97 protein-coding genes, 4 tRNA genes, 3 rRNA genes, 1 pseudogene and 1 riboswitch (1 of these 106 running past the window's edge) are annotated in these 115,343 nt (G+C 59.6%); of the genes and pseudogenes, 60 read left to right on the forward strand and 45 right to left on the reverse strand.

The window, feature by feature from the left end:
• Positions 1–324 precede the first annotated feature (324 nt).
• The 19 genes from mnmG to AC6I7Z_RS00095 all read left to right on the forward strand — a co-directional run bounded on the left by mnmG (position 325) and on the right by AC6I7Z_RS00095 (position 20,133).
• Positions 325–2,214 carry a tRNA uridine-5-carboxymethylaminomethyl(34) synthesis enzyme MnmG gene (gene mnmG / locus AC6I7Z_RS00005; protein ID WP_497812721.1) on the forward strand — a complete coding sequence of 630 codons (1,890 nt, stop codon included), beginning with the start codon at positions 325–327 and terminating at the stop codon, positions 2,212–2,214.
• Positions 2,215–2,261: 47 nt separating this feature from the next.
• The gene (rsmG, locus tag AC6I7Z_RS00010) at positions 2,262–2,879 is read left to right on the forward strand and encodes a 16S rRNA (guanine(527)-N(7))-methyltransferase RsmG (RefSeq protein WP_497812722.1); all 618 of its coding nucleotides are present in this window, start codon (positions 2,262–2,264) and stop codon (positions 2,877–2,879) included.
• A gap of 713 nt (positions 2,880–3,592) precedes the next feature.
• The gene (gene atpI, locus AC6I7Z_RS00015; RefSeq protein ID WP_033755584.1) at positions 3,593–3,973 is read left to right on the forward strand and encodes a F0F1 ATP synthase subunit I; all 381 of its coding nucleotides are present in this window, start codon (positions 3,593–3,595) and stop codon (positions 3,971–3,973) included.
• An 8-nt stretch (positions 3,974–3,981) separates the two neighbouring features.
• On the forward strand, positions 3,982–4,800 hold the full coding sequence (atpB, locus tag AC6I7Z_RS00020) for a F0F1 ATP synthase subunit A (RefSeq protein WP_048781248.1): 819 nt from the start codon (positions 3,982–3,984) through the stop codon (positions 4,798–4,800).
• 48 nt (positions 4,801–4,848) lie between these two features.
• Positions 4,849–5,088 (forward strand): F0F1 ATP synthase subunit C, encoded by a 240-nt coding sequence (atpE, locus tag AC6I7Z_RS00025; protein ID WP_003849523.1) that lies wholly within the window; start codon positions 4,849–4,851, stop codon positions 5,086–5,088.
• Between the two features lie 111 nt (positions 5,089–5,199).
• Entirely contained in the window at positions 5,200–5,670 is a 471-nt protein-coding gene (atpF, locus tag AC6I7Z_RS00030) for a F0F1 ATP synthase subunit B (protein ID WP_033755393.1), read from the forward strand.
• Positions 5,671–5,684: 14 nt separating this feature from the next.
• Positions 5,685–6,218, forward strand: a complete 534-nt coding sequence (gene atpH, locus AC6I7Z_RS00035; protein WP_033755396.1) for a F0F1 ATP synthase subunit delta — start codon at positions 5,685–5,687, stop codon at positions 6,216–6,218.
• A gap of 14 nt (positions 6,219–6,232) precedes the next feature.
• Positions 6,233–7,774 (forward strand): F0F1 ATP synthase subunit alpha, encoded by a 1,542-nt coding sequence (gene atpA / locus AC6I7Z_RS00040; protein WP_120457695.1) that lies wholly within the window; start codon positions 6,233–6,235, stop codon positions 7,772–7,774.
• A 52-nt stretch (positions 7,775–7,826) separates the two neighbouring features.
• A complete protein-coding gene (gene atpG, locus AC6I7Z_RS00045) occupies positions 7,827–8,693 on the forward strand; it encodes a F0F1 ATP synthase subunit gamma (RefSeq protein WP_033755402.1) in 867 nt (288 codons plus the stop codon).
• A gap of 29 nt (positions 8,694–8,722) precedes the next feature.
• Positions 8,723–10,120 (forward strand): F0F1 ATP synthase subunit beta, encoded by a 1,398-nt coding sequence (atpD, locus tag AC6I7Z_RS00050; protein ID WP_033755405.1) that lies wholly within the window; start codon positions 8,723–8,725, stop codon positions 10,118–10,120.
• A 24-nt stretch (positions 10,121–10,144) separates the two neighbouring features.
• Entirely contained in the window at positions 10,145–10,564 is a 420-nt protein-coding gene (locus tag AC6I7Z_RS00055; RefSeq protein WP_033755408.1) for a F0F1 ATP synthase subunit epsilon, read from the forward strand.
• Between the two features lie 158 nt (positions 10,565–10,722).
• A complete protein-coding gene (glmU, locus tag AC6I7Z_RS00060) occupies positions 10,723–12,093 on the forward strand; it encodes a bifunctional UDP-N-acetylglucosamine diphosphorylase/glucosamine-1-phosphate N-acetyltransferase GlmU (RefSeq protein WP_497812723.1) in 1,371 nt (456 codons plus the stop codon).
• A gap of 148 nt (positions 12,094–12,241) precedes the next feature.
• A complete protein-coding gene (glmS, locus tag AC6I7Z_RS00065) occupies positions 12,242–14,071 on the forward strand; it encodes a glutamine--fructose-6-phosphate transaminase (isomerizing) (protein ID WP_497812724.1) in 1,830 nt (609 codons plus the stop codon).
• Positions 14,072–14,237: 166 nt separating this feature from the next.
• Positions 14,238–15,281 (forward strand): phosphate ABC transporter substrate-binding protein PstS, encoded by a 1,044-nt coding sequence (pstS, locus tag AC6I7Z_RS00070; protein ID WP_033755414.1) that lies wholly within the window; start codon positions 14,238–14,240, stop codon positions 15,279–15,281.
• Positions 15,282–15,369: 88 nt separating this feature from the next.
• Complete coding sequence (gene pstC / locus AC6I7Z_RS00075; RefSeq protein ID WP_033755417.1) at positions 15,370–16,332, forward strand: phosphate ABC transporter permease PstC; 963 nt, start codon at positions 15,370–15,372, stop codon at positions 16,330–16,332.
• A complete protein-coding gene (gene pstA / locus AC6I7Z_RS00080) occupies positions 16,329–17,219 on the forward strand; it encodes a phosphate ABC transporter permease PstA (protein WP_497812725.1) in 891 nt (296 codons plus the stop codon). Before pstC ends, pstA begins: the two co-directional genes overlap by 4 nt.
• A 44-nt stretch (positions 17,220–17,263) precedes the next feature.
• Complete coding sequence (gene pstB, locus AC6I7Z_RS00085) at positions 17,264–18,037, forward strand: phosphate ABC transporter ATP-binding protein PstB (protein ID WP_033755421.1); 774 nt, start codon at positions 17,264–17,266, stop codon at positions 18,035–18,037.
• A 16-nt stretch (positions 18,038–18,053) separates the two neighbouring features.
• Positions 18,054–18,788, forward strand: a complete 735-nt coding sequence (gene phoU / locus AC6I7Z_RS00090; protein ID WP_033755423.1) for a phosphate signaling complex protein PhoU — start codon at positions 18,054–18,056, stop codon at positions 18,786–18,788.
• Between the two features lie 109 nt (positions 18,789–18,897).
• Positions 18,898–20,133 (forward strand): MFS transporter, encoded by a 1,236-nt coding sequence (locus AC6I7Z_RS00095; RefSeq protein ID WP_497812726.1) that lies wholly within the window; start codon positions 18,898–18,900, stop codon positions 20,131–20,133.
• Here AC6I7Z_RS00095 and yieH read toward each other — a convergent pair.
• Entirely contained in the window at positions 20,130–20,810 is a 681-nt protein-coding gene (yieH, locus tag AC6I7Z_RS00100; protein WP_497812727.1) for a 6-phosphogluconate phosphatase, read from the reverse strand. The genes AC6I7Z_RS00095 and yieH overlap by 4 nt on opposite strands.
• 149 nt (positions 20,811–20,959) lie before the next feature.
• Between yieH and AC6I7Z_RS00105 the strand changes: the two genes are divergently transcribed.
• Entirely contained in the window at positions 20,960–22,273 is a 1,314-nt protein-coding gene (locus AC6I7Z_RS00105; protein WP_497812728.1) for an NCS2 family permease, read from the forward strand.
• Positions 22,274–22,471: 198 nt separating this feature from the next.
• Here AC6I7Z_RS00105 and AC6I7Z_RS00110 read toward each other — a convergent pair whose 3' ends face one another.
• The 7 genes and pseudogenes from AC6I7Z_RS00110 to rpmH form a co-directional block, all read right to left on the reverse strand.
• Positions 22,472–23,221: a 4'-phosphopantetheinyl transferase family protein gene (locus AC6I7Z_RS00110; protein ID WP_497812729.1), complete on the reverse strand. Its 750-nt coding sequence runs from the start codon at positions 23,219–23,221 to the stop codon at positions 22,472–22,474.
• A 165-nt stretch (positions 23,222–23,386) separates the two neighbouring features.
• Positions 23,387–23,977, reverse strand: a complete 591-nt coding sequence (locus AC6I7Z_RS00115; RefSeq protein WP_497812730.1) for a malonic semialdehyde reductase — start codon at positions 23,975–23,977, stop codon at positions 23,387–23,389.
• 183 nt (positions 23,978–24,160) lie between these two features.
• Entirely contained in the window at positions 24,161–25,525 is a 1,365-nt protein-coding gene (mnmE, locus tag AC6I7Z_RS00120) for a tRNA uridine-5-carboxymethylaminomethyl(34) synthesis GTPase MnmE (RefSeq protein WP_084884316.1), read from the reverse strand.
• 81 nt (positions 25,526–25,606) lie between these two features.
• Positions 25,607–27,253: a membrane protein insertase YidC gene (yidC, locus tag AC6I7Z_RS00125; protein ID WP_033755440.1), complete on the reverse strand. Its 1,647-nt coding sequence runs from the start codon at positions 27,251–27,253 to the stop codon at positions 25,607–25,609.
• A gap of 2 nt (positions 27,254–27,255) precedes the next feature.
• Positions 27,256–27,514: pseudogene (yidD, locus tag AC6I7Z_RS00130) on the reverse strand (membrane protein insertion efficiency factor YidD).
• Positions 27,478–27,837 carry a ribonuclease P protein component gene (gene rnpA, locus AC6I7Z_RS00135; protein WP_033755442.1) on the reverse strand — a complete coding sequence of 120 codons (360 nt, stop codon included), beginning with the start codon at positions 27,835–27,837 and terminating at the stop codon, positions 27,478–27,480. The pseudogene yidD and the gene rnpA overlap by 37 nt, the downstream one beginning before the upstream one ends.
• Before the next feature lie 15 nt (positions 27,838–27,852).
• A complete protein-coding gene (gene rpmH / locus AC6I7Z_RS00140; protein ID WP_003849659.1) occupies positions 27,853–27,993 on the reverse strand; it encodes a 50S ribosomal protein L34 in 141 nt (46 codons plus the stop codon).
• Between the two features lie 597 nt (positions 27,994–28,590).
• Here rpmH and dnaA point away from each other — a divergent pair.
• The 7 genes from dnaA to AC6I7Z_RS00175 all read left to right on the forward strand — a co-directional run bounded on the left by dnaA (position 28,591) and on the right by AC6I7Z_RS00175 (position 38,887).
• Positions 28,591–29,997 (forward strand): chromosomal replication initiator protein DnaA, encoded by a 1,407-nt coding sequence (gene dnaA / locus AC6I7Z_RS00145; RefSeq protein ID WP_033755444.1) that lies wholly within the window; start codon positions 28,591–28,593, stop codon positions 29,995–29,997.
• A 4-nt stretch (positions 29,998–30,001) separates the two neighbouring features.
• The gene (dnaN, locus tag AC6I7Z_RS00150; protein ID WP_497812731.1) at positions 30,002–31,102 is read left to right on the forward strand and encodes a DNA polymerase III subunit beta; all 1,101 of its coding nucleotides are present in this window, start codon (positions 30,002–30,004) and stop codon (positions 31,100–31,102) included.
• A gap of 217 nt (positions 31,103–31,319) precedes the next feature.
• A complete protein-coding gene (gene recF / locus AC6I7Z_RS00155) occupies positions 31,320–32,405 on the forward strand; it encodes a DNA replication/repair protein RecF (protein ID WP_033793063.1) in 1,086 nt (361 codons plus the stop codon).
• Positions 32,406–32,422: 17 nt separating this feature from the next.
• A complete protein-coding gene (gyrB, locus tag AC6I7Z_RS00160; RefSeq protein ID WP_497812732.1) occupies positions 32,423–34,831 on the forward strand; it encodes a DNA topoisomerase (ATP-hydrolyzing) subunit B in 2,409 nt (802 codons plus the stop codon).
• 338 nt (positions 34,832–35,169) lie between these two features.
• Entirely contained in the window at positions 35,170–35,979 is an 810-nt protein-coding gene (gene yidA, locus AC6I7Z_RS00165) for a sugar-phosphatase (RefSeq protein WP_497812733.1), read from the forward strand.
• Between the two features lie 290 nt (positions 35,980–36,269).
• Complete coding sequence (locus AC6I7Z_RS00170) at positions 36,270–37,586, forward strand: MFS transporter (protein WP_497812734.1); 1,317 nt, start codon at positions 36,270–36,272, stop codon at positions 37,584–37,586.
• A 47-nt stretch (positions 37,587–37,633) separates the two neighbouring features.
• Positions 37,634–38,887, forward strand: a complete 1,254-nt coding sequence (locus AC6I7Z_RS00175; RefSeq protein WP_497812735.1) for a YidR family protein — start codon at positions 37,634–37,636, stop codon at positions 38,885–38,887.
• Here AC6I7Z_RS00175 and AC6I7Z_RS00180 read toward each other — a convergent pair.
• Complete coding sequence (locus AC6I7Z_RS00180; protein ID WP_497812736.1) at positions 38,871–39,236, reverse strand: YceK/YidQ family lipoprotein; 366 nt, start codon at positions 39,234–39,236, stop codon at positions 38,871–38,873. The genes AC6I7Z_RS00175 and AC6I7Z_RS00180 overlap by 17 nt on opposite strands.
• A 286-nt stretch (positions 39,237–39,522) precedes the next feature.
• Here AC6I7Z_RS00180 and ibpA point away from each other — a divergent pair, with 286 nt between their 5' ends.
• Positions 39,523–39,939, forward strand: a complete 417-nt coding sequence (gene ibpA / locus AC6I7Z_RS00185) for a small heat shock chaperone IbpA (RefSeq protein ID WP_033755460.1) — start codon at positions 39,523–39,525, stop codon at positions 39,937–39,939.
• A gap of 67 nt (positions 39,940–40,006) precedes the next feature.
• Here the strand turns inward: ibpA and AC6I7Z_RS00190 are convergent, their stop codons facing one another.
• From AC6I7Z_RS00190 to AC6I7Z_RS00215, 6 genes are read right to left on the reverse strand one after another with little or no spacing between them, the layout of a single operon-like run.
• Positions 40,007–40,918 (reverse strand): EamA family transporter, encoded by a 912-nt coding sequence (locus AC6I7Z_RS00190; RefSeq protein WP_286870441.1) that lies wholly within the window; start codon positions 40,916–40,918, stop codon positions 40,007–40,009.
• Positions 40,919–40,934: 16 nt separating this feature from the next.
• On the reverse strand, positions 40,935–41,435 hold the full coding sequence (locus AC6I7Z_RS00195) for a YbaK/EbsC family protein (RefSeq protein WP_497812737.1): 501 nt from the start codon (positions 41,433–41,435) through the stop codon (positions 40,935–40,937).
• 36 nt (positions 41,436–41,471) lie between these two features.
• Positions 41,472–42,272, reverse strand: coding sequence for a 2OG-Fe(II)-dependent halogenase WelO5 family protein (locus tag AC6I7Z_RS00200; protein ID WP_497812738.1), 801 nt, complete (start codon positions 42,270–42,272; stop codon positions 41,472–41,474).
• A gap of 5 nt (positions 42,273–42,277) precedes the next feature.
• On the reverse strand, positions 42,278–42,976 hold the full coding sequence (locus AC6I7Z_RS00205; protein WP_497815375.1) for a class II glutamine amidotransferase: 699 nt from the start codon (positions 42,974–42,976) through the stop codon (positions 42,278–42,280).
• On the reverse strand, positions 42,973–44,250 hold the full coding sequence (locus tag AC6I7Z_RS00210) for an ATP-grasp domain-containing protein (RefSeq protein WP_497812739.1): 1,278 nt from the start codon (positions 44,248–44,250) through the stop codon (positions 42,973–42,975). The genes AC6I7Z_RS00205 and AC6I7Z_RS00210 overlap by 4 nt, the downstream gene beginning before the upstream one ends.
• A gap of 18 nt (positions 44,251–44,268) precedes the next feature.
• Positions 44,269–45,735, reverse strand: a complete 1,467-nt coding sequence (locus AC6I7Z_RS00215) for a hypothetical protein (protein WP_497812740.1) — start codon at positions 45,733–45,735, stop codon at positions 44,269–44,271.
• A gap of 237 nt (positions 45,736–45,972) precedes the next feature.
• Here AC6I7Z_RS00215 and AC6I7Z_RS00220 point away from each other — a divergent pair, with 237 nt between their 5' ends.
• On the forward strand, positions 45,973–47,427 hold the full coding sequence (locus AC6I7Z_RS00220; protein ID WP_497812741.1) for an aminotransferase-like domain-containing protein: 1,455 nt from the start codon (positions 45,973–45,975) through the stop codon (positions 47,425–47,427).
• A gap of 36 nt (positions 47,428–47,463) precedes the next feature.
• On the opposite strand, the gene AC6I7Z_RS00225 is transcribed toward AC6I7Z_RS00220, so the two are convergent.
• The 9 genes from AC6I7Z_RS00225 to AC6I7Z_RS00265 all read right to left on the reverse strand — a co-directional run bounded on the left by AC6I7Z_RS00225 (position 47,464) and on the right by AC6I7Z_RS00265 (position 56,581).
• Positions 47,464–48,717, reverse strand: a complete 1,254-nt coding sequence (locus AC6I7Z_RS00225) for a valine--pyruvate transaminase (protein WP_497812742.1) — start codon at positions 48,715–48,717, stop codon at positions 47,464–47,466.
• An 80-nt stretch (positions 48,718–48,797) separates the two neighbouring features.
• Complete coding sequence (ghrB, locus tag AC6I7Z_RS00230; RefSeq protein ID WP_497812743.1) at positions 48,798–49,769, reverse strand: glyoxylate/hydroxypyruvate reductase GhrB; 972 nt, start codon at positions 49,767–49,769, stop codon at positions 48,798–48,800.
• A 72-nt stretch (positions 49,770–49,841) separates the two neighbouring features.
• Positions 49,842–51,122, reverse strand: coding sequence for an MFS transporter (locus tag AC6I7Z_RS00235; protein ID WP_497812744.1), 1,281 nt, complete (start codon positions 51,120–51,122; stop codon positions 49,842–49,844).
• A gap of 35 nt (positions 51,123–51,157) precedes the next feature.
• Positions 51,158–52,111: a sugar kinase gene (locus tag AC6I7Z_RS00240; protein ID WP_084884289.1), complete on the reverse strand. Its 954-nt coding sequence runs from the start codon at positions 52,109–52,111 to the stop codon at positions 51,158–51,160.
• Positions 52,112–52,120: 9 nt separating this feature from the next.
• On the reverse strand, positions 52,121–52,870 hold the full coding sequence (locus AC6I7Z_RS00245; protein ID WP_497812745.1) for a sugar phosphate isomerase/epimerase family protein: 750 nt from the start codon (positions 52,868–52,870) through the stop codon (positions 52,121–52,123).
• 137 nt (positions 52,871–53,007) lie between these two features.
• Positions 53,008–54,033 carry a LacI family DNA-binding transcriptional regulator gene (locus AC6I7Z_RS00250; RefSeq protein WP_497812746.1) on the reverse strand — a complete coding sequence of 342 codons (1,026 nt, stop codon included), beginning with the start codon at positions 54,031–54,033 and terminating at the stop codon, positions 53,008–53,010.
• A gap of 67 nt (positions 54,034–54,100) precedes the next feature.
• Complete coding sequence (locus AC6I7Z_RS00255; RefSeq protein ID WP_497812747.1) at positions 54,101–55,087, reverse strand: LacI family DNA-binding transcriptional regulator; 987 nt, start codon at positions 55,085–55,087, stop codon at positions 54,101–54,103.
• Between the two features lie 161 nt (positions 55,088–55,248).
• Complete coding sequence (locus AC6I7Z_RS00260) at positions 55,249–55,911, reverse strand: OmpA family lipoprotein (RefSeq protein WP_497812748.1); 663 nt, start codon at positions 55,909–55,911, stop codon at positions 55,249–55,251.
• A gap of 88 nt (positions 55,912–55,999) precedes the next feature.
• Positions 56,000–56,581, reverse strand: a complete 582-nt coding sequence (locus tag AC6I7Z_RS00265) for a DNA-3-methyladenine glycosylase I (RefSeq protein ID WP_497812749.1) — start codon at positions 56,579–56,581, stop codon at positions 56,000–56,002.
• A 139-nt stretch (positions 56,582–56,720) separates the two neighbouring features.
• Between AC6I7Z_RS00265 and AC6I7Z_RS00270 the strand changes: the two genes are divergently transcribed.
• The 5 genes from AC6I7Z_RS00270 (at position 56,721) to AC6I7Z_RS00290 (ending at position 60,843) form a co-directional block, all read left to right on the forward strand.
• On the forward strand, positions 56,721–57,410 hold the full coding sequence (locus AC6I7Z_RS00270; protein ID WP_497812750.1) for an autotransporter: 690 nt from the start codon (positions 56,721–56,723) through the stop codon (positions 57,408–57,410).
• 76 nt (positions 57,411–57,486) lie between these two features.
• Complete coding sequence (locus AC6I7Z_RS00275) at positions 57,487–58,164, forward strand: hypothetical protein (protein WP_497812751.1); 678 nt, start codon at positions 57,487–57,489, stop codon at positions 58,162–58,164.
• A 103-nt stretch (positions 58,165–58,267) separates the two neighbouring features.
• Positions 58,268–58,804 (forward strand): primosomal protein DnaT, encoded by a 537-nt coding sequence (gene dnaT / locus AC6I7Z_RS00280; protein ID WP_277268681.1) that lies wholly within the window; start codon positions 58,268–58,270, stop codon positions 58,802–58,804.
• Positions 58,804–59,544 carry a replicative helicase loader DnaC gene (gene dnaC / locus AC6I7Z_RS00285; protein ID WP_033793024.1) on the forward strand — a complete coding sequence of 247 codons (741 nt, stop codon included), beginning with the start codon at positions 58,804–58,806 and terminating at the stop codon, positions 59,542–59,544. Before dnaT ends, dnaC begins: the two co-directional genes overlap by 1 nt.
• 222 nt (positions 59,545–59,766) lie before the next feature.
• Positions 59,767–60,843, forward strand: coding sequence for an ROK family protein (locus AC6I7Z_RS00290; protein WP_497812752.1), 1,077 nt, complete (start codon positions 59,767–59,769; stop codon positions 60,841–60,843).
• A 31-nt stretch (positions 60,844–60,874) separates the two neighbouring features.
• Here the strand turns inward: AC6I7Z_RS00290 and xylR are convergent, their stop codons facing one another.
• The 4 genes from xylR to xylF form a co-directional block, all read right to left on the reverse strand.
• Entirely contained in the window at positions 60,875–62,053 is a 1,179-nt protein-coding gene (gene xylR / locus AC6I7Z_RS00295; protein WP_033793021.1) for a D-xylose utilization transcriptional activator XylR, read from the reverse strand.
• Between the two features lie 92 nt (positions 62,054–62,145).
• Positions 62,146–63,321 (reverse strand): xylose ABC transporter permease XylH, encoded by a 1,176-nt coding sequence (gene xylH / locus AC6I7Z_RS00300; protein WP_033793020.1) that lies wholly within the window; start codon positions 63,319–63,321, stop codon positions 62,146–62,148.
• Positions 63,314–64,834, reverse strand: coding sequence for a xylose ABC transporter ATP-binding protein (locus tag AC6I7Z_RS00305; RefSeq protein WP_497812753.1), 1,521 nt, complete (start codon positions 64,832–64,834; stop codon positions 63,314–63,316). The genes xylH and AC6I7Z_RS00305 overlap by 8 nt, the downstream gene beginning before the upstream one ends.
• 29 nt (positions 64,835–64,863) lie before the next feature.
• A complete protein-coding gene (gene xylF, locus AC6I7Z_RS00310) occupies positions 64,864–65,856 on the reverse strand; it encodes a D-xylose ABC transporter substrate-binding protein (RefSeq protein ID WP_096072264.1) in 993 nt (330 codons plus the stop codon).
• A gap of 341 nt (positions 65,857–66,197) precedes the next feature.
• On the opposite strand from xylF, the gene xylA reads away from it, so the two are divergent.
• The 4 genes from xylA (at position 66,198) to AC6I7Z_RS00330 (ending at position 70,570) form a co-directional block, all read left to right on the forward strand.
• The gene (gene xylA / locus AC6I7Z_RS00315) at positions 66,198–67,520 is read left to right on the forward strand and encodes a xylose isomerase (protein WP_033755517.1); all 1,323 of its coding nucleotides are present in this window, start codon (positions 66,198–66,200) and stop codon (positions 67,518–67,520) included.
• Between the two features lie 18 nt (positions 67,521–67,538).
• A complete protein-coding gene (xylB, locus tag AC6I7Z_RS00320) occupies positions 67,539–68,981 on the forward strand; it encodes a xylulokinase (protein WP_497812754.1) in 1,443 nt (480 codons plus the stop codon).
• Positions 68,982–69,080: 99 nt separating this feature from the next.
• Positions 69,081–69,620, forward strand: a complete 540-nt coding sequence (locus AC6I7Z_RS00325; RefSeq protein ID WP_497812755.1) for an isochorismatase family protein — start codon at positions 69,081–69,083, stop codon at positions 69,618–69,620.
• Between the two features lie 17 nt (positions 69,621–69,637).
• Positions 69,638–70,570: a GlxA family transcriptional regulator gene (locus AC6I7Z_RS00330; protein WP_497812756.1), complete on the forward strand. Its 933-nt coding sequence runs from the start codon at positions 69,638–69,640 to the stop codon at positions 70,568–70,570.
• Here AC6I7Z_RS00330 and AC6I7Z_RS00335 read toward each other — a convergent pair.
• Complete coding sequence (locus tag AC6I7Z_RS00335; protein ID WP_497812757.1) at positions 70,555–71,550, reverse strand: acyltransferase; 996 nt, start codon at positions 71,548–71,550, stop codon at positions 70,555–70,557. The genes AC6I7Z_RS00330 and AC6I7Z_RS00335 overlap by 16 nt on opposite strands.
• 192 nt (positions 71,551–71,742) lie before the next feature.
• On the opposite strand from AC6I7Z_RS00335, the gene glyQ reads away from it, so the two are divergent.
• A complete protein-coding gene (glyQ, locus tag AC6I7Z_RS00340; protein WP_033793010.1) occupies positions 71,743–72,654 on the forward strand; it encodes a glycine--tRNA ligase subunit alpha in 912 nt (303 codons plus the stop codon).
• 9 nt (positions 72,655–72,663) lie between these two features.
• Positions 72,664–74,733: a glycine--tRNA ligase subunit beta gene (gene glyS, locus AC6I7Z_RS00345; protein WP_497812758.1), complete on the forward strand. Its 2,070-nt coding sequence runs from the start codon at positions 72,664–72,666 to the stop codon at positions 74,731–74,733.
• Between the two features lie 192 nt (positions 74,734–74,925).
• On the opposite strand, the gene AC6I7Z_RS00350 is transcribed toward glyS, so the two are convergent.
• Genes AC6I7Z_RS00350 through fdnG form a run of 5 tightly spaced genes read right to left on the reverse strand, consistent with a single transcriptional unit; the run spans position 74,926 to position 81,077 of the window.
• Positions 74,926–75,537 carry a glutathione S-transferase gene (locus tag AC6I7Z_RS00350; RefSeq protein WP_497812759.1) on the reverse strand — a complete coding sequence of 204 codons (612 nt, stop codon included), beginning with the start codon at positions 75,535–75,537 and terminating at the stop codon, positions 74,926–74,928.
• A gap of 28 nt (positions 75,538–75,565) precedes the next feature.
• Positions 75,566–76,492: a formate dehydrogenase accessory protein FdhE gene (fdhE, locus tag AC6I7Z_RS00355; protein WP_497812760.1), complete on the reverse strand. Its 927-nt coding sequence runs from the start codon at positions 76,490–76,492 to the stop codon at positions 75,566–75,568.
• Positions 76,492–77,133, reverse strand: a complete 642-nt coding sequence (gene fdoI, locus AC6I7Z_RS00360; protein ID WP_497812761.1) for a formate dehydrogenase cytochrome b556 subunit — start codon at positions 77,131–77,133, stop codon at positions 76,492–76,494. The genes fdhE and fdoI overlap by 1 nt, the downstream gene beginning before the upstream one ends.
• A complete protein-coding gene (gene fdxH / locus AC6I7Z_RS00365) occupies positions 77,130–78,014 on the reverse strand; it encodes a formate dehydrogenase subunit beta (RefSeq protein ID WP_497812762.1) in 885 nt (294 codons plus the stop codon). The genes fdoI and fdxH overlap by 4 nt, the downstream gene beginning before the upstream one ends.
• Positions 78,015–78,026: 12 nt before the next feature.
• Positions 78,027–81,077: a formate dehydrogenase-N subunit alpha gene (fdnG, locus tag AC6I7Z_RS00370; protein WP_497812763.1), complete on the reverse strand. Its 3,051-nt coding sequence runs from the start codon at positions 81,075–81,077 to the stop codon at positions 78,027–78,029.
• A gap of 453 nt (positions 81,078–81,530) precedes the next feature.
• Between fdnG and fdhD the strand changes: the two genes are divergently transcribed.
• From fdhD to AC6I7Z_RS00385, 3 genes are all read left to right on the forward strand, one after another.
• Positions 81,531–82,295, forward strand: a complete 765-nt coding sequence (fdhD, locus tag AC6I7Z_RS00375) for a formate dehydrogenase accessory sulfurtransferase FdhD (protein WP_497815376.1) — start codon at positions 81,531–81,533, stop codon at positions 82,293–82,295.
• 184 nt (positions 82,296–82,479) lie between these two features.
• The gene (sodA, locus tag AC6I7Z_RS00380) at positions 82,480–83,097 is read left to right on the forward strand and encodes a superoxide dismutase [Mn] (protein WP_033755547.1); all 618 of its coding nucleotides are present in this window, start codon (positions 82,480–82,482) and stop codon (positions 83,095–83,097) included.
• 184 nt (positions 83,098–83,281) lie between these two features.
• A complete protein-coding gene (locus AC6I7Z_RS00385; protein WP_497812764.1) occupies positions 83,282–84,244 on the forward strand; it encodes a VirK/YbjX family protein in 963 nt (320 codons plus the stop codon).
• Positions 84,245–84,252: 8 nt separating this feature from the next.
• Here the strand turns inward: AC6I7Z_RS00385 and AC6I7Z_RS00390 are convergent, their stop codons facing one another.
• The 7 genes from AC6I7Z_RS00390 to argE form a co-directional block, all read right to left on the reverse strand.
• On the reverse strand, positions 84,253–84,615 hold the full coding sequence (locus AC6I7Z_RS00390; protein ID WP_048784883.1) for a YibL family ribosome-associated protein: 363 nt from the start codon (positions 84,613–84,615) through the stop codon (positions 84,253–84,255).
• Positions 84,616–84,702: 87 nt separating this feature from the next.
• Positions 84,703–85,236, reverse strand: coding sequence for an MltR family transcriptional regulator (locus tag AC6I7Z_RS00395; RefSeq protein ID WP_497812765.1), 534 nt, complete (start codon positions 85,234–85,236; stop codon positions 84,703–84,705).
• An 82-nt stretch (positions 85,237–85,318) separates the two neighbouring features.
• Complete coding sequence (mtlD, locus tag AC6I7Z_RS00400; RefSeq protein ID WP_497812766.1) at positions 85,319–86,467, reverse strand: mannitol-1-phosphate 5-dehydrogenase; 1,149 nt, start codon at positions 86,465–86,467, stop codon at positions 85,319–85,321.
• A gap of 94 nt (positions 86,468–86,561) precedes the next feature.
• A complete protein-coding gene (locus tag AC6I7Z_RS00405) occupies positions 86,562–88,496 on the reverse strand; it encodes a PTS mannitol transporter subunit IICBA (RefSeq protein WP_497812767.1) in 1,935 nt (644 codons plus the stop codon).
• 447 nt (positions 88,497–88,943) lie between these two features.
• Positions 88,944–89,660, reverse strand: coding sequence for a DUF3053 domain-containing protein (locus AC6I7Z_RS00410; RefSeq protein WP_497812768.1), 717 nt, complete (start codon positions 89,658–89,660; stop codon positions 88,944–88,946).
• Positions 89,661–89,812: 152 nt separating this feature from the next.
• Positions 89,813–92,464 carry a phosphoenolpyruvate carboxylase gene (ppc, locus tag AC6I7Z_RS00415; RefSeq protein ID WP_497812769.1) on the reverse strand — a complete coding sequence of 884 codons (2,652 nt, stop codon included), beginning with the start codon at positions 92,462–92,464 and terminating at the stop codon, positions 89,813–89,815.
• Positions 92,465–92,749: 285 nt separating this feature from the next.
• A complete protein-coding gene (gene argE / locus AC6I7Z_RS00420; RefSeq protein ID WP_497812770.1) occupies positions 92,750–93,898 on the reverse strand; it encodes an acetylornithine deacetylase in 1,149 nt (382 codons plus the stop codon).
• 168 nt (positions 93,899–94,066) lie between these two features.
• Here argE and argC point away from each other — a divergent pair, with 168 nt between their 5' ends.
• The 5 genes from argC to oxyR all read left to right on the forward strand — a co-directional run bounded on the left by argC (position 94,067) and on the right by oxyR (position 99,799).
• Positions 94,067–95,071, forward strand: coding sequence for an N-acetyl-gamma-glutamyl-phosphate reductase (gene argC / locus AC6I7Z_RS00425; RefSeq protein ID WP_497812771.1), 1,005 nt, complete (start codon positions 94,067–94,069; stop codon positions 95,069–95,071).
• A 15-nt stretch (positions 95,072–95,086) separates the two neighbouring features.
• A complete protein-coding gene (argB, locus tag AC6I7Z_RS00430; protein WP_497812772.1) occupies positions 95,087–95,863 on the forward strand; it encodes an acetylglutamate kinase in 777 nt (258 codons plus the stop codon).
• 23 nt (positions 95,864–95,886) lie between these two features.
• Entirely contained in the window at positions 95,887–97,104 is a 1,218-nt protein-coding gene (locus tag AC6I7Z_RS00435; protein ID WP_497812773.1) for an argininosuccinate synthase, read from the forward strand.
• Positions 97,105–97,191: 87 nt separating this feature from the next.
• Entirely contained in the window at positions 97,192–98,565 is a 1,374-nt protein-coding gene (argH, locus tag AC6I7Z_RS00440) for an argininosuccinate lyase (protein ID WP_286870419.1), read from the forward strand.
• A 316-nt stretch (positions 98,566–98,881) separates the two neighbouring features.
• Positions 98,882–99,799: a DNA-binding transcriptional regulator OxyR gene (gene oxyR / locus AC6I7Z_RS00445; protein ID WP_497812774.1), complete on the forward strand. Its 918-nt coding sequence runs from the start codon at positions 98,882–98,884 to the stop codon at positions 99,797–99,799.
• On the opposite strand, the gene sthA is transcribed toward oxyR, so the two are convergent.
• On the reverse strand, positions 99,782–101,182 hold the full coding sequence (sthA, locus tag AC6I7Z_RS00450) for a Si-specific NAD(P)(+) transhydrogenase (protein ID WP_103797160.1): 1,401 nt from the start codon (positions 101,180–101,182) through the stop codon (positions 99,782–99,784). The genes oxyR and sthA overlap by 18 nt on opposite strands.
• Positions 101,183–101,373: 191 nt before the next feature.
• Here sthA and fabR point away from each other — a divergent pair, with 191 nt between their 5' ends.
• Together fabR and AC6I7Z_RS00460 are read left to right on the forward strand one after the other, a co-directional pair.
• Positions 101,374–102,018, forward strand: a complete 645-nt coding sequence (gene fabR, locus AC6I7Z_RS00455) for an HTH-type transcriptional repressor FabR (RefSeq protein ID WP_497812775.1) — start codon at positions 101,374–101,376, stop codon at positions 102,016–102,018.
• A gap of 17 nt (positions 102,019–102,035) precedes the next feature.
• On the forward strand, positions 102,036–102,392 hold the full coding sequence (locus AC6I7Z_RS00460; RefSeq protein WP_497812776.1) for a YijD family membrane protein: 357 nt from the start codon (positions 102,036–102,038) through the stop codon (positions 102,390–102,392).
• A gap of 101 nt (positions 102,393–102,493) precedes the next feature.
• Here the strand turns inward: AC6I7Z_RS00460 and trmA are convergent, their stop codons facing one another.
• Positions 102,494–103,600: a tRNA (uridine(54)-C5)-methyltransferase TrmA gene (gene trmA / locus AC6I7Z_RS00465; protein WP_497812777.1), complete on the reverse strand. Its 1,107-nt coding sequence runs from the start codon at positions 103,598–103,600 to the stop codon at positions 102,494–102,496.
• 112 nt (positions 103,601–103,712) lie between these two features.
• Positions 103,713–103,892: riboswitch (cobalamin riboswitch) on the forward strand.
• 70 nt (positions 103,893–103,962) lie between these two features.
• Between trmA and btuB the strand changes: the two genes are divergently transcribed.
• The 9 genes from btuB to AC6I7Z_RS00510 all read left to right on the forward strand — a co-directional run bounded on the left by btuB (position 103,963) and on the right by AC6I7Z_RS00510 (position 112,484).
• Entirely contained in the window at positions 103,963–105,840 is a 1,878-nt protein-coding gene (gene btuB / locus AC6I7Z_RS00470) for a TonB-dependent vitamin B12 receptor BtuB (protein ID WP_497812778.1), read from the forward strand.
• Positions 105,785–106,636 (forward strand): glutamate racemase, encoded by an 852-nt coding sequence (gene murI / locus AC6I7Z_RS00475; RefSeq protein ID WP_497812779.1) that lies wholly within the window; start codon positions 105,785–105,787, stop codon positions 106,634–106,636. The genes btuB and murI overlap by 56 nt, the downstream gene beginning before the upstream one ends.
• Before the next feature lie 395 nt (positions 106,637–107,031).
• Positions 107,032–108,573: ribosomal RNA gene (locus AC6I7Z_RS00480) — 16S ribosomal RNA — on the forward strand.
• A 72-nt stretch (positions 108,574–108,645) separates the two neighbouring features.
• Positions 108,646–108,722: transfer RNA gene (locus tag AC6I7Z_RS00485), tRNA-Ile, on the forward strand.
• A 141-nt stretch (positions 108,723–108,863) separates the two neighbouring features.
• A tRNA-Ala gene (locus AC6I7Z_RS00490) sits at positions 108,864–108,939 on the forward strand.
• A gap of 195 nt (positions 108,940–109,134) precedes the next feature.
• Positions 109,135–112,039, forward strand: a 23S ribosomal RNA gene (locus AC6I7Z_RS00495).
• Positions 112,040–112,133: 94 nt separating this feature from the next.
• Positions 112,134–112,249: ribosomal RNA gene (rrf, locus tag AC6I7Z_RS00500) — 5S ribosomal RNA — on the forward strand.
• The 16S, 23S and 5S rRNA genes sit together here with 4 tRNA genes alongside, the layout of an rRNA operon.
• Positions 112,250–112,323: 74 nt before the next feature.
• Positions 112,324–112,400: transfer RNA gene (locus AC6I7Z_RS00505), tRNA-Asp, on the forward strand.
• Between the two features lie 8 nt (positions 112,401–112,408).
• Positions 112,409–112,484, forward strand: a tRNA-Trp gene (locus AC6I7Z_RS00510).
• Between the two features lie 110 nt (positions 112,485–112,594).
• Here the strand turns inward: AC6I7Z_RS00510 and hdfR are convergent.
• Positions 112,595–113,419: an HTH-type transcriptional regulator HdfR gene (gene hdfR, locus AC6I7Z_RS00515; RefSeq protein ID WP_081136806.1), complete on the reverse strand. Its 825-nt coding sequence runs from the start codon at positions 113,417–113,419 to the stop codon at positions 112,595–112,597.
• A gap of 121 nt (positions 113,420–113,540) precedes the next feature.
• On the opposite strand from hdfR, the gene AC6I7Z_RS00520 reads away from it, so the two are divergent.
• Entirely contained in the window at positions 113,541–113,879 is a 339-nt protein-coding gene (locus tag AC6I7Z_RS00520; protein ID WP_497812780.1) for a MaoP family protein, read from the forward strand.
• 27 nt (positions 113,880–113,906) lie between these two features.
• On the opposite strand, the gene AC6I7Z_RS00525 is transcribed toward AC6I7Z_RS00520, so the two are convergent.
• Positions 113,907–115,343 carry the 3' portion of a YifB family Mg chelatase-like AAA ATPase gene (locus AC6I7Z_RS00525; RefSeq protein WP_497812781.1) on the reverse strand. Its footprint extends 84 nt past the window's final position, so 1,437 of the gene's 1,521 nt are visible here — the last part of the coding sequence; its start codon lies off the right edge, out of view; its stop codon occupies positions 113,907–113,909.

The following is a 115,343-nucleotide window of genomic DNA, read 5'->3' on the forward strand; positions in this document are numbered from 1 at the left end:
CCGGTAGTTATCCCAAGAACAACCGCTGATGCTTTTGTGAGCTGTGCATAACTCACCATTTTGATCCCAGCTTATACGGATCAGGATCACCGATCATTCACAGCAAAGGATCCTCTCTATCTGACTGATAAGCTGCTGCTTTTCTCGCTTATCCACAGGCAGTCGCGATCCTAATAAAGAGATCTAACAGAAAGATCATATACAGAATAAAGATCCTTTCTTTTAAACCCGCAGATCCCGCCGCTTTCACCCTCGGCGGAATTTCAGTAGAATCCACCGCCCAGGGCAACGATCCCTGCCAGTTCATCAACGAGGTACCACTTCATGTTTTATCCAGATCCTTTTGACGTCATCGTAATCGGTGGTGGTCATGCGGGCACAGAAGCCGCGATGGCCGCTGCCCGAATGGGTCAGCAAACTCTGTTACTCACCCATAACATTGATACGCTTGGACAAATGTCCTGTAACCCGGCGATTGGTGGCATTGGAAAAGGACATCTGGTTAAGGAAGTGGATGCCTTAGGCGGCCTGATGGCGACGGCGATCGACAAGGCGGGCATTCAGTTTAGGATACTAAACAGCAGCAAAGGCCCGGCGGTGCGTGCTACCCGCGCGCAGGCGGATCGCGTGCTGTATCGCCAGGCGGTACGCACCGCGCTGGAGAACCAGCCCAACCTGATGATCTTCCAGCAGGCGGTCGACGATCTTATCGTCGAAAACGATCGCATCGTAGGCGCCGTCACGCAGATGGGGCTGAAGTTCCGCGCCAAAGCCGTGGTGCTTACCGTCGGAACCTTCCTCGACGGCAAAATTCATATCGGGCTGGATAACTACAGCGGCGGTCGCGCAGGCGATCCACCGTCGATTCCGCTGGCGAAGCGCCTGCGCGCGCTGCCGCTGCGCGTCAGCCGTCTGAAAACCGGTACGCCGCCGCGCATCGACGCGCGCACGATCGATTTTTCCGTGCTCAGCCCGCAGCACGGCGACAACCCGATGCCGGTCTTCTCGTTCATGGGCGATGCCTCGCAGCATCCGCAGCAGGTTCCCTGCTGGATCACCTATACCAACGAGCAGACCCACGAGGTGATCCGCAATAACCTCGATCGCAGCCCGATGTATGCCGGGATCATCGAAGGGATCGGCCCGCGCTACTGCCCGTCGATCGAAGACAAGGTCATGCGCTTCGCCGATCGCAACGCGCATCAGATCTTCCTGGAGCCGGAAGGGCTGACCAGCAATGAAATTTACCCGAACGGCATCTCAACCAGCCTGCCGTTCGACGTGCAGATGCAAATTGTGCGTTCGATGAAGGGCCTGGAGAACGCGAAAATCGTTCGCCCAGGTTACGCGATCGAGTATGACTTCTTCGATCCGCGCGATCTCAAGCCGACGCTGGAGAGCAAATATATTCACGGGCTGTTTTTCGCCGGCCAGATCAACGGCACGACCGGCTACGAAGAAGCCGCGGCGCAGGGACTGCTGGCAGGACTCAACGCCGGACGCCACTCTGCCGACAAAGAGGGCTGGGCGCCGCGTCGCGATCAGGCCTACCTCGGCGTGCTGGTGGACGATCTCTGCACGCTCGGCACCAAAGAGCCATACCGCATGTTCACCTCGCGCGCCGAGTATCGTCTGATGCTGCGCGAAGATAACGCCGATCTCCGTCTCACCGAAACCGGCCGTGAGCTGGGTCTGGTGGACGACGCCCGCTGGGCGCGCTTCAACCAGAAGCTGGAGGCGATTGAGCAGGAGCGTCAGCGTCTGCGCGATATGTGGGTCCATCCGAAGTCGGAAAACGTCGCGGAAGTGAACACGCTGCTCAACAGCGCGCTCACCAAAGAGGCGAGCGGCGAAGATCTGCTGCGCCGTCCGGAAATGACTTACGCTCAGCTTACCGCGCTGCCGAGCTTCGGCCCGTCGCTGGCTGACGCGCAGGCGGCCGAGCAGGTTGAGATTCAGGTGAAGTACGAAGGCTATATTGCGCGCCAGCAGGAAGAGATCGATCGTCAACTGCGCAATGAAAATACGCTGCTGCCGGCCGAACTCGATTATCGCCAGGTCAACGGCCTGTCGAACGAAGTCATCGCCAAGCTCAACGATCATAAGCCGTCTTCGATCGGCCAGGCGTCGCGCATCTCCGGCATCACGCCGGCGGCGATTTCGATTTTGTTGATTTACCTGAAAAAACAAGGGCTGCTGCGCAAAAGCGCCTGACCTGAAACGGGGCGAGGCCACTCGCCCCCGCTGACTGGATTTATGCTGTGATCACAAAACTCGCTTCGCTGCTTAAGGCAGCCGGTATTTCCCTCTCCGATCAACAAAAAGAGCAGCTGGTCGCCTACGTCGGCCTGCTGGATAAGTGGAATAAAGCCTACAACCTGACGTCGGTGCGCGATCCGCAGCAGATGCTGGTGCGCCATATTCTCGACAGCATCGTGGTGGCGCCTCATCTGAAGGGCGAACGCTTCATCGACGTCGGCACCGGACCGGGCCTGCCGGGCATCCCGCTCGCCATTGTGCTGCCGCAGGCGCAGTTTACGCTGCTGGATAGCCTGGGCAAGCGCGTGCGTTTTCTGCGCCAGGTTCAGCATGAGCTGGGCTTACCCAACATCACGCCGGTGCAGAGCAGGGTAGAGGCCTTTCCCTCCGAGCCGCCGTTCGACGGCGTCATCAGCCGCGCGTTCGCCTCGCTGCAGGATATGGTGAACTGGTGTCATCATCTGCCTTCCGCGCAGGGACGGTTTTACGCGCTGAAAGGGGTGCGTCCGGACGATGAAATCGCCAGCCTGCCGGCCGGTTTTCGTCTGGCTGCTGTCGAGGCGCTACAGGTGCCCGAGCTGGACGGCGAGCGCCACCTGGTGATTATCGAGCGCGAATAGCCCTAAATAGCGCAGGGATTAAGGCTTTCTAAGACGTTTGCCTTAATCAATGCGCTGCTCATAAAACCAGCAGTTGAATGCGCGGCGTAATGCAATTTCAATCGAGGCGGCCGCGAATAAAGGTTAACGAGCCAGCCGGAAATTATCCGAAAAGCTCTGTTACATTTAACGATTAATTCACATTTGTTTATCATGCAGATCACTTTTACCCGGCATGCTGGGCAGAGAGATAATCACTCTGGAAAATATATCAGGGTAATAACTCCGCGTGCGTAATATCAATTTTATGTTCTTGCCACGCTCTGTGATGTCAATCAGCTGTTTTTATCGAAAATAAGGTGAGCGCGAGGCAGCGAAAATATTATCCTACTGTTTTTAAAGGTTTTAACGCCGAATTAATAGGCGTCACTATTGCTCGTCAGCAAATTTGAATAGCAGGGCAGTGTTTAGAATGTGATCTAAAGCACGCTTTAAACGCAAGCCGGAAGCCAAATTAGCGCGGCGCTGGTCCACAAATTCACCTGACAATCTTTTGAAAAATAGCCGTTCGGAAAGAAATTTAAATAATTGTTCACCTTTTGGCTACTTACGGATTGAAATCGCAGGTGCGGCCCGTATAATTTGCACGGCTTTTGCTGCTTGACTCGAGTGAGTAAAGGCAGTCTTATACGACACGCGACATACCCCTTATGGGGCAGGGGAGTAACAGCGCCATGTCAGTGTCTCTTTACAGTGTAAAATTCGCCCGAACCGTGCTGGTTATCCAGCTGGTGACTGTTGTCATCATCGGCGCTCTCTTTGCCCTGAAAGATGTCACCTGGGGCGTCTCTGCGCTGGCTGGCGGAGCGGCAGCCTGGCTGCCGAACGTGTTGTTCATGTTTTTAGCCTGGCGCCTGCAAGGGCAATCCCCGGCTTCCGGACGGGTTGCGTGGAGTTTCGCTCTCGGCGAAATCGGCAAGGTCATCGCAACCATCGTGTTGCTCATTGTGGCGTTGGGTGTTTTCAGGGTGGTTTTCTGGCCGCTCGGGATAACCTGGTTATCGGTGCTGGTGGTTCAGATGTTGGCACCGGCGGTAATTAACAACAAAGGGTAAAAGGCATCATGGCTGCAGGAGAAACTCAAACTCCTCAAGAGTACATCGGTCACCATCTGACGCATCTTCAGTTGGACCTGCGTACCTTCGAGTTAGTGAATGCTCACGACGCTCCCGCGACGTTCTGGGCATTAAATATCGATTCTATGTTTTTCTCTCTGGTGCTGGGATTCATCTTCCTGGTGTTGTTCCGCAAAGTGGCGAAGAGCGCTACCAGCGGCGTGCCAGGGAAAATGCAGGCTGCTATCGAACTGGTTGTCGGCTTCGTTGATGGCAACGTGCGCGACATGTACCACGGTAAAAGCAAACTTATCGCCCCGCTGGCTCTGACGATTTTCGTCTGGGTCTTCCTGATGAACTTCATGGATCTGCTGCCTATCGACCTGCTGCCGTATATCGGCGAGCACTGGCTGGGCCTGCCGGCGCTGCGCGTCGTGCCGTCCGCAGACGTGAACATCACGCTGTCTATGGCGTTGGGCGTATTTATTTTGATTCTGTTCTACAGCATCAAAATGAAAGGTGTAGGCGGCTTCGCGAAAGAGCTGACGCTGCAGCCTTTTAATCACCCGATCTTCATCCCCATCAACCTGATCCTTGAAGGCGTTAGCCTGCTGTCCAAACCGGTTTCACTCGGTCTGCGACTGTTCGGCAACATGTATGCGGGTGAGCTGATCTTTATCCTTATTGCCGGTCTGTTGCCGTGGTGGTCGCAGTGGGTGCTGAATGTGCCGTGGGCCATTTTCCACATCCTGATCATCTCGTTGCAGGCTTTCATTTTCATGGTCCTCACGATTGTCTATCTGTCGATGGCATCTGAAGAACATTGATTTTTTTCTCAACACTAAGCGTTTAACTGAAACAAACTGGAGACTGTCATGGAAAACCTGAATATGGATCTGCTGTACATGGCTGCCGCTGTGATGATGGGCCTGGCGGCAATCGGTGCTGCGATCGGTATCGGCATCCTCGGAGGTAAATTCCTGGAAGGCGCCGCGCGCCAGCCGGATCTGATTCCTCTGCTGCGTACGCAGTTCTTTGTTGTAATGGGTCTGGTGGATGCAATCCCGATGATCGCTGTTGGTCTGGGTCTCTATGTGATGTTTGCTGTCGCCTAAAGCCTGTCGCTCCTGGTTCATCATGGCACCGGGTGCGATGATGAACGGTTCTGCCGCTTATCGTTAAGATATCGGCAGAAAAGTTAACAACTTAATTAGAGGCATTGTGCTGTGAACATTAACGCAACAATCCTCGGCCAGGCCATCGCGTTTATCCTGTTCGTCGCGTTCTGCATGAAGTACGTATGGCCGCCGATTATGGCTGCCATCGAAAAGCGCCAGAAAGAAATTGCTGAAGGCCTTGCTTCTGCTGAGCGCGCGAAGAAAGATTTGGATCTCGCGCAGGCCAATGTGACCGACCAGCTGAAAAAAGCTAAAGAAGAAGCTCAGGTCATTATCGAGCAGGCGAACAAACGCCGTACTCAGATTCTGGACGAAGCGAAAACTGAAGCCGAGAACGAACGTAACCGCATCGTGGCGCAGGCGCAGGCTGAAATCGACGCCGAGCGTAAACGTGCTCGCGAAGAGCTGCGTAAGCAAGTCGCGTTGCTGGCAATGGCTGGCGCCGAGAAGATCATCGAACGTTCCGTGGATGAAGCTGCTAACAGCGACATCGTTGATAAACTGGTCGCTGAACTGTAAGGAGGGAGGGGCTGATGTCTGAACTGATTACTGTAGCTCGCCCCTACGCCAAAGCAGCTTTTGACTTTGCTGTTGAGCATCAAAGCATCGAGCGCTGGCAAAATATGCTGGCGTTTGCCGCGACCGTAGCACGCAATGAGCAAATGGCCGATCTTCTCTCTGGCGCGCTGGCGCCGGAAGCGTTATCGGCTTCTTTCATTGCCGTCTGCGGCGATCAATTAGATGAACACGGCCAGAACCTGATTAAGGTTATGGCAGAGAACGGACGTTTGACCGCGCTTCCAGCTGTACTCGAGCAGTTCATTCACCTGCGCGACGCCTATGAGGCGACTGCGGAGGTGGAGGTAATTTCTGCCGGTACGCTGAGTGACAGCCAGCTGACTAAAATCAGCGCCGCGATGGAAAAACGTCTGTCACGCAAAGTTAAGCTGAATTGCAAAATTGATAAGTCTGTCATGGCAGGCGTGATCATCCGTGCGGGTGATCTGGTGATTGATGGCAGCGTGCGCGGCCGTCTCGAGCGTCTGGCAGACGCCTTGCAGTCTTAAGGGGACTGGAGCATATGCAACTGAATTCCACCGAAATCAGCGAACTGATCAAGCAGCGCATTGCTCAGTTCAATGTCGTGAGCGAAGCTCACAACGAAGGTACAATCGTTTCTGTAAGCGACGGTATCATCCGCGTACACGGCCTGGCCGATGTGATGCAGGGTGAGATGATCGCCCTTCCGGGCAACCGTTACGCTATCGCCCTGAACCTCGAGCGCGACTCTGTCGGCGCCGTGGTCATGGGCCCGTACGCTGACCTCGCCGAAGGCATGAAGGTTAAGTGTACCGGTCGTATTCTGGAAGTGCCGGTCGGTCGCGGCCTGCTGGGCCGCGTGGTGAACACCCTGGGTGCGCCAATCGACGGCAAAGGCGCGATCGACAACGACGGCTTCTCGCCGGTTGAAGTGATCGCACCGGGCGTTATCGACCGTCAGTCAGTCGACGAGCCGGTTCAGACCGGTTACAAATCTGTCGATGCGATGATTCCAATCGGTCGTGGCCAGCGTGAGCTGATCATCGGCGACCGTCAGACCGGTAAAACCGCGCTGGCGATCGACGCGATCATCAACCAGCGCGACTCCGGCATCAAATGCGTGTACGTCGCGATCGGTCAGAAAGCCTCTACCATCGCTAACGTGGTGCGCAAGCTGGAAGAGCACGGCGCGCTGTCAAACACCATCGTGGTGGTGGCGTCCGCGTCTGAATCCGCTGCACTGCAGTACCTGGCGCCCTACTCCGGCTGCGCCATGGGCGAATACTTCCGCGACCGCGGCGAAGATGCGCTGATCGTATACGATGACCTGTCCAAGCAGGCTGTCGCTTACCGTCAGATTTCTCTGCTGCTGCGCCGTCCGCCGGGCCGTGAAGCATTCCCGGGCGACGTGTTCTATCTCCACTCTCGTCTGCTGGAGCGTGCGTCACGCGTTAGCGCTGACTACGTTGAGCGTTTCACCAACGGCGAAGTTAAAGGTAAAACCGGTTCACTGACCGCGCTGCCGATCATCGAAACCCAGGCGGGCGACGTTTCCGCGTTCGTTCCGACCAACGTAATCTCGATTACCGATGGTCAGATCTTCCTGGAATCGAACCTGTTTAACTCCGGTATTCGTCCGGCGGTTAACCCAGGTATCTCCGTATCGCGTGTTGGTGGTGCTGCTCAGACCAAGATCATCAAGAAACTGTCCGGCGGCATCCGTACCGCGCTGGCACAGTATCGTGAGCTGGCGGCGTTCTCGCAGTTCGCTTCCGATCTGGATGACGCGACCCGCAAACAGCTGAGCCACGGTCAGAAAGTGACCGAGCTGCTGAAACAGAAACAGTATGCGCCGATGTCCGTCGCGCAACAGGGTCTGGTGCTGTTTGCTGCCGAGCGCGGCTACCTGAACGACGTTGAACTGGCGAAAATCCTTAGCTTCGAAGCTGCGCTGCTGGCGTTCGCAGATCGCGACCACGCCGAGCTGATGCAGGAAATCAACCAAACTGGTAACTACAACAACGATATCGAAGCGAAGCTGAAAGGCCTGCTCGACACGTTTAAAGCAACCCAGTCCTGGTAATGTCTGGCGGCTTGTCTGAAAAGGCAGGCCGCAAGGCTTTGAGGAGAAGCTAATGGCCGGCGCAAAAGAGATACGTAACAAGATTGGAAGCGTGAAAAACACGCAGAAGATCACCAAAGCGATGGAAATGGTCGCCGCCTCCAAAATGCGTAAAACGCAGGAACGCATGGCGGCCAGCCGTCCGTATGCAGATACCATGCGCAAAGTGATTGGTCACCTTGCGTTAGGAAATCTGGAATACAAGCACCCTTACCTGGAAGAGCGTGACGTTAAGCGCGTCGGCTACCTGGTCGTTTCGACTGACCGCGGGCTTTGTGGTGGTTTGAACATTAACCTGTTCAAAAAATTGCTGGCGGATATGAAGGCCTGGTCCGATAAAGGCGTACAGAGCGATCTGTCGATCATCGGTTCCAAAGGTCTGGCGTTCTTCGGCTCCGTAGGCGGCAACATCGTGGCTCAGGTGACCGGCATGGGTGATAAACCTGCCCTGTCCGATCTGATTGGCCCGGTAAAAGTGATGTTGCAGGCTTACGACGAAGGGCGTATCGACAAACTTTATGTCGTCAGCAACAAGTTCAATAACACCATGTCTCAGACTCCGACCATTACCCAACTGCTGCCGTTACCGCCAGCGGAAGGTGAAGAAGAGATGAAGGCGAAGACCTGGGATTACCTGTACGAGCCCGATCCGAAAGCGCTGCTGGATACCCTGCTGCGTCGTTATGTCGAATCGCAGGTTTATCAGGGTGTGGTGGAAAACCTGGCCAGTGAGCAGGCCGCGCGTATGGTGGCGATGAAAGCCGCAACCGACAACGGCGGAAATCTGATCAAAGAGCTGCAGTTGGTATACAACAAAGCTCGTCAGGCCAGCATCACCCAGGAACTCACCGAGATCGTCTCGGGAGCCTCCGCGGTTTAACCAGGTAAGAATTAGGTAGAGGATTCAAGATGGCAGCTGGAAAGATTGTCCAGATTATCGGCGCCGTAGTTGACGTCGAATTCCCTCAGGACGCGGTACCGCAAGTGTACAACGCCCTTGAGGTTCAGAATGGTGATGCTCGTCTGGTGCTGGAAGTTCAGCAGCAGCTGGGCGGCGGCGTGGTTCGTACCATCGCCATGGGTTCTTCTGACGGCCTGAAGCGCGGTCTGGAAGTTGCTGACCTGAAAAAACCGATCCAGGTTCCGGTGGGTAAAGCCACCCTCGGCCGTATCATGAACGTGCTGGGCGAGCCGATCGACATGAAAGGCGACATCAAAGAAGAAGACGGCAGTGCAGTAGAGATCTCCTCTATTCACCGCGCGGCGCCTTCTTATGAAGACCAGTCCAACTCGCAGGAACTGCTGGAAACCGGCATCAAGGTTATCGACCTGATGTGTCCGTTCGCCAAGGGCGGTAAAGTCGGCCTGTTCGGCGGCGCGGGCGTAGGTAAAACCGTAAACATGATGGAGCTGATCCGTAACATCGCGGCTGAGCACTCAGGTTACTCGGTATTTGCCGGCGTGGGCGAGCGTACTCGTGAGGGTAACGACTTCTACCACGAAATGACCGACTCCAACGTAATCGACAAAGTTGCGCTGGTGTATGGCCAGATGAACGAGCCGCCGGGCAACCGTCTGCGCGTGGCACTGACCGGTCTGACCATGGCGGAAAAATTCCGTGACGAAGGCCGCGATGTTCTGCTGTTCATCGACAACATCTATCGTTACACCCTGGCCGGTACGGAAGTTTCCGCACTGCTGGGTCGTATGCCGTCAGCGGTAGGCTACCAGCCGACGCTGGCCGAAGAGATGGGCGTGCTGCAGGAGCGTATTACCTCCACCAAGACCGGTTCAATCACCTCCGTACAGGCCGTTTACGTCCCTGCGGATGACTTGACTGACCCGTCTCCGGCGACCACCTTCGCCCACCTGGACTCAACCGTTACCCTGAGCCGTCAGATCGCGTCTCTGGGTATCTACCCGGCCGTTGACCCGCTGGACTCCACCAGCCGTCAGCTGGATCCGCTGGTGGTTGGCCAGGAGCACTACGACGTTGCGCGCGGCGTGCAGTCTCTGCTGCAGCGTTACCAGGAACTGAAAGACATCATCGCCATCCTCGGTATGGACGAGCTGTCTGAAGACGACAAACTGCTGGTGGCTCGCGCGCGTAAGATTCAGCGCTTCCTGTCTCAGCCGTTCTTCGTAGCGGAAGTCTTCACCGGTGCGCCAGGTAAATACGTTACGCTGAAAGACACTATCCGTGGCTTTAAAGGCATTATGGACGGCGAGTTCGACCATCTGCCGGAGCAGGCTTTCTACATGGTCGGCGCTATCGAAGAAGCCGTGGAAAAAGCGAAGAAACTGTAATAACGGTTTCCCGGGAGGACAGATATGGCTATGACTTATCACCTGGACGTCGTCAGCGCAGAGAAACAGCTGTTCTCTGGCCTGGTGCAGAAAATTCAGGTGTCAGGTAGCGAAGGCGAGCTGGGTATTTTCCCTGGCCACGCGCCGCTGCTGACTGCCATCAAGCCTGGAATGATCCGTATCGTGAAGCAGCACGGCGAAGAGGAGTTTATCTACCTCTCTGGCGGCGTGCTGGAAGTGCAGCCGGGCAGCACCACCGTTCTGGCCGATACCGCTATCCGCGGTACCGACCTGGACGAGGCGCGTGCGCTGGAAGCGAAACGCAAAGCAGAAGAGCACATGAACAGCAGCCACGGCGACGTGGACTATGCTCAGGCCTCTGCGGAGCTGGCGAAAGCCATTGCTAAACTGCGCGTGATCGAGCTGACCAAAAAAGCGATGTAATCAGGCTTTATGCGTCACGAAATGCCAGCCCTACGGGCTGGCATTTTTTTTGCCCGCGCCTCAGGCTGCGCGCGCCTAATTTCGACCTGAGAAAAATGTAGTAATCTCAGGGGTAAACCGTTTAACTTTCGCATGTCAAAAACTCTGTCAGGATGGTTATGTCTAACAGCGCAATGAGCGTGGTAATCCTTGCTGCCGGCAAGGGAACCCGTATGTATTCCGATCTGCCCAAAGTTCTGCATACCCTTGCAGGCAAGCCCATGGTTCAGCACGTAATCGACGCCGCAACCGGCCTCGGCGCGCGCCATATTCATCTGGTCTACGGCCACGGCGGCGACCGGCTGAAGGCGACGCTGACCGAGCCGTCGCTCAACTGGGTGCTGCAGGCGGAACAGCTCGGCACCGGCCACGCAATGCAGCAGGCTGCCCCCGCGTTCGCTGACGACGAAGATATTCTGATGCTCTACGGCGACGTGCCGCTGATCTCTCAGGAGACGCTGCAGCGTCTGCGCGACGCCAAACCTGAAGGCGGCATCGGCCTGCTGACGGTGGTGCTGGACAATCCCAGCGGCTACGGGCGCATCGTGCGCGAAAACAGCGCCATCGTCGGTATTGTCGAGCAGAAAGACGCCACGCCCGATCAGCTGAAAATCACCGAAATCAATACCGGCATCCTGATCGCCAACGGCGGCGATCTGAAGCGCTGGCTGGCGCAGCTCACCAATAACAACGCGCAGGGCGAATACTACATCACCGATATCATTGCGCTGGCGCACCAGGAAGGGCGACAGATCAACGCGGTGCACCCGGCGCGCGTCAGCGAAACCGACGGCGTGAACAACCGCCTGCAGCTGGCGACGCTGGAACGGGTTTATCAGAGCGAACAGGCGGAAAAACTGCTGCTGGCGGGCGTGATGCTGCGCGATCCGGCGCGCTTCGATCTGCGCGGCGTTTTGCGCCACGGCCGCGACGTCGAAATCGACGTCAATGTCATTATCGAAGGCGAGGTCAGCCTCGGCGACCGCGTGAAAATCGGCGCGGGCTGCATCATTAAAAACAGCGTCATTGGCGACGACTGCGAAATCAGCCCCTATTCGGTGATCGAGGATGCGAACCTTGCCGCCGACTGCACCGTCGGGCCGTTCGCCCGTCTGCGTCCCGGCAGCGAGCTGGCGCAGGCCGCCCACGTCGGGAATTTCGTCGAAATGAAGAAGGCGACGCTGGGCAAAGGTTCGAAGGCGGGACATCTGAGTTATCTCGGCGACGCGGAGATTGGCGCCAACGTCAATATCGGCGCGGGCACCATCACCTGCAACTACGATGGCGCGAATAAATCCAAAACCATTATCGGCGACAATGTCTTTGTCGGCTCCGATACGCAGCTGGTGGCGCCGGTCAGCGTGGCGGCAGGCGCGACTATCGCGGCGGGCACCACGGTAATGAAAGACGTGACCGAGGCGTCGCTGGTCTACAACCGCAAAGAGCAGAACAGCAAAGCGGACTGGCAGCGTCCGGCGAAGAAAAAGTAATTTTTAGCGGCCAGCCGCGTGCTGGCCGCCGCAGTAACACAATAATAATCCCCACTCTCTACAAGGCTCGGGGAGCCCGGCAAAGCCGGTTATCAGGTCGTATGACAACGAAAGATGGCCGAAAGCCATCAGGTCAGGAATAACATTTATGTGTGGAATTGTAGGTGCAGTAGCGCAGCGCGATATCGCAGAAATTCTGCTGGAAGGCCTGCGTCGCCTGGAGTATCGCGGTTATGATTCGGCCGGTCTGGCCGTGGTTGACCGTCAGGGCCACGTGACGCGCCTGCGTCGCGTCGGCAAAGTGCAGATGCTGGCGGAGGCTGCCGAGCAGCAGCCGCTGATCGGCGGCACCGGCATCGCTCATACGCGCTGGGCAACGCACGGCGAACCGTCGGAGGCCAACGCGCATCCGCATGTCTCCGGGCAGATCATCGTGGTGCATAACGGCATTATCGAAAACCATGAGCCGCTGCGTGAAGCGCTGATCGCGCGCGGTTATCGCTTCGCATCCGAAACCGACACCGAAGTGGTGGCGCATCTGGTGCACTGGGAGCAGAAACAGGGCGGCACGCTGCGCGACGTCGTGCTGCGCGTCATTCCTCAGCTGCGCGGCGCCTATGGCATGGTGATCATGGACAGCCGCGATCCGTCGCTGCTGGTGGCCGCACGTTCGGGCAGCCCGCTGGTGATTGGCCGCGGCGTCGGCGAGAACTTCATCGCCTCCGATCAGCTGGCGCTGCTACCGGTGACGCGCCGCTTCATCTATCTGGAAGAGGGCGACATCGCCGAGATTAGCCGTCGCGACGTCACTATCGTCGATCGCGCCGGAAACGCGGTGCAGCGCGCCGAAATCGAGTCGAGCGTGCAGTATGACGCGGGCGATAAAGGCGTGTATCGCCACTATATGCAGAAAGAGATTTACGAACAGCCGATGGCGATTAAAAACACCTTAACCGGTCGTTTCAGCCATGGCGAAGTCGATCTCAGCGAGCTGGGCCCGCATGCCGAAGCCCTGCTCAGCCAGGTCGAGCATATTCAGATCATCGCCTGCGGCACCTCCTATAACTCCGGCATGGTGGCGCGTTACTGGTTCGAGTCGCTGGCGAATATTCCCTGCGACGTCGAGATCGCCTCTGAGTTCCGCTACCGCAAATCCGCCGTGCGCAAAAACAGCCTGCTGATTACCCTGTCGCAGTCTGGCGAAACCGCCGATACGCTGGCGGCGCTGCGTCTGACCAAAGAGCTGGGCTACCTCGGTTCGCTGGCGATCTGCAACGTCGCGGGCTCTTCGCTGGTGCGCGAGTCGGATCTGGCGCTGATGACTAAGGCGGGCACCGAAATCGGCGTCGCCTCGACCAAGGCTTTCACCACGCAGCTTACCGTGCTGCTGATGCTGGTGGCGAAAGTGGGCCGCCTGCGCGGCATGCCGGCGGAAACTGAGCATGAGATCGTGCACGGCCTGCAGGCGCTGCCGAGCCGCATCGAACAGATGCTGGCGCAGGACAAGCGTATCGAACTGCTGGCGGAAGATTTCTCCGACAAGCACCACGCGCTGTTCCTCGGCCGCGGCGATCAGTATCCGATCGCCATGGAAGGGGCGCTCAAGCTGAAAGAGATCTCCTATATCCATGCGGAAGCCTACGCCGCTGGCGAGCTGAAGCACGGTCCGCTGGCGCTGATCGACGCCGATATGCCGGTAATCGTAGTGGCGCCGAACAACGAGCTGCTGGAAAAGCTGAAGTCCAATATTGAAGAGGTGCGCGCGCGCGGCGGTCTGCTGTACGTGTTTGCCGATCAGGACGCCGGCTTCAGCGACAGCGACGGCATGAAGATTATCTCTCTGCCGCACGTGGAAGAGGTGATCGCGCCTATTTTCTACACCGTGCCGCTGCAGCTGCTCTCTTATCACGTCGCGCTGATTAAAGGCACCGACGTGGATCAGCCAAGAAACCTGGCGAAGTCGGTAACGGTAGAGTAAACAAGCGGGCCCGGAAACGGGCCCTTTTACTTTTTGTTCGCTGTCATATAACTGTCACATTTCCTACATTTCACTGTCATCAAACTGTCCTATTTTCCCTCCTGCAGCAATCACTGACTCCAACTACAACGGCTTCAAGCCTGAGATAAACTCCCCTGGAGGGAACATGACACTGATGCGTAGCACCGTAGCCCGAATCCTTACCGCCACTCTCGCCGTAAGCGCGGTTTCTGCCTTTGCAGCCACCGATCTGACGGGCGCGGGCGGTACTTTCCCGGCGCCGGTTTATGCCAAGTGGGCAGCAGAATATCAGCAAGCCACCGGTAGCAAAATCAACTACCAGGGCATTGGTTCATCCGGCGGCGTGAAGCAGATCATCGCGAAAACCGTGGATTTTGGCGCGTCAGATGCGCCGATGAAAGATGAAGACCTGCAGAAAAACGGCCTGTTTCAGTTCCCGACCGTCATTGGCGGCGTCGTGCTGGCCGTCAACATCCCGGGCGTGAAATCAGGCGAACTGACGCTCGACGGCAAAACCGTCGGCGACATCTACCTGGGCAAAATCAAAAAGTGGAACGACGCGGCGATCGCTAAGCTGAACCCGGGCGTGAAACTGCCAGATACCAACATCAATGTGGTGCGCCGCGCGGATGGTTCCGGCACCTCCTTCGTCTTCACCAGCTACCTGGCGAAGGTCAACGAAGAGTGGAACAGCAAAATCGGCAAAGGCAACACCGTTAACTGGCCGGCCGGTCTGGGCGGCAAAGGCAACGACGGCGTCGCGGCGTTCGTACAGCGTCTGCCGGGTTCAATCGGCTATGTCGAATACGCCTATGCCAAGCAGAACAACCTGACCTACACCAAACTGGTTGACGCCGATGGCAAGCCGGTCGCGCCGAGCGAAACCAGCTTCTCCAACGCGGCGAAAGGCGCAGACTGGAGCAAATCCTTTGCGCAGGACCTGACCTTCCAGAAAGGCAACGACGCCTGGCCGATCACCTCAACCACCTTCATTCTGGTCTACAAAGATCAGGCGAATGCCGAGAAGGGCAGCGAAGTGCTGAAGTTCTTCGACTGGGCGTACAAAAACGGCGACAAAACGGCGACCAGCCTGGATTACGCCACCCTGCCGGACAGCGTAACCCAGCAGATCCGCGACGCCTGGAAGGCCAATATCAAAGACAGTTCCGGCAAAGCGCTCTACCAGTAAGCGAACAACTCCGGTCGGACGCGCGTCCGGCCAGATCGAGAAGGGCGGCCGCGCGCCGCCCTGACAACCTCTAAAGAATGAGTCTTCTATGGCTGCAACGAAGCCGGCATTCAAAGCCCCCGGTAAGCAAGGTGACATGATTTTTGGCGCGCTGGTTAAACTGGCTGCGCTGATTGTCCTGTTGCTGTTGGGCGGCATTATCGTCTCCCTGATTTTCTCCTCCTGGCCAAGCATCCAGAAATTTGGCTTTTCCTTCCTGTGGAACAAAACCTGGGATGCGCCGAACGAAGAATTTGGCGCGCTGGTGCCGATCTACGGCACCCTCGTCACCTCGCTGATTGCGCTGATTATCGCCGTGCCGGTGAGCTTCGGCATCGCGCTGTTTCTGACGGAGCTGTCGCCTGGCTGGCTGCGCCGTCCGCTCGGCACCGCTATTGAGCTGCTGGCGGCGATCCCCAGCATCGTTTACGGCATGTGGGGCCTGTTTATCTTCGCGCCGCTGTTTGCGGAATATTTCCAGACGCCGGTCGGCGAAATCATGTCGAACATCCCCTTTGTCGGCGCGCTCTTTTCCGGGCCGGCCTTCGGCATCGGCATCCTGGCGGCGGGCGTTATTCTGGCGATCATGATCATTCCTTACATCGCCTCGGTAATGCGCGACGTGTTTGAGCAGACGCCGGTGATGATGAAGGAGTCCGCCTACGGCATCGGCTGCACCACCTGGGAAGTGATCTGGCGCATCGTGCTGCCGTTCACCAAAAACGGCGTGATTGGCGGCGTGATGCTCGGCCTGGGACGCGCGCTGGGCGAAACCATGGCGGTCACCTTTATCATCGGCAACACTTACCAGCTCGACAGTCCTTCGCTGTTTATGCCGGGCAACAGCATCACTTCCGCGCTGGCGAACGAGTTCGCCGAAGCCGAGTCGGGCGTGCATGTCGCCGCGCTGATGGAGCTGGGACTGATCCTGTTCGTTATCACCTTTATCGTGCTGGCCATTTCCAAATTAATGATCCTGCGCCTCGCGAAAAGTGAAGGAGCGCGCTCATGACGACGATTGAACTACAGGCTCGCGCCGAACTGGACGCGTCGCGCCGCAAAATGCAGGCCTGGCGCAGCACCAAGAATAAGATCGCGCTGGCGCTGTCGCTGCTGACCATGGCTTTCGGCCTGTTCTGGCTGGTGTGGATCCTGTTCACCACCGTGACGCGCGGCGTGGACGGGCTGAGCTGGGCGCTGTTTACCGAATCGACGCCGCCGCCCAATACCGCCGGCGGCGGTCTGGCCAACGCCCTGGCGGGCAGCGGCCTGCTGATTTTGTGGTCGACGGTGATCGGCACGCCGCTGGGCATCCTGGCGGGCGTCTATCTGGCGGAATATGGCCGCAAGTCGGCGCTGGCGGAAGTGATCCGCTTTATTAACGATATCCTGCTCTCGGCGCCGTCGATCGTGGTGGGCCTGTTCGTTTACACCATCGTGGTGGCGCAGATGCAGCACTTCTCCGGCTGGGCAGGCGTGATCGCGCTGGCGCTGCTGCAGATCCCGATCGTTATCCGCACCACCGAAAATATGCTGCGGCTGGTGCCGGACAGCATGCGTGAAGCGGCCTACGCGCTCGGCACGCCGAAGTGGAAGATGATCTCCGCGATTACGCTGAAGGCGTCGGTATCGGGCATTCTGACCGGCGTGCTGCTGGCGATCGCCCGTATCGCGGGCGAAACCGCGCCGCTGCTGTTTACCGCGCTGTCGAACCAGTTCTGGTCCACCGACATGATGCAGCCGCTGGCGAACCTGCCGGTCACCATCTTTAAGTTCGCGATGAGCCCCTTTGCCGAATGGCAGAGTCTGGCCTGGGCGGGCGTGCTGATTATTACGCTCTGCGTGCTGCTGCTGAATATCCTGGCGCGCGTAGTCTTCACCAAGAGCAAAAACGGTTAACCTTCGGCGCTGCCTGGCGCGGCGCCGTTTAAGAGAGACGAGCAATGAGTATCGCGACTTCCAACAGCGGTAAAATTCAGGTGCGTAACCTGAACTTCTATTACGGCAAATTTCACGCGCTGAAGAACATCAACCTGGACATCGCGAAGAACCAGGTCACCGCGTTTATCGGTCCGTCAGGCTGCGGCAAATCGACCCTGCTGCGCACCTTTAACAAAATGTACTCGCTCTATCCCGATCAGCGCGCCGAAGGGGACATTTTGCTGGATGGCGACAACATTCTGGCCTCCAGCCAGGATATCGCCCTGCTGCGCGCGCGCGTCGGCATGGTATTCCAGAAACCGACCCCTTTCCCGATGTCGATCTACGACAATATCGCCTTTGGCGTGCGTCTGTTTGAAAAGCTGTCGCGCGCCGATATGGATGAGCGCGTGCAGTGGGCGCTGAGCAAAGCGGCGCTGTGGAATGAAACCAAAGACAAGCTGCACCAGAGCGGATACAGTCTCTCGGGCGGCCAGCAACAGCGTCTCTGCATCGCGCGCGGCATCGCGATCCGTCCGGAAGTGCTGCTGCTGGACGAGCCCTGTTCGGCGCTGGACCCGATCTCGACCGGCCGTATCGAAGAGCTGATCACCGAGCTGAAGCAGGACTATACCGTGGTCATCGTGACGCATAATATGCAGCAGGCGGCGCGCTGTTCCGACCATACCGCCTTTATGTATCTGGGCGAGCTAATTGAGTTCAGCGATACCGACCGGCTGTTCACCAAACCGGCGCAGAAACAGACCGAAGATTACATTACCGGCCGCTACGGCTGATTTTCAGGAGATAAACATGGATAACCTCAATCTGAACAAGCATATCTCCGGTCAGTTCAATGCGGAGCTGGAACACATTCGCACCCAGGTGATGATTATGGGCGGCATGGTGGAGCAGCAGCTCACCGACGCCATCACCGCGATGCACAATCTGGACGGCGAGCTGGCGCAGCGCGTGATCGACGGCGACCAGAAGGTCAATATGATGGAAGTGGAGATTGATGAAGCCTGCGTGCGCATCATCGCCAAACGCCAGCCCACCGCCAGCGACCTGCGCCTGGTGATGGCGATCATCAAAACCATCTCCGAGCTGGAGCGCATCGGCGACGTGGCGGAAAAAATCAGCCGCACCGCGCTGGAAAAATTCGGCCAGCAGCATATGCCGCTGCTGGTGAGCCTGGAGTCGCTGGGGCGTCACACCGTGGAGATGCTGCACGACGTGCTGGACGCCTTCGCGCGCATGGATCTGACCGAAGCGATCCAGATCTATCGCGAAGACAAAAAGGTCGACAAAGAGTATGAAGGCATCGTGCGTCAGCTGATGACCTACATGATGGAAGATCCGCGCACCATTCCGAGCGTGCTGACCGCGCTGTTCTGCGCCCGCGCCATCGAGCGTATCGGCGATCGCTGTCAGAACATCTGCGAAATCATCTTCTATTTCGTTAAAGGTCAGGATTTCCGCCACGTCGGCGGCGATAAGCTGGATGAGCTGCTCTCCGGCGACGACGGCTCCAATAAACCCTCCTGATGACTCTCCGCCGTGCGCTGGCTGGCGCACGGCTCGCCGCTTTTTCTGCCCCACGCAACCGTTTTCTTTATATACTTGGCGCACTTTTTCTCTATCAAGGTGCTGATTCATGTCTCTTTCCCGCAGTAAGCAGAGCGTGACGCCTGCGAAGGCGATGCTGGCCGCGGTCAGCGGTTACGCGATGGATGGATTCGATCTGCTGATCCTGGGATTTATGCTGCCGGCAATTAGCCTGTCGCTGGCGCTGGATCCGTCGCAGGCGGGCTCGCTGGTTACCTGGACGCTGATTGGCGCGGTGGTGGGCGGTATTCTGTTCGGCCATCTCAGCGATCGTTTTGGCCGCATTCGCATCCTCACCGTCACCATTCTGATGTTCTCGATTTTCACCGGACTGTGCGCGGTGGCGCAGGGCTACTGGGATCTACTGGCGTACCGCACGCTGGCGGGCATGGGGCTGGGCGGCGAGTTCGGCATCGGCATGGCGCTGATTGCCGAAGCCTGGCCGGCGGAAAAGCGCAACCGCGCCTCGGCGTGGGTCGGCATCGGCTGGCAGCTTGGCGTGCTGCTGGCGGCCTTTATCACGCCGCCGCTGCTGGGCGTTATCGGCTGGCGCGGCATGTTTCTGGTCGGTCTGCTGCCCGCGCTGTTCTCGTTTGTGCTGCGGCGCAGCATGGGCGAGCCGGAGGCCTTTACCCGGCAGGCGACGCTGACGCCGTCGCTGTCGTTCGCCGCGCGCCTGAAAATGCTGGTGCAGGATCGCGCCACGGCGAAAGCGAGCCTCGGCATCTTTATCCTGACGTCAGTGCAGAACTTCGGCTATTACGGGCTGATGATCTGGATGCCGAGCTATCTCTCCGCTAACTTCGGCTTCAGCCTGACCAAATCGGGCTTATGGACCGCGGTCACCGTGGTCGGCATGACCTTCGGCATCTGGCTGTTCGGCGTGCTGGCGGACCGCTTTGCGCGCTGGAAAATTTTCCTGCTCTATCAGTTCGGCGCCGTGGCGATGGTGGTGATCTACGCGCAGCTGCGCGATCCCACCGTGATGCTGTTTACCGGCGCGCTGATGGGGATGTTCGTTAACGGCATGATTGGCGGCTACGGCGCGCTGATCTCCGACACGTTCCCGCCGCAGGCGCGCGCCACGGCGCAGAACGTCTTGTTCAACCTCGGGCGCGGCGTCGGCGGTTTCGGCCCGCTGGTGATCGGCCTGCTGGTGGCGAAAATTTCGTTTACCGCGGCGATCACGCTGCTGGCGCTGATCTACCTGCTGGATATCGTCGCCACGCTCTTTTTGCTGCCGAAAAAGCAGGGCAACGACGATTCGCTGGGCGCGATTGGTTAAGTCGCGGCGGATGAGTCGGCGACCAGCCGCCAGCCGCGCGCGCGCCAGAGCGCGGGCAGCTCGGCCATATCGGTAAAGCGCGTTACCAGCGGGTGGTCGATTTCAGGGTTGTGCGCGTCCGCGCAGTAGTAAAATACCGGGATGCCCGCCGCGATGCCGGCGCGGGCGCCCGCTTCGGAATCGTCCACCAGAATGCAGCGCTCGACAGGCACCTGCATCTGTTCGGCGGCGTAATGCATCAGCGCGGGATCGGGCTTCCAGCGCGCGATGTCGTAGCCGCTGTAGAGGCGATCGCGAAACCAGGGCAGCATGCCGGTCAGCCCCAGCGAGTGCTGCATCTTCTTTACCGTGCCGTTGGAGACGACGCACATCGGCACGGTTAGCTTTTCCACCAGCGCTTTCGCGCCGGGAATTTCCGTCAGCGACGCGTCGAACAGGCGCGCCACTTCGGCGCGGTAGTCGGTTTCAAATGTCGCCTGCGGCAGGGTGGCGTGATGCGTTTCTCCAACGTCGCGAATAATGTCGTAGAGCTGGACGCCTTTGTACCTTTCGAACATCTCCTGCAACGAGCAGCTAATTCCGTAGCGGGCGAAGGTGTTGACGTACGCCTGGGTGCAGAGCAATTCGCTGTCTACCAGGGTGCCGTCGCAGTCAAAAAACACGCACTCTACTGCCATCTGTCGCTATCCTTCTGTTTTCGAGAGAGCACACACTTTAACCTAATCGACGCAGATTGCGATCCCGGAAACGGTTGCGAAAAATCATTGTATTGCCGCTGTAAAGCGGTCAGGATACGCGCCGAGTTCTTTTCATCAGGATCGTTGGCATGAGTAAACAAGGCCTTTTGCAGCGCGTTTTTAAGCTGCAGGAACATGGCACTACGGTGCGCACCGAGGTTATCGCCGGTGTCACCACTTTCCTGACGATGGTCTACATCGTCTTTGTTAACCCGCAGATTCTCGGCGTAGCAGGCATGGATACCCAGGCGGTATTCGTCACGACCTGCCTTATCGCCGCATTCGGCAGTATTCTGATGGGTCTGTTCGCCAATCTGCCGGTGGCGCTGGCGCCGGCGATGGGGCTCAACGCCTTTTTCGCCTTCGTGGTGGTCGGCGCGATGGGCTATTCGTGGCAGGTGGGCATGGGCGCGATTTTCTGGGGCGCGCTTGGGCTGCTGATCCTGACGCTGCTGCGCGTGCGCTACTGGATGATCGCCAATATCCCGCTGAGCCTGCGCGTCGGCATTACCGCCGGTATCGGTTTGTTTATCGCCATGATGGGGCTGAAGAACGCCGGCATCATCGTTGCGAATCCCGATACCATCGCCGCGGTCGGCAATCTGACCTCGCACAGCGTACTGCTCGGCGCGCTCGGCTTCTTTATCATCGCCATTCTGGCGTCGCGCAATATCCATGCGGCGGTGCTGATCTCGATGGTGATCACCACCGCCATCGGCTGGGCGCTGGGCGATGTGAAATTTGTCGGCCTTTTCTCCGCGCCGCCTGCGATCGGCAGCGTGGTTGGGCAGGTAGATATTAAAGGCGCGTTCAATATCGGCATGGCGGGCATTATCTTCTCCTTTATGCTGGTTAACCTGTTTGACTCTTCCGGCACCCTGATCGGCGTCACCGACAAAGCGGGCCTGACCGACGAGAAAGGCACGTTTCCGCGCATGAAGCAGGCGCTGTTTGTCGATAGCTTCAGCTCGGTAACCGGCGCGCTGGCGGGTACCTCGTCAGTGACCGCTTACATCGAGAGTTCGTCCGGCGTGGCGATCGGCGGCCGCACCGGCCTGATGGCGGTAGTGACCGGCGTGCTTTTTCTGCTGGTGATGTTCCTGTCGCCGCTGGCGGCGATGGTGCCGGGCTATGCGGCTGCAGGCGCGCTGATCTACGTCGGCGTGCTGATGACCGCCAGCCTGTCGCGCGTGCGCTGGGACGATCTCACCGAAGCGGTGCCGGCTTTCGTGACCGCGGCGATGATGCCGTTCAGCTTCTCGATTACCGAAGGCATCGCACTGGGCTTTATCGCCTACTGCGTGATGAAGCTGGGCACCGGCCGCTGGCGCGAGATCAGCCCCTGCGTGGTGGTCGTGGCGCTGCTGTTCGTGTTGAAAATCGCCTTTATCGACGCGCATTAAGAAGACGGCTCGGGCTCTATCGCAAACCGCAGAGTCGTCTGCAAGCGGGTGAGATGAACCGAAGAGCAAAGCGTCACGCGCCATGGATGGCGCGGGGCGAGCTGGCAGGGATGCCGTTTTTTGCGTCTTTGCGATCGGTTCATCTCGCCCGCGTTGGCACCATTGCCCCGTAAAAAAAGCCGCTTAAGCGGCTTTTTTTTATGTCTCTGGGTGAAGGCTGCGCTCTCGCGGCGAGCTGGTCAGCCGCAGCGTGCGCGGCCCAATATTTGGTTTGCTCATCTCGACGTCGCGCAGCGCATGCCACTCGCGCGAGGCGTCAATTTCCCACAGGTGCAAACGCTGGGTGGCGGGCGACAGGGCGCATGACCACACCAGCGTCGGCTCGGCGTCGCACACTGCCTGAATATCGGGATAGCTCGTCGAACGCAGACGCCCGGCCGCAGGCTGCAGCCGCAGCGAGGCCATATTATCGTTCCCTTCGCCGGTCAGCTTGAGAATGCTCTGGCGCAGCGTCCAGATCTGCGTCACCGCTTCCATAAAATCCTGCTGCGCATTGATCCAGGCACGCTCGCCCGAGGTAAGCGACTGCATCAGCTGCTCCTGCGTCTGGCGGCTGTGGGCGCGAACGATCTCCATATCCAGCCCGGCGCGTCCTCCCTCTTCGGCCAGCAGCACGCCGACCATATTGCCGGCATAGGCGATGCTGAAATCGGGCAAATCACGATCGGCAAAGGCGGGACGGCCGTTGCTGTGGGTAACGAGAGCAGGAAGGGTGTTGATACCGTAAACGCGCAGCATCAGCTGCGCCAGCATCAGACGAGCAAGCAAAAAACGGCCACGGTATCTGTCAGGCAGCTGTCGCGCCTGATCGATGACATCCTGCGGCATGCGCATGGCGTCGGCGACAATGCCGCGATCGCCCATCCAACGTACAAAATGACCCGCCATCTGTCGCTCCGTGAAAATGGTCACTTAATCATCAGGGCGCATTGTAAGAATTTTCTGAGCATATTGCATCTGACATGCAACAGAATGACGCATATTCAGAATCGGCTGATAAAAGGCGGCGGGAAAAGAGAGGCCGCTACGCGCTTGCGCAGCGGCGGATGACCGTCAGGCCAGTTTGCACGCCTGGTCAAAACGCAGACGCGGCAGGCGCGGGTGCAGCTTCTCGCGATCGCCGTAGCCGAGGTTGATCAACATATTCACCTGCCAGCTGCTGCCGGCGAAGAACGCCTCGTTAACTTTCGCGGGATCGAAACCGGACATCGGTCCGGCATCCAGCCCGAGCGAGCGCGCGGCCAGGATCAGATAGCCCGCCTGCAGGCTGCTGTTGCGAAAGGCGGTCTCTTTCACCAGCTCCGGGCTGCCGGTAAACCAGCTGCGCGCATCGGCGTGCGGAAACAGCTGCGGCAGCTGATCGTAAAACGCCATATCGTGGGCGACGATGACCGTTACCGGCGCGGTCATGGTCTTTTCCACATTGCCGGATGAGAGCGCCGGCTTCAGCTTCTCTTTGCCTTCCTGCGAGGCGACAAAGACAAAGCGGCCCGGCGAGCAGTTGGCCGAAGTCGGGCCAAGGGCGGTCAACGCGTAGAGCTGCTCCAGAATGCCGGCTTCAAGGGGTTTATCCTGCCAGTAGCTATGGGTGCGGGCTTCGTTAAATAGTTGGTCGAGCGCGGTGTTGTCGAGCGGTGTATGCATACTACTCTCCTTGGTCTGGCGGAAGCAGCCGCCTGAGACATGCCATGGTGAAGGCGTATCCGGGAAAACCGGTGCTTATCGTTTATACCTCAATGACGGTTCGCCGCCAAATAGCAAAGGCGCAAACAGGCGGCGTTTGACTAAGGAGAAGAGCGAAAGTGCACAAATTGACGCTGTGTCCGATCATTTCCCAATACAGAAGCTGGAAAATATCCGTCCCAGCAAATCATCGGAGGTAAACTCGCCGGTGATCTCGCTCAGCGCCTGCTGCGCCAGCCGCAGCTCTTCCGCCAGCAGTTCGCCTGCCCACGCGCCCAGCAGCTGCGCCTTGCCCTGCTGTAAGTGAGTAGCTGCTAACTCCAGTGCCTGAAGATGACGTCGACGCGCCAGGAAGCCGCCTTCCATATTGCCGGAAAAGCCCATCGACTGTTTCAGATGGTCGCGCAGCGCATCCACGCCCGCGCCGGTGCGCGCCGAAAGACGAATAAGTGAGTGATGATTTACTTCTGTCAGGCCCAGCGTTTCGCCAGTGACGTCCGCCTTATTGCGCACGACGGTAATCGGCAACGCCGCAGGCAGGCGCGAAACGAAGTCGGGCCAGATCTGCGCCGCTTCCGTGGCGTCGGTGGTGGTGCCGTCCACCATGAACAGCACGCGATCCGCCTGCTCGATCTCCTGCCAGGCGCGCTCGATGCCGATACGTTCGACCTCATCGCTGGCCTCGCGCAGCCCGGCGGTGTCGATGATATGCAGCGGCATGCCGTCGATATGGATATGTTCGCGCAGCACGTCGCGCGTGGTGCCGGCGATATCGGTAACGATCGCCGCTTCGCGTCCCGCCAGCGCATTCAGCAGGCTTGATTTACCCGCATTTGGCCGGCCCGCGATCACCACTTTCATGCCTTCGCGCAGCAGGCTGCCCTGACGCGCTTCGGCGCGTACCGCGTCGAGATCGACGATCACCTCATCCAGCTGCGCTTCGATTTTACCGTCGGAGAGAAAGTCGATCTCTTCATCGGGGAAGTCAATCGCCGCTTCGACGTAGATGCGCAGGTGGGTCAGCGCCTCTACCAGCTGGTTGATGCGCGTCGAAAAGGCGCCCTGCAGCGAATTGACCGCGGAACGCGCCGCCTGCTCGGAGCTGGCGTCAATCAGATCGGCGATCGCCTCGGCCTGCGCCAGGTCGAGCTTGTCGTTGAGAAAGGCGCGCTCGGAAAACTCGCCCGGCTGGGCGATGCGCACGCCAGGCAGCGCCACGATGCGCTTCAGCAGCAAATCGAGGATCACCGGGCCGCCGTGGCCCTGCAGCTCCAGCACATCTTCGCCGGTAAAGGAGTTCGGGCCGGGAAACCACAGCGCGATGCCCTGATCCAGCACGCTGCCGTCGGCGTCTTTAAACGGCAGATAGTCGGCGTAGCGCGCTTTCGGCAGCTTGCCGAGCACCTGCTGCGCCACCTCGGCGGCGCGCGCGCCGGAGATACGCAAAATACCGACGCCGCCGCGTCCGGGAGGCGTCGCCTGGGCGACGATAGTATCGCTGTGGCTCATGGAATTTTCTCTCGCTAAAAAATAAGGCGGTCTTATTGACCGCCTCAGGGTAAACCAGATTGTCAGACGAGCGTAAGCGCGTTACGCCTTCTTCTTGTCGCGGCTGTGCAGACCGCGTTTTTCCAGCCCGCGATAAATCAGCTGCTGCTGAAGAATGGTCACCAGGTTGCTGACGATGTAGTACAGCACCAGACCTGACGGGAACCACAGGAAGAACACGGTAAAGATAACCGGCATATAGGTCATGATCTTCTGCTGCATCGGATCGGTCACGGTGGTCGGTGACATCTTCTGAATGAAGAACATGGTGATGCCCATCAGAATCGGCAGGATGTAGTAGGGGTCCTGCGCCGACAGGTCATGGATCCAGAGGATAAACGGCGCGTGGCGCAGCTCCACCGAACCAGACAGCATGTAGTAAAGCGCAAGGAAGATCGGCATCTGAATCACCAGCGGCAGACAGCCGCCCAGCGGGTTGACCTTCTCCGCTTTATAGAGCGCCATCATCTCCTGGCTCTGCTTCTGCTTGTCGTCGCCCAGGCGCTCACGCATCGCCTGAATCTTCGGCTGCAGCATGCGCATTTTCGCCATCGAGGTGTACTGCGCCTTCGTCAGCGGGTACATGATGCCGCGCACGATAAAGGTGATGACGATGATGGAGAAGCCCCAGTTGCCGATAAAGCTGTGGATAAATTTCAGCAGCTTAAACAGCGGCTGAGAGATAAACCACAGCCAGCCGTAGTCGACGGTCAGGTCGAGATGCGGCGCGACGGCAGCCATCTTGTCCTGAATTTCCGGTCCGACCCACAGCGTTGCGCCCAGATCCTGCTGCTGACCCGCAGCCACGGTGACCGGCGCGGATTTATAGCCGATCGCCGCAATGCCGTTGCCCAGGTTGCTGGTATAGAGCGAATTGTTGCCAGCGGTACGCGGCACCCATGCGGTAGCGAAGTACTGCTGCAGCATCGCCACCCAGCCGTTGCTGGTGGTGGCGTTGAGGTTTTCGTTATCCGCGATGGTGTCGAATTTGTACTTTTCGTACTTCTCTTCGCTGGTGGAGTAGGCCGCGCCGCGGAAGGTGTGCAACGCAAAGTTGTTGCTGCCGGTATCGCGGTGCTTAGGCAGATCGATGGTCTGCTTCAGCTGGCCGAACAGCGACACTTCCAGCGGCTGCTGCGTGGTGTTGTTGACGTTATAGTTCACGTCCACCGCGAATTCGCCGCGTTTGAAAACGAAGGTTTTGGTGTAAACCACGCCGTTTTCCGCGGTGTAGGTCATCGGCACGCGCAGTTCGGTCTGGCCGTCGGCCATTTCGAAGTGATCCTGTGCGGCGGTGAACAGCGGACGCGCGCCGTTGTTCGGGTTATCCGGACCGTTGCGGCCAGTGAGCCCGCTCTGTGCCTGATAAACGAAGGATGGCGTGGTCTCCAGCAGCTGGAACGGCTGGTCTGAACCCAGTTTGTCCGGGTAGGTCAGCAGCTGAGCTTGCTCGACATCGCCACCGCGGGTGTTGATATTCAATGACAGGACATCAGTCTTAACGGTGATCGTTTTGCCCTGGCCGCTGGCCGGTACGCCCTGGCTGGCGGCATCACCTGCTGCGCTGTTGGTGTTTTGCGTGGTCTGAGTTTGCTGCGGCTGCGGAGCGTGGTCCGTCTGCCAGGCTTGCCAGATCATGAAAGACACGAACAGAAAAGCGATGAGAAAAAGATTGCGTTGCGAATCCATCGTTAATGTTCTCTGGTATCAAAGGTTTTTTGGCGGCACAGGATCGTCACCACCCGGGTTCAAAGGGTGGCATTTTAATACGCGTTTGAATGTCAACCAACTGCCTTTTATCAGGCCAAACCTGCGTAACGCCTCAATTCCATAATGAGAGCAGGTTGGCTGAAACCGACAGTGTGGTCCCAGCAAGGGGCTGATGCCGCGCTGATAGACGCGGATCAGGACGATCAGGAGCCGCGCGCCAGGCGACAGTGACGACGCCATAACTTCTCCAACGCTTCCGCCAACATACGGTTGTCGAGATCGGCAATCCCCTTTTTCGCCACAACGACGAAATCCATCGCCGGCAGTTCATGCTGAAGCAGACGAAAGCTTTCACGGGTCAGACGTTTGATCCGGTTGCGTTCGTGCGCGCGCTTGACGTGCTTTTTAGCGACGGTAAGACCGATGCGGGGATGCCCCAGCGAATTAAGGCGGCCGAGGATGGTGATTTGCGGCGTGCCAGCCCGTTGTGGCTGCTGGAAGACGAAAGTGAAATGAGTGGGAGTTAACAAACGTAACTCCCTGGGAAATGCGAGCTTAACCACGAGGGTTAGCTTTTATTACTTAGAAACGGTCAGACGAGAACGGCCTTTAGCACGACGACGTGCCAGAACCTGACGACCATTTTTGGTTGCCATACGAGCACGGAAGCCGTGAGAACGGTTGCGCTTCAGTACGGACGGTTGAAAAGTGCGTTTCATGGCGATTTCTACCTAAACTTGAAAAATTTCACTGGGTGACGCGTTTTTGGGCCAGTAAAACGACCGACGCCTCAATGTGTCTTTAATAAAGAGGCGGGATTGTAATAATTGTACAGTCCGGAGTCAATTTACTTCGCTGGTCGCGGTACCTGGAAGCCCGGATACAGCCCGCTGAGTCCGGGCATTGGGCATAACGCGACAACGCCGGGGGAAGAATTATACGGTCTCCGCTTTAAAGCGCAAGGATCCCGCGGGATCTTCTTACGATCGGAGCGCTGAAAATTATCGCAAAAACGAGAGGCCGCCTGAAAAACCGTCTCTTTTCCGACGATCCCCGCAGCTTTTTTCGCCCGCAGGCGTAAACTGTTTTACCTGTCCACGGCCTGTGGATAAAAACGATCAAAACTGTGTAGAAAGTGAAGATCTCTGCCTCGCTTTGCGCTATGATCCGCCCTTCCGCTGACGATCCGGTCGCGATCCCAGGGACGGAAACCGCTGATAGCGGTCGCAGGCGCTTTCTACCGTCTGTGTCAAAAATGAACGTTTCTTTATTAGCGCCTACTATTTCTTATCGATTTTGTACAAGTGGAGTCCGCCGTGTCACTTACGCTCTGGCAACAGTGTCTTGCCCGTTTGCAGGATGAGCTTCCTGCCACCGAATTCAGCATGTGGATTCGACCGCTGCAGGCGGAGTTAAACGACAATACGCTGGCCTTGTATGCACCAAATCGGTTTGTGCTCGACTGGGTACGAGATAAATACATCAATAACATCAATGGGCTGCTGAACGAGTTTTGCGGTGTGGACGTGCCTTTACTGCGTTTCGAAGTCGGGACGCGCTCCGTACAGCAGCAGCCTGCGGCGATGAGCCAGCCGGCGATGGCGAGCGTCAGCGCGCCCGCCCCGGTCGAGAGCCGTCCCGCGCCCGCGCAGATCCTGCGCCCAAGCTGGGACAACGTCCCGGCGCCGGCCGACGTGACCTACCGCTCTAATGTAAATAATCGCCACAACTTCGATAACTTCGTTGAGGGTAAATCCAACCAGCTGGCGCGCGCGGCGGCGCGTCAGGTGGCGGACAATCCCGGCGGCGCCTATAACCCGCTCTTTCTTTATGGCGGCACCGGCCTGGGCAAAACCCACCTGCTGCACGCGGTCGGCAACGGCATCATCGCGCGCAAGCCGAATGCCAAAGTGGTCTATATGCACTCCGAGCGCTTTGTGCAGGATATGGTGAAGGCGCTGCAAAACAACGCCATTGAAGAGTTCAAGCGCTACTACCGCTCCGTCGACGCGCTGCTTATCGATGACATTCAGTTCTTCGCCAATAAAGAGCGCTCGCAGGAGGAGTTTTTCCACACCTTCAACGCGCTGCTGGAAGGCAATCAGCAGATCATTTTGACCTCAGACCGTTATCCTAAAGAGATCAACGGCGTGGAGGATAGGCTGAAGTCGCGCTTCGGCTGGGGCCTGACGGTCGCCATTGAGCCGCCGGAGCTGGAAACGCGCGTGGCGATCCTGATGAAAAAAGCGGATGAGAACGATATTCGTCTGCCGGGCGAGGTCGCCTTTTTTATCGCCAAACGCCTGCGCTCCAACGTTCGTGAGCTGGAAGGAGCGCTGAACCGCGTGATCGCCAACGCCAACTTTACCGGCCGTGCCATCACTATCGATTTTGTGCGCGAAGCGCTGCGCGATCTGCTGGCGCTGCAGGAAAAGCTGGTCACCATCGACAATATTCAGAAGACGGTGGCCGAGTATTATAAAATTAAGGTTGCGGATCTGCTGTCCAAGCGCCGTTCGCGCTCGGTCGCGCGCCCACGCCAGATGGCGATGGCGATGGCGAAAGAGTTAACGAACCACAGTCTGCCGGAGATCGGCGACGCGTTCGGCGGCCGCGACCATACCACGGTGCTTCACGCCTGCCGTAAAATCGAGCAGCTGCGCGAAGAGAGCCACGACATAAAAGAAGATTTCTCTAATCTCATCCGAACTTTATCCTCCTGACGCTATGAAATTTATTGTTGAACGTGAGCAGTTGCTAAAGCCGCTGCAGCAAGTCAGCGGCCCGTTAGGCGGGCGCCCGACGCTGCCGATCCTGGGAAATCTGCTGATGCAGGTCAACGACGGCACGCTGTTGCTGACCGGCACCGATCTGGAAATGGAGATGGTGGCGCGCGTGGCGCTGACCCAGCCGCACGAGCCGGGCGCTACCACCGTTCCGGCGCGTAAATTCCTCGACATCTGTCGCGGACTGCCCGAGGGCGCGGAAATTAACGTTACGCTGGAAGGCGAACGCATGCTGGTTCGCTCCGGGCGCAGCCGCTTTTCGCTCTCGACCCTGCCGGCCAGCGACTTTCCTAATCTGGACGACTGGCAGAGCGAAGTCGAATTTACGCTGCCGCAGGCGACGCTGAAGCGTCTGATTGAGGCGACGCAATTCTCGATGGCGCATCAGGACGTGCGCTACTACCTCAACGGCATGCTGTTTGAGACCGAAGGCGAAGAGCTGCGCACCGTCGCCACCGACGGCCACCGTCTGGCGGTCTGCTCGATGCCGATTGGCCAGGCGCTGCCGAACCATTCGGTGATCGTGCCGCGTAAAGGGGTCATCGAGCTGGTGCGTCTGCTGGACGGCGGCGAAACGCCCTTGCAGCTGCAGATCGGCGGCAGCAATATCCGCGCGCACGTCGGCGACTTTATCTTTACGTCGAAGCTGGTGGACGGTCGCTTCCCCGACTATCGCCGCGTCCTGCCGAAAAATCCGGACAAATCGCTGGAAGCGGGCTGCGATATCCTTAAGCAGGCCTTCGCGCGCGCCGCGATTCTCTCGAATGAGAAATTCCGCGGCGTTCGCCTCTATATCACCGAGAATCAGCTGAAGATCACCGCTAACAACCCTGAACAGGAAGAGGCGGAAGAGATGCTGGATGTCACCTACGGCGGTAGCGATCTTGAGATCGGCTTTAACGTCAGCTACGTGCTGGATGTGCTGAACGCGCTGAAGTGCGAGAACGTGCGTCTGCTGCTGACCGATTCGGTGTCGAGCGTGCAGATAGAAGATCTCGCCAGCCCAGCCGCCGCCTACGTCGTGATGCCCATGCGCCTGTAGGAGATATCGGCCTGGCTTACTTGCCATTCTGCTCGCGGGCAGTGCTCGTCCCTGGTCACATACTTTAGTATGCTCCCAGGGCCTGCGCGCTGGCCGCGACCAGACTGGCTGCGACGCCGACGGCCTGGTAGTGGTGAGGCCGTTATCGGGCTTCGCCGTTGACGGCCAGATCGCTAAAAGGCGATACCCCTTTGTGCCCTTCACGCTGGACTGATTCATGGCTTTAACCCGCCTCCTTATCAAAGACTTTCGTAATATCGAGCAGGCCGATCTGGCGCTGGCGCCGGGATTTAACTTCCTGGTCGGCGCGAACGGCAGCGGCAAAACCAGCGTGCTGGAGGCGATCTACACGCTGGGCCACGGCCGTGCGTTTCGCAGCCTGCAGGCGGGACGCGTGATCCGCCACGACGAAGCCGCCTTTGTGCTGCACGGCCGCATTGAGGGCAGCGAGCGGGAGATTTCGGTCGGCCTGACCAAAAACCGCGCGGGCGACAGCAAGGTGCGTATCGACGGCAGCGACGGCCATAAAGTCGCGGAGCTGGCGCAGCTGCTGCCGATGCAGTTAATTACGCCTGAAGGGTTTACTTTGCTCAACGGCGGCCCCAAATACCGTAGAGCCTATGTCGACTGGGGCTGTTTTCACAACACGCCCGGTTTCTTCAACGCCTGGAGCAATTTGCGGCGCCTGCTGAAGCAGCGCAACGCCGCGCTGCGTCAGGTCACGCGCTATAGCCAAATCCGCGCCTGGGATCAGGAGCTGGTGCCGCTGGCGGAACAGATCAGCCAGTGGCGCGCGGAGTACAGCGAAGCCATTTCGGCGGAGATCGTCGCCACCTGCGGGCAGTTTTTGCCGGAGTTCGCGCTGAACTTCTCTTTCCAGCGCGGCTGGGACAAAGAGAGCGCCTACGGCGATCTGCTGGAGCGCAATTTCGAGCGCGACCGCGCGCTGACCTACACCGCCAGCGGCCCGCATAAAGCGGATTTCCGCATTCGCGCCGACGGCACGCCGGTCGAAGATCTGCTGTCGCGCGGCCAGTTAAAACTATTGATGTGTGCATTGCGTCTGGCGCAGGGTGAGTTCCTGACGCGCCAGAGCGGACGCCGCTGTCTTTACCTGATTGATGACTTCGCCTCCGAGCTGGACGACAGCCGTCGGCGCCTGCTGGCGCAACGACTGAAAGCCACGCAGGCTCAGGTGTTTGTCAGCGCTATCGCCACCGATCATGTCATCGATATGAGTGACGAAAAGGGCAAGATGTTCCGCGTGGAACAGGGTAAAATAGCGGTTCAACCTGAAGATTAAATGAGCGAGAAACGTTGATGTCGAATTCTTATGACTCCTCAAGTATCAAAGTTCTGAAAGGGCTGGATGCGGTACGCAAACGTCCGGGTATGTATATCGGCGATACGGATGACGGCACCGGTCTGCACCACATGGTATTCGAGGTCGTGGATAACGCAATCGACGAAGCGCTCGCCGGTCACTGTAGTGATATCGTCGTGACCATTCATGCCGATAACTCCGTATCCGTTCAGGATGATGGCCGTGGCATTCCCACCGGCATTCACGAAGAAGAGGGCGTTTCCGCTGCGGAAGTGATCATGACCGTGCTGCACGCAGGCGGTAAGTTCGACGACAACTCCTATAAAGTATCGGGCGGTCTGCACGGCGTGGGCGTCTCGGTCGTTAACGCCCTGTCGCAGAAGCTGGAGCTGACCATTCGTCGCGAAGGCAAAGTGCACCAGCAAACTTACGTGCACGGCGTGCCGCAGGCGCCGCTGAACGTCACCGGCGAAACCGATCTGACCGGCACCCGCGTGCGTTTCTGGCCGAGCCACGAAACCTTCACCAACGTCGTCGAGTTCGAATATGACATCCTGGCGAAGCGCCTGCGCGAACTCTCGTTCCTGAACTCCGGCGTATCGATTCGTCTGGAAGACAAGCGTGACGGCAAAGCCGATCATTTCCACTACGAAGGCGGCATCAAGGCGTTCGTCGAGTACCTGAATAAAAACAAAACCCCTATCCATCCGAATGTGTTCTATTTCTCTACCGAGAAAGACGGCATTGGCGTGGAAGTGGCGCTGCAGTGGAATGACGGCTTCCAGGAGAACATCTACTGCTTCACCAACAACATTCCGCAGCGCGACGGCGGTACGCACCTCGCAGGCTTCCGCGCGGCGATGACGCGTACCCTGAACGCCTATATGGACAAAGAGGGCTACAGCAAGAAAGCGAAAGTCAGCGCCACCGGCGACGACGCCCGCGAAGGCCTGGTCGCGGTGGTGTCGGTTAAAGTGCCGGATCCGAAGTTCTCTTCGCAGACCAAAGACAAGCTGGTCTCGTCCGAAGTGAAATCGGCGGTGGAACAGCAGATGAACGAACTGCTGAGCGAATACCTGCTGGAAAACCCGAGCGACGCCAAAATTGTTGTCGGCAAGATCATTGACGCCGCCCGCGCCCGTGAAGCGGCCCGTCGCGCTCGCGAAATGACGCGTCGTAAAGGCGCGCTCGATCTGGCGGGTCTGCCGGGCAAGCTGGCGGATTGCCAGGAGCGCGATCCGGCGCTGTCTGAAATCTACCTGGTGGAGGGTGACTCCGCAGGCGGTTCGGCTAAACAGGGGCGTAACCGTAAAAACCAGGCGATCCTGCCGCTGAAGGGCAAAATCCTTAACGTAGAGAAAGCGCGCTTCGACAAGATGCTCTCTTCGCAGGAAGTGGCGACGCTGATCACCGCGCTGGGCTGCGGCATCGGCCGCGACGAATACAATCCGGACAAGCTGCGCTATCACAGCATCATCATCATGACCGATGCTGACGTCGACGGCTCGCACATCCGTACGCTGCTGTTGACCTTCTTCTATCGTCAGATGCCGGAAATCATCGAGCGCGGCCACGTCTATATCGCGCAGCCGCCGCTCTACAAGGTGAAGAAAGGCAAGCAGGAGCAGTACATCAAAGACGATGAGGCGATGGATCAGTATCAGATCGCCATCGCGCTCGACGGCGCGACGCTGCACACCAACGCCAGCGCGCCGGCGCTGGGCGGCGAGCCGCTGGAAAATCTGGTCGCGGAGTTCAACAGCACGCAGAAGATGATCAAGCGTATGGAGCGCCGCTATCCGGTCGCGCTGCTGCGCGCGCTGGTTTATCACCCAACGCTGAGCGATCTGAGCAATCAAGCTGAGGTTCAGGCCTGGCTGGACAAGCTGGTGGCTTTCCTGGCCGAGCGCGAAACGCACGGCAGCAGCTATGTCGCTCAGGTGCGCGAAAACCGCGAGCAGAACATCTTCGAACCGGTTCTGCGCGTGCGCACGCACGGCGTCGACACCGATTATACGCTGGACGCCGAGTTCATTCAGGGACCGGAGTACCGTAAAATCAACGCGCTGGGCGAGAAGCTGCGCGGCCTGATTGAGGAAGACGCCTACATCGAGCGCGGCGAGCGCCGTCAGCCGGTCGCCAGCTTTGAGCAGGCTATCGAATGGCTGGTGAAAGAGTCGCGTCGCGGTCTGTCGGTACAGCGTTATAAAGGTCTGGGCGAGATGAACGCCGAGCAGCTGTGGGAAACCACCATGGATCCGGACAGCCGTCGCATGCTGCGCGTCACCATCAAGGACGCCATCGCCGCCGATCAGCTCTTCACTACGCTGATGGGCGATGCGGTTGAGCCGCGCCGCGCCTTTATCGAAGAGAACGCCCTGAAAGCGGCGAATATCGATATTTAAGCTTACATACGGCGATTAAAGCTAAAGCGCGGGTGACAGAAACCGAAGAGCAAAGCGTCCCGCGACAAGGACAAAAACGCCGGGAGCGTTTTTGAACAACGCAGCGCGTTGGCCCGTTTACGGGTGCGCCTCAGGAAGAGGCGCGTATTTGCGCAGGCCGAGCGGTCAGGGATGACGAACAGCGACTTTGCGATCGGTTTCTGTCACCCACGCCGGCTCCAGCTTGCGAACCCTTCCCACCGGGAAGGGTTTTTTTATGCCTGAAATGCCGCGAAACTGGTCATAGTGAGCTGAATCGCGCTAGCATTTAAGCCAAACCCTGACTCAACGAGGAAGCTATGGCGATTAAACTGGTTGCAATTGATATGGACGGCACGCTGCTTAACCCGCAGCACGAGATCACCGCTGGCGTTAAATCGGCTATCGATCGCGCGCATAAAAAAGGCGTTGCCGTGGTGCTGGCGACCGGTCGTCCATACGTAGGGATCCAGCGCTACCTGATGGAGCTTGGCCTGGTCGACGACGGTCAGTACTGCATCAGCTACAACGGCGCGCTGGTGCAGCAGGCGAAAGATGGCGAGTGCGTGGCGGAAATCACGCTGGGTTTTGACGACTATCTCTACATTGAACAGCTGTCGCGCGAGCTGGGCGTGCATTTCCAGGCGTTCGACAAATCTTCGCTCTATACGCCGAACAAAGATCTCAGCGAATACACCATTCATGAGGCGAGCCTGACCGGCATTCCGGTGCGCTATCGCGCCGTGGAAGAGATGGATCGCGCCACGCGTTTTCCCAAGCTGATGATGATCGACAAACCCGATCTGCTGGATAGGGCTATTCAGCGTCTGCCCGCCAGAGCGCAGCAGAACTATACCATTCTCAAGAGCGCGCCTTATTACCTGGAGATCCTCGATCGCCGCGTCAACAAAGGCCAGGGCGTTAAAATGCTGGCGGAGAAGCTGGGGCTGGCGCGCGACGAAGTCATGGCGATTGGCGATCAGGAGAACGACCTGGCGATGATCGAGTACGCAGGCATGGGCGTCGCGATGGGCAACGCCATCGACTCCGTTAAGCAGATCGCGCAGTTCGTCACTAAAACCAACATGGAAGATGGCGTGGCGCACGCTATCGAAGAGCTGGTGCTTTAACGCCTTCCCTGGCGGCATTCCGCCGCTCTGCATCGCACTTTTCACTTTCAAAGCGGGCCAGCTGGCCCGTATTGTCTGTTTTGTGATCTGTATTGTAGTACAACTTTAATTCTGGATACTACAATCAGCCTCACTCTTCTCAGCTGAGATCCACCCGCTTGTGAACGTCGACCGCGCAGCGTCGCAGCGCGATGATCGAACGCCGCCGCCACAGGCTGCGGTATTACTCTTTAAAAAAGAAAAATCAAACGGTTACCTGCTGATACCCTATCCGAACTGAGGACCTTGCGATGAACCATTCTCTTCACCTCAGCACCATTAAGAAAATGAACCTGCGCATCATGCCCTTTATCATGGTGCTTTATCTCATTGCCTATATCGACCGCGCCAATATCTCGGTCGCCGCGCTGCAAATGAACGCCGATCTGGCGATGACCGCCGAAATGTACGGCATCGCCGCCGGTATCTTCTATGTCACCTACATCATCTTTGAAGTGCCGAGCAACGTGCTGTTGACGCGCGTCGGCGCGCGGCGCTGGATCGCGCGCATTATGGTGAGCTGGGGCATTATCGCCGCGGGCATGAGCCTGGTGCAGACGCCGACGCAGCTCTATGTGATGCGCTTTTTGCTCGGCGCGGCGGAGGCGGGCTTTACGCCAGGCATTATTTTCTACCTGAGCTGCTGGTATCCGCGCAGCGACCGCGCGCGCGCCATGTCGCTGTTTTATATCGGCGCGGCGCTGGCGTCGGTGATTGGTCTGCCGCTCTCCGGCAGCCTGCTTAATCTGCACGGCATGCTGGGGGTCGAAGGCTGGCGCTGGCTCTTTCTGCTGGAAGGCATCCCGGCGTTCGTGCTGGGCATCGTCACCTGGTTCTATCTCGACGATGCGCCCGCCAACGCGCGCTGGCTCACGGCGGAGCAGCGCAGCTACCTGCAGCAGACGCTGGCGCGCGACGAGCAGCACTCGGCGATACGCGATCATAACTGGCGCGTGGCGCTAACAAGCCGGCGCGTCTGGATGCTCAGCCTGCTGTGGCTGCTGCAGGCTTTCGGCACCATCGGCATCACGCTGTTTCTGCCGATGATCGTTAAAGCGGTCGCGGCGGAGCGCAGCAACCTGACGGTTAGCCTGCTGTCGGCGGTGCCTTTTCTCTTCGCCTGCATTTTTATGTATCTTAACGGCCGCCATTCCGATCGCACCGGCGAGCGGGCGCGCCATCTCGGCTTGCCGCTGATGGCGGCGGGCCTGCTGCTGCTGGCGGCGCTGGCGGCGCCGCAACAGTGGATGGCTTATCTGCTGCTGGTGCTGATGGTCGGCCTGAACTGGGCCATCACGCCGGTATTCTGGGCGGTGACCACCGAAACGGTCTCCGGCGTGGCGGGCGCTGCGTCGGTGGCGCTGATCAATGCGGTGGCGAATATCGCCGGGCTGGCTTTTCCGCCGGTCATGGGGCGCATCAAAGACGCCACCAACAGCTATAACGACGGCCTGCTGATCGTGGCGGCTGCGCTCATCCTCGGCGGCGTGCTCGGGCTGGTGGTTGGGCGTAAACGGGCGATCGAGGGCGCCGCCGCGCCGCAGCCGAAATCAGAGCTGCATCTTTAACGCTTTTGGCGTAGCGTGTGGGGCAACATTTTTAGTCAGGTTGCCCTATGCGCGAAAAACAGATCACCTTTAGCCCGCGACATCATCAGCTGACCAACAGCAACGTCTGGACCGCCGACAGCCAGTGGCTGGCCTTCGACGTGCGTCCGTCGGGCGCCTCTTTTACCAGCGACACCATTGAGCGCGTCAATGTGCAGACCGGCGAGGTCGAGGTGCTCTATCGCGCGACCGACGGCGCGCACGTGGGCGTCGTCACCGTCAGTCCGGATCTGCCGCCGCGCTACCTCTGCATTCACGGCCCGGAACAGCCTGACGAGAGCTGGCACTACGACTTTCATCACCGGCGCGGCGTCATCGTGCAAAACGGCCGCGCGCAAAACCTCGACGCCTGCGACATCACGCCGCCCTTTACGCCCGGCGCGCTGCGCGGCGGCTCGCATGTGCATCTCTATAGCCCGGACGGCACGCGTGTCAGCTTCACCTATAACGATCACGTGATGCACGAGAGAGACCCGAAAGAGGATCTGCGCAACGTCGGCGTTGCGCTGCCGCTGCGCGCGGTCGCGCCGATTAAACAGCATCCGCGCGAATACAGCGGCAGCCACTTCTGCGTGCTGGTCAGCCGCACCACCGCTGCGCCGCGTGCGGGCAGCGACGAGATTAACCGCGCGTACGAAGAGGGCTGGATCGGCGCGCGCGGCTACCAGAAGCCGGACGGCAGCCGGCAGCGCTGGGCTATCGCCTTTATCGGCGATACGATCTCCCCCGCTGGCGAAAAACAGCCGGAGGTTTTTGTTGTCGATCTGCCGGAGGCGCTGGAGGCGTACGCCATGCCGGGCGACGAACCGCTGGAGGGGACGGAGAGCCGCCTGCCAGCGCCGCCTGCCGGCGTGCGCCAGCGCCGGCTGACCTTTACGACGCGCGGGCTTGCCCAGCAGCCGCGCCACTGGCTGCGCAGCGCGCCAGACGGCAGCGCCATCGCCTTTTTAATGGCGGACGAGCAGGATGTGGTGCAGCTCTGGACGGTGTCGCCCAACGGCGGCGCACCGCGTCAGGTGACGCAGCTGGCGCATTCGGTGCAGTCGGCGTTTAGCTGGCATCCGCAGGGCGCGGCCGTCGCCTTTATCAGCGACAATCAGGTGATGTGCTGCGATATCGAGAGCGGCGTCTGTCAGCCGCTCACCGAGCGCAGCGAACAGCCGCCGAGCGGCGACGCGGTCGTCTGGTCGCCGGACGGACAGCTAATCGCCTTTATGCGTGAGGTCGACGGCTGGCGACAGCTCTTTACTGTGTCGGCGTAGCCGCAGGATAAGGCGCGGCCTGCGCCAGATTCTCCTGCGTGTGGTTGAGCTTTTCGCTCTGAAGAATGCGCTCGCGCGGGGAATCGATCGATTTATCGTCGTCGCTGCGAGCGTAGTCCCACGGCAGCAGCAGCGTATCCAGCACGGCGGAAAAAGGCAGATCGATCAGCGCCAGCGGCTTAAGCGCCCAGCTGCTGTTATCGTCGACCAGGATATCGGCGCTGGCGCGCGTGCCTGGGTAGTAGCCCTGATTCGGGCCGGTATGCGACATCACGCTGGAACATCCTGCAAGCGTAAAGGTGCAGCAGGCCAGCGCGCCTGCCAGAGGAAATGCCTTCAATAATTTCATCTTCATCATCCCTTCAACTGTGGCGACCGCCCCGGCTGAGTTAGCTTGTCCGCTCGCGTCCTCACTCTACGGCGAGGTGCGCTATGTCAGACGAAAGGTCCCCTGAGTGTATGCCACTTCAGCTGATTGGCGAAAAAAATTGCATTTCGCCTCTTGAAACCGTTCCGGGCATACCCATTTTTAAGCTACGGACGCGCTCGCTGTCGCCGACAGGGACATCGAGGCGCCGCACAACCTGTCCATGGTGGAAGGTTGCCAAAACTTGCTGAATATCAGGAGTCATTCCATGCGTAATTTTGATCTTGCTCCACTTTATCGCTCTGCTATCGGTTTCGATCGCCTGTTTAACCTGCTGGAGTCCAACCAGAACCAGAGCAACGGCGGCTATCCTCCGTACAACGTCGAACTGGTCAGCGAAAACCACTATCGCATCACTATCGCGGTGGCGGGCTTTGCCCAGAACGAGCTGGATATTACCGCTCACGATAACGTCCTGATCGTGCGTGGCGCGCATCCTGAAGAGCAGACCGAACGCAAATATCTCTATCAGGGTATTGCCGAACGCAACTTCGAGCGCAAATTCCAGCTGGCCGACCACATTGTGGTACGCGACGCCCGACTGGAAAATGGCCTGTTGAGCATCGATCTGGAACGCATCGTCCCTGAAGAGGCGAAACCGCGCCGGATTGAAATTCTGAACTAATCAGAATCAACGAGAAAAAAACGCCGCCTTCGCGGCGTTTTTTATATCTGAGCCGTATGCCGCGCCGTTAAGGATGCGTGCGCATCGCCAGGCGCTGGCTCACCAGGCCGCCGAAGACATTCACCAGCAGGCCGAAGATAATCACCGCCGCGCCCAGCATCTGCTGCGCCGAGAGGCGTTCCCCCAGCACTACCGCGGCGCTGAGAATGCCGATCACCGGCACCAGCAGCGACAGCGGCGCGATGCGCCAGGTTTCATAGCGGCTAAGCAGGTTGCCCCAGATGGCGTAGCCGACGATGGTGGCGATAAAGGCGAGATAGATCAGCGCCAGCACCGTTTGCAGCGAGATATGCGTCAGGCTGAAAACAATCGCCTCTTCTCCTTCGAACAGCCAGGAGCAGGCGAAGAAGGGCAGCACCGGCACCAGCGCGCTCCATACCACCAGCGACATCACCGGCACCTTGCGATTGCGCAGGATGATCTTATTGGTGATATTGCCCAGTCCCCACGACAGCGCCGCCGCCAGCGTCAGCATCATGGTCGTCAGCGTAATGCCGGCGGCCGACTGGCCCTCCATGCCCGCCGTCGCCAGCATAAACATCCCCAGCGTCGCGATCAGCACGCCGGCGATATGGTTCCAGCGCAGCTTTTCCGCCAGCAGCAGCGCGCCCAGCAGCAGCGTGAAAAACGCCTGCGCCTGCAGCACCAGCGAGGCGAGCCCGGCGGGCATGCCGAGCTTGATGGCGAGAAACAGAAAGGCGAACTGGCCAAAGCTGATGGTCATGCCGTAGACCACCAGCCAGCGCAGCGGAATAGCCGGGCGAGAGACAAAAAAGATCGCCGGAAACGCCACCAGGGAGAAGCGCAGGCCCGCCAGCAAGAAGGGCGGCATGCCCTGCAAGCCGAGTTTGATCACCACGAAATTAACGCCCCACGCCACCACGACGCAGAGCGCCAGCAACATATCTTTAGCTGACATAACCTTTCCTCTGCCGTCAGGCGCTAACCGCCACGGGCGTGGCGATATCGGCATAACAGGCTTCGCCTACGATACGGCGATAGTCCTCTGCGTTAAGGGCGATCGATTTTTCCAGCGCGCCGGCGTTGAACCACAGCGTGCCGACGTCGCGCAGGCGCGCATCGACACGCAGCGCCAGTCGGTCATCAAAACTAAAGGGCGGCACCGCGCCCATCACGCATTCGGTCAGCGACTGCGCCATGTCGGGCGCGGCGAAGCTCGACTTTTTGCCGCCGATGGCGCGCGCGGCGCTTTTAAAATTGATTTTGCAGTCGCCCGGCACGATCGCCAGCAGAAAGCGCGATGCGGCGCCGTCCGGCATCGCCACCTCCAGCACCATCGCCTTCGCCGCCTGGTTAAGCGCATTGCCGCGCAGCGCGCTGATGGCGTCGGTCTGGCCGATGGCCTCGTGCTCTACCACGCGATAGTTCGCGTCGTGCCGATCCAGCAGCTCGGTAATCTTTGTAAATGTCGTCATCTCTTCTCCTTGTCTTGCAAGGCTGCGCGCAGGGCGTCAGCTCCACGCAATCGCGTGTTTCATTTTTTTGTCGGTCAGGCCAAAAAAGAAGCCCATCGTGATGCGGGTATCGCCTTCGACCCGATCGATCTCGTGGTAAAAAGCGGGATTAAACAGGTAGATATCGCCGCTGCGCGGCGCGAATTCGCAGGTTTCGCTCTGCATCACCACGCCGCTCTGGTAGCCAAGCTCGCCTGGCGTTTTGAAACGCTCATCGTCTGGCGACCATTTTTTGTTGAAAATGCGCAGCCCGCCGCCCGCGTTGCACTCCTGCAGGCAGACCACGCAGCTCAGCTGATGCAGGATCTGCGTCACCGCCAGGCCGGTTCCGGCCGCGTCGCGGACGATATTGTCGTTGTGCAGCGGATTGGCGACGCCGTCGGCATGAAAACGCACGATCGAACCGGCGTAGTCGCCCAGCCCTGGCTCATGGGCGGTTTGCAGGCTCTCCAGCTTTAGCGCGTGGCGCACCCACTCATAGATTTGCTGGCGCAGCGCCGCGAGCGACGGCGGCAGCGCCGACGCGATGTCGCGCCATTCGGTAAAGTAGTTCTCCGGCGCGGCGGTATGTTTCGCCAGGTAGGGCCCGAGCGTGGTGAGCGCGCCGTTGGGATAGTGCGACACGCGGATCTGCTCGCGGCAGCGCTGCAAATCGGTCACTACCTCCTGGCGATCTTCATCGGTGAGGAAGTTGCGCAGCACCAGCAGCGGCACGCGCGCCGTGACGATATCGTCCAGCCAGGTGCGCTCTACATACATGCTGGGATTGATCACGCGTATCTGATTAAAAATGGCCATGATGTTTACTCCCCCAAAGGAATTTCGCGTAGTTCATGGTTAGCCATACGTCGCCAGCCGGCGGCGTCGCCCAGGGTTGGAACAGGTTCAGACGAAATGTAGGTACAGCGCGCCTGCTGCAAAACGTGCAGCGTAAAGTAGTGCGGATAAGGCGTATCCTGCGGATGCCACTGCCAGGCCCATGCCCGTTCGCGCGTGACGAAAATCGCGTTGCCCGCGCTGCCGCCCGGCTCGACCTGCGCCAGCTTGTCGCGCAGGTAGTCGCGCGTGAAGTCGGCGGGCGTGATGCGATCCACCAGATATTCCAGATACTCCGCCGAGTCGAAGCGGGAGGCCGTCATGCCGAGACGGGCGTAGACCTTCGGCATAAAGCCGTTGTGCATCATGTACCAGCGCGTGCCGGCGCTGTCGCGCAGCAGCGGATGGGCGAACTCCAGCCCCTGGTTTTTACTCAGCGTGGCGTGGCGCACATGCACCGCCAGAAAGCGGCCTTTGATGCTAGCGACATCAATATCGGGCAGCGCGTCGGCAAAGGGGCCGCTGCCGCGCAGCGTGCGGATCTCGCCCGCGTCCAGCCACAAACACCCCCAGCCGTTGGGATGCTCTTTAATCGGGCCGTCATGGCAGGCGGTTTCCCCGCAGCTCATAGCGCGCGCCGCCTCCAGCACCTGCGCCGCGTCGAATTCGCCCTGCGCCAGAATCATTCTGCACACAATAAATTTCCTTCTGAGAGGCGAGATGCCGTGCGCACCACGCTGTTAAAAACGGCCAGAATATCGTCGCGACCGCCCGCCGACAGGCGCAGCGTGCCGAGTATGCCCGCATGGCGCGTCAGATCGGCATAGAGCGACGAGCGCCGCGACACCTGTAAGCCGGCAAAGGTCAGCGGCGGCAGCAGCGCGCCCTGATGATGATCGGCAATCCAGCTTTCCGCCTGGCGCAGCTGGGCCGGCTGGCGCAGACGCAGCTGGCCGACGGCGCGCGGCGGCGCGGCGAAGCGCAGCGCAGGCATCTCGCCGCCCGCTTCAAGCCGAAACGCCACCGCTACCCAGTCGATGCCGGTCGCCTCTTCGACCAGGCCCGGTACGCCCATGCCGGAAAGGCGGAAGCCCATTTCAAGAAAGTGCGGCACGCCATCCACCACGATAAAATCGATATGAAAGGCGCCGAGCCGGTAGCCGAAGGTTTCACAGCAGAACTTCATCAGGCTGGCGAACGCGGGCGGCAGCGTCTCGGCGGCGACGGCGACGTGGCCGGATTCATAAAAACTGACGCCGCCCTGGGCGTCGCGATGTTGTTCGATCACCTTCTGACAGCAGGTAAGGGCGTGCGGATGGCCGTCATGCACCACGCCCTGCAGTGAATATTCGTCGCCGTCCAGCCAGCTTTCGACGATAAACCCGCTAAAGCTGCGCCCGCCGTAGTTCATGGTCTCTTCCAGCATCTGCACCACGCCCGCCAGCCGTTCGGGCGCTTCCACCAGCCAGATCCCCAGCCCGCCGCCGCTGTCCACCGGCTTGATCACGCAGGGATAGATCAGCGCCTGATGGGCGTCGAGAATGCTCAGCGGCGAGGCGAAAAAACGAAATTCCGGCTGTGGAAAACGCGGCCAGGCTTTTTTCAGCGCCATCCGCTGGGCATATTTATCCAGCGGGATAAAGGTGCGCGGCGCATCGGGGCCAGCCAGTATTTCCCGCACCCGGCCGGCGCTGGCGTTGTAGGCTTCGAAGCCGGCCAGCACCACGCGCGGATGCTCCAGCAGCCCGGCGTGCAGACAGGCCTGCAGCACTTCCCAGGGATTTTCCGGCCGATCGAGGCGAACGATCAGGTCAAACGGCAGCGTCAGGCTGAGCGACTGGTAGTCGACGAAATCGCTCATCTCCGCCAGTACGGTGAAGTAACCGTCGCGCTTCGCCACCTCGCAGTAGGGGTTCTGGCCGTCGCGCGTTGCGCCTATTTGCAGGAAAATTTTTCTCATCGCTTCGCCTTACCGGGATCAGCGCCCGGAGATCACTTCGGTCACGGTATCCTGCAGGACGCCGTGGTTTACCTGAATCACCGCCTTATGCGGATCGAAGCGCAGCACGCGCGACAGCGGATCGGCGCTTTTGCCCTCCAGCAGCGAGCTCACCTGGCGGCTTTGCCAGCAGTGACGTAACTGATCGATATCCAGTCCGGAAAGCTGGCCGAGCTGCTGCGCCAGCGCCGCGTCGTCGCGCTCGCCGGCGAGCAGCTGGCGAATCGCCGCTTCGTCCAGCCCGATCCGCTGCTGCGTCAGCCAGCTGTGCAGCTGGCTGCCCTGCGCGATAAAGGGCGAATAGATCATGCAAATCAGCTGGGTTTCGTCGAGGCCGAACGTCTCCTCGGCGAAGCGCGCCGCGCGCTGGCGCTGCTGTTCGATAGCCGCCTCATCCTGATAGCGCGCCGCCATCTCGGCGATCAGCTGAGGCGGGAAATCTTTCTGCGCCATCAGCCCCAGCGCGAAGCGGACATATTCGCGGATGCCTTCTGCGTAGCTGCGCTGCAGCAGGGTTTCCGCGCGCAGGCCGCGCATATGGGCCATTAGCGTCGGGTTGCCGCAGTCCGATTCGGAAAAGCTGAACATCAGCGGGTCGAAGCGGAAACGCATAAAGTCGTTGAGCAGCGCCCAGTGCGCGCCGGCTTCGTAGGCGGTGTCCTGATAAATATTGAAGAACAGCGGATCGCGCGTTAGCTGATGCATGATGCGGCGCGCGGGCGTGACCGCCGCCTCGCCGTGGATAGCGGCCGAGTAGCGATGCGCCACGCCGTCGAGCGTCTGCAAAAAGCCGCGAAAGCCCCGATCTTTCTCCGCCGTCGGCGCATCGAACAGGCGCGAAAGGTGCCGCGCCCAGGCGACATAGGCGGTCTGCTCCTGCGGCGAATCGCCGGTGATAATCATGTCCACGCCGCCGTTATAGTGCGCCGCCAGGCCGAACGAGTTGACCATGCTGAGGTTGCAGGCGTTGCAGAAGGTCGAGCGCGCGTCGGCGCGAAAGCGGTGGCCGTTCATCAGCACGTCGCTGCGGTTTTGCTGGCGCACCGACTCGGGCAGGGGAAGATAGCGTTCGAAAGGGCGGATCTGCTGGCCGTCGACGATCAGGCTCTCTACGAAGGCGTCATGGTGAATAGCCAGCGCGCGGTAAACGCGGTCGATATTCTCCATCACGCTGTCGCTCATGGCGGCGTGGCGGTTGGTGCTGATGCGCAGCAGAAAGGTGTCGCCGCGCTGCCGCCAGATTAACCCCTGAATGTAACGCACATAGGCCACCATATAGCTGCTGTCTTTGCCGCCGCCGTAGGCGAGCAGAACGCGGTTGCGCGACAGCTGCTCGCTATCCGGCAGCGCGGCAAGCAGACGATGAGAGCACCGTTTAGCGGAATCGATGATTGCCGGCGTCAGATAGCCTTCAATTTCTCTCATCATGGTGGACAGATTATTCATTTTTCGCGTTTTCCTTTGGCTGATAAATTCGTTTAAATGCATGGAACCTACTGATTCCATGAAAAACAGGCCATTAAGCGGTGTAGCAATCAATGCCGTAACGCAGGCAGACGGCAGGGCGCCGGACGCAGAAAACAGAGCGGCCGCGCGTCATAAATAATTAAGAGATGCAGCCTAAAGTACTTTGAATGTACTCTCTTGAATACGCACAGATCAGTACGATATGGGGTGGAACAGATGCCCGGTGAAACGGACGAGCAGGAGAGTCAGAGCAGTCGTTACCGCCAGATAGCCGAACAGATTAAGCAGGCTATCCGCAGCGGATCGCTGCTGCCCGACAGCCGGTTGCCCTCGGTGCGCACGCTGGCGACGCAGTACAGCGTCAGCCTGACGACCGCGCTGAAAACGCTGCGCACGCTGGAGGATGAGCGCTTTGCGGTGGCGAAGCCGAAATCAGGCTTTTTCGTCGCGCCGCGGCTGGCGCATAAAGAGGCGACGCCGGCGCCGCTGGCGCAGCCGCGGCTGGTGGCGCCGCTGGATGAACAGACGGAGATGCATCTGGCGATCCTCGGCTCGGAGTGCCGCGTTCGTCTTGACCTGGCGAATGGCGACAGCTCGCTCTATCCGGTGAAAAAGATCGGACTGCTGATGCGCCAGATGGGATACAGCAAACCGGCGCTGTTAGGCAACACCGTTAAAGGCACCGGCTATCTGCCGCTGAAGCATGAAATCGCGCGTCGGGCGGTGGAGTATGGCTGCAATATCAGCGCCGACGATATTCTCATCACTAACGGCTGCATTGAGGCGGTGTCGCTGTCGCTGCGCGCCACGCTCCGACCCGGCGACGTGGTGGCGGTGGAGTCGCCCTGCTATTTCGTGCTGCTGCAGATGCTGCATAATCTCAACCTGCGCGTGATTGAGGTCGACGCCGGGCCGGAAGGCTATGTCGACGTTGAAAAGCTCACCGCGCTGTTCCGCCGCAGGGCGGTGCAGGCCTTTCTCACCATCAGCAACGTCAACAATCCGCTCGGCAAATCGATCCCCAACGAACAGAAAGCCTATATCGCCCGTCAGGCCGATGAGAATGACGTGGTGATCGTCGAAGACGATATTTTCGGCGATACCGCGTTCGGCGAACGACGACCTTTTCCGATGCGCGCCTTCAGCCCCAACGCCATTCTGTGCAGCGGCTTTTCCAAAACCGTTGCGCCCGGCATCCGCATCGGCTGGGTGCACAGCGTCAACTACATGCGCAAGATCGCGTCGCTGAAATACACCTCGACCATGGGCACCTCAACGCTGTCGCAGGCGGCGATCGCCGAGCTGCTGCGCAGCGGCGGCTATGACGCCCATCTGCGTAAGCTGCGGCGCGAGCTGGCCGGACAGATCCAGCAGATGCGCCAGTCGCTGCTGCGCGAATTCCCGGCGGGCACGCGCGTCTCGGATCCAGAAGGCGGTTATGTGCTGTGGGTCGAGATGCCGCATCGGGCGCTCAACGTGCGCGCGCTGTTTCTCAAGGCGCGCAACGCCGGTATCGGCATCGCGCCGGGCCATATTTTCGCCACCGACGATCGCTACGACCACTGTTTTCGGCTTAACGCCGGCTTCGGCTGGAATGAAGAGGTCGAGCAGGCGATCCGCCAGCTGGCGCAGTGGTGTCGGGAGTCGCTGCTGGAGGCGAAAGAGGAGTGAGCGCCGGTCAAACCGGCGCGTCTCTAAAACCGCGTGTTAAAGCTGCTCCGCGAACGCCTTTTCAATCTCTTCCGCCAGAATCTGCACCGCGCGCTCAATATTCACCGCGTCCGGCACATAGTTCATGCGCATGCACTGGTGCGTGTGCGGCCACGCCTGCTCCAGGCCGGGGAAGAAAAAGTGGCCCGGCACCATCAGAACGCCGCGCGCCTTAAGCCGCTGGTACAGCGCCTCGGTGCTGATCGGCAGATCGCGAAACCATAGCCAGAGGAAAATTGCGCCTTCCGGCTTGTGGATCAGGCAGCGCTCCTCCGACAGATAGCGGCGAAGAATAGCGATAGTTTCGGTCACTTTGGCCTGATAAAAGGGTTTAATCACCGTTTCCGACAGCCGCAGCAGATCGCCGCGCTGGATCATCTCGGCGGCGATGGCGGGGCCAATGCTGCCGGGCGCCAGGCTAATAATGCCGTTCATATTGCTGATGGCGCCGATTGTCTTCTCGTCGGCGACGATAATGCCGCAGCGCGCGCCGGGCAGGCCGAGCTTCGACAGGCTCATGCAGAGAATAATGTTGGGATTCCACAGCGGACGCGCGTCGCTGAAAATAATGCCGGGGAAAGGCACGCCGTAGGCGTTGTCGATCAGCAGCGGCACGTCGTGCTGCTGCGCCAGCGCGTCGAGCTGCATCAGTTCGTCGTCGGTCACCACGTTGCCGGTCGGGTTGGTAGGGCGCGACACGCAGATCAGGCCGATATCGTCATGCATCGGCAGATGTTCGAAATCGACGTGATACTTAAACTGGCCTTCCGGCAGCAGCTCGATATTGGGCTTAGCGGAAACGAACAGCTCTTCGTCCAGTCCGGCATCGGCATAGCCCAGGTACTCCGGCGCCAGCGGAAAGAGCACGCGCTTTTTACTGCCGTCGGCGCGGCGGCCGGCGAACAGGTTAAACAGATAGAAAAAGGCGCTCTGGCTGCCGTTGGTCAGGGCGATATTGTTGGCGGTTACCGGCCAGCCCAGCTCGCTGCTGAGCAGCGTCGCCAGCGCGTTCAGCAGCGTGGCCTTGCCGCGCGGGCCGTCATAGTTGCAGAGCGCTTCGCTCAGCTTGCCCTCGTCATGCATCTGCTGCAGCAGCTGCTGAAAATAGTCATTCATCGCCGGGATCTGCGCCGGATTGCCGCCGCCGAGCATAATAGTGCCGGGCGTGCGCAGTCCTGCGCCCATATCTTCCATCAGACGTGAAATGCCGGTGTGCTGGGTAAATTTGTCGCCGAACTGAGAAAAAGACATATATAGAAGTTAAAAATATGTGACGAATGGGGGAATCAACGATAACGCCCGCCAGCGGCGGGCGCAATGGGAAGGGCGGATTACTTGAGAATGTCGGGGTTTACGCAGTTCTTCTCTACCTTGCCGGTCAGCGCGGCGATCAGGTTCTCCACCGCGTCCTGCGCCATGCCGTAGCGCGTCTCATGCGTGGCGGAACCGATGTGCGGCAGCGCCACCACGTTAGGCAGCGAGAAGAGCGGTGATGCCGTAAGCGGCTCCTGCTCGAACACATCCAGGCCCGCCGCGTGGATGGTGCCCTCTTTCAGCGCGGCGATCAGCGCCTCTTCGTCCACCACAGGCCCGCGTCCGGCGTTGATCAGGATGGCGCTCGGCTTCATCAGCTTCAGCTGCGCCGCGCTGATCATATGGTGCGTCTGCTCGGTCAGCGGCAGGCTGATGCAGACAAAGTCGCTCTCTTTCAGCAGCGTTTCCAGATCGCAGCGCTGCGCGCTGAAGCGCGACTGCGCCTCTTCATGTTCGCGGCGCGCGTTGTAGAGCACCTTCATGCCGAAGCCGTGATGCGCGCGCTGCGCCAGCGCCATGCCGATGCGGCCCATGCCGAGAATGCCGAGCGTCTTGTGATGCACGTCGATGCCGAATTTGTCCGGCCCGATGCTTTTGTTCCACTGGCCCGCTTTCACCCACGCGTCCAGCTCGGTCACGCGGCGCGCGCTGCTCAGCACCAGCGCCATCATGGTGTCGGCCACCGTTTCGGTCAGCACCGTCGGCGTATGCATCAGCAGCACATGGCGCTGGTTGAGCGCCTCGACGTCGAAGTTATCGTAACCGACCGATACGGTCGAACAGGCGCGCAGCTTCGGCATTTTCGCCAGCAGTTCGCCGTCGACCTTGCCGCCGGAGCCGATCAGCCCTTCGGCCTGCGCCAGCGCGTCAGCGTGCTGCTGCTGGCTCTCCGGCGACAGATCTTTGATTTCGGTTACGCTGAAATGGGCGTCGAGCCGGGCGCGCAGATCGTCCGGCAGGCTTTTATACAGAATCACGGATGGTTTCATCGTTCGCTCCCTGTAAAACGTGTGACGGGCGACACGCAGGTCGCCCGGAGAAGAGGGTCAGCGCTTACGCTTTCAGGCGTGTTTCGCGCCGTGCAGCGGCGGCGTTTTGTTTTCGGCGGGCTTGACGATGAGCGTCAGCCACACCGAGACCAGCAGCGCTGCGCCCATAAAGATATAGGAGGCCGCCGGACTGCCCGTCGCTCCATTAAGATAGCCGACAATCCAGGAACCGACGAACGAACCCAGCGCGCCCATGCTGTTGATCAGCGCCATCGCGCCGCCTGAAACGTTGCGCGGCAGCATTTCCGGAATAATGGCGAAGAAGGGACCGTAAGGCGCATACATGGCGCCGCCTGCAATCACCAGCAGCGCGTAAGAGAGCCAGAAATTGTCGGAGCCGACCAGATAAGAGCCGAGGAACGCCAGCGCGCCGATCAGCAGCAGCGGCCAGACGAAGAGCTTGCGGTTCTGCATTTTGTCCGACGCCCAGGAGACGACGATCATCGCGATGGTCGCCGCCAGATAAGGCACCGCCGACAGCCAGCCCGCTTCCACCATGCCCATCTGCGTGCCGTTGCGCAGAATCGACGGCAGCCACAGCACGAAGCCGTAAACGCCGATGCTCCAGGCGAAATATTGCATGCAGAGCAGAATAACGTTGCGGTTGCGGAACGCTTCGCTGTAGTTGCGCACCGCCTTGATATTCTCCTGCTCTTTTTTCAGCTGGGCGGCTAGCGCGGCTTTCTCTTCGGTGCTCATCCAGCGTGACTGCTCGGGCTTATCCTGCACCATAAACCACCAGGCGACGGCCCAGATCACCGCTGGAATCCCTTCGAAGATAAACATCTCGCGCCAGCCGAACGCGTCGATCAGATAGCCGGAGACGACCGACATCCAGAGCACCGTCACCGGGTTGCCGAGGATCAGAAAGGTATTGGCGCGCGAGCGCTCCGATTTGGTGAACCAGTTGCTGATGTAGATCAGCATCGCGGGCATCACCGCCGCTTCCACCACCCCGAGCGCGAAGCGGATCGCCGCCAGCATCGGGATATTGCTGACCACGCCGGTCAGCGACGCGCAGACGCCCCACAGCACCAGGCACCAGAAAATCAGCTTTTTCACGCTGCGGCGTTCGGCATAGACCGCGCCGGGGATCTGGAAAAAGAAGTAGCCGAGAAAGAAGAGCGCGCCCAGCAGCGAGGACATGCCCTTGGTGATGCCCAGGTCGTCGTTGATGCCGGCGGCAGAGGCGAAGCTAAAGTTTGCGCGATCGAGATAGGCCAGACTGTAGGTGATAAACACGATGGGCATGATATACCACCAGCGTTTCGGCGCGATTGTCTGCGTTTTCATGCGGTTCTCCTCTGATATTGCGGTTCGGATGCAGGCTAGAAATCGCCTAACTCGCTGCGCGTCGGCAGCCCTTCGCTGTCGCCGATCACCTGAATCGCCAGCGAACCGATTCTGTTGCCGCGCTTAATCGCCTGCGGCAGCGTTTTACCTTCCAGCAGCGCGCTGATCACGCCGACGGCGAAACCGTCGCCCGCGCCAACGGTGTCCACCACGTTCTCGACGCGGATCGCCTCGACCTGACCCTGTTCGCCCTGGGCAGTTTTATACCAGGCGCCGTCGCAGCCGGTTTTAATCACCACCGCTTTCACCCCTTTATCGAGGTAGAAATCGGCGATCGCTTCCGGCTGGCGGTAGCCGGTCAGGATATAGCCCTCTTTTTCGCCCGGCAGCACCCAGTCGGCGTACTCCGCCAGGTGGTTGAGCTGCTGGCGCATCTCCTCTTCGCTGCGCCACAGCACCGGCCGCAAATTAGGATCGAAAGAGATGGTTTTGCCGCGCGCGCGCATCTCCTTCGCGCTGTGCTTCAGCAGCGCCAGCGAGCTGGCGGAGAGCGCAGCCGCGACGCCGCTCAGATGCAGATGGCGGGCGGCGCCGAAGTAGTCGCTGTTGAAATCCTCGACGGAGAGATGGCTGGCGGCGGAGCCTTTACGGAAATATTCCACCAGCGGATCGGAGCCGTCGTCGACTTTGGATTTCAGCTGAAAACCGGTAGGGTAGCGCGCATCTTTCGTCACCTGGCGGCGATCGACGCCTTCGCTCTCCAGCACCTGGCAGATAAAGCGGCCAAAGCTGTCGTCGCCGACGCGGCTTACCCAGCCGACCTTCAGACCGAGACGCGCCAGACCGATGGCGACGTTAAGCTCCGCGCCCGCCGCGCGCTTGATAAAGGTTTCAGCGGCGGCGAGATCGCCGGTTTCACGCGCCACGAACATCGCCATCGCTTCGCCGATGGTGACGACGTCCAGCGCGCCGTTATGCAGAGTAGTCATCTTCTCTCCTTACAGAGTGCGCAGCAGCGACACGTAGCGGCGGGTTACCGCCAGCAGATCTTCGCCTTCCAGCGGGAATTCGATGCCGCGCGGCGCATTGTCCGGCAGCTGGCGCAGCAGGTCGCGCCAGTCCGCTTTCGCCTCGTCCAGCGCCACCGCGCGATAGCTGTCGCCGTGCGGTTCGGCCGCCTTGACGTGAATATAACGCACGAAGCGCCCAAGCTGCGTCGCCGCCGCCTGCGCGTTCTCCTGCGTCCAGAGCCAGTTGCCCATATCGAATGTCATCGTTACCGGCAGGTTCGCCTGCTCCGCCGCCTGGAAAAAACGCAGCGAAGGCGCGAGCTTGCCGTTATCGGTTTGATCGTTTTCCACCGCCAGCTCCAGCGGATAGCGCTCGGCAAGCGCGCGCAAATCCGCGCCGTGCAGCTCGCCGTTAAACCCGCCCAGCGCCAGCTTGAGGCGCTGCGCGTTCAGCTGCTGAGCTTCTCTAAGGTAGTTCTCCAGCTGGGGATTTAACGCGCCGTCGTCACAAAACAGCGTGTCGGGTACCGAGTAGCCGGCGCGCAGCTGATGGTGCTGAATGGCCTGGGCCAGCGCGGGCAGACTGGCGAGCGTCGCATTGTCGAAGAGTTCGCGGCGGATTTCGACGCCGTCGGCGCCGGCCTGCTGGATCAGCGGCAGCAGCGCCTGCTGACCGCCCAGCGCGGCGACCTGTTGCTGTCCGTAGGCTGCGGTCACCACAATAATTTCAGCGTTCATCGTTACCCCCTGGATGCGCGTTAAGCGAAAGTTACCGGGAAAACGTTAATTGGAACCGGTTCCAAAGCAAAGGAGCAGAGGTTGAAACTATGATCGTGCTCACGAAGCGAGCACGAGAGAGGGAAAAGAAGAGGGGATCAGGCGAGGGGCTGGCTGGAGCCGCGCACCACCAGCTCGCCGGAGAAAACCTGTTCGGCGGCGGGCCCGGCGCTGCCGTCGATGCGGGCGATCAGCCGCTCCAGCGCCGCATAGCCGATTTGCCAGGTGGGCTGCCGCAGCGTGGTGATGCCGACGCCGGCCAGCGCAGCCCACTCCAGCTCGTCGAAGCCGAGCAGGCCGATATTCTCGCCCCAGCGCAGACCGACGCGCTGCATCGCGCGCGCAACCTGCAGCGTCATGGCGCCGTTCGCCACCATCACCGCCGCGCGTTTTCCGCGCTGACGCCGCGCGTAGTCCAGCAGCAGCGCATCCAGCGCCGCAGGCTGATGCAGCGGCACCTCGGCGTTCTCGTGCGCAATCTGCGGCCAGGCGGCGAGCCGCTGACGGAACGCCTGCAGGCGCTCGCGGCGCGTGTTGACGCTGCCCAATGGCTCGCTCAAAAACAGCAGCGCTTCATAGCCGTTATCAAGCAGATGCTGCGTCGCGATCTCGGCGGCTTCGGCGTTGTTCAGGCCGACGACATCGCAGGCGAAATCGGGAATTTTTCGGTCGATCAGCACCATCGGCAGCAGCGACTGCTGCAGGCGGCTCAGCGCCTCTTCGCGCATGCCAACGGCATTCACCACCACGCCTTCCACCTGATAGCTGCTCAGCAGCTGCAGATAGTGCTGCTCCAGATCCACTTCATTGTTGGTGTTGCACATCAGCAGCGTAAAGCCGCGCTCGCGGCAGGCGGCTTCGATGCCGCACATCACGTCGACGGAATAGGGATTGGTTATGTCGGCGATAATCAGTCCGATCAGCCGCGTGCGGCCGCGCTTCAGCCCGCGCGCCATCTGGCTGGGGCGATAGTCGAGTTCGGCGATCGCCTGTTCGATGCGGGCTTTTAAATCGGCGGAAAGAAGATGCTGCTCGCCGTTGAGATAGCGAGACACGCTGGTTTTACCGGTTCGCGCGCTGCGAGCAACATCGCTAATGGTGGCGCGAGGCGGTCTGTTCTTCATGTCGGTACCTGCAAAAAGAGAAACAGGCAGAGACTAGCACAGGCGCGGTCCGTCGCAAAAAGCGCGATCAGCGCGGCGCGCTATCCAGCCAGGGCTGGCGCAACAGCTGAAGCGCTTCCAGCGGCGCGCCGTCAAGCATCTGCACCACCAGATCGGCCAGCTGATCGCCGGTTTCGCGGTCCGAGGCCTGGCGGATGGCGATTACCGGCGCCTCGACGATCGCTTCGCGCGGCAAGCCTTCCCAGGCATAGAGGCGAATCGCGTCGCTGCCGTGCAGCCGGTTCGCCTGCTGCACCGCCAGCGCCGCGCCTTCCGCCAGCGCGCTGCTGTCGGCGATAATCGCCTGCAGCGACGCATCCTGCGCCAGCCAGGCGGCGGTTTGCTGATAGCCAGCGCGGCGCGACGGCGGCACGGCGACGATATCGAACGGCGCGACGGCGCCCATCGCGTCGAGGAAACCCTGAAGGCGGTCGCGTACAAAAGTGGTGCCTTCGTCGCTGCCCAGCCAGGCGATGCGCGTCACTCCCTGTTGCAGACAGGCTTCTACCGCCAGGCGCGAGCCGTGGTGGTGATCGACGTCGAGCCAGGCGTAGGGCTGCGGCAGATCGCTGCGGCCGAGCGTGATAAAGCGAAAGTTTTTTTGCTGCAAATTCAGCAGGCGTTCATCCTGCGGCAGGGTGTGGGTGACGATCAGCGCATCCAGCACGCGGCTGCGCAGCAGGCGGGTCAGGGTGCGCGGCCCATCGTGGGGCTTATCCACCAGCAGCATCAGGTCGATCTCTCTCTGCGCCAGGCGCTGATCGAGCGTCAGCAGCATTTCGCTGAAGCGGCAGTCGCTGATAGGCGAGGTGCTGACGGGAAAAACTAAACCTACCGCATTGGCGCGGCCGGTTTTCAGACGGCGCGCGGCGGCGTTGGGGCGATAGCCGCGACGTTGCGCTTCTGCTTCGACGCGTTTACGGGTCTCTTCCGCCACATCCTCATAGCCGTTTAACGCCCGGCTAACCGTGGTAACGGACAACCCTAGTTCGCTGGCAATGGCTTTTAGTGACATGCTGGACGACTCGCTGAACACGTTTTTTTCACGCTAACATAAAGTCTGTTTTGGCACTACAGGTAGCATGTCATCCGCGCTGTTTTGTCGAAAAAAGCGCGTAAAAATGCCAAAAAAACGACATTGTGACGATAAGCGCCCCGTTTTGGGGCGCTTTCGCATTAGCCGAGCGGGCTAAGCGTGATTTCCACGCGGCGGTTTTGCGCCTTGCCTGCTTCGGTGCTGTTGGTGGCGACCGGATTGTCTGGGCCGAGACCCTGAGTGCGCAGACGATCCGCCGCGACGCCCTGGGTGATCAGCGCGCTGGCGACGCTCTCGGCGCGCTGCTGCGACAGACGCATATTCAGCGCGCGCGAGCCGGTGCTGTCGGTGTAGCCCACCACGTTTACCGCGGTTTTCGGATACTCTTTCAGCACCATGGCCACGCCGGTCAGGGTATTGGCACCCGCCGCTTTCAGGCTGCTGCTGCTGGAATCGAAGGTAACGTTATTGGGCATATTCAGCACGATATTGTCGCCCTGACGCGTCACGCTGACGCCGGTGCCGCGCATTTTTTCGCGCAGTTTGGCTTCCTGCACATCCATGTAGTAGCCGATGCCGCCGCCAAGCGCCGCGCCGGACGCCGCGCCAATCAGCGCGCCTTTGCCGCGATCTTTTTTCGACGAGGAGAGAACGCCGACCCCGGCGCCCATTAGCGCGCCAAGGCCCGCGCCGATGCCGGATTTACCGGCCTGGGATTCATTGGTGTATGGATTAACGGTACAACCCGACAGTACCAGACTGCCGCTCAGTAACAGGCAAAGCGAAATCGATTTTTTATACATGCTCATTCCCTAAATCACACAAAGACATTACGTCTTTAAAGCGGCGAGATTATGACGCTTAAAAAGAGAGAAGGAGTGAGGGAAACTCTTATTTTGTCTGGTTCGCGCGTAAAAGGTTGTCAGGATGGCAAAAACAGTCTGTCTGATGGTCGCTGATCAGCCCGCACGCCTGCATAAAGGAGTAGCAAATTGTCGGACCGACGAATTTAAAACCACGCTGCTTTAAGGCCTTCGACAGCGCGATAGCCTGTTCGGAGGTGGTCGGCGCTTCTTTATAGTGGGCAAAGCGATGCACAACCGGCTGGTTATCGACAAAATTCCACACGAAGCGCGCGAAATCTTCACCTTTCGCCTCCATCGCCAGATAAGCGCGCGCGTTGCCGATAATGGCGGCGAGTTTGCCGCGATGGCGAATCAGGCCGCTGTCCTGCATCAGGCGCGCCAGATCCTCTTCATCCATTAAGCCCACAGCCTGAGGGTCGAAATCGTGAAAGGCGCGGCGATAATGTTCTCGCTTCTTCAGTACGGTAATCCAGGAGAGCCCCGCCTGCTGACCTTCCAGACAGAGCATCTCAAACAGCGCCTGCTTATCGTTTTGCGCAATGCCCCACTCTCGATCGTGGTAGGTCAGATAAAGCGGGTCCTGAGTGACCCAGCCGCATCGTTGCATGTTCTTTATCCTGATAAAGAGAAAATTTTGTGACGTCGCTTGATCTTACGTTTAGTCGGTTAATAGTTAAACAGCAGGCGTGATAAAACCGTTGTTAAATAGCACCGATCGTTCTCTTCAGCGTCGTCTGGAGTTTCTCATGTTGCAGAAAAGTCAGTGTGCCAGCCAGCGCTTTGCGGCGCTGGGGCTGAGTAGTGCGTTGCTTTTTTGTGCTGCGACGCCCCTGTTTGCCTGGAGCGGCGAAACCCTGTCATTGCCGGACGATCCCCTGCGCGATCGGCCCGATTACGACACCATCCTTGCGGAAAAGATTTCCCGAAATCATCTGATCGTCGGCGCCAATACGGGCATGAGCTTTCTGGATGCGGCACTTAATCCGCCTGTGGCTGCCTTTACGCTGCGCGCCGAGCCGGTGCCGACCGGCACGCGCTACAGCGCCGGCTGGGCGTTGCCGCTGGGCGCGTCGCTGACGACCGGGCCGGTGGCGCAGTTTGCGCCCGCGACCGCGCCGCTCAGCTGTCCGCAGTGCGATTTCAGCCGCGACGGCGTCGCGAGCTTAGGCTGGCGGGTCGATACCCGGCTGGGCGGGATCGCGCCTTACGCGCAGCTTAGCTATAGCTATCAGCCCGGCGATGGCCTGACCGGCGAGTCGCGCGATCGTGCGCCGGACGATGCGGCCATGCGCGAAGCGGGCTGGGTCGACGTCAGCGTCGGCGCGCATATTCCCCTGAATCAGAACGTTGCGGCATTCGCGGCATTTTCGCAAAACGACGCGCTAAACAGCGGCGAGCAGTTTATTTACAGCCTCGGCGTTAGCGCCAGTTTTTAACATGGGGCATAAAATGAGAAAGGGCGGGTGAGCAACGCCATATAATAAGCGCGCTAATCATAATATTGGTAATAATATGCGCGAACAAATTTCTATCCTTGGCCGTGAATGCGCGGCTTTTTTATTTGCAACACTGTTCCTTGTGCTGATGATGTCGAGCATCTATATCGACGTAAACTGGATGAACGACGCCATGCATGAAACGTCCATTACGGAAACGCTGCAGGAGGTGATGCTCGCCTCCGTCGCGGCGATGTTCTTCTGGTCGGCGCATCGGCGGCTCGATCAGCGCGGCGCGCTGATCCTGATCGGCGGCTTCTACAGCTGCATGCTAATCCGCGAGCTGGACTTTGTCTTCGACGTCGTCGAGCACGGCAGCTGGGTGTGGTTCGCGCTGGCGACCGCTGCGGCCTGTCTGGCAATGGCGCTGCGGTCGCCGCGCAGCACGCTGGAAGGGCTGGTCGCCTTCGTGACGGATCGCTGCTGGCTGATGACCGCCAGCGGCATGCTGATCGTGCTGGTGTTCTCCCGCCTGTTCGGCATGCATCAGCTGTGGCAGCACCTGATGCTGGATGGCTACAACCGCGTGGTGAAAAACATCGCCGAAGAGGGCACCGAGCTGCTGGGCTACAGCATCTGCTGGCTCGCCTCGACGCGCTACCTGTGGCAAACCCGACCGGCGCGCGTCAGGGCAAAAGCCGCCGAGCCGGTTCAGACGGCCCTTTCCACCGAGTCTGCTTCCTGGTCCTCGTAACGCGCGCCTTTTTTGGCGATCCAGGACGCTAAAAAAGGTACAATACAGACTTGTGCGCCGGCGCTCTGCCGGCGCAGCGTGCAGGTCAACGTCAGGTTTCATCATGTCAGTCAAAATTCTTACTTCTACGCTTATTGGTCTGGACGCCTTTCGCCAGGATCCGCGTCAGGCGCTGCAGCAGGCGGAAAACGGCACGCTGGCGGTGCTGGATAATTACGCGCCGGCGTTTTACGCCGTGACGCCTGAGCGGCTGGCGCATCTGCTGGCGCTGGAGGCGGCCGCGGCGCATCCCAGCGACGTAACGCTGGACGACAGCCTGTATGACGACCTGCCAGCCTCTCTGCCGACGCCGGCGGGCAAGTTCGCGATGTATGCCGGCTGGCAGCCCGACGCCGATTTTCAGCGCCAGGCCGCTATCTGGGGCGTGGCCCTGAGCGAGCCGGTAACGCCTGCCGAGCTGGCCGCTTTTGTCGCCTACTGGCAGGCGGAAGGCCGTCTGTTCCATCATGTGCAGTGGCAGCAAAAGCTGGCGCGCAGCGTGCAGATGAACCGCGCCGCCAGCGGCGGCCAGCCCAAACGCGATATCACGCAAATCAGCAATACTGATTACAACATTCCCGATGGGTTTCGAGGTGAGTAATGAAAACGCCGACCGATCTGTTCAGCCGTTTGAAAAAAATGATGCCCGCCAACGTCCAGCCGAAGTTCACCAGCGGTGAAGAGTTGCTGGCCTGGAACCAGGAGCAGGGCCGCCTGCGTTCGGAGTCGATCGTGCGTGAGAACCGCGCCATGAAAATGCAGCGCGTGATGGGACGATCCGGCATTCGCGAGCTGCATATGAACTGCTCGTTCGATAACTATCGCGTCGAGAATGAAGGGCAGCGCAGAGCGCTGACCATGGCGCGCCAGTATGCGGACGATTTTGAGGGCAGCATCGCCAGCTTCGTCTTCTCCGGCCGTCCCGGCACCGGCAAAAACCATCTGGCGGCGGCTATCGGCAACGATCTGATCCTGCGCGGCAAAAGCGTGCTGATCGTCACCGTCGCGGATCTGATGTCGAGCATGAAAGGCACCTTCAGCGGCGGCAGCGACATCACCGAAGAGCGACTGCTGCAGGATCTCAGCAGCGTCGATCTGCTGGTGATCGACGAGATCGGCATGCAGAGCGAGTCGCGCTATGAAAAGGTGATTATCAACCAGATCGTCGATCGCCGCTCCTCGTCGAAGCGTCCGACCGGGATGCTCTCTAACCTCGATCCCGCCGGTATGAATACTCTGCTGGGCGAGCGCGTGATGGACCGCATGCGTCTCGGCAACAGCATGTGGGTGCGCTTCGACTGGGAAAGCTACCGTAGCCGCGTGCGCGGCGACGAATATTAATTTTATCTTCCCTGCAAGAAACCGGGCGCGACCCGGTTTTTTTACGTCTCTATCCTCTGCGCCGCCCTCGGCTGTGACTTGTGTGAAACAGCGCGCAAAAGTGCCGGATAAGAGGCGTCCCGGCACTGTTACACTGGAAGATACGTTGCCCGTCAGATGAGCGCTGTAATCAATATGGGTAAAGGCCCTGCACTACTCAGACTTAACAACCAGAAGCGCGTGATGACGCAGCTTCGCCGGTTGCGCGTAACGTCGCGTCAGGATTTAGCCCACATCCTGTCGCTCAGCAAAAATACGGTGTCGCTGATCGTAGACGAACTGCTGGAAAGGTCGCTGCTTCAGGAGCTAGGGCCGATCAGCGTGGCCGCCGCCGGCCGGCCGAAGATTGAGATCGCCCTGCGCCCGGAACAGTTGAAAAGCGCGGGCGTGATGGTGGAGCGCAACGCCATTTACTGGCGCGTCTGCGACTACTTCTCGCAGGTGATGGTGGAGCAGACGCGTCGCGTCGATACCGCTAACCCTAAAAAGCTGCTGGATGAGGTGGCAAGCCTGTGCGGCGAACTGGCGGAGAAGCATCCGCAGCTGCTGGGCATCGGGCTCGGTTTTCCCGGCATCGTCGATCCCGATCGCGGCTGGATGCACCTTTCAACCCATCTCGGCTGGCAGGATGTCGATCTGCTGACGCCGATCAGACAAAAGGTCAATGTGCCGCTGCGCGTGATGAATAACGTCAAGGCCTCGGCGCTGCTGGCGGTGCAGCAGCTTGGGCTGAGCGCGGCGGGCAGCCACTTCTATCTGCGGATTGCCGAAGGCATGGGCGGCGCGCTGGTGCAGCAGGGCGAAGTAATGACCGGCAACAGCTGGACCGCGGGCGAAGCTGGGCATCTCAGCGTGCAGCCGGACGGCCCGCGCTGCCGCTGCGGACGTCAGGGATGCGCCGAAGCGCTGCTCAGCAAACCGGCGATAGAGCAGCAGCTGGCCCAGCGCCGTCCCGGCTTAAGCTGGCAGACGCGCGACGAGGCGCCGAAGGTGGTGGATGAGGTGATGCAGCAGGCGGGCGGTTTTCTCGCTAAGGTGATGGGCCAGATTATCCTGCTGCTCAATCCGACCACGATTATTATCGACGCGCCCTGGAATGTGCACCCGATGTTTTGCGACACGGTGCGCAAAAGGATCGCCTCCAGTACGCCAGCCTTCACCTTTCAGAACACCACGCTGCATTTTTTACAGACGCGTCTCGATCCGGCGGTAGGGCTGTCGCTGGCGGTGATTGAGCAGTATGAACAACGTCATGGATAAAGAGCGGCGGCTTTATCACGCCGCCGGCATTTCACATCAGGCTTTCGCCGTGATGCTGTCGGTACTCTTTTGGCGTGCTGGCATAGCTTTTCTTAAAAACCGAATAAAAATATTGCAGCGAAGGGTAGCCGCACATCTGGGAAATTTCATTGATGTTGAGTGAGGAAGAGGCCAGCAGCTCGCGCGCTTTTTCCAGTTTCTCGCGGTGGATCATGGCGTGAATCGTATCGCCGGTTTCATCACGAAAGCGTTTCTCCAGATTAGAGCGCGACAGGCCGATCGCATCCAGCACCTGTTCTACTTTGATGCCTTTACAGGCGTTGAAGCGAATATAATGCATGGCCTGAATCACCGCCGGATCGCGCAGCGAGCGGAAGTCGGTCGAGCGTCGGGCGATCACTTTCATCGGCGGCACCAGAATGCGCTGCAGCGGCAGCGGCTGCTTGTCCAGCAGGCGATGCAGCAGTTTGGCGGCCTGATAGCCCATCTGCCGCGTGCCCTGCGCCACCGACGAGAGCGCGACGCGCGACAGGTAGCGCGTCAGCTCTTCGTTGTCGATGCCGATCACGCTCAGCTTTTCCGGCACCGGAATTTTGAGATATTCGCAGGCCTGCAGCAGATGACGCGCGCGCGCGTCGGTGACCGCGATAATGCCGGTCTGCTGCGGCAGGGTTTGCAGCCAGTCGGCCAGCCGGTTCTGCGCATGCTGCCAGTTTTCCGGCGCGGTATTCATGCCCTGATAGACCACGCCCTGATAGCGTTCGCGCTGCACCAGCTGACGAAAGGCGTGTTCGCGCTCCTGCGCCCAGCGCTTGCCGCTGGAGGCGGGCAGCCCGTAAAAGGCGAAGCGGTTGATGCCTTTCTCTTTGAGATGAAGAAAGGCGCTTTCCACCAGCGCCGCGTTGTCGGTGGCGATATAGTGCACCGGCGGATAATCCTGCTGGCGATGGTAAGAGCCGCCGACGCCGACAATCGGCACCTCGACGTTCGCCAGCAGCTGCTCGATCGAGCTGTCGTCATAGTCGGCGATCACGCCATCGCCCAGCCATTCGCGGATATTGTCGATGCGGCAGCGGAAATCCTCCTCGATAAAAATATCCCAGTCGGTCTGCGACGCCTGTAGATACTCACCGACACCCTCTACCACCTGACGGTCGTAGACCTTATTGGCATTGAACAGCAACGTGATGCGATAGCGTTTTTCATGCATAGTGGCGCGCTCTCCTGAATCCCAGCGCAATGCATAGCACGGCCGGATGAACAGCAGAAATTGTTTGCGCCAGGTTGTGATCCCCGACGCGATTAGACCCGGCGACGCGTGGCGGTATCCATCCACACCGCCAGCAGCAGAATCGCTCCTTTGACGATGTACTGCCAGAAGGTGGGCACGTCCATCATGCTCATGCCGTTATCCAGCGAGGCCATAATAAACGCGCCCATGACCGCGCCCGCGACCGACCCCACGCCGCCCGCCAGGCTGGTGCCGCCGATGACGCAGGCGGCGATGGCGTCCAGCTCGGCGATATTGCCTGCCGACGGCGAGCCGGCGCCGAGGCGTGAGCTAAGGATCAGCCCGGCGATCGCCACCATCACGCCGTTGATGGCGAACACCGCCAGCTTAGTGCGCGCCACGTTAATGCCCGACAGCCGCGCGGCGTCCAGATTGCCGCCGATGGCGTAGATGCGGCGGCCAAAGGCGGTGCGCGTCGCCATAAACATGCCGCCCAGCAGCAGCAACGCCAGCAGCAGCACCGGCGTCGGCACGCCGCGGTAGTCATTCAACAGCCAGATCGCGCCGAGCACCAGCACCGCGGTAAGCGCCTGACGCGCCACGGTGCCGCCAGCGGCGGACTGCGTCAGTCCGAGCTGCTGACGGCGCAGCCGCAGCCGCCACTGCCACAGCATAAACAGCGCCAGACCGGCGATGCCGAAGCCAAAGCCGACGCCGTCTGAAAGATAGCTCTGCCCGATCTGCGACATGGCAGGCGTGGTCGGCGCGACCGTGGTGCCGTTGGTGATCCCCACCAGAATGCCGCGAAACGCCAGCATGCCGGCCAGCGTAACGATAAACGACGGCACTTTGCGGTAGGCGACCCACCAGCCGTTCCAGGTGCCCAGCAGCAGCCCCATCAGCAGCGTCACCGCTATGGTCAGCGGCAGCGGCCAGCCGAGCCAGACGTCGAAAATCGCCGCCGCGCCGCCCAGCAGACCCATCATCGAGCCCACCGACAGATCGATCTCTGCCGAAATAATCACGAACACCATGCCGACCGCCAGAATGCCGGTGATCGCGGTCTGCCGCAGCAGGTTCGAGACGTTGCGCGGGCTGAGCCACGCGCCGTCGGTAGTCCAGGTGAAAAACAGGGCGATGACCAGAATGGCGCCCAGCATCACCAGCACCTGCAGATTGGGCAGCGAGAATTTTCCCGGCGACGGCGCGCCCGGCAGCGCGCCCTGACGACTTTCGGTTTTAAGCATAATGTTCACTCCGCAGGGCCGCTTCCATTACTTGCTCCTGAGTCAGGTTATTGTTTATCAGATCGGCTTTGATCCGCCCTTCGTGCATCACCAGAACGCGATCGCTCAGGCCCAGCACTTCAGGGAGTTCGGACGAGATAACGATCACGGCGATCCCCTGCTGCACCAGGCTGTTGATCAGCTGATAGATCTCCTGACGCGCGCCGACATCGATACCGCGCGTCGGCTCGTCGAGGATCAGAATCTGCGGGTTCAGCAGCAGACATTTGGCGATAATCGCCTTCTGCTGGTTGCCGCCGCTCAGTCGGCCGATGGGCAGCTCCGGCGACGAGGTTTTGACCCGCAGCCGCGCGATAGCGTCATTTATGACGTGCTGCTCGCGCGTCTCGTCCAGCGGCGCGAAGCGGCGGCTGAACTGATCCAGCGCCGCGAGGGTAATGTTTTTGCCGACGCCCATCAGCGGCACGATGCCATCTTTTTTGCGGTCCTCCGGCACCATGGCGATGCCCTGGGCTATCGCCTGCTGACAGTCGCGAATCTGCACTTTCTTATCGTTAATCCAGATATCACCCTGCCAGCGTCCCGGCCAGACGCCGAACAGGCACTGAACCGTTTCGGTGCGGCCGGCGCCGACCAGCCCGGCGATGCCGAGGATCTCGCCGCGCTTCAGGGTGAAGGAAACGTCGTTGACGCGGCGCACGTGCCGGTTAACCGGATGCCAGGCGGTAAGGTGTTCAACGCGCAGCACCGCGTCGCCGATGGCGTGCCGCTGATGCGGATAGAGCGCAGTCAGCTCGCGTCCCACCATCATGGTAATAATGTCATCCTCGCTGAGTCCGGCGGCGGGCCGGGTGGCGATGGGCTTGCCGTCGCGGATAACGCAGATGGTATCGGAGATCGCTTTCACCTCGTTTAGCTTGTGGGAGATGTAGATGCAGGCGATGCCGTGATCGCGCAGGTTGTTGATAATGCTCAGCAGCACCTCGGTTTCACGCTCGGTCAGCGACGAGGTGGGTTCATCGAGGATCAGCAGCCGCACCTGCTTATTCAGCGCGCGGGCGATCTCGACCAGCTGCTGCTGCCCCAGGCCCAGATCGCCGACCCGGGCGTCGGGCGAGACGTCGAGCCTGACCCGCGCCAGCAGCTGCTGGCAGCGCAGCGTCATGGTTTCATCGTCGACGATGCCGAAGCGGCCCAGCTCCGCGCCGAGAAAGATGTTCTCCATAACCGTCAGCTGCCGCACCAGCGCCAGCTCCTGATGGATAATCACAATGCCCCTGCGTTCGGTGTCGCGGATGGTCTGCGCCTGAATCGCGTCTCCGGCGAAATGGATCTCGCCCTCGAACTCGCCGTGCGGGTAGAGCCCGCACAGGATTTTCATCAGCGTGGATTTGCCCGAGCCGTTTTCGCCGCACAGCGACATCACTTCGCCGCTGTCCAGCCGCAGGCTGACGTTATCCAGCGCCTTCACCGCGCCGAAACGCTTGGTGATATTGTTCATTTCCAGCAGCATCGATCTCTCCTCTTCGCGGCCGCGCGCGCTCAGAGCTCGCTCTTTTTATGGAAACCGTCTTTCACCACGGTGCTGTCGATGTTCTCTTTATTGACCGGAATCGGCGTCAGCAGGCGCGAAGGCACCTCTTTCAGGCCGTTATTGAGCTTGCCGTTGCTGGCGGGCGTTTTATCGTTGCCGAGTTCGATGGCGATGTTGGCGGCTTCGGTGGCGAGCTGGGTAATGGGCTTATACACCGTCATGGTTTGCGTGCCGTTAATGATGCGCTTGATGGCGGCGAGATCGGCGTCCTGGCCGGAGATGGCGACTTTGCCCGCCAGCCCCTGCGCGCTGAGCGCCTGGATCGCGCCGCCCGCGGTGGCGTCGTTGGAGGCGACGACGGCGTCGATGTGGTTGCTGTTGGCGGTCAGGGCGTTTTCCATGATTTTCAGCGCGTTTTCCGGCAGCCAGGCGTCGACCCACTGGTCGCCGACGACTTTAATGCTGCCGTTGTCGATATAGGGTTTTAACACCTTCATCTGACCGGCGCGAAACAGATGCGCGTTATTATCCACCGGCGATCCGCCCATCAGAAAATAGTTTCCTTTCGGCACCTGCTTAACAATACTTTCCGCCTGAAGTTCGCCGACTTTTTCATTATCAAACGAAATATAAAAATCGATATCCGCGTTATTTATCATACGGTCATAGGCCAGCACTTTAATGCCTTCGCGTTTCGCTTCGGCGACGACGTTGCTTAATACCTGGCCGTTGTAGGGAATGATCACCAGCACGTCGACGCCGCGATTGATCATATTTTCTATTTGCGACATTTGCGTCTCTTCATTGCCGTTGGCCGACTGCACGAACACTTTCGCGCCCTGCGATTCCGCCTGCTTAACGAAGATGTCGCGATCTTTTTGCCAGCGCTCAAGGCGCAGGTCGTCAATCGCCATGCCGATCTTCACTTCTTTCGCTGCGCCGACGTGGCTGAAAAGCGCCAGCGCGGCGCAGGCGGCTAACAGCGTAAGTTTCATTTTCATGATGTTCATCCTGTCTGTAGGTTGAGGCTGTTGTCGTTATCGCATGAGTCCAGGCGGTTGAATTGTTGACCTGGCTTTCCGGCAACATCAATTACTGATTTTTATCCGGCGATTACGTTTTTTGGTTTATTTCTGTTTTTATGAGCGGGATCGAGATTTAACGTTTTTAAGAGCATCGGAGGGCGAACAGGCGCCGCGTTATTATTAATTTGCGAACGGGCGCACAAATATTAATTATCTCAAGCTGGGTGTGAAATATCGTAATTGAGCCAGCGGAAACGGGGCAAGCAATATAAAGGCTCACGGCCGACTGTCCGGATTTTCACGCTGAGGAGCGAAACATGCACGCTTATTTCGACCAGATCGAACGCGTTCGTTTTGAAGGGGTAAAGAGCACTAATCCACTGGCTTTCCGCCATTACAATCCTGACGAGGTGATCCTCGGCAAAACCATGGCCGAACACCTGCGTTTCGCCGCCTGCTACTGGCATACCTTCTGCTGGAACGGCGCGGATATGTTCGGCGTCGGCGCATTCGACCGCCCGTGGCAAAAGAGCGGCGACGCGCTGCAGCTGGCGAAGCTAAAGGCGGACGTGGCGTTTGAGTTTTTCCACAAGCTGAACGTGCCTTACTACTGCTTCCACGACGTTGACGTCGCGCCGGAAGGGGACTCGCTGCGCAGCTATCAGGAAAATTTCGCGGTGATGACCGACAAGCTGCTGGAAAAACAGCAGGAGAGCGGCGTAAAGCTGCTGTGGGGCACCGCCAACTGCTTTACCCATCCGCGCTACGGCGCCGGCGCGGCGACCAGCCCCGATCCGGAAATCTTCGCCTGGGCGGCGAGCCAGGTCTGCAGCGCCATGCAGGCGACGCAGACGCTGGGCGGCGAAAACTATGTGCTGTGGGGCGGCCGCGAGGGCTATGAAACCCTGCTGAATACCGATCTGCGTCAGGAGCGCGAGCAGATTGGCCGCTTTATGCAGATGGTCGTGGAGCATAAGCATAAAATCGGCTTCCAGGGCATGCTGCTGATCGAGCCGAAGCCTCAGGAGCCGACCAAACATCAGTATGATTATGATGTGGCGACGGTGTACGGCTTCCTGAAGCAGTTCGGGCTGGAGAAAGAGATCAAGGTGAACGTCGAGGCGAACCACGCCACGCTGGCGGGCCACTCGTTCCATCATGAGATCGCCACCGCTATCGCCTTAGGCATTTTCGGCTCGGTGGACGCCAATCGCGGCGACGTGCAGTGCGGCTGGGATACCGATCAGTTCCCGATCAGCGTCGAAGAGAACGCGCTGGTGCTCTACGAGATTATTAAAGCGGGCGGCTTCACCACCGGCGGTCTGAACTTTGACGCCAAAGTGCGTCGCCAGAGCACCGACAAATATGACCTTTTTTACGGCCATATCGGCGCGATGGATACCATGGCGCTGGCGCTCAAAGCGGCGGCGCGCATGGTGGAAGCGGGCGAGCTTGATAAGCGCGTGGCGCAGCGCTACAGCGGCTGGAATGGCGAGTTCGGCCAGCAGATCCTGAAAGGGGAGTTTTCCCTCGCCTCGCTGGCGGCGCATGCTCAGCAGCAGCAGTTCAATCCGCAGCATCACAGCGGGCGCCAGGAGCAGCTGGAAAACCTGGTGAACCACTATCTTTATGATTTCTGAGATAAGCGGGAGCAAGGCATGTATATCGGGATCGATTTAGGCACGTCCGGGGTTAAGGTGGCGCTGCTGAATGCGCAGGGCGAGGTGGCGGCGATCGGCAGCGCGCCGCTGCAGGTGTCGCGTCCGCACGCGCTCTGGAGCGAGCAGGATCCCGAAAGCTGGTGGCTGGCGACCGACCAGGCGATGCAGGCGCTGGCGCAGCAGCATGCGCTCACCGAGGTGAAGGCCATCGGCCTGAGCGGTCAGATGCACGGCGCGACGCTGCTGGACAGCGCGCATCGCGTGCTGCGCCCGGCCATTTTATGGAATGACGGGCGCAGCGGCGAGCAGTGCCGCGAGCTGGAGCAGTGCGTGCCCGCGTCGCGCCAGATCACCGGCAACCTGATGATGCCCGGCTTTACCGCGCCTAAACTGCTCTGGGTGCAACAGCATGAGCCGGAGATTTTTCAGCGGGTGGCGAAGGTGCTGCTGCCGAAAGACTACCTGCGCTGGCGCCTGAGCGGCGACTTCGCCAGCGACATGTCCGATGCGGCAGGCACGATGTGGCTCGACGTGGCGCGCCGCGACTGGAGCGACCTGATGCTCGACGCCTGCGGCCTGACGCGCGACCAGATGCCGCAGCTGTTCGAAGGCAATGCCGTTACCGGTTCGCTGAACGCCGAAATCGCGGCGCGCTGGGGCATGCCGGCGGTGCCGCTGGTGGCGGGCGGCGGCGACAACGCCGCGGGCGCGGTGGGCGTCGGCATGACCGAGCCGGGGCAGGGCATGCTGTCGCTCGGCACCTCCGGCGTCTATTTCGTGGTCAGCGACGGCTACCTCAGCAATCCGCAGCGCGCGGTGCACAGCTTCTGCCATGCGCTGCCGCAGCGCTGGCATCTGATGTCGGTTATTCTCAGCGCCGCGGCCTGTCTCGACTGGGCGGCGGCGCTGACCGGCTGCGCCGACGTGCCGCAGCTGCTGGCCGAAGCGGAACGGGCCAGTGAAAACGCGGCGCCGCTGTGGTTTCTGCCCTATCTCTCCGGCGAACGCACGCCGCACAATAACCCGCAGGCGACAGGCGTCTTTTTCGGCCTGACGCACCAGCACGGTCGGCCGGAGCTGGCGCGCGCGGTGCTGGAAGGCGTCGGCTACGCGCTGGCGCAGGGCATGGACGCGGTGCACGAGTGCGGCGTTGCGCCCTCCAGCATTATGCTGATCGGCGGCGGCGCGCGCAGCGCGCTGTGGCGGCAGATGCTGGCGGATATCAGCGGCCAGACGCTCGATTACTGTCAGGGCGGCGAGGTCGGTCCGGCGCTGGGCGCGGCGCGTCTGGCGCAGCTGGCGCTCGACCCGCAGACCACGCTGCCCGCGCTGACGCGGGTGCAGCGCCATCAGCCCGATGCGGCGCGCCATCAGCGCTATCAGCCGCTGCGCGACACCTTTGCCCGCCTCTACGCGCAGCTGGCGCCGCTGATGCGTTAAGCTTGTCCCGCACGGTCGCCATCTTGTCCCGATTTGGCCTTCTTCCTGCGCGTCAGGCCCGTCATGATGGGCCTGAATTCATTTCTCAGGAGGCCGAAAATGGCACAGGCAGCGCTGTTGATAATAGACGTTCAGCACTCTTTTTTGCACCGCGAGTTCTGGCAGGAAGCGGATGTCCCGGCGTTTCAGCGCCATATCAGCGCGCTGATCGAAGGCTGTCAGGCGAAAGAGATACCGGTGGTGGACGTGTTTCACGTCGCGCCGCAGGGCCCCTTCTCGCTGGCGTCCGGCTGGGTAAAGCGAATGGACTTTTTGCAGCACGAGGCGACGTTCAGCGTGCAGAAACACGTACATAACGCCCTGACCGAATCGGGACTGCTCTCCTGGCTACAGGAACGCGCAATCGACACCCTGATTATTAGCGGTATCCGCACCGAGCAGTGCTGCGAAACCACCGCGCGCGTGGCGTCCGATCTCGGTTTTAAGGTACTGTTTGTCTCTGAGGCGACGCTGACCTTCCCGATGACGCACAACGGCGTCACCCTCAGCAGCGCCGAACTGATCCACCGTACCGAAACCGTACTGGTTAACCGCTTTGCCGAGGTGGTGAGCGTGGAAGCGTGCCTGGCGCGCGTTTAATCACAAGGAGTAGCGCGATGCCGCAAACCGTCCTGTTTCTTACCTTGCCTGGCGTGATGGCGCTCGATCTGACCGGGCCAGCGGAGACGCTGCGGCTGGCGGGAGATCGCTTCGCGCTGCGCTATATCGGCCCGCAGGAATCGGTTGTAAGCTCCACGCAGATGACCATCGCCGGCATTGAGCCGCTGCCGGAAACCCTGCCGCTCGACTGCCTGCTGGTGGTGCCGGGCGTCTGCGACTCCGCCATCTGGTTCGCTACGCCGCAGGCAGACGCGGCGCGATGCTGGCTGCGGCGCCAGCAGCCGCTGCTGCGCGCGCGACAGCTCTCCTTGATCTGCGTCTGTTCCGGCGCGCTGCTGGCGGCGCAGGCCGGATTGCTCGACGGCGTGCAGTGCACCACCCATCACGAGGTGCTCTCAAGGCTGAAAGCCGCCGCGCCTGCCGCGCTGGTGAAGGAGAACCGCGTCTTCGTCGACGACGACAATATCTGGACCAGCGCAGGCATCACTGCCGGAATCGACCTCTCGCTGCACCTGATTAACCGGCTGTGCGGCGCGCAGACGGCGCTGGAGGTGGCGCGCGAAATGGTGGTGTGGTTCCGCCGCTCCGGCGACGATCCGCAGCTGTCGCCCTGGCTGCGCTACCGCAATCATCTGCATCCGGCGATCCACCGCGCGCAGGACGCGATGATCGCCCATCCGGAGCACAGCTGGTCGCTGGAGGATCTCGCCGCGCGCGTCCACGTCAGCGGCCGCCATCTGGCGCGTCTGTTTCGTCAGCATCTGGGCATCAGCGTGCGCGACTACCACGAGCAGCTGCGGCTGGGCATCGCGCGCCAGCGCCAGCAGCAGGGCGAAGGCGCGGAAAAAGCGGCGCTGGCGGCGGGATTCTCTTCGGCGCGCCAGCTGCGGCGCGCGCGCGATCGCTGGCGCGATCAGCTTACCCAGTGACGCCGGTCGAGGCGCTGCAGGCCCATCGCCAGCAGCAGGCTGCCCGCCAGCGTGACGCCGAACACCCAGGGCATATCGAGCAGCGGCCGCGACATATCGTCATAGTGTCGGGTACGCAGAAAGTGAATAAAGAGCGCGTGGAAGCCGTAGATCGGCAGCGAGTAGCGTGAAAGCGTGCCGAGCACCGGCAGCGTACGGGCGTTCAGGGCGTTCTTGAACAGCACCAGCAGGCTGATGGCGGCGATAAACACCAGCGGGCCGCAGTAGAGATACCAGCGGTCGTTAAAGGCGCCGTTAGCAATCAGCGCCTGTTTCGTGCCGAAGGTAATGCCGATAACGCAGGCGGCGAACAGCCCCGCCGCCAGCGGCGTCACGCCACGCTTTGCCGTCTCCATGGTGCCGATGGCGCGCCCCAGCAGGGCATAGAGCAGATAATAGATACTGTCGCCGCTGACGTAGAGATTCACCGGCAGCCAGTGAAACGGCCCCACCGCCTGATCCACCGTGTTCGGGTTCGCCAGCACCGCCAGCACCACGACCAGCAGCGCCACATAGCGCGCCTGCACCGCTTTCACCTGAATCAGCGGCGACAGCAGGTAGATGCCGATCAGCGCGAAGAAAAACCACAGATGATAAAACACCGGCTTCTGCAGCATCTTCAGCAGCGAGCGCCCTTCGCTGATCGGCGTCAGCCAGGTGATGTAGGCCAGCGCCACCGCGCTGTAAAACAGCAGGCAGAGCACCAGCCGCAGCAGATGGCGCGGCTGCGCGCTGCGCTCGCCGAAGAACAGGTAGCCGGAGATCATAAAAAAGAGCGGCACGCAGACGCGCGACGCGGAATTAAGCAGGTTGGCGATATCCCACCAGTGTCCGGTCACCGCCATTGGGCCGGTGATATACCAGGTGGTGGTATGGATAACGATCACCATCAAACAGGCGACCGCGCGTAAATTGTCGATCCAGCAAATCTTTTGCGACATCGGGTCCTCTTGCGCATCACGATTGTGCGAAGAAGGGTAGACAGTCGCGCTGCGCGCGACAACTTTTCGCGGCAGGATTCGGAGCCGTCTGGCACGCCCGCGCCCGGCAGGATTTCCGGCTGCACATCGCGCGGTCAAAGGGTATACTGGCGCACTCTTTTTTCATCTACCCGAATCGCGTGCGAAATCATCATGCAAAAGTTTGATACCAAAACCTTTCAGGGCCTGATCCTGACATTGCAGGATTACTGGGCGCGTCAGGGCTGCACCATCGTTCAGCCGCTGGACATGGAAGTGGGCGCTGGCACTTCACACCCTATGACCTGCCTGCGCGCACTCGGACCTGAGCCGATTGCCGCAGCCTACGTACAGCCGTCGCGCCGACCGACCGACGGCCGCTACGGCGAAAACCCGAACCGCTTACAGCACTACTACCAGTTCCAGGTGATCATCAAGCCGTCGCCGGACAACATTCAGGAGCTGTATCTCGGATCGCTGAAAGAGTTGGGCATCGATCCCACCGTGCATGATATCCGCTTCGTGGAAGATAACTGGGAAAACCCGACGCTCGGCGCGTGGGGCCTCGGCTGGGAAGTGTGGCTCAACGGCATGGAAGTGACGCAGTTCACCTACTTCCAGCAGGTGGGCGGCCTGGAGTGCAAGCCGGTAACCGGCGAGATCACCTACGGCCTTGAGCGTCTGGCGATGTATATCCAGGGCGTCGACAGCGTTTACGATCTGGTCTGGAGCGACGGCCCGCTGGGTAAAACCACCTATGGCGACGTCTTCCATCAGAATGAAGTCGAGCAGTCTACCTACAACTTCGAATACGCCGACGTCGACTTCCTCTTTACCTGCTTCGAGCAGTACGAGAAAGAGGCGCAGCAGCTGCTGGCGCTGGAAAAACCGCTGCCGCTGCCCGCCTACGAGCGCATTCTGAAAGCCGCGCACAGCTTTAACCTGCTGGACGCGCGCAAGGCGATCTCCGTGACCGAGCGCCAGCGCTATATTCTGCGCATCCGCACCCTGACCAAAGCCGTGGCTGAAGCCTACTACGCCTCCCGCGAGGCGCTGGGCTTCCCGATGTGCAATAACAACAAGTAAGAGGCAGCCATGACTGAAAAAACGTTTCTGGTGGAAATCGGCACCGAAGAGCTGCCGCCGAAAGCATTGCGCAGCCTGGCCGAAGCCTTTGCTGCGCAGGTTACCGCCGAGCTGGACAGCGCCGGTCTGGCGCACGGCGAAGTGCGCTGGTACGCCGCGCCGCGCCGTCTGGCGCTGAAAGTGGCGAGCCTGAGCGCCGCGCAGCCCGATCGCGAAGTCGAAAAACGCGGCCCGGCGGTCTCCGCCGCCTTTGACGCCGACGGCAAACCGACCAAAGCGGCGGAAGGCTGGGCGCGTGGCAACGGCATCACCGTCGATCAGGCCGAGCGCCTGAGCACCGACAAAGGCGAATGGCTGGTTTACCGCGCGCAGGTGAAAGGCGAATCCGCCCAGTCGCTGCTGCCTGGCATGATCGCCACCGCGCTCGGCAAGCTGCCGATCCCGAAACTGATGCGCTGGGGCGCGAGCGACGTGCAGTTTGTTCGTCCGGTGCACACCGTGACGCTGCTGCTGGGCGACGAGCTGATCCCGGCGACCATCCTCGGCATTGCGTCAGGACGCACGATCCGCGGCCACCGCTTTATGGGCGAGCCTGAATTCACCATCGACCATGCCGACCAGTATCCGGAGATTCTGGAAACGCGCGGCAAAGTTATCGCCGACTACGCCGTGCGCAAGGCGCAGATCAAAGCCGATGCCGAAGCGGCGGCGCGCCAGCTGGGCGGCAACGCCGACCTGAGCGACAGCCTGCTGGAAGAGGTCACCTCGCTGGTGGAGTGGCCGGTGGTGCTGACGGCGACCTTCGAAGAGAAATTCCTCAAGGTGCCGGCGGAAGCGCTGGTCTACACCATGAAGGGCGATCAGAAATATTTCCCGGTTTACGACGACGCGGGCAAGCTGCTGCCGAACTTTATCTTCGTCACCAATATCGCCTCAAGCGATCCGCAGCAGATTATCGCCGGTAACGAGAAGGTGGTGCGTCCGCGTCTGGCGGATGCTGAATTCTTCTTTAATACCGACCGCAAAAAACGACTGGAAGATTATCTGCCGCGCCTTGAAACCGTGCTGTTCCAGAAAGAGCTTGGCACGCTGCGCGACAAGACCGATCGCATTCAGGCGCTGGCGGGCTGGATCGCCGCGCAGACGGGTGCGGACGTGAATCACGCGACGCGCGCCGGCCTGCTCTCCAAGTGCGACCTGATGACCAATATGGTGTTTGAGTTTACCGACACCCAGGGCGTGATGGGCATGCACTACGCGCGTCACGACGGCGAAGCCGAAGATGTGGCGGTCGCGCTCAACGAGCAGTATCAGCCGCGCTACGCCGGCGACGATCTGCCGTCGAATCCGGTAGCCTGCGCGCTGGCGATCGCCGACAAGATGGATACCCTTGCGGGCATCTTCGGCATCGGTCAGCATCCGAAGGGCGACAAAGATCCGTTTGCGCTGCGTCGTGCCGCGCTGGGCGTGCTGCGCATCATCGTCGAGAAGAACCTGCCGCTCGATCTGCAGACCCTGACGGAAGAAGCGGTGCGCCTGTACGGCAGCAAGCTGAGCAACGGCAATGTAGTCGATGACGTTATCGACTTTATGCTCGGCCGCTTCCGCAGCTGGTATCAGGAAGAGGGCCATAGCGTCGATACGCTGCAGGCAGTGCTGGCGCGTCGTCCGACGCGTCCGGCTGATTTCGACGCGCGTATGAAGGCGGTATCGCATTTCCGCACGCTCGACGAAGCGGCGGCGCTGGCGGCGGCGAACAAGCGCGTCTCCAACATTCTGGCGAAATCGACCGAAACGCTGAATGACAGCGTGCAGGCGTCGCTGCTGAAAGAGAACGAAGAGATTCAGCTGGCGACCTTCGTGACCGCGCTCGGCGATAAACTGCAGCCTTACTTCGCTGAGGGCCGCTACCAGGATGCGCTGATCGAACTAGCGCAGCTGCGCGAGGCGGTCGATAACTTCTTCGACAAGGTGATGGTCAACGCCGACGACGCTGAAGTGCGCGTCAACCGCCTGACGCTGCTGGCGAAGCTGCGCGAGCTGTTCCTGCAGGTAGCGGATATTTCGCTGCTGCAGTAAGCCTGTCATCAGCCGTAAGCGAATAATGCCAGTAAAAGGCCGACATCACTGTCGGCCTTTTTTTATCGGAGAAGCGAGCGGCTGTTTGATTTGACCCGTAACGACGTCGTCATAACCTGCCTGTTTCGCCCAGCGCTAAGAGAGAGACCTTAAGCGCTGAGCGTTGCCATCGCTAAAACGCGCCGCCTGCCGTTACGCAGCCGGCGGCGCGGTGCGCGCAAAGCTCTCACGCTGAAACAGCTGTTCAGCCAGCTTCACCAGCGCCGGGCGATCCACGCACCAGTTCGGCACCACGTGACGAAAGTTGATATAGCCGATGGTGCAGCCCACGGCGATATCGGCAAGATTCAGCGTGCCGTTATTCAGCAAACGGCCTTCCGCCGCAATCGCTTCCAGCTTATCCAGGCCGCGCAAGATCTTCTCCCGATGACGCGTCAGCACGTCGGCGGACTGCTGCTCCGGCGCGCGCAGCTTCTCGCGCACGATGATACTGGCGCAGTCGCTGACGCCGTCCGCCAGCCGCTCGGTCTGCCGAATATGCAGCGCCAGCCAGGCGTCCTCCGGCAGCAGCGCGGGCGCGTCGCCGCGCAGTTCCAGGTACTGCGCGATAATCGAAGAGTCGAACCAGGCCTGTTGGCTATCGTCAATCAGCGTCGGCACTTTGCCCAGCGGATTGTGGAGCGCGACGTGGCTGTCGGGGCTGTAGGGCGCATCGTTAACAAATTCAAACAGGATGCCTTTTTCCAGCAGGATGACAGATATTTTCCGTACAAAAGGGCTGGTATAGCTGCCGATCAGTTTCATCGCACTTCTCCGCCGTTAAAGGGTTGAGTCAGCTCTCATCCGGGAAAAGAAAAGGGTTCAGGCTGCTGCGTGAGAAGCCTTCCTGCTCCATGCGCGCATCCAGCACCAGCGAGGCGAGATCGTCCGCCACAGGCTCTAGCGCCGGATCCTTTTCCTGATAGAGCATCTTCAGATAGGTGCCGCAGTCGCCGCAGCTCTCCGCTTTGACCGCCGCGTGTTCGCTGTCCAGCGACCAGTAGTGCAGATCGCGCGTCTGCTCGCAGTTGCTGCACTTGCTGCGCGCCACATACCATTCGCTTTCGCACAGGTTGCAGTGCAGATAGCGCAGGCCCTGCTGCGTGCCGAGATGCACCACGCTCGCGACCGGCATGCTGGCGCACACCGGGCAGAACTGGCGCTGCTCGCCATATTCGGCGCGCGCTTTGCCGGGGATCAGCGCCGCCATCTGCGCCCAGTAAACCGACAGCGCCGCCCAGATAAAGGGCGCTTTATCGCTGCTGACCAGCGCGAACTCGCCCGCCAGCAGCGCGCTGGCGAGGGTTTCCAGCTCGCCCGCGGCGGTTTTTTCCAGGTTTTCCAGCACCGCCAGCGCCTGGCCGGTCATCTCCGGCTTCAGCTCGGCGATCAGCGAGTGCAGCAGCTGCTGCCAGTGCGCGTCGCGCGGCAGGCTGTGAATATCGAGCGGCGGTTTGCCCTCGGCGGCGCTCTGCACCAGGCGATCGTAGAGATCGCGGTGCAGAGGATGGTCGTACAGAACGATCTCCTGCGCCTGCGCGATCTTGGCGGCGAAACGTAAATAGTCGCCCAGCGGATTTTTAGCCGCCAGCTCGCGCAGTCGCGTGGCGCGGCGGCTATAGAGGTTCTTCAGCCGTGGAAAAAGTAACGGCGGAATGGTATCCGCCGTGTTTTTTTCGCTCTTCTCCAGCTGGTCTTGCGGGATGATGCGAATACTCATCAGGGGCGTTTTTCCTGTTGTGTTGAGCGGTTACGCTGCTCGCGATACCAGCGAGGATGGTGCTTTTCCGCCCATGCGGGGCTTACCCAGCCTTCGACCATCGCCGTAATGGTGCCTTTAACCCACAGCGCCGCATAGACGTGCACCATAATCACCAGGATCAGGCCCACGGCGGCGAAAGAATGCACCAGCAGCGCCGCGCGGATCAGCGGAATGCTGAAGGCGCCGGCGAACCAGGGACGCCAGATCACCACGCCGCTGAGCAGAAGCAGCACTAAGCTGATGATAGCAGCCCAGAACACACACTTCTGGCCAAAATTATAGCGGCCAGTATCGCCGACCTCTTCATTGAGGGCAATTTTGTGGATATTGCGCGCCCACAGCAGGTCCTCTTTGTTCACCAGATTGTGATGCCAGTAGCGGAAAAACATCAGCATAAAGGCAGCGAACATGGTCACGCCGATAAAGGGATGCAGGATGCGCGCCAGCTGCGGCGTGCCCAGCACATTCATCAGCCAGTTGAACGAGGGGAACAGAAAGCCCAGTCCGCTCAACGCCAGCAGCACAAAACAGATCGCGACAATCCAGTGATTGATACGCTCCGCCGCGCGGTAGCGTATGATGCGCTCGCCTTTTTTCATTCTTCCTCCTCCTTATGCTGCTCCTCGTCGACCCGATTCGGGCCTACGCCGACATAGTGGAACACCGATGCGGCGAAGGTGGCGGCGAAGCCTATCGCCGCCAGCGGTTTCCAGACGCCTTTCCAGAACGTCACGGTCGGGCTGATGCCGGGGTTTTCCGGCAGTCCGTGGTAGAGCTGCGGCTTATTGGCGTGATGCAGCACATACATCACATGGGTGCCGCCGACGCCTGCCGGATCGTACAGGCCGGCGTTTTCAAAGCCGCGCGATTTAAGATCGGCGACGCGCTCCGCCGCCAGCTGCTGCATCTCCTCTTTGCTGCCGAAGTGGATCGCGCCGGTCGGACAGGTTTTGACGCAGGCCGGTTCCTGCCCGACACTGACTCGATCGACGCAGAGCGTGCACTTATAGGCGCGGTTGTCCTCCTGGCTGATGCGCGGCACGTTAAACGGGCATCCCGCAATGCAGTAGCCGCAGCCGATGCAGTGTTCAGACTGGAAATCGACGATGCCGTTGGCGTACTGCACGATAGCGCCCGCCGACGGGCAGGCTTTCAAACAGCCGGGATCGGCGCAGTGCATGCAGCCATCCTTGCGGATCAGCCATTCCAGTCGGCCATTCTCTTCAACCTCCGAGAAGCGCATCACCGTCCAGGCTTTGGCATCGAGATCGGTCGGGTTGTCGTAAACGCCGATATTGTGTCCAACCTCGGCGCGGATATCGTTCCACTCTGAGCAGGCGACCTGACAGCCTTTACAGCCGATACAGGTGGTGACGTCGATCAGCTTGGCGACTTGCTGCCGGTGATCGCGCACCTGCGGCGCTGGCGTGAGTGAGCTGGTCGCGGAGCGACGAATAATGTCCTGTGTGGGATAAGCCATGTTCGTTCTCCGTTACGCCTTTTCCACTTTCACTAAAAAACCTTTATATTCCGGCGTTTGCGAGTTAGCGTCGCCCACTGACGGCGTCAGCGTGTTGGCGAGGAAGCCTTTGCGCGTTGCGCCTTCGAAGCCCCAGTGGCAGGGAATGCCAACGGTATCGATCGGCTTGCCGTCGATGTGCAGGCGCTGCAGGCGCCGCGTCACCACCGCTTTGGCTTTGATATAGCCGCGGCGGGAAGAGACCTTAACGCTGTCGCCCGCCTTGATGCCTTTCTCCGCCGCCAGCTCCGCGCCGATCTCAACAAACTGCTCCGGCTGCGCGATGGCGTTCAGCAGAGCGTGTTTCGTCCAGTGGCGGAACAGCTCGGTAATGGAGTAGGTGGTGGCGACACAGGGATATTCAGCCGCCTCGCCCAGATGCGCAGCGTCGCGCGCAAAAATACGCGCCACTGGGCTATGGCTCTGCTGCGGATGCAGCGGATTGGCTTCCAGCGGGCTCTCCATCGGCTCGTAGTGCTCAGGGAAGGGACCATCGGCCATTTTGTCGAGCGCGAAGAGATGGCCCATACCGTCCGGCTGCATGATAAAGGGGCCCGCCTGCTGCTGCGGCGCCATCGTCAGCGGATAGTCCGGCACGTCGATGCCCTGCCAGCGCTGGCCGTCCCACTCGATCAGGCGACGATTCGGATCCCAGGCTTTACCCTGTTCGTCGGCGGAGGCGCGGTTATAGAGAATGCGGCGGTTTGCCGGCCAGGCCCAGGCCCAGCCCGACACTGCGCCCAGCCCGGAGGGATCGGCGTTGTCGCGACGCGCCATCTGGTTGCCCTGCGGCGTCCAGCTGCCCGTATAGATCCAGCAGCCGCAGGCGGTGCTGCCGTCGTTACGCAGTTCGGCGAAGGAGTTAAGCTGCTGGCCCTTTTTCAGCAGCAGCTTGCCGCTGGCGTCGTAAACGTCCTGCAGCGCGCGGCCGTTGCTCTCCTGCGCCACCTCTTCCGGCGACGGATCGGCAGGATTGCTGTAGTCCCAGCGCATCGCCATCAGCGGCTCTGGGGCGACGCCGCCTTCCTGACGGTAGAGTTCACGCAGGCGCAAAAAGAGATTGCCAAGAATTTTGCCGTCGTGCAGCGCCTCGCCAGGCGGCTCGGCCGCCGCCCAGTGCCACTGCAGCCAGCGCGACGAGTTGGCGACCGAGCCGTCCTCTTCGGCGAAGCAGGAAGAGGGCAGACGGAACACCTCCGTCGCGATCTGGGTTGGATCGACGTCGTTGAATTCGCCGTGAGGCTGCCAGAAGCTGGCGGTTTCGGTGCTGAGCGGATCGATCACCACCATATACTTCAGGCGCGAAAGCGCGCGACAGGCTTTGTTTTTATCGGGGAAGGCGGCGAGCAGGTTAAAGCCCTGAATAAGGGCGCCATTTATTTCGCCCTGCTCCATCATTTCCGCCTGCGCCATGCAGTCGTAGCTCTTGTCCCATTTGGGCAGCCAGTCATAACCCCACTGGTTGTCCGCCGTGGCGGCGTCGCCGTAGAAGCTCTTCATCAGGCTGATAAAGAACTTATCGGTGTTTTGCCAGTAGTTGACCTGGCCTGGCAGCGACGCGGCAGGCGTCGCTTTTTGCAAATAGTCCGCCAGCGTCGCCAGTTTTTCCGACGGCAGCGGCAGATAGCCCGGCAAACTTTGCGACAGCAGGCCGAGATCGGTATAGCCCTGAACGTTGGAGTGGCCGCGCAGCGCGTTGATGCCGCCGCCCGGCATGCCGATATTGCCCAGCAGCAGCTGGATCATCGCGGCGGTGCGGATAATCTGCGAGCCGTTGGTGTGGTGCGTCCAGCCCAGCGCGTAGAGGATGGTGGCGGTGCGGTCAGGTGCGCTGGTGGTCGCCAGCTGGCGGCAGATAGCGAGAAAGGTCTCATGGGGCGTGCCGCACAGGCGCGTCACCATTTCCGGGGTATAGCGGCTGGCGTGCGCTTTCAGCAGATTCAGTACGCAGCGCGGATGGGTGAGGCTGTCGTCGCGGCGCGCATGGCCCTTCTCATCCAGCTCATAGTGCCAGCTGGCGCGATCGTACTGGCGCGTCTCCGCGTCGTAGCCGCTGAACAGCCCCTCTTCGAAGCTATAGCCCTCGCTGACGATCAGCGCGGCGTTGGTGAAGGCGCGCACGTACTGCTGCTGGATCTGGTTGTGCTGCAGCAGATAGTTGATGATGCCCATCAGGAACACCACGTCGCTGCCCGCGCGCACCGGCGCATAGAGATCCGCCACCGACGCCGAGCGGTTGAAGCGCGGATCCACCACGATGACCTGCGCGTTGTTGCGCGTCTTCGCCTCAATCACCCACTTAAATCCGACAGGATGCGCTTCCGCCGGGTTGCCGCCCATGATCAGCACGACGTTGGCGTTTTTAATGTCGTTCCAGTTGTTGGTCATCGCGCCGCGGCCGAAGCTGGGCGCCAGCGCGGCGACCGTCGGGCCGTGACACAGCCGGGCCTGGTTCTCCAGCGCGACAATGCCGAGCGCGCGAGCGAATTTATGATCGAGCAGGCCGGTTTCATTACTGGCGGCCGACGAGCAGAACATGGTGGTGGTCGGCCAGCGGTTAACCGTGACGCCTGCCGGGTTGGTTTGCTGGAAGTGAGCGTCGCGATCCTGCTTCATCAGCCGGGCGATGCGTTCAAAAGCCTCCTGCCAGCTGATGCGCTGCCATCTGTCGCTGCCCGGCGCGCGATACTCCGGATATTTCAGCCGTTGATCGCTGTGAATATAGTCGAGCACGCCCGCGCCTTTCGGGCAGAGCGAGCCGCGGCTAACCGGATGATCGGGATCGCCTTCGATATGGTAGATAGCGGCGCTGGCATTTTTCGCGCCGTCGCCGAGGCTATAGATCAGCATGCCGCAGCCGACGGAACAGTAAGTGCAGTTATTACGCGTCTCTCTTGCGCGTAGAAGTTTATATTCTCTGACACTGGCGAGCGCGGATTCCGGGGCGAAGCCCAGCAGCGCGGCGCTGGTTCCCGCCATTCCGCCAGCGCAGATTTTGAAAAAACTCCGTCTGGTAATTTGCATTTATCTTTCTTCTTTATTGGCTCCATTGCGAAGCTATGCAAAATAACAAGCCTGACAGCGTTTTATTTGATAAAGGTCAATAAGTTAGTCTCTGGTAATGCTTTTTTTAAATTCTGTTTAAATTTGTTTAGAGAGCGACTGATAGCGCGCCGCGTTTTTCAGGCGGCGAGAAAAATATCATTCCCGTATAAAAATCGATGTTAAAGCGCAACGGAAAATCATTCTCATTTGTCTCGGCAGCGCGCCGCAGCGCCATCGGCTATCTTTGCGCCGCATAATTTGTATAGCGGTTTTTTTGCGCTGCCGGTGACAACAGGGCACACTTAACCGTGCGGCTGGCCGCCTTTGCGGCCGTGCAAAATTTAATTTCTTGTTAATAACAGGTCGTACTCCTTGAACGTTATCCCGCAAACTCCCGGCGAAAATTTAACAATTCAGCGCGGCGCCAGCGAAATGCCGGTGTGGCAGCGTGCCGATCTGACCGTGGCGCAGCCCGACTGGCTGGCGGACGAAGTGCCCGTCGCCCTGGTCTATAACGGCATCTCCCACGTGGTAATGATGACCACGCCGAAAGATCTGGAGGCGTTCGCCATCGGCTTTTCTCTGTCGGAAGGCATTATCGACGCGCCGGGCGATATTTTTGGTCTGGATGTGGTGCCGGGCTGCAACGGCATTGAGGTGCAGATCGAACTTTCCAGCCGACGTTTTATGGCGCTGAAAGAACAGCGTCGCGCGCTGGCGGGACGCACGGGCTGCGGCGTATGCGGCGTCGAGCAGCTGGATCAGATCGGCAAGCCGGTGCAGCCGCTGCCTTTTACCCAGACCTTCGATCTGGCGCAGCTGGATCGCGGCCTGAGCCAGCTGAAAAGCGTTCAACCGGTCGGCCAGCAAACCGGCTGCACCCATGCGGCGGCCTGGCTGCGTCCAGACGGCGAGCTGGCTGGCGGCTGCGAGGATGTGGGGCGCCACGTCGCGCTGGATAAGCTGCTCGGCTACCGCAGCCGCGCGGCGTGGGGCGACGGCGCGGTGCTGGTCTCCAGCCGCGCCAGCTATGAGATGGTGCAGAAATCCGCGATGTGCGGCGTCGAGATCCTGTTCGCCGTTTCGGCGGCGACGCGTCTGGCCGTCGAGGTGGCGGAGCGCTGCAACCTTACGCTTGTCGGCTTTTGCAAGCCGGGACGCGCCACGGTCTATACCCATCCGCAGCGCCTGCGTTAAGGGGGGTTAAGCGGCGGCGGGCTGTAAAAACAACAGTTTGTTTATAACCGATTTGTAAATTCCTTATATTTAATGCGGCATTGATTACCCTTTTACGGATCATGAATTTAACTATAATGGTTCGACTGCTTACGCGGCACGCCATCAGGCGGCGCCGCCCAAATATGAAATGGAGAGGAAGAACATGAGTTATTCACTGCCATCCCTGCCTTACGCATACGACGCACTGGAACCGCACTTCGACAAGCAGACGATGGAAATCCATCACACCAAACACCACCAGACCTACGTTAACAACGCTAACGCAGCGCTGGAAGGAACTGAATTCGCTGACCTGCCGGTCGACGAGCTGATCACCAAACTGGATCAGGTTCCGGCAGACAAAAAAACCGTGCTGCGCAACAACGCTGGCGGCCACGCTAACCACAGCCTGTTCTGGAAAGGCCTGAAAACCGGCACCACGCTGCAGGGCGACCTGAAAGCGGCTATCGAAAAAGATTTCGGCAGCGTTGAGAAATTCCAGGAAGAGTTTGAAAAAGCCGCCGCTACCCGCTTTGGTTCAGGCTGGGCGTGGCTGGTGAAAAAAGGCGACAAACTGGCCGTGGTCTCTACCGCAAACCAGGACAACCCGCTGATGGGCGAAGCGATCTCCGGCGCATCAGGCTACCCGATTCTGGGCCTGGACGTCTGGGAGCACGCCTACTACCTGAAGTATCAGAACAAACGTCCTGACTACATTAAGGCGTTCTGGAACGTGGTGAACTGGGACGAAGCGGCAGCGCGTTTCGCTTCTGCAAAATAAGTTTATCCGTTTAAAAAACCAAAACCGGTGAAGCGATTCGCCGGTTTTTTTTATGGCTGAAACAGCGGTAATTAAACCGCAGCTAAACATGCATGCAGTAGGCTTTTAACCTTTCAGGACATTAACCTTCCGTTGAATTTCACGCAGGTAGGCTAAATTACATTCCACCAGAGAATGTAACATTATGTCCATTATAACTACGTCTGCGCCGACCACCGAGTCGTCAGCTTCGCTGTTTTTTCAGTTAATCAGCGGAAAATATATCCCGAATAAACTGTGGTTGAGTAAACAATTCCGCCTGAAGTTCGCGCTGCGAACCGTGGCGTTTCCCGTGACGACGCTGCGCTATCTACATCAGCTATCGCACTTGCCCGATTTGCATCAGGTGATGAGCGTGCAGGGGCTGTTACCGGCGAAGCCGCATCGCCCCTATTTGCGCGCCGGGTTGAGCGTGGCGGCGCGCGCTCAGGCGATTCTCGATCATTATCAGCTGGTCGCCGCGTTGCAAAACGGCAGGCTGCGTCAGCTGCTGCAAAGCCCCGGCGATAATTTACTGGCGACGCTGAGTGGGAAAAACGGCGAGACGTTCGAGCTTTTTTCCTGCCCAGGGCGTTTCGACCGCGAAGGGGAAATTACGCTGGTGCTGCGCTATCAGAATGAAGCTATCGCCTCGCTCTCGTTTTCGCTGATCAAGGAAGCGGGGCTGCGCACCCTGCTGATCGGCGGCCTGCAGGGGCCGCGCAAACATGTCTCCAACGAGGTGATCCGCGAGGCGACGAAAGCGGCGCACGGGCTGTTTCCCAAACGCATTGTTATGGAGGTGGTCTGTATGCTGGCGCAGTGCTGCGCGGCGGAGAAGATTATCGCCGTCGGCGATACCACGCACGTGTTCCGCAGCCTGCGCTATCGTCACAGCAAAAGCGATTACTTCTTCGCCAGCTACAGCGAGTTCTGGACATCGCTGGGCGGCGAGGCGCGCAAAGACGGGCTTTATCAGCTGCCGCTCAGCCTGCCGCGTAAAGCGCTGGAGGAGATCGCCAGTAAGAAGCGCGCCGAGTATCGGCGGCGTTATGAACTGCTGGATGCGCTGGCGCAGCAGGTGTCAGCTGCCGTCGGCCAGCGCGGAGAGGATCAGGCGGCCGCCTGATCCCGCACTCAGAACGGCTTCTTCGCGAAGCCGGTCATGACCTTCAGGCCCATTTCGCGGCCCAGCGCGGTCATTGGATGCACCACCACCAGACCGCGCACGCTTTTCTTCAGCGTGCCCATATCGGCCTGTTCTTTTTTGGTGATCTCGCGGCTGAACGGCAGATCCATCAGCTTTTGCGCTTCTTTGCTCAGCTTGTCGTCGCGCTTGTCGCGCAGACGTTCAATCTCGGTAACCAGCTTCTCTTTTTCTTTCAGCAGCGCGCCCAGCTTTTCGGCGTCGCCCGCTTCCAGCAGCTGCGGCTCTTTACGATTCAGGGCGTCCAGCTGATCGCTCAGACGTTTAATCTCGGCTTTTTCTTGCTCTTTCATGGCGAAAACTCGTTGTGGAAAACAGGCAAAGGATACACGAAAAGCGGCGTAAATTCGCGCGCGGCGAGAGACCAGGGCGCCTGAACCTCAGGCGCCGGGACGTTTGAACGCCTGTTTCAGGCTGATACGCGAGATAAGTTCGGTGAGAGAGAGCACCATGGTCGAGCGCACCATTTGCAGATAGCGCTGTTGCTGCATGGCGCGCAGCTCGACGTCGTCAGGATGAAAGTCCGGTTTCGGCGGCCAGGCGGCCACGCAGTGCAGCTCGCCGAACGGGCCGAGGATCTCATCGTCGGTAAAACGGTAGTCGTTCCGATCGTGGTTCAGCTCTTCGCGCAGCGCCAGCAGCAGCTCGCAATCTTCATACTCATGGCGGCTGATCACCCCCAGGCCGTAGATCAGCTTAAGGCGCACCGGCAGCTCGCCGAGCGGGCCGTCGCCCAGCAGCAGCGGCTCGACCGCGTACTTCACCGCATAATCGTCCTTGCGAAACACCTGCAGCACCAGCAGATTGACTGCTTCGGCCAACAGCTCGACGGCGGCGATCAGGAAGCTTCTCACCGAGCGTCCGGCGTTCAGGCGCTCAAGCACCCGGTTTTCAAAAGCTTGCTTCTCTTCCATTGTCGCCTGCAGAATTCTGATTCCGTCAACGGGCGCCGCGTCGCCGCGCCCGTACCGCTTGTGCGTAACTGACACGCGCCGGTCAGGCCATCGCGTTATACGCGCTGACTGCCGCCGCCACCACTTCGCTGTCGGCATCCAGACCGGATATCTGCGCCAGCGTCGCCTGCGGGCCTTTCTCGTTAATCAGCGCTTCCAGCTCCTGCGCCTGCGGATCCTGCGCGCTGCGATAGTGCATCGCGGCGGCGATGCCCTGCACCAGATGCGCGTGCGGCAGCTGATACTCCAGCGTGCCCAGCGTCGGTTTGATCAGGCGATCGCCGGCGCTCAGCTTACGCAGCGGCTGACGGCCGACGCGCTCGACGTCATCTTTCAGGTAAGGATTCTCGAAGCGGCCGAGGATTTTTTCGATATAGGCGGCGTGCTTGTCGGCGTCGAAACCGTAGCGCTTGATCAATACCGCGCCGCTCTCTTCCATCGCCCCTTTGACCACCGCGCGGATTTTCTCATCCAGGATGGCGTCGCGGATGGTCTGATGCCCGGCGAGCTGACCGAGATAGGCGGTGATGGCGTGGCCGGTGTTGAGGGTAAACAGTTTGCGCTCGACGAAGGCCATCAGATTGTCGGTAAGCTCCATGCCCGCAATGGCAGGCAGCTCGCCTTTGAACTGGGTTTTATCGACAATCCACTCGCTAAAGGTCTCCACGGTGACTTCCAGCGGATCGTTGCTGCCCGCTTCCGATGGCGGCACGATGCGGTCCACGGCGGAGTCGACGAAGCCGACGTGCTGCTCGACCCAGGCGTGATGCTGCTCCGGCAGCGCTTTCAGCACGTGCTGTTTCAGCTGGCTGGTGCCGCGCACCATATTTTCGCAGGCGATGATGTTGAGCGGGCGATCGTTGCCCTGGTCATGGCGTTTCACCAGGCCCTTCGCCACGCTGCCCGCGATGCGCTCCAGGATCTGCGGGCCGACGGCGGTGGTCACCAGATCGACCTCCGCCACCAGCGCGATAATGTCGTCGCTGGTGCTGTTGACGGCGCTGACGCCCTTCACGATTTCCACTTTCGCCTGCTCGCCAACCACATGTACTGGATATTCATGACGCGCGTTCAGTGCATCCAGCACCACCTGGTTAACATCGGCGAACACCAGTTCAATGCCTGCATCCGCCAGCAGCTTGCCAATAAAGCCGCGACCGATATTACCTGCTCCAAAATGTAACGCTTTCATAATATTGACCCATATCAAATGACGATGGGGCGGGCACGCCCGCCCCGGAAATCGGGACGGGCTTACCCGCCCCAGGGAAATTCACGCAGGACGTTTAGGCGGTCGCCGGGCTGCCCGACAGCAGATCCAGCACTTCCTGCACGCTGGTGGTGTGCGCCAGCTTCTCAATCACGCTTTCATCGTCCAGCGCGTTGGTCAGGCTGGTGATCACCTGGATGTGCTCGTTGTTGCGCGCCGCGATGCCGATCACCAGGCGGGCCACGTCGTCCGCATCGTCGCCGAACAGCACGCCCTGCGGATACTGACAGAACACCACGCCGGTTTTCAATACGCGATCTTTCGCTTCCACCGTGCCGTGCGGCACGGCGATCGACTCGCCGAGATAGGTCGGGGTGAGTTTTTCACGCGCCAGCATCGCTTCTACATATTCCGGCTGCACGTAGCCGCCTTTCACCAGCTGCTCGCCGGCGAAGCGGATCGCCTGCTCTTTGTTGCTGGCGCTCAGGCCGAGGAAGACGTTGTCCGCGCCCAGCTTAAACAGATGCGGGTTGCTGGTGTCGTAGCTGTCCGCCAGCGCGGTCTGTACCACTTCGCGGTGCGCCTCGCTGCGGTTCGCCGCCACCAGACGATCGGTCAGGTTGCTATAGAGCGCGCTGTCGAGGAAGTTGTTCAGCGAAATATGCTGCGCCTGCGGCGCCTGGCGCATAGCGCGCTCGGTGAGGTCGCGGTGGGTAATCACCAGATCGACATCGCCTGGCAGCGAGTTAATCGCGCTGTTGGTGACGGACACATTGGTGAGTCCCGCATCCTGTACTTTCTTACGCAGCACGCCTGCGCCCATCGCGCTGGAACCCATGCCGGCGTCGCAGGCGACGATGATTTTACGCACGTGGCTGACGTCAACGCTGCTGGCGTCGGCGACGATCGGCGCGCCCGCGGCAGCCTGGCCCTTCGACTGCGCTTTCATGTCGTGCATGCGTTTGGTCGCCGCTTCGATATCGTCTTCCTCTTTGACTTTGCTGGTTTTCAGCAGGATAGAGGAGACCACGAAGGAGACGGCGAAGGCCGCGATAATCGCCGCGATATTGGCGAAGTAGGCGCCTTTCGGCGTCATCGCCAGCACCGCCAGGATAGAGCCCGGAGAGGCCGGAGAGACCAGACCGCCATTGAGCAGCGTCAGGGTGAAGACGCCGGTCATGCCGCCCAGAATTACCGCCAGCAGCAGACGCGGCGCCATCAGCACGTACGGGAAGTAGATTTCGTGAATGCCGCCCAGGAAGTGGATGATCGCCGCGCCGCCCGCAGACTGCTTAGCGCTGCCGCGGCCAAAGATCATATAAGCCACCAGCACGCCCATGCCCGGGCCCGGGTTCGCCTCGATCAGGAAGAAGATCGACTTGCCCGCTTCGCTTGCCTGCTGGATGCCCAGCGGCGAGAAGATGCCGTGGTTAATGGCGTTGTTGAGGAACAGGATTTTCGCCGGTTCAACGAAAATCGAGGTCAGCGGCAGCAGGTTGTTCTGCACCATCAGGTTGACGCCTGCGGCGAGGATATGCGACAGACCTTCCACCAGCGGACCGATCGCCAGAAACGCCAGCAGCGCCAGCAACATGCCGATAATGCCGGCAGAGAAGTTGTTGACCAGCATTTCAAAGCCGCTTTTGATTTTACCGTCAACGGCGCGGTCGAAAGATTTGATCGCCCAGCCGCCCAGCGGACCGGCAATCATCGAGCCAAGGAACATCGGCATATCGGCGCCGACGATGACGCCCATGGTGGTGATCGCGCCGACCACGCCGCCGCGATCGCCGCCAACCAGACGTCCGCCGGTGAAACCGATCAGCAGCGGCAGCAGGTAGGTGATCATCGGGCCGACCAGCTTCGCCAGCGTCTCGTTAGGAATCCATCCGGTCGGGATGAACAGCGCGGTGATGATACCCCAGGCGATAAACGCACCGATGTTAGGCATCACCATATTACTCAGAAAGCGACCAAAGCTTTGAACCTTGACCTTGACTGATGAGGACATAAAGCCACCCCTTATCGAGACGCGCTGCAATAAGAGAGCGCGTTTGTTTTTGTTAAGCCAGCACGGCGTCGAGCCGTCGCTATTACTGTATGCAGGCGGACTCTAGCACGCGAATATGACGCTGCGTAGCAGGCGGCTTAAGTGTGATACAGATCACCTAATCTGGGTGGGGGCAGGGGCTCTTTTAGTGAGTCAGATCACATAATACCGGTGTAAAAAAACCACAAAGGCTATTTTTTCGCCGCAAAACAGGCTCAACTGTGACTGATGTCACATTCAAATCTGTTCTGTTTGTTTCATATATGTGACTACGATCACAAAGTATTTTTGGTTGAAAATGCGCCAGATCACACTCCTGCCGGCAGGTTTCTCCGGCTGGCAATAATCTGAAAGAGAGCAACGGCGGAAAAGCCGAGACAAGCGGGGAAACTTGTCCCGGAGGAGAGATTACTGCAGGCCGTTCTGAACGGCGGTCTGCGCCTGATTTAACGCCTGCGCGTTGGCGGAGATAGTGCTCATCAGCGCGTTATATTGCGTGACCTGATCGGGGGTCGGGAACTGAACGGCGCTATTGTTGAAGCTGACGCGCGGCCCCTGCTGCTGCAGGAAGTCGCCCGCCTGCGCCGCGCCCTGGCTCAGCGCCTGCAGCTTCGGCAGCAGCGGCACCAGCTGATTAGCCGGCTGCGTGACCACTTTATCGTAAGCGGTGTCGTAGACCTTTTTCAGATCCTCTTCCTGCTTAAGCGAGGCTTTGCTGCTGTCCGCCTGCATTTTGGCGCTCTCCAGCTGCTGCGTGACAATCACCAGCGCGCCGTTCGCCTGGCGCAGCGCGTCGCGGCGCGTCAGATAGTCCTGCGGCACACGGATCGCCGACAGCTCATCGACCACTGGACGCATGCCCTGATCGATCGCCTTATTCACCTGCTGGGAAAAGCCGTAAAGGATGGCGTAGTCGCCCGCATATTTACCAAAATTCTGCTTCTGACTTTCGCTCAGGCTCGGCAGATGTTCGCCGCTGCGCATAACGGTGTTTTGCAGAAAGTCGATAAAGGCCTTGCGCTGATCGCCCTCTTTGTCGCCGCACGCGGTGAGGTTAAGCACCAGCAACGCGGCGCCGAGCAACATGCCGGTACGCATCCAGATGCGAGAAATTCCTGATGCCATAAGGGCAACTCCTGTAAATGAGAATGTAGATAACCGAGGAATGGTCCTAAAGAATAGAGCAAAGTAGCGCTCAGGCACAACGCCGGCAAGCGCGAAACGCGCAGCGGCAGAGAGGTATCCGGGCAGTCGCCTGCCCGGAAGGGGCGAAAGGATTAACCGGTATTGCGCATGCCCGCCGCGACGCCCGCGATGGTCACCATCAGCGCCTGCTCAACGCGCGGATCGGCCTCTTCGCCGCGCGCTTCCTGTTCGCGCGAACGCTGCAGCAGCTCCGCCTGCAGCACGTTGAGCGGATCGGTGTAGACGTTACGCAGCGCGATCGACTCGGCTATCCACGGCTGATCCGCCATCAGATGCGCGTCGTTGGCGATGGTCAGCACCGCTTTGATGTCGGCGTCAAGCTGGTCGCGCAGCTGTTTGCCCAGCGGCCACAGCGTGGTGTCCACCAGACGCTGATCGTAATATTCCGCCAACCACAGGTCGGCTTTGGCGAATACCATCTCCAGCATGCCGAGCCGCGTCGAGAAGAACGGCCAGTCGCGGCACATCGCTTCGAGCTGATCCTGATGGCCTTCGTCCATCGCCTTTTGCAGCGCCGCGCCCGCGCCGAGCCAGGCGGGCAGCATCAGACGGTTCTGCGTCCAGGCGAAAATCCAGGGAATGGCGCGCAGCGACTCGACGCCGCCGGTCGGGCGGCGCTTCGCCGGACGCGAGCCGAGCGGCAGCTTGCCCAGCTCCTGTTCCGGCGTGGCGGAACGGAAGTAGGGCACGAAGTCCGGGTTTTCACGCACGTAGCCGCGATACATGGCGCAGGAGTGCTTTGAGAGCTGATCCATAATGCTGTGCCACTCTTTTTTCGGCTCCGGCGGCGGCAGTAGGTTCGCTTCCAGAATCGCGCCGGTGTAGAGCGACAGGCTGGCGATGGTGACTTCTGGCAGACCATATTTAAAGCGGATCATTTCGCCCTGTTCGGTGACGCGCAGGCCGCCCTTCAGGCTGCCCGGCGGCTGAGAGAGCAGCGCCGCGTGCGCAGGCGCGCCGCCGCGGCCGATGCTGCCGCCGCGTCCGTGGAACAGCGTCAGGGCAATGCCGGCTTTCTCGCAGGTTTTGATCAGCGCGTCCTGCGCCTGATACTGCGCCCAGCTGGCGGCCATCACGCCGGCGTCTTTCGCCGAGTCGGAGTAGCCGATCATCACCATCTGTTTGCCCTGAATAAAACCGCGATACCAGTCGATATTCAGCAGCTGGCTCATGACGTCGTTGGCGTTGTTGAGGTCGTCGAGGGTTTCAAACAGCGGCGCCACCGGCATGGCGAAGGTGATGCCCGCCTCTTTCAGCAGCAGATGCACCGCCAGCACGTCGGAGGGCGTCTTCGCCATTGAGATAACGTAGGCCGCGATAGAGCCCTGCGGCGCTTCGGCGGCGACGCGGCAGGTTTCCAGCACTTCGCGCGTTTCGTCGCTCGGCTCCCAGTGGCGCGGCAGCAGCGGACGCTTGGAGTTGAGCTCGCGCACCAGGAAGGCCTGCTTGTCCGCTTCCGACCAGCTTTCATAGTCGCCGAGGCCGAGATAGCGGGTCACTTCGGCGATCGCTTCGGTATGGCGCGTGCTCTCCTGACGCAGATCGATGCGCACCAGCGGCACGCCAAAGCACTTCACGCGGCGCAGCGTATCCAGCAGCTGACCGTTGGCGATAATGCCCATGTCGCACTGCTGCAGCGACTGATAGATAGCGTAAAGCGGCGTCCAGAGCTGATCGTTGGAGACCAGCAAATCGGCGGGACGCGGCAGGCGCTCGCCCTTCAGGCGGCGCTCAAGGTAAGCCTGAGTATTCAGCAGCTGGCTGCGCATGCGCTTCAGGATGACGCGGTAAGGCTCAATCGCCTCCGGGTCGCCGCACAGCTCGCGCACCTCTTCGCTGCATTCAGACATCGAGAGTTCGGAAATCAGCACGCCGATATCGCGCAGAAAGAGGTCGGCGGCTTTCCAGCGGCTGAGCTGCATGGCGTGGCGCGTCACCGTGGCGGTCACGTTCGGGTTGCCGTCGCGGTCGCCGCCCATCCAGGAGGTAAATTTCACCGGCACGAAGTCTACCGGCAGCTTCACGCCGAACGCCTCTTCAACCTGTTCGTTCAGCTCGCGCAGAAAGGCGGGCACGCCTTCCCACAGGCTGTTCTCCACCACGGCGAAGCCCCATTTCGCCTCGTCGATCGGCGTCGGGCGATATTTGCGGATCTCGTCGGTGTGCCACGCCTGCGCCACCAGCTGACGCAGGCGACGCATAATCTGGTTGCGCTCGTAGTCGGAGATATCGCTGTGATCGAGCTGCTTCAGGCAGCTATTCACCTCGACCAGCTTGTGGATCAGCGTGCGGCGGGTGATCTCGGTCGGGTGCGCCGTCAGCACCAGCTCCAGCGACAGCGATTCGATGGCGGCGCGAATGGCGTTTTCGCTGACGTCGGGCTGCTGTTTAAGACGATCGAAGGTGGTTTTCAGCAGTTCGGGATGGTTTGCGCCGTCGCCGCTGCGTGAAATGGTCTGATACTGTTCGGCAACGTTGGTCAGGTTAAGGAACTGGCTAAAGGCGCGCGCGACGGGCAGCAGCTCGTCGTTCGACAGATTTTGCAGCGTGTTGAGCAGTTCCTTGCGATGAGCGTCATTTCCCGCGCGGGATGACTTTGAGAGTTTGCGGATGGTCTCCACCCGGTCGAGGATGTTCTCTCCTAGTGCATCCTTGATCGTATCCCCGAGCAGTTTGCCGAGCATACTGACATTACTTCGCATTGCGGAATATTGTTCGTTCATGTGACCCTGACACCCTTATCGTCTTTGTAAACTTCTACACCCACAGCCTGCGACCGCGCAGAAACTGCATGAGTAATCACCCACCGGGTATAACATCGTCTTTTATCTAGCCACGTAAACCCTGCGGCGTCAATGCGCATAAGCGCCCGGTAACATGCCGCTAACTGCCGGAAATTCAAAGATTTTAACTGGAGGGGAGCGGGATAAGTTATTCTTATCAACAAATCCCGCGCAGAGATCAGGAAATTTACTTTCTTAACAGTGAATTGCCCTGTTTATTGCGTATCAGTGGCAAAAGTGCTGCACAACCTGCGCGATCAGGGCGCGAGTCGGCTTAATAAATGCGGTATCGATAAATTCATCCGGCTGATGCGCCTGGTTGATCGATCCTGGCCCCAGCACCAGCGTCGGGCACAGCTCCTGAATAAACGGCGCTTCAGTGCAGTAGTTCACCACTTCAGTCGGCGTGCCGAGCAGTTTTTCCACCACGGCGACCAGTTCATGATTAGCCGGACATTCGTAGCCCGGGATCGGCGGATGCAGTTCGCCAACCGTAAGACGTCCCGGCCAGCGCGCGCTGACCGGCGCCAGCGACTCGTTCAGCAGCCCTTCCAGATCGCTTAATGTCAGGCCCGGCAGCGGGCGAATATCCATATGCAGCTCGCAGCAGGCGCAGATGCGGTTCGCCGCGTCGCCGCCGTGAATATGGCCGAAGTTCATGGTCGGATAGGGAATGGCGAAGCCGTCGTGGTGATAGCGCTCTTTCAGAGTATTGCGCAGCTGCATCAGGTGACCAATCGCGTCGTGCATCAGTTCGATAGCGTTGACGCCGCGCGCCGGATCGCTGGAGTGGCCCGACTGGCCCTGCACGCGAATCACGTGGGAGAGATGGCCTTTATGCGCGCGCACCGGCTTCAGCGAGGTCGGCTCGCCGATAATGGCGCAGTCTGGACGAATGCTCGCCGTTTCAGAGAAGTACTTCGCGCCCGCCATGGTGGTCTCTTCATCGGCGGTGGCGAGAATATAGAGCGGCTTGCTCAGTTTGCTGACGTCGACGTCGCGCAGCGTGTCGAGAATAAAGGCGAAGAAGCCTTTCATGTCGGCGGTGCCCAGGCCGTAGAGCTTGTTGTCATGCTCTGTCAGGGTAAAGGGATCGCGCGTCCAGCGCCCGTCGTCGAAGGGCACCGTGTCGGTGTGACCCGCCAGCAGCAGACCGCCGGCGCCGCTGCCGCTGCGCGCCAGCATATTGAATTTATGGCGCGTGCCGGGCACGGGCTGCACTTCGACGCTGAAGCCCAGATCGCGAAACCAGCCTGCCAGCAAATTGATTAAAGTTTCATTGCTCTGATCGAGCGCCGCATCGGTCGCGCTGATGGTCGGAGTCGCAATCAGCTGGCGGTAGAGTTCGATAAAAGGCGGTAATTTTGTCTTCACTGTTGACGGTCCTTGAGTTAGGATGTATCAATATTCATGCATTAATAGTGAATAAAAATACATTAACGCCGCTTGGCTGGGAAGCAGAAATCCTTCGCAAACGGCATCGTGGGCAACGGGGCAAAGCCGCGACCCGGAACGTGTGACTGTAAAAAGGGTTACAGCCTGATGTTGAATACGCTGATCGTTGGTGCCAGTGGTTACGCTGGCGTAGAGCTCGCCACCTTTATTCATCGCCATCCACATATGAACATAACCGCTTTGGCGGTTTCAGCGCAAAGCCCGGATGCAGGAAAGCCTCTGTCGGATCTGCATCCGCAGCTGAAAGGCGTGGTGGATCTGCCGCTGCAGCCGCTGAGCAGCGCGGCCGAGTGGGCGGATAAGGTGGACGTGGTGTTCCTGGCGACGGCGCACGAAGTCAGTCACGATCTGGCGCCGGAATTCCTGAAAGCCGGCTGCGTGGTGTTCGATCTCTCCGGCGCGTTCCGCGTTAACGACGGCGAATTTTATCAGCGCTATTATGGGTTTACCCATCAGCACGGCGACTGGCTCGATAAAGCGGTCTACGGCCTGGCGGAGTGGAACCACGCGCAGATCAAAGAGGCGCAGCTGGTGGCGGTGCCGGGTTGCTATCCCACCGCGGCGCAGCTGGCGCTGAAGCCGCTGATCGCAGGCGATCTGCTTAACGGCGACCAGTGGCCGGTGATCAACGCCACCAGCGGCGTGAGCGGCGCAGGACGGAAAGCGAGCGTCGCTACCAGCTTCTGCGAAGTGAGCCTGTCGGCGTATGGGCTCTTCAATCATCGCCATCATCCGGAGATCGTCGCGCACCTCGGCGCGCCGGTGATTTTTACGCCGCACCTCGGCAACTTCCCGCGCGGCATTCTGGCGACGATCACCTGCCGCCTGAAGCCGGGCGTCAGCCATGACGACGTGGCGGCGGCGTTCCATCGCGCCTACCACGACAAGTCGCTGGTGCGCGTCTATGAGCAGGGCGTGCCGGCGCTGAAGGCGGTTATCGGCCAGCCGTTCTGCGACATCGGCTTCGCGGTGCAGGGCGAGCATCTGATCGTCGTCGCGGCGGAAGATAACCTGCTGAAAGGCGCCGCGTCGCAGGCGGTGCAGTGTATGAATATTCGCTTCGGCTTCCCTGAAACGCAGTCGCTGATTTAACGGACAAGGACGCACATGACAACTCCATTAATTATCAAACTGGGCGGCGTGCTGCTCGACAGCGAAGAGGCGCTGGCGCGCCTGTTCGACGCGCTGCTGGCTTATCGCAGCGCCCATCAGCGTCCGCTGCTGATCGTTCACGGCGGCGGCTGCGTGGTCGACGAGCTGATGAAAAGGCTGTCGCTGCCGGTGAAGAAGAAGAACGGCCTGCGCGTGACGCCTGCCGATCAGATCGACATTATTACCGGCGCGCTGGCGGGAACCGCCAATAAAACCCTGCTCGCCTGGGCGAAAAAGCACGGCATCAAGGCGGTCGGGCTGAGCCTGGGCGACGCCGACCTGGTGAAAGTGGCGCAGTTCGATGAAGAGCTGGGACACGTTGGCCACGCCGAGCCGGGCGATCCGGCGCTGGTTAACACGCTGCTGGCCGCGGGCTATATGCCGATCGTCAGCTCTATCGGCATCACCGACGGCGGCGCGCTGATGAACGTTAACGCCGATCAGGCGGCGACCGCGCTGGCGGCGACGCTGGGCGCCGATCTGGTGCTGCTCTCCGACGTGAGCGGCATCCTCGACGGCAAAGGCCAGCGCATCGAAGAGATGACGACCGCCAAAGCCGCGCAGCTGATCGCGCAAGGCATCATTACCGATGGCATGATTGTAAAAGTGCACGCGGCGCTCGACGCGGCGCGCACGCTGGGCCGCCCGGTGGATATCGCCAGCTGGCGCCACGCGGAGCAACTGCCCGACCTGTTTAACGGCGTGTCGATCGGCACCCGGATCCTCGCTTAACGACTTAGATTTAGGATGACGACATGAGCACGCAAAATATCAAAAAAATCGTACTGGCCTATTCCGGCGGCCTGGATACCTCCGCCATCATTCCGTGGCTGAAAGAGAACTACGGCGGCTGCGAAGTCGTGGCGTTCGTGGCGGATATCGGCCAGGAGCGTAGCGATCTGGAAGGCATAGAGAAGAAAGCGCTGCAGTCCGGCGCCTCCGAGTGCCACGTGGTCGATTTGCGTGAAGAGTTTATCAGCGACTACGTTTACCCGGTGCTGCAGACCGGCGCGCTTTATGAGGGCACCTATCTGCTGGGCACCTCGATGGCGCGTCCGATTATCGCCAAAGCGCAGGTCGAACTGGCGCTGAAAGTCGGCGCGGATGCGCTGTGTCACGGCGCGACCGGTAAGGGCAACGATCAGGTGCGTTTCGAAACCACCTACACCGCGCTGGCGCCGCAGCTGAAAGTGGTGGCGCCGTGGCGCGAATGGAACCTGCGTTCGCGCGAAGCGCTGCTGGACTACCTGAAAGAGCGCAATATCCCGACCACCGCGTCGCTGGAAAAAATCTACAGCCGCGACGAGAACGCCTGGCACATCTCGACCGAAGGCGGGGTGCTGGAAAGCCCGGCTAACGCGCCGAACAAAGATTGCTGGGTGTGGACAGTGGATCCGCTGGAAGCGCCGGATCAGCCGGAAAACGTCACCGTTACCGTGGAAAAAGGCCGCGTTGTCGCCGTCAACGGCGAAAGGCTGAGCCCGTTCCAGTGTCTGGAAGCGCTTAACGCCATTGGCGCGAAGCACGGCGTAGGTCGTATCGACATCGTGGAAAACCGTCTGGTCGGCATCAAGTCGCGCGGCTGCTACGAAACCCCCGGCGGCACCATTATGGTGAACGCGCTGCGCGCGGTTGAGCAGCTGGTGCTGGATCGCGACAGCTTCAAATGGCGCGAGCAGCTGGGCCATGAGATGTCTTACGTGGTGTACGACGGCCGCTGGTTCGCGCCGCTGCGTAAGTCAATCCAGGCCGCCGCCGAGTCGCTGGCCGAAGAGGTCAACGGCGAAGTGGTGCTGCAGCTCTATAAAGGCCAGGCGACGGCGATCGAGAAGCGTTCCGCTAACAGCCTCTACTCGGAAGAGTTCGCCACCTTCGGCGAAGATGAGGTTTACGATCACCGTCACGCAGGCGGCTTTATCCGTCTGTTCTCGCTCTCTTCGCGCATTCGCGCCCTGAACGAGCAGAAGAAGTAATAGCCGGCGAGGCGCAGGCCTCGCCCAACCAGATTTCGCAGAGGCGGCTTCGGGCCGCCTCTGTTTTAAGAATTGAAGGAGTTTCACATGGCACTTTGGGGCGGACGTTTTACCCAGGCAGCAGACCAACGTTTCAAACAGTTCAACGATTCGCTGCGCTTCGACTATCGTCTGGCGGAGCAGGATATTGTCGGCTCCATCGCCTGGTCCAAAGCGCTGGTGACGGTCAACGTACTGAGCGCCGACGAGCAGCAGCAGCTGGAGCAGGCGCTGAATGCGCTGCTGGCCGAAGTACAGGCGGATCCGGAGCAGATTCTGCAAAGCGACGCCGAAGATATTCACAGCTGGGTTGAAGGCCAGCTGATCGAGAAAGTCGGCGCGCTGGGCAAAAAGCTGCATACCGGCCGCAGCCGCAACGATCAGGTCGCGACCGATCTTAAACTCTGGTGCAAAGCGCAGGTCGAGGCGCTGCTGGGCGCGACGCGCGAACTGCAGCAGGCGCTGACGGCGACCGCCGAAGCGAATCAGGATGCGGTGATGCCGGGCTATACCCATCTGCAGCGCGCGCAGCCGGTGACCTTCGCGCACTGGTGTCTGGCCTATGTGGAAATGCTGGCGCGCGATGAAAGCCGTCTGCAGGATACGCTGAAGCGTCTCGACGTTAGCCCGCTCGGCTGCGGCGCGCTGGCGGGCACCGCCTACGCCATCGATCGTGACCAGCTGGCCGGCTGGCTGGGCTTCGCCTCCGCCACGCGCAACAGCCTCGACACCGTGTCCGATCGCGACCACGTGCTGGAGCTGCTGGCTGACGCCTCTATCGGCATGGTGCATCTGTCGCGCTTTGCCGAAGACTTAATCTTTTTCAACACCGGCGAAGCGGGCTTCGTTGAGCTGTCCGACAAGGTGACGTCAGGCTCGTCATTGATGCCGCAAAAGAAAAACCCGGACGCGCTGGAGCTGATCCGCGGCAAGTGCGGCCGCGTGCAGGGCGCGCTGACCGGCATGATGATGACGCTGAAAGGGCTGCCGCTCGCTTATAACAAAGATATGCAGGAAGACAAAGAGGGGCTGTTCGACGCGCTCGATACCTGGCTCGACTGCCTGCATATGTCGGCGCTGGTGCTGGACGGCATCCAGGTGAAACGTCCGCGCTGCCAGGAAGCGGCGGAGCAGGGCTACGCCAACTCCACCGAGCTGGCCGACTATCTGGTGGCGAAGGGGGTGCCGTTCCGTGAAGCGCACCATATCGTCGGCGAAGCGGTGGTGGAAGCGATCGGGCAGGGCGTGGCGCTGGAAGCGCTGTCGCTGGCGCAGCTCAAGCAGTTTAGCGCGGCGATTGAAGAGGACGTTTACGCCATTCTGGCGCTGCAGTCCTGTCTGGAAAAACGTAATGCCAAAGGCGGGGTCGCGCCGCAGCAGGTCGCATTCGCCATCGCCGAGGCGAAAAAGCGTCTCGGCTGATCCTCAGGCAAAAAAAAGGCGGGCAGTAATTGCCCGCTAACCTCTAGCTTCGGAATTTCATTTTTATTTTAGGCACATCATCAGAGGGCCAGCGCTCCGGCTGACACAGTGATTCTTTCGGGCTGCCAGCAGGGTCTGCTCCAGATCGTCGCTGCCGCCGACCCGACTTACCTTCCTGAGTTGCAAACCTATTTTCTTTTTGAGAGCAAATCGCCTGAATTTGATGCGTGCATTATTCTGATCATTGCTTGATAGGGCTAATCGTTCATTGCTATCCTATCTATCGCCACGGGCTATCGTGGTCTGGAGGATAACAATGAACATTCGCGATCTTGAATACCTGGTTTCGCTTGCCGAGCATCGCCATTTCCGCCGGGCGGCGGACGCGTGCCACGTCAGCCAGCCGACGCTTAGCGGACAGATCCGCAAGCTGGAGGATGAGCTGGGCGTGATGCTGCTGGAGCGAACCAGCCGTAAAGTGTTGTTCACCCAGGCGGGCATGCTGCTGGTCGATCAGGCGCGCACCGTGCTGCGGGAAGTTAAAGTATTAAAAGAGATGGCGAGCCAGCAGGGCGAAGCCATGTCCGGCCCGCTGCATATCGGGCTGATCCCCACCACCGGCCCCTATCTGCTGCCGCAAATCATTCCGATGCTGCACAAGACCTTTCCCAAGCTAGAGATGTACCTGCACGAGGCGCAGACGCAGCAGCTGCTGGCCCAGCTCGACAGCGGCAAGCTCGACTGCGCGATTCTGGCGCTGGTGAAAGAGAGCGAAGCCTTTATCGAGGTGCCGCTGTTCGACGAGCCGATGAAGCTGGCGGTCTATCAGGATCACCCGTGGCGCGACCGCGATCGCGTGCCGATGTCCGATCTGGCGGGCGAAAAGCTGCTGATGCTGGAAGATGGCCACTGTCTGCGCGATCAGGCGATGGGTTTCTGCTTTGAAGCGGGCGCTGACGAAGATACGCATTTCCGCGCCACCAGCCTGGAGACGCTGCGCAATATGGTTGCGGCCGGAAGCGGCATCACGCTGCTGCCTGCGCTGGCGGTGCCGCAGGAGCGCGTGCGTGACGGCGTCTGCTATCTGCCGTGCTATAAACCTGTGCCGCAGCGCACCATCGCGCTGGTCTATCGTCCCGGTTCGCCTCTGCGCAGCCGCTATGAGCAGCTGGCAGAAGCGATTCGCACGCACATGCAGGGCTATCTCGACACCACGTTAAAACAGGCGGTTTAAGCCGTTCAGCGCGGCCACGCGATAGGCTTCGGCCATGGTGGGGTAGTTAAAGGTGGTATTCACGAAGTACTCGATGGTATTGCCACCGTTTTTCTGCTCCATAATCGCCTGGCCGATATGAATGATTTCCGCCGCGCGTTCGCCAAAGCAGTGAATGCCCAGGATCTCTTTGGTGTCGCGGTGGAACAGAATCTTCAGGCTGCCCACGTTCATGCCGACAATCTGCGCGCGCGCCAGATGTTTAAACTGCGCGCGACCCACCTCATAAGGCACCTTCATCGCCGTCAGCTGCTGTTCGGTTTTGCCCACCGAGCTGATTTCCGGAATGGTATAGATACCGGTCGGGATATCCTCCACCAGGTGCGCGCTGGCTTCCCCTTTGATAATCGCCTGCGCGGCGATGCGGCCCTGATCGTAGGCAGCTGACGCCAGGCTCGGATAGCCGATGACGTCGCCTACCGCATAGATGTGCGGCTGCGCGGTCTGATACATGCTGTTTACCTTCAGCAACCCGCGTCCGTCCGCCTCCAGCCCGACATTTTCCAGCGCCAGCGAATCGGTGTTGCCGGTTCGGCCGTTGGCGTAGAGCAGGCAGTCCGCTTTCACCTTTTTGCCCGACTTCAGGTGCATAATCACGCCGTCTTCAACGCCTTCGATTTTCTCGAACTCTTCGTTGTGGCGGATAACGACGCCGCTGTTCCAGAAGTGATAGGAGAGCGAATCGGACATCTCCTGATCGAGAAACGCCAGCAGACGGTCGCGGGTGTTGATCAGATCGACCTTGACGTTCAGGCCGCGGAAAATCGACGCATACTCGCAGCCGATGACGCCTGCGCCATAGATAATGACGTGGCCTGGCTCGTGGTGCAGGTTGAGGATGGAGTCGGAGTCGTAAATGCGCGGGTGGGTAAAATCGACATCCGCCGGATGGTAAGGGCGGGAACCGCAGGCGATAACGAATTTTTCCGCCGTCAGGCGCTCGCGCGTGCCGTCGTAATGCTCGACTTCGATGGTGTTGGCATCAATAAAGTGGGCGTTGCCCTGAAACAACTCGCAGCGGTTGCGCTCGTAAAAGCCCTGGCGCATTGCGGTCTGCTGGCTGATGACGTTCTCCGTGTGGTTCAGAATGTCGGCGAACGAGGAGCGCAGCAGGCGAGTGTGATCGCTGTAAAGCGGGTTTTGGTTGAATTCGATAATGCGACTGACTGCATGGCGAAGCGCTTTGGAGGGAATGGTGCCCCAGTGGGTACAACCGCCGCCGATGTTATGGTAGCGTTCGATCACTGCGATGCGCGCTCCCTGCTTCACCAGGCCCATGGCTGCACCTTCACCTCCAGGACCGGAGCCAATCACGATGGCATCGTAATCGTAAGACTTTTGCATACCAGTACGTCCTATTTTCTATACATTTTTACAACGAGATTCTAACATCTCGCCGCGCACATCTGAATTCTAACAGTGAAATTCCCCTCGGTTTGACAAAGCGTGAGGTTAACAGGCAGTCACAAACTTTGACCTGTGTACGCTGAAAAGTTTGTTATAGTGCCCCCTTAACTCGTCACAAGGCAGAGACAATGGGCGTCAGAGCGCAACAAAAAGAACGTACAAGACGTACGCTGATAGAGGCGGCATTTAGCCAGCTCAGCGCCGAGCGCAGCTTCGCCAGTTTGAGTTTGCGCGAGGTCGCCAGGGAGGCCGGTATCGCGCCCACCTCTTTTTATCGTCATTTTAAAGATGTTGATGAGCTGGGTCTGACCATGGTCGACGAGAGCGGCCTGATGCTGCGTCAGCTGATGCGTCAGGCGCGTCAGCGTATCGCCAAAGGCGGCAGTATCATCAAAACGTCGGTCTCTACCTTTATGGAGTTTATCGGCAACAATCCCAACGCCTTCCGGCTGCTGCTGCGTGAACGCTCTGGTACCTCCGCCGCGTTTCGCGCCGCCGTGGCGCGTGAAATCCAGCATTTCATCGCCGAGCTGGCGGACTACCTTGAAATCGAAAATCGCATGCCGCGCAGCTTTACCGAGGCGCAGGCGGAAGCGATGGTCACCATTGTTTTTAGCGCAGGCGCGGAAGCGCTGGATGTGGATATCGAGCAGCGTCGCAAGCTTGAAGATCGCCTGGTGCTGCAGCTGCGCATGATCGCCAAAGGCGCCTATTACTGGTATCGCCGCGAGCAGGAACGTCTGGCGGTTACCCTGGAAAAACCCGAAGAGTAAACGATAAGGATAATGCCATGACACAACCGTCTTCCCGCGATAAAGGCACGCTGCTGCTGGCTTTTATTACCGGTTTAGCGATTAACGGCTCATTTTCCGTGCTGTTCAGCGCTTTTGTACCTTTTTCTATCTTCCCGATTATCGCGCTGGGGCTTGCGGTCTGGAGCCTGCATCAGCGCTATCTGAACCGCAATATGCCGGATGGCATGCCGGGTTTGGCGGCGGCGTTTTTCCTGCTGGGTATTCTGGTCTATAGCGCGCTGGTGCGCGCCGAGTACCCCGATATCGGCTCCAACTTTATTCCGACCATTTTGATGGTGGCGCTGGTGTTCTGGATCGCCGTGAAGATAAAGCGTCGCAAGAACAACGACTGACAAATAAAAACGGGAACCTGAGGTTCCCGTTTTTGTTTCTGGCGCGGGACGCTTTGCTCTTCCGTCCACACCACCTGCGTTTTACGCTAATCTGCGATCGTTTATCCGTCTTTGCGCGTCAGCCAGACGCCGCACTCCATATGGTGCGTATAGGGGAACTGATCGAACAGCGCCAGACGGGAAACCTGATGCGTCTGCGCCAGCGTCTGCAGGTTGTCGCACAGCGTCTCAGGGTTGCAGGAGATATAAAGGATGCGCGGATAGGCCTGCACCATCTTCACCGTCTCGTCATCCAGCCCGCTGCGCGGCGGATCGACAAAAATGGTTTCGCACTCATAGCTCTTCAGGTCGATGCCCTGTAGGCGATTGAAGCTGCGCACGCCGTTCATCGCCTGAGTAAACTCTTCCGCCGCCATACGAATAATCTGCACGTTATCGATCTGGTTGGCCTCGATATTGAACTGCGCCGCCGCCACCGACGGCTTGGCGATTTCGGTCGCCAGCACGCGGCGGAAATTGCGCGCCAGCGCCAGCGAAAAGTTGCCGTTGCCGCAGTAGAGCTCCAGCAAGTCGCCGCGCGATCCGCTGGTGACGTCCAGCGCCCATTCCAGCATCTGAATGTTCATCGCCGCGTTGGGCTGCGTGAAGCTGTTCTCTACCTGACGGTAGATCATCTCGCGGCCCGCCACCGGCAGGCGCTCGTCGATAAAGTCGCGATCGAGGCAGATTTTGGTTTTCGTGGCGCGGCCAATCAGCTGTGCCTTATAACCCTTCGCACGCAGCGCGTCGCGCAGGGCGCTTGCCGCTTCCACCCAGTCCGCTTCCAGCTTGCGGTGGTAGAGCAGCGAGATAACAATCTCGTTGCTCATCGTCGAGAGATAGTCGATCTGAAACAGCTTATGGCGCAGCACGCGGTTATCGCGGATCGCCGCGATCATTTCCGGCATCACCGCATTAATCAGCTCGCTGGCGGCGGGAAAACGATCGACGCGAATACGCTCGCGCGTCGCCTGATCGAAAATGATGTGGTAGAGATCGTCGCCATCGTGCCAGAGACGAAACTCCGCGCGCATCCGGTAGTGGCTGACCGGCGAGCGAAACACCTCCGCTTCAGGCGCGGCGAACGGCGTCATCATCGTTTGTAAACGGCTGACTTTCTCGGCCAGTTGCGCGTCGTACTGTTCAGTCGGGAGATGTTCGGGTGTCATGTGCGATCCTGGTTAATAGCAAACTTGCCGGGCGATTGTAGGCATTCACCTGGCATTGTCCAGTCCTGCGCGCGCTGGGCAGTATGGCTGTCTGGACTTCCATTATCACTCCTGTAGACTGCCTGCGCCGGCCTCAGCCTGAGTTAATAGGGAATCCAGTGCGAATCTGGAGCTGACGCGCAGCGGTAAGGAATGTCGTGGCGATCGCCTTGCAGACACTGTCCATCTGGATGGGAAGTCTTCGCCACTTATGGTTCCCAGCCCGAAGACCTGCCGGCGTGACGTCGCAACTCGTACGGTCATCGCGTGCTATCGATCGTATACCTGCGGCATCCTGTTTCGTCTTTTGGATGCTCATAACAATGAAAAAACACTCCGCTTCGCTGTTTGCGTTTAGCGCAACGGCGCTTGCTCTTTGGGCGCAACCTGGTTTCGCTCAGGATAATGATGATACGCAAATTGTCACCGCCAACCGCTTCGCCCAGCCGGCCTCGTCGGTGCTGGCGCCCACCACCGTGGTGACGCGCGCCGAGATCGACCGCTGGCAGGCGAAGAGCCTGACCGATGTGATGCGCCGTCTGCCTGGCGTCGACGTGGCGCAGAACGGCGGGCTGGGGCAAAGCAGCTCGCTGTTTATTCGCGGCACCAATTCGAGCCACGTGCTGATCCTGATTGACGGTATCCGCCTTAACCAGGCGGGCATCTCTGGATCGTCCGACCTCAGCCAAATCCCGCTTTCGCTGGTGCAGCGTATCGAATATATCCGCGGCGCGCGCTCGGCGGTTTATGGATCGGACGCTATTGGCGGCGTGGTGAATATTATTACCGGCCGTGCGCAGCCCGGCACCACGCTGACCGCAGGCGTTGGTTCGAAAGGCTATCAGTCCTACGACGGTTCGACGCAGCAGATGCTGGGCGACGCTACCAAACTGACGCTGGCCGGCAACTACACTTATACCCGCGGCTTCGACGTCGGCGCGGGCTATCCTAACGACTACGGTCCGGCGCAGGGCGACAGAGACGGGTTTATGAGTAAGACCCTCTATGGCAACCTCGAGCACCAGTTCAGCGATGAGCTGAGCGGATTTGTGCGCGGCTACGGTTTCGACAACCGCACCGCCTATGATGGATCCTGGACCTACGACAAGGATTTTAACGTCATCGGGCTGGCGGATACGCGTCAGCTCTATAGTCAGACCTGGGATACCGGCCTGCGCTTCAACCGCGACATCTATTCGACGCAGCTGATCGCCAGCTACAGCCGCACCAAAGATATCAACTACGATCCGCGCAACGGCCGCTACGGCGCCGCTTCCACCTTTGACGATGTCACCCAGTACAACCTGCAGTGGGGCAACACCGTGCAGGTCGGCCAGGGCGCGATTAGCGGCGGCATCGACTGGCAGAAAGAGACCACCGAACCGGGCACCAACTACCTGGCGGAAGGATATGAGCAGCGCAACACCGGCCTCTATCTCACCGGACAGCAGCAGTTCGGCAGCGTGACGCTGGAAGGCGCGCTGCGCGGCGACGACAATAACCAGTTCGGCTGGCACAACACCTGGCAAACCGCCGCGTCCTGGGAGTTTATTTCAGGCTATCGTGCCTTCGCCTCGTACGGCACCGCGTTTAAGGCGCCGAACCTGTCGCAGATTTATAGTCCGGGCTATGGCAATCCCGACCTCGATCCCGAAAAGAGCAAGCAGTGGGAAGGGGGCTTCGAAGGGCTGACCGGGCCGGTTAACTGGCGCGTATCCGGTTACCGCAACGACATTGATAACCTGATTGACAGCGATCCGAATACCTATCGCTACTACAACATCAGCAAGGCGCGTATTAAAGGCGTCGAGGCGACGGCTTCATTTGATACCGGCCCGCTGGGTCATCAGATCTCCTATGACTACGTCGACGCGCGCGACGGCGAAACAGATCAACAGCTGGTGCGCCGCGCTAAGCAGCAGGTTAAGTATCAGCTCGACTGGACGATCTATAACCTCGACTGGTCGGTGACGTATCACTATCTCGGCGATCGCTTTGATAACGACTACAACAGCTATCCTGCCCGTCGCGTTAAACTGGGCGGCGTCAGTTTGTGGGATCTCGCGGCGTCGTATCCGGTCACATCTCAGCTGACGGTTCGTGGTAGAATTGCCAACCTGTTTGATAAAGATTACGAGACAGCGTATGGCTATCGAACTCCAGGAACGGAGTATTACCTCAGCGCCAGCTACAGCTTCTGATCTGCGCCCCACCGTGCTGGTGTTTGACTCCGGCGTGGGTGGGCTCTCTGTCTATGATGAGGTCCGGCAGCTGCTGCCGGATCTGCACTATCTTTACGCGTTCGACAACGCCGGTTTTCCCTATGGGGAGAAGAGCGAAGAGTATATTGTCGAGCGCGTTGTCGATATCGTCGGCGCAATTGCCAGCCGTCATCCGCTTTCGCTTTGCATCATCGCCTGTAATACCGCCAGCACCGTCTCCTTGCCGGCGCTGCGCGCGCGCTTCGGCTTCCCCGTCGTGGGCGTTGTGCCGGCGATTAAGCCCGCGGCGCGCCTGACGCGCAATGGCGTGGTGGGGCTGCTGGCGACGCGCGCGACGGTGCGTCGTCCTTATACGCACGATCTGGTGGCGCAGTTTGCCACCTCATGCCGGATTGCCATGCTGGGCTCGGCGGAGCTGGTGGAGCTGGCCGAACAGAAGCTGCATGGTGAGACTATCGCGCTGGAGGATGTGCGACGCACCGTTCAGCCCTGGCTGCGTATGGCCGAACCGCCTGATACGGTGGTGCTGGGCTGCACGCACTTTCCTTTACTGCGCGAAGAGCTGCAGCAGGTCTTGCCCGAAGGCACGCGTCTGATTGATTCAGGCGCGGCGATAGCGCGTCGCACCGTCTGGCTGCTGGAACATGAGTCGCCTGGCGCGTACTCTTCTCAGGCGAACTGCGCGTTTTGCACCGATCTCAACGGCGAAGCGCTGCAATTGTCGCCGGTTTTGCAGCGTTATGGCTTCCCGTCGCTGGAAAAAGTGTCGGTTTAGGGCAGTTTTGCTGAAAAAACCGGCACTCGAAAATTAATTTGAAATTAGCGCTTGTCAGCCCGGAAGAACTCCCTATAATGCGCCTCCACTGACACGGCAAAACGGCTTACGGAATGCGGTGTTAAGTAAGATTCGGCAAGGTTCGAATCGTCAGGAAAGCAAAAATAAATGCTTGACTGATAAAGCGGAAAGCGTAATATACGCAGCCCGCGCCGCTGAATAATCGCGGCATGCTCTTTAACAATTTATCAGACAATCTGTGTGGGCACTCGAGAGCAGATATCAAAAGCCTTCGGGCTTAAAAAATATCAAGCCTCACGAGTGGACACATAATGACATTCATTATGACGTTTTACAGATGAGCACCGCTTAACTGGTTTAAGCAAATCAAACTTAAATTGAAGAGTTTGATCATGGCTCAGATTGAACGCTGGCGGCAGGCCTAACACATGCAAGTCGAACGGCAGCACAGAAGAGCTTGCTCTTTGGGTGGCGAGTGGCGGACGGGTGAGTAATGTCTGGGAAACTGCCCGATGGAGGGGGATAACTACTGGAAACGGTAGCTAATACCGCATAACGTCGCGAGACCAAAGTGGGGGACCTTCGGGCCTCACACCATCGGATGTGCCCAGATGGGATTAGCTAGTAGGTGGGGTAACGGCTCACCTAGGCGACGATCCCTAGCTGGTCTGAGAGGATGACCAGCCACACTGGAACTGAGACACGGTCCAGACTCCTACGGGAGGCAGCAGTGGGGAATATTGCACAATGGGCGCAAGCCTGATGCAGCCATGCCGCGTGTATGAAGAAGGCCTTCGGGTTGTAAAGTACTTTCAGCGGGGAGGAAGGCGATGCGGTTAATAACCGCGTCGATTGACGTTACCCGCAGAAGAAGCACCGGCTAACTCCGTGCCAGCAGCCGCGGTAATACGGAGGGTGCAAGCGTTAATCGGAATTACTGGGCGTAAAGCGCACGCAGGCGGTCTGTCAAGTCGGATGTGAAATCCCCGGGCTTAACCTGGGAACTGCATTCGAAACTGGCAGGCTAGAGTCTTGTAGAGGGGGGTAGAATTCCAGGTGTAGCGGTGAAATGCGTAGAGATCTGGAGGAATACCGGTGGCGAAGGCGGCCCCCTGGACAAAGACTGACGCTCAGGTGCGAAAGCGTGGGGAGCAAACAGGATTAGATACCCTGGTAGTCCACGCCGTAAACGATGTCGACTTGGAGGCTGTTTCCTTGAGAAGTGGCTTCCGGAGCTAACGCGTTAAGTCGACCGCCTGGGGAGTACGGCCGCAAGGTTAAAACTCAAATGAATTGACGGGGGCCCGCACAAGCGGTGGAGCATGTGGTTTAATTCGATGCAACGCGAAGAACCTTACCTACTCTTGACATCCAGAGAACTTGCCAGAGATGGCTTGGTGCCTTCGGGAACTCTGAGACAGGTGCTGCATGGCTGTCGTCAGCTCGTGTTGTGAAATGTTGGGTTAAGTCCCGCAACGAGCGCAACCCTTATCCTTTGTTGCCAGCGATTCGGTCGGGAACTCAAAGGAGACTGCCGGTGATAAACCGGAGGAAGGTGGGGATGACGTCAAGTCATCATGGCCCTTACGAGTAGGGCTACACACGTGCTACAATGGCGCATACAAAGAGAAGCGACCTCGCGAGAGCAAGCGGACCTCATAAAGTGCGTCGTAGTCCGGATCGGAGTCTGCAACTCGACTCCGTGAAGTCGGAATCGCTAGTAATCGTGGATCAGAATGCCACGGTGAATACGTTCCCGGGCCTTGTACACACCGCCCGTCACACCATGGGAGTGGGTTGCAAAAGAAGTAGGTAGCTTAACCTTCGGGAGGGCGCTTACCACTTTGTGATTCATGACTGGGGTGAAGTCGTAACAAGGTAACCGTAGGGGAACCTGCGGTTGGATCACCTCCTTACCTGAAGATACTGCCTTTCGAAGTGCTCACACAGATTGTCTGATAGAAAGTAACGAGCAGAAAAACCTCTACAGGCTTGTAGCTCAGGTGGTTAGAGCGCACCCCTGATAAGGGTGAGGTCGGTGGTTCAAGTCCACTCAGGCCTACCAATTCGCACTCATGCTGCGTTATGTTTCCGTCTCGCATAGTTCACTATGCTTCGCGAAAACATGCCTTGCCTGAGCACGAATTCACGTTTCTCCTTAAGGGAAAGGTTGAGTGGTAGTAGACGGTCTCTGCAGTAACTGTATGGGGCTATAGCTCAGCTGGGAGAGCGCCTGCCTTGCACGCAGGAGGTCAGCGGTTCGATCCCGCTTAGCTCCACCATACTGTTTTCTGAAATACTTCAGAGCGTACCGGAAACGGTGGGCTGCGAAGTATTATGCTCTTTAACAATCCGGAACAAGCTGAAAATTGAAACGACGCGCGGCGTTATTCCCCCGTAACAGGGAGTAAAGGCGGCGCGTTCGAGTCTCTCAATTAATCACATCCGCGACGTCGCAAGACGCCTGTGGGTTGTGAGGTTAAGCGACTAAGCGTACACGGTGGATGCCCTGGCAGTCAGAGGCGATGAAGGACGTGCTAATCTGCGAAAAGCGCCGGCAAGGTGATATGAACCGCAACAGCCGGCGATGTCCGAATGGGGAAACCCAGTGTGTTTCGACACACTATCGCAACATGAATACATAGTGTTGCGAGGCGAACCGGGGGAACTGAAACATCTAAGTACCCCGAGGAAAAGAAATCAACCGAGATTCCCCCAGTAGCGGCGAGCGAACGGGGAGCAGCCCAGAGCCTGAATCAGCTTGTGTGTTAGTGGAAGCGTCTGGAAAGTCGCAGGGTACAGGGTGATACTCCCGTACACGAAAACACACATTCTGTGAGCTCGATGAGTAGGGCGGGACACGTGGTATCCTGTCTGAATATGGGGGGACCATCCTCCAAGGCTAAATACTCCTGACTGACCGATAGTGAACCAGTACCGTGAGGGAAAGGCGAAAAGAACCCCGGCGAGGGGAGTGAAACAGAACCTGAAACCGTGTACGTACAAGCAGTGGGAGCCTCTTTGTGGGGTGACTGCGTACCTTTTGTATAATGGGTCAGCGACTTATATTCTGTAGCAAGGTTAACCGTATAGGGGAGCCGCAGGGAAACCGAGTCTTAACTGGGCGTTAAGTTGCAGGGTATAGACCCGAAACCCGGTGATCTAGCCATGGGCAGGTTGAAGGTTGGGTAACACTAACTGGAGGACCGAACCGACTAATGTTGAAAAATTAGCGGATGACCTGTGGCTGGGGGTGAAAGGCCAATCAAACCGGGAGATAGCTGGTTCTCCCCGAAAGCTATTTAGGTAGCGCCTCGTGAACTCATCTCCGGGGGTAGAGCACTGTTTCGGCTAGGGGGCCATCCCGGCTTACCAACCCGATGCAAACTGCGAATACCGGAGAATGTTATCACGGGAGACACACGGCGGGTGCTAACGTCCGTCGTGAAGAGGGAAACAACCCAGACCGCCAGCTAAGGTCCCAAAGTCATGGTTAAGTGGGAAACGATGTGGGAAGGCCCAGACAGCCAGGATGTTGGCTTAGAAGCAGCCATCATTTAAAGAAAGCGTAATAGCTCACTGGTCGAGTCGGCCTGCGCGGAAGATGTAACGGGGCTAAACCATGCACCGAAGCTGCGGCAGCGACGCGCAAGCGTTGTTGGGTAGGGGAGCGTTCTGTAAGCCGTCGAAGGTGTGCTGTGAGGCATGCTGGAGGTATCAGAAGTGCGAATGCTGACATAAGTAACGATAAAGCGGGTGAAAAGCCCGCTCGCCGGAAGACCAAGGGTTCCTGTCCAACGTTAATCGGGGCAGGGTGAGTCGACCCCTAAGGCGAGGCCGAAAGGCGTAGTCGATGGGAAACAGGTTAATATTCCTGTACTTGGTGTTGCTGCGAAGGGGGGACGGAGAAGGCTATGTTGGCCGGGCGACGGTTGTCCCGGTTTAAGCGTGTAGGCTGAGCATCCAGGCAAATCCGGATGCTTAAGGCTGAGGCGTGACGACGAGGCACTACGGTGCTGAAGCAACAAATGCCCTGCTTCCAGGAAAAGCCTCTAAGCATCAGGCAACACGAAATCGTACCCCAAACCGACACAGGTGGTCAGGTAGAGAATACCAAGGCGCTTGAGAGAACTCGGGTGAAGGAACTAGGCAAAATGGTGCCGTAACTTCGGGAGAAGGCACGCTGGCGCGTAGGTGAGGGGACTTGCTCCCGGAGCCGAGGCCAGTCGAAGATACCAGCTGGCTGCAACTGTTTATTAAAAACACAGCACTGTGCAAACACGAAAGTGGACGTATACGGTGTGACGCCTGCCCGGTGCCGGAAGGTTAATTGATGGGGTTATCCGCAAGGAGAAGCTCTTGATCGAAGCCCCGGTAAACGGCGGCCGTAACTATAACGGTCCTAAGGTAGCGAAATTCCTTGTCGGGTAAGTTCCGACCTGCACGAATGGCGTAATGATGGCCAGGCTGTCTCCACCCGAGACTCAGTGAAATTGAAATCGCTGTGAAGATGCAGTGTACCCGCGGCAAGACGGAAAGACCCCGTGAACCTTTACTACAGCTTGACACTGAACACTGGTCCTTGATGTGTAGGATAGGTGGGAGGCTTTGAAGCGTGGACGCCAGTCTGCGTGGAGCCGTCCTTGAAATACCACCCTTTAATGGCTGGTGTTCTAACGTAGGCCCGTTACCCGGGCTGCGGACAGTGTCTGGTGGGTAGTTTGACTGGGGCGGTCTCCTCCCAAAGCGTAACGGAGGAGCACGAAGGTTGGCTAATCCTGGTCGGACATCAGGAGGTTAGTGCAATGGCATAAGCCAGCTTGACTGCGAGAGTGACGGCTCGAGCAGGTGCGAAAGCAGGTCATAGTGATCCGGTGGTTCTGAATGGAAGGGCCATCGCTCAACGGATAAAAGGTACTCCGGGGATAACAGGCTGATACCGCCCAAGAGTTCATATCGACGGCGGTGTTTGGCACCTCGATGTCGGCTCATCACATCCTGGGGCTGAAGTAGGTCCCAAGGGTACGGCTGTTCGCCGTTTAAAGTGGTACGCGAGCTGGGTTTAGAACGTCGTGAGACAGTTCGGTCCCTATCTGCCGTGGGCGCTGGAAAACTGAGGGGGGTTGCTCCTAGTACGAGAGGACCGGAGTGAACGCACCGCTGGTGTTCGGGTTGTCATGCCAATGGCACTGCCCGGTAGCTAAGTGCGGAAGAGATAAGTGCTGAAAGCATCTAAGCACGAAACTTGCCCCGAGATGAGTTTTCCCTGACCCCTTGAGGGTCCTGAAGGGACGTTGAAGACGACGACGTTGATAGGCCGGGTGTGTAAGCGCAGCGATGCGTTGAGCTAACCGGTACTAATGACCCGTGAGGCTTAACCTTACAACGCCAGAGGCGTTTTGTGAGACGCGAGATTTTCAGCTTGTACCGGATATATTCTGCGCGGCCCGTCGGGCGGCGCGGAAGACAGAATTTGCCTGGCGGCCTTAGCGCGGCGGTCCCACCTGACCCCATGCCGAACTCAGAAGTGAAACGCCGTAGCGCCGATGGTAGTGTGGGGCCTCCCCATGCGAGAGTAGGGAACTGCCAGGCATCCAAATTGGTATCCACCCGCGAGGGTGACACCGGTTATCAGCGAGACCCCGCTGGTAGCAGCAGTATTCGGTGGTGCGGTAGTTCAGTCGGTTAGAATACCGGCCTGTCACGCCGGGGGTCGCGGGTTCGAGTCCCGTCCGCACCGCCACCCTCTTTAGGGGCGTAGTTCAATTGGTAGAGCACCGGTCTCCAAAACCGGGTGTTGGGGGTTCGAGTCCCTCCGCCCCTGCCAGAAAAAAGAATCCTTTGCTTCGGCAAAGGATTTTTTTTTGCTTTTTATTCAGCAAAAGATCAAACAAAAGGCCGACAACGTCAGCCTCTTCGCCTTTTATGCCTGCAATGTCAGCGCGCCAGTACCGGAAACTTAAGCAGCTGTCGAATATGCGCCTGCTGATCGCTGTTCTGCAGCCACACCGCATATAAAGGACGCACTGCCACCGGCGTATCGGGGATCACCATAAGATCGCTGTACAGGCTATGCCAGTAGTCTGGCAAAAAGGCGCAGGCGCCCGTGGTATAAAGCAGCTCGCGCGTCACGTGCGCCGAGGTGGTGGTTAGCACAGGAACATCATCGCCGCCTGACAAATAGCTTTCATGCTGATGGAAGTCCGCGCCCCATTCCAGCTTGATATAGTCATACTTCTCACGCTTCTCTGTTTTACGCGCCCGAAACAGCGCCAGAGAGATATGGCCGATCTGCTGGCTGGTCAGCTCATCCATCTTCGGCGCTTCGGTAGTGACCAGCAGATCCAGCTGGCGCTCGTGTAGCTGCTTAACCAGAAGATGCCTCTGCGCCACGCGCGCTTCAAGATGCAGGCTCTCCCGATTCTCATAAAGGGTTTGCAGCCACGGCGTCAGGTAGGCCTCCCAGAGCGACGCGCTGGCCCCTATCGACAGCTCGTGGTGCTGCTGCGTATGCGAAACCTCTTTTTTCGCCATCATCCATGTGCTCATCAGGCTTTCCGCATAGGGCAGCAGGCGCTCTCCCGCCGACGTCAGCCGTATGTTATTGCGATGACGAGTAAAAAGGTTAACGCCCAGCTGATTTTCCAGCTGACGGATGCGAAAGCTGACGGCGGACTGTGTGAGGTAAAGTGCTTCCGCAGCCCGCCCAAAATGGCGAGTTCTGCTCACTTCCAGGAAAGTTTTCAGTAATTCCGTATCCACAGCTTTCTCCCAAAAAATGTTTGTCGTATAGATTTAAATGTTTTGTTTTACACTCTGTCAAGCCTATCTAATACTCCGCGCCATTAATAGCTCGGCCATAAGAGAATCAGGAGCGTGTAAGATGGCGGAAAGCTTCTCAACCACAAATCGTTTCTTTGATAACAAACATTATCCGCGCGGTTTCTCGCGGCATGGTGATTTCACCATTAAAGAAGCCCAATTGCTGGAACGTCATGGTTTCGCTTTTAATGAACTCGATTTAGCAAAGCGTGAGCCGACTACGGAAGAAGAGCGTCTTTTCTTAGAAGTATGTCGTGGTCTGCGTGAGCCGCAAACTGAAGCTGAGCGCGTATGGTCTAAATACACCTCTCGCATTAAGCGCCCTAAACGTTTTCATACGCTTTCAGGCGGCAAGCCGCAGATGGATACGGTTGAAGACTACAGCGACAGCGATGACTAAACAAAATGGGGCAATCAGCCCCATTTTTTATTCCAGGCTGCGGTGCAGGTGAATCATTAGCCGGTCGATGCTGCGATAAGCGACCGCCTCCTGCAGATGTCTCCGTAAAATCCTCTCTTCCCCTGTCAGATCGGCAATCGTCCGCGCCACCTTTAAAATGCGCTGCCATGCCCGCACGGATAATCCCAGCTGATTCAGCACCTCTTCGAGCCATTCCGCATCCTCTCTGGCGATATCGCACCACATCTTGATGTCGACGTTACTCATATGCGCATTGATCTTGCCTGCACGCGCCATTTGCAGCGCGCGCGCCTTTATTACTCGCTCACCGACGCTGGCTGAACTCTCGCCCGCCTCGGGCTGCCGGCTCAGCATCCCGCTCGGCAGCAGCGGCACCTCAATCGACAGGTCGAAGCGATCGAGAAAAGGCCCGGAGAGTTTGCTCAGATAACGCAGCACCTGCTGCGGCGAGCAGCGGTTGTGCTGCCCCTGATAGTGGCCTGTCGGGCTTGGGTTCATGGCGGCAATCAGCTGAAAGCGCGCCGGATAGGTCACTTTCGCGCGGGCGCGGGAAATAGCGATTTCGCCGGACTCGATAGGCTCCCGCAGCGCATCCAGCACGCGCCGGTCAAATTCCGGCAGCTCATCCAGAAACAGCACGCCGTTATGCGCCAGCGAAATCTCCCCGGGCCGGGGCAGCGATCCGCCGCCGATAAGCGCGTAAAGCGACGCGCTATGATGTGGCGAGCGAAAAGGGCGCTTGCGCCAGGCATTTCGCATCCTGACCTTATCTACCAGGCTGGCGATAGCGGCGCACTCCAGCGCTTCTGCGTCGCTGAGCGGCGGCATAATGCCGGGCAGACGCGTCGCCAGCATGGTCTTGCCCGTGCCGGGAGGGCCAATCAGCAGCAGGTTATGACCGCCCGCTGCGGTAATCTCCAGCGCCCGACGTCCCTGTTCCTGACCAATGATATCGCTCAGGTCTTCCGCCGGTTCTTCAGACCGATCCTGCAGAGAATGGGCGCGTGCAAGCTCGCCCTGATTTTGCAGCCAGGCGCAGACTTCCAGCAGATGGGCGGCGACCAGCGTATCGCCATGTTGAATCAGGCCAACATCCTGCTGATTTTCCTGAGAGAGGATCAGCTGCCGCCCGGCCCGCATCGCCGCCATCGCGGCCGGAATCGCGCCCTGAACGCCGCAGAGCGCGCCGTTAAGCGCAAGCTCGCCTACGAACTCATGCTGCGCCAGTTTCGCCTCAGGAAGCTGTTCAGACGCCACGAGAATCGCGAGAGCCATCGGCAGATCGTAACGCCCGCCCTCTTTAGGCAGGTCGGCGGGCGCCAGATTAATGGTGATGCGCTTTGCTGGAAAGCTGAAGCCGCTGTTAATAATGGCGCTGCGCACCCGTTCGCGCGCCTCTTTCACCGTGGTTTCGGGCAAACCGACGAGCGTCAGCGCGGGCAG

It is taken from the genome of Pantoea sp. X-Soil-MYKO-1289 (genome assembly GCF_059730625.1).

Bases quoted from the DNA above. Each gene is read 5' to 3' on its own strand.
- mnmG (WP_497812721.1), top strand. From the start codon at position 325: ATGTTTTATCCAGATCCTTTTGACGTCATCGTAATCGGTGGTGGTCAT.
- atpI (WP_033755584.1), top strand. From the start codon at position 3,593: ATGTCAGTGTCTCTTTACAGTGTAAAATTCGCCCGAACCGTGCTGGTT.
- atpB (WP_048781248.1), top strand. From the start codon at position 3,982: ATGGCTGCAGGAGAAACTCAAACTCCTCAAGAGTACATCGGTCACCAT.
- atpE (WP_003849523.1), top strand. From the start codon at position 4,849: ATGGAAAACCTGAATATGGATCTGCTGTACATGGCTGCCGCTGTGATG.
- atpH (WP_033755396.1), top strand. From the start codon at position 5,685: ATGTCTGAACTGATTACTGTAGCTCGCCCCTACGCCAAAGCAGCTTTT.
- atpA (WP_120457695.1), top strand. From the start codon at position 6,233: ATGCAACTGAATTCCACCGAAATCAGCGAACTGATCAAGCAGCGCATT.
- atpG (WP_033755402.1), top strand. From the start codon at position 7,827: ATGGCCGGCGCAAAAGAGATACGTAACAAGATTGGAAGCGTGAAAAAC.
- atpD (WP_033755405.1), top strand. From the start codon at position 8,723: ATGGCAGCTGGAAAGATTGTCCAGATTATCGGCGCCGTAGTTGACGTC.
- AC6I7Z_RS00055 (WP_033755408.1), top strand. From the start codon at position 10,145: ATGGCTATGACTTATCACCTGGACGTCGTCAGCGCAGAGAAACAGCTG.
- glmU (WP_497812723.1), top strand. From the start codon at position 10,723: ATGTCTAACAGCGCAATGAGCGTGGTAATCCTTGCTGCCGGCAAGGGA.
- glmS (WP_497812724.1), top strand. From the start codon at position 12,242: ATGTGTGGAATTGTAGGTGCAGTAGCGCAGCGCGATATCGCAGAAATT.
- pstS (WP_033755414.1), top strand. From the start codon at position 14,238: ATGACACTGATGCGTAGCACCGTAGCCCGAATCCTTACCGCCACTCTC.
- pstC (WP_033755417.1), top strand. From the start codon at position 15,370: ATGGCTGCAACGAAGCCGGCATTCAAAGCCCCCGGTAAGCAAGGTGAC.
- pstA (WP_497812725.1), top strand. From the start codon at position 16,329: ATGACGACGATTGAACTACAGGCTCGCGCCGAACTGGACGCGTCGCGC.
- pstB (WP_033755421.1), top strand. From the start codon at position 17,264: ATGAGTATCGCGACTTCCAACAGCGGTAAAATTCAGGTGCGTAACCTG.
- phoU (WP_033755423.1), top strand. From the start codon at position 18,054: ATGGATAACCTCAATCTGAACAAGCATATCTCCGGTCAGTTCAATGCG.
- AC6I7Z_RS00095 (WP_497812726.1), top strand. From the start codon at position 18,898: ATGTCTCTTTCCCGCAGTAAGCAGAGCGTGACGCCTGCGAAGGCGATG.
- yieH (WP_497812727.1), bottom strand. From the start codon at position 20,810: ATGGCAGTAGAGTGCGTGTTTTTTGACTGCGACGGCACCCTGGTAGAC.
- AC6I7Z_RS00105 (WP_497812728.1), top strand. From the start codon at position 20,960: ATGAGTAAACAAGGCCTTTTGCAGCGCGTTTTTAAGCTGCAGGAACAT.
- AC6I7Z_RS00110 (WP_497812729.1), bottom strand. From the start codon at position 23,221: ATGGCGGGTCATTTTGTACGTTGGATGGGCGATCGCGGCATTGTCGCC.
- AC6I7Z_RS00115 (WP_497812730.1), bottom strand. From the start codon at position 23,977: ATGCATACACCGCTCGACAACACCGCGCTCGACCAACTATTTAACGAA.
- mnmE (WP_084884316.1), bottom strand. From the start codon at position 25,525: ATGAGCCACAGCGATACTATCGTCGCCCAGGCGACGCCTCCCGGACGC.
- yidC (WP_033755440.1), bottom strand. From the start codon at position 27,253: ATGGATTCGCAACGCAATCTTTTTCTCATCGCTTTTCTGTTCGTGTCT.
- rpmH (WP_003849659.1), bottom strand. From the start codon at position 27,993: ATGAAACGCACTTTTCAACCGTCCGTACTGAAGCGCAACCGTTCTCAC.
- dnaN (WP_497812731.1), top strand. From the start codon at position 30,002: ATGAAATTTATTGTTGAACGTGAGCAGTTGCTAAAGCCGCTGCAGCAA.
- recF (WP_033793063.1), top strand. From the start codon at position 31,320: ATGGCTTTAACCCGCCTCCTTATCAAAGACTTTCGTAATATCGAGCAG.
- gyrB (WP_497812732.1), top strand. From the start codon at position 32,423: ATGTCGAATTCTTATGACTCCTCAAGTATCAAAGTTCTGAAAGGGCTG.
- yidA (WP_497812733.1), top strand. From the start codon at position 35,170: ATGGCGATTAAACTGGTTGCAATTGATATGGACGGCACGCTGCTTAAC.
- AC6I7Z_RS00170 (WP_497812734.1), top strand. From the start codon at position 36,270: ATGAACCATTCTCTTCACCTCAGCACCATTAAGAAAATGAACCTGCGC.
- AC6I7Z_RS00175 (WP_497812735.1), top strand. From the start codon at position 37,634: ATGCGCGAAAAACAGATCACCTTTAGCCCGCGACATCATCAGCTGACC.
- AC6I7Z_RS00180 (WP_497812736.1), bottom strand. From the start codon at position 39,236: ATGAAATTATTGAAGGCATTTCCTCTGGCAGGCGCGCTGGCCTGCTGC.
- ibpA (WP_033755460.1), top strand. From the start codon at position 39,523: ATGCGTAATTTTGATCTTGCTCCACTTTATCGCTCTGCTATCGGTTTC.
- AC6I7Z_RS00190 (WP_286870441.1), bottom strand. From the start codon at position 40,918: ATGTCAGCTAAAGATATGTTGCTGGCGCTCTGCGTCGTGGTGGCGTGG.
- AC6I7Z_RS00195 (WP_497812737.1), bottom strand. From the start codon at position 41,435: ATGACGACATTTACAAAGATTACCGAGCTGCTGGATCGGCACGACGCG.
- AC6I7Z_RS00200 (WP_497812738.1), bottom strand. From the start codon at position 42,272: ATGGCCATTTTTAATCAGATACGCGTGATCAATCCCAGCATGTATGTA.
- AC6I7Z_RS00205 (WP_497815375.1), bottom strand. From the start codon at position 42,976: ATGATTCTGGCGCAGGGCGAATTCGACGCGGCGCAGGTGCTGGAGGCG.
- AC6I7Z_RS00210 (WP_497812739.1), bottom strand. From the start codon at position 44,250: ATGAGAAAAATTTTCCTGCAAATAGGCGCAACGCGCGACGGCCAGAAC.
- AC6I7Z_RS00215 (WP_497812740.1), bottom strand. From the start codon at position 45,735: ATGAATAATCTGTCCACCATGATGAGAGAAATTGAAGGCTATCTGACG.
- AC6I7Z_RS00220 (WP_497812741.1), top strand. From the start codon at position 45,973: ATGCCCGGTGAAACGGACGAGCAGGAGAGTCAGAGCAGTCGTTACCGC.
- AC6I7Z_RS00225 (WP_497812742.1), bottom strand. From the start codon at position 48,717: ATGTCTTTTTCTCAGTTCGGCGACAAATTTACCCAGCACACCGGCATT.
- ghrB (WP_497812743.1), bottom strand. From the start codon at position 49,769: ATGAAACCATCCGTGATTCTGTATAAAAGCCTGCCGGACGATCTGCGC.
- AC6I7Z_RS00235 (WP_497812744.1), bottom strand. From the start codon at position 51,122: ATGAAAACGCAGACAATCGCGCCGAAACGCTGGTGGTATATCATGCCC.
- AC6I7Z_RS00240 (WP_084884289.1), bottom strand. From the start codon at position 52,111: ATGACTACTCTGCATAACGGCGCGCTGGACGTCGTCACCATCGGCGAA.
- AC6I7Z_RS00245 (WP_497812745.1), bottom strand. From the start codon at position 52,870: ATGAACGCTGAAATTATTGTGGTGACCGCAGCCTACGGACAGCAACAG.
- AC6I7Z_RS00250 (WP_497812746.1), bottom strand. From the start codon at position 54,033: ATGAAGAACAGACCGCCTCGCGCCACCATTAGCGATGTTGCTCGCAGC.
- AC6I7Z_RS00255 (WP_497812747.1), bottom strand. From the start codon at position 55,087: ATGTCACTAAAAGCCATTGCCAGCGAACTAGGGTTGTCCGTTACCACG.
- AC6I7Z_RS00260 (WP_497812748.1), bottom strand. From the start codon at position 55,911: ATGTATAAAAAATCGATTTCGCTTTGCCTGTTACTGAGCGGCAGTCTG.
- AC6I7Z_RS00265 (WP_497812749.1), bottom strand. From the start codon at position 56,581: ATGCAACGATGCGGCTGGGTCACTCAGGACCCGCTTTATCTGACCTAC.
- AC6I7Z_RS00270 (WP_497812750.1), top strand. From the start codon at position 56,721: ATGTTGCAGAAAAGTCAGTGTGCCAGCCAGCGCTTTGCGGCGCTGGGG.
- AC6I7Z_RS00275 (WP_497812751.1), top strand. From the start codon at position 57,487: ATGCGCGAACAAATTTCTATCCTTGGCCGTGAATGCGCGGCTTTTTTA.
- dnaT (WP_277268681.1), top strand. From the start codon at position 58,268: ATGTCAGTCAAAATTCTTACTTCTACGCTTATTGGTCTGGACGCCTTT.
- dnaC (WP_033793024.1), top strand. From the start codon at position 58,804: ATGAAAACGCCGACCGATCTGTTCAGCCGTTTGAAAAAAATGATGCCC.
- AC6I7Z_RS00290 (WP_497812752.1), top strand. From the start codon at position 59,767: ATGACGCAGCTTCGCCGGTTGCGCGTAACGTCGCGTCAGGATTTAGCC.
- xylR (WP_033793021.1), bottom strand. From the start codon at position 62,053: ATGCATGAAAAACGCTATCGCATCACGTTGCTGTTCAATGCCAATAAG.
- xylH (WP_033793020.1), bottom strand. From the start codon at position 63,321: ATGCTTAAAACCGAAAGTCGTCAGGGCGCGCTGCCGGGCGCGCCGTCG.
- AC6I7Z_RS00305 (WP_497812753.1), bottom strand. From the start codon at position 64,834: ATGCTGCTGGAAATGAACAATATCACCAAGCGTTTCGGCGCGGTGAAG.
- xylF (WP_096072264.1), bottom strand. From the start codon at position 65,856: ATGAAAATGAAACTTACGCTGTTAGCCGCCTGCGCCGCGCTGGCGCTT.
- xylA (WP_033755517.1), top strand. From the start codon at position 66,198: ATGCACGCTTATTTCGACCAGATCGAACGCGTTCGTTTTGAAGGGGTA.
- xylB (WP_497812754.1), top strand. From the start codon at position 67,539: ATGTATATCGGGATCGATTTAGGCACGTCCGGGGTTAAGGTGGCGCTG.
- AC6I7Z_RS00325 (WP_497812755.1), top strand. From the start codon at position 69,081: ATGGCACAGGCAGCGCTGTTGATAATAGACGTTCAGCACTCTTTTTTG.
- AC6I7Z_RS00330 (WP_497812756.1), top strand. From the start codon at position 69,638: ATGCCGCAAACCGTCCTGTTTCTTACCTTGCCTGGCGTGATGGCGCTC.
- AC6I7Z_RS00335 (WP_497812757.1), bottom strand. From the start codon at position 71,550: ATGTCGCAAAAGATTTGCTGGATCGACAATTTACGCGCGGTCGCCTGT.
- glyQ (WP_033793010.1), top strand. From the start codon at position 71,743: ATGCAAAAGTTTGATACCAAAACCTTTCAGGGCCTGATCCTGACATTG.
- glyS (WP_497812758.1), top strand. From the start codon at position 72,664: ATGACTGAAAAAACGTTTCTGGTGGAAATCGGCACCGAAGAGCTGCCG.
- AC6I7Z_RS00350 (WP_497812759.1), bottom strand. From the start codon at position 75,537: ATGAAACTGATCGGCAGCTATACCAGCCCTTTTGTACGGAAAATATCT.
- fdhE (WP_497812760.1), bottom strand. From the start codon at position 76,492: ATGAGTATTCGCATCATCCCGCAAGACCAGCTGGAGAAGAGCGAAAAA.
- fdoI (WP_497812761.1), bottom strand. From the start codon at position 77,133: ATGAAAAAAGGCGAGCGCATCATACGCTACCGCGCGGCGGAGCGTATC.
- fdxH (WP_497812762.1), bottom strand. From the start codon at position 78,014: ATGGCTTATCCCACACAGGACATTATTCGTCGCTCCGCGACCAGCTCA.
- fdnG (WP_497812763.1), bottom strand. From the start codon at position 81,077: ATGCAAATTACCAGACGGAGTTTTTTCAAAATCTGCGCTGGCGGAATG.
- fdhD (WP_497815376.1), top strand. From the start codon at position 81,531: ATGCCGGTGTGGCAGCGTGCCGATCTGACCGTGGCGCAGCCCGACTGG.
- sodA (WP_033755547.1), top strand. From the start codon at position 82,480: ATGAGTTATTCACTGCCATCCCTGCCTTACGCATACGACGCACTGGAA.
- AC6I7Z_RS00385 (WP_497812764.1), top strand. From the start codon at position 83,282: ATGTCCATTATAACTACGTCTGCGCCGACCACCGAGTCGTCAGCTTCG.
- AC6I7Z_RS00390 (WP_048784883.1), bottom strand. From the start codon at position 84,615: ATGAAAGAGCAAGAAAAAGCCGAGATTAAACGTCTGAGCGATCAGCTG.
- AC6I7Z_RS00395 (WP_497812765.1), bottom strand. From the start codon at position 85,236: ATGGAAGAGAAGCAAGCTTTTGAAAACCGGGTGCTTGAGCGCCTGAAC.
- mtlD (WP_497812766.1), bottom strand. From the start codon at position 86,467: ATGAAAGCGTTACATTTTGGAGCAGGTAATATCGGTCGCGGCTTTATT.
- AC6I7Z_RS00405 (WP_497812767.1), bottom strand. From the start codon at position 88,496: ATGTCCTCATCAGTCAAGGTCAAGGTTCAAAGCTTTGGTCGCTTTCTG.
- AC6I7Z_RS00410 (WP_497812768.1), bottom strand. From the start codon at position 89,660: ATGGCATCAGGAATTTCTCGCATCTGGATGCGTACCGGCATGTTGCTC.
- ppc (WP_497812769.1), bottom strand. From the start codon at position 92,464: ATGAACGAACAATATTCCGCAATGCGAAGTAATGTCAGTATGCTCGGC.
- argC (WP_497812771.1), top strand. From the start codon at position 94,067: ATGTTGAATACGCTGATCGTTGGTGCCAGTGGTTACGCTGGCGTAGAG.
- argB (WP_497812772.1), top strand. From the start codon at position 95,087: ATGACAACTCCATTAATTATCAAACTGGGCGGCGTGCTGCTCGACAGC.
- AC6I7Z_RS00435 (WP_497812773.1), top strand. From the start codon at position 95,887: ATGAGCACGCAAAATATCAAAAAAATCGTACTGGCCTATTCCGGCGGC.
- argH (WP_286870419.1), top strand. From the start codon at position 97,192: ATGGCACTTTGGGGCGGACGTTTTACCCAGGCAGCAGACCAACGTTTC.
- oxyR (WP_497812774.1), top strand. From the start codon at position 98,882: ATGAACATTCGCGATCTTGAATACCTGGTTTCGCTTGCCGAGCATCGC.
- sthA (WP_103797160.1), bottom strand. From the start codon at position 101,182: ATGCAAAAGTCTTACGATTACGATGCCATCGTGATTGGCTCCGGTCCT.
- fabR (WP_497812775.1), top strand. From the start codon at position 101,374: ATGGGCGTCAGAGCGCAACAAAAAGAACGTACAAGACGTACGCTGATA.
- AC6I7Z_RS00460 (WP_497812776.1), top strand. From the start codon at position 102,036: ATGACACAACCGTCTTCCCGCGATAAAGGCACGCTGCTGCTGGCTTTT.
- trmA (WP_497812777.1), bottom strand. From the start codon at position 103,600: ATGACACCCGAACATCTCCCGACTGAACAGTACGACGCGCAACTGGCC.
- btuB (WP_497812778.1), top strand. From the start codon at position 103,963: ATGAAAAAACACTCCGCTTCGCTGTTTGCGTTTAGCGCAACGGCGCTT.
- murI (WP_497812779.1), top strand. From the start codon at position 105,785: ATGGCTATCGAACTCCAGGAACGGAGTATTACCTCAGCGCCAGCTACA.
- AC6I7Z_RS00520 (WP_497812780.1), top strand. From the start codon at position 113,541: ATGGCGGAAAGCTTCTCAACCACAAATCGTTTCTTTGATAACAAACAT.